Consider the following 115,074-nt stretch of genomic DNA (forward strand, 5'->3'; position numbering starts at 1 on the left):
GACGGGTCCGTGCCGCGCCCGGTGGTCGCGATCCTCGACACCGGCGTCGGCGAGCACGACTGGCTCGAGGGCGACGTCGTCGAGCACGACCTCGAGGTCCTCGGCCTCGAGATCGGCGTCGACCCGGCCTCCGCGCAGGGCGACCTGCTCGGCGTCAGCGACGAGATGGTGGGCGAGCTCGACCAGGACTCCGGCCACGGCACGTTCATCGCCGGCCTCGTGCGGCAGGCCTGTCCCGAGGCGCAGATCTACGACATCCGCACCTACGGCAACGACGGCCAGGTCGCCGAGTCCGACCTGCTCACCTGCCTGCAGCGCCTCGCGCTGCGTCAGGTCCTGGCCCGCAACGGCGTGGGCGGGTACACGCCCGTCGACGTGGTGTCGCTGTCGCTCGGCTACTACCACGAGCAGCCGGGGGACGCCGCGTTCGACCGTCTGCTGCTCGGGCCGATCCAGCTCCTCGGGCGCTACGGCGCCGCGGTCGTGGTGTCGGCCGGCAACGACGCGACGTCCCGGCCGAGCTTCCCCGCGGCCTTCGCGCCGTACGACGGGGGCATGGTGGCCGACGACGAGCAGGTCGTGCCCGTGAGCACCGTCGGGGCGCGTAACCCCGACGGCACGATCGCGCTGTTCAGCAACGACGGCCCGTGGGTCGGCTACCTCCGGCCGGGCGCCTCGCTGGTCAGCACCTTCCCCCGCACCTACGACGCGTCCGCGAACCCCAGCCACGAGGTCGTCACGGCCGGTGGCGAGGTGCGGGCGTCCTTCGACCCGGACGACTTCTCGTCCGGCTTCGGCGTCTGGAGCGGCACGTCGTTCGCGGCGCCGGTCCTGGCCGGGGAGGTCGCGGCGGCTCTCGCGGCGGCGTACCGTTCCGGCGACACCGATCTCTCCACCAGCGCTGCGGTATCCCGGGTGCGCGCGTTGCTGCGGGGGCTGAAGGGCAGGGAGCTGTGATCGCTGTGCAACCCGAAGGAATGACGCTGGTGGGCCGGGCCACCGAGGCGTTCACCCGGTTCCGCGACGGGGACCGGCCGGCGCTCGACGAGCTGGTCGCGACCGTGACGCCGCTGCTGTGGCGCACGGTCCGGGAGACCGGTCTCGACGTGGCGGCGTCCGAGGACGTCGTCCAGACGGTGTGGCTGGCGCTGCTGCGCAAGGCGGACTCCATCCGCGAGCCGGGCACCGTCGTGAAGTGGCTGATCACGACCGCGCGCCGCGAGGCGTGGCGGGTGTCGAAGCGGGTGCGCGCCGAGGCCGGCCGCACCGGCGGGGTGCTCGGCGTCGACGACGAGGAGCAGCTCGACCTGCCGGAGCAGCGCGAGGCGCTGCCCGACGAGACGGTGTTCCGCACCACCGAGCAGCGCCGACTGTGGGAGCACGTCCAGCTGCTGCCGCCCCGGTGCCGCCAGCTGATCAGCGTGATCGCCTTCGCCGACCGGCCCGACTACTCCCACATCGCGGAGTCGCTGGGGATGCCGGTCGGCTCCATCGGACCGACGCGGGGCCGCTGCCTCGCCAAGCTCCGCGCCCAGCTCTCGAGCGACCCCGAGTGGGAAGGACAGCTGTCATGAACGACGACGTCACGGGCTCCGACGCCCCCCTCGACGACAGCGACGTCGCGCTCCTGGCCCGGGTCGCGACCATGCTCGACGTGGCCGACCCGGTGCCGGCCGACCTGGTCGAGCGGGTGCAGTTCTCCCTGGCCCTCGACGAGGTGTTCGCCGAGGTCGCCGAGATGACCCGGGTGCTCGACGACGCGCTCGCGGTCCGCACCGACCTCGCCGACGCGACCCGCACCGAGACCGTCACCTTCTCCGCCGAACGGCTCACCGCGATGGTGACCCTGTCCCGCGTCGGCACCGGCCGGGTGCGGATCGACGGCTGGGTCACGCCGTCGGGCGTCCGGACGGTCGCGCTGCGCATGCAGGGCCAGGACCTCACCGTGCAGTCCGACGAGAGCGGCCGGTTCGTCGCCGACGACCTGCGCGAGGGATTCGTGCAGCTCGTCTTCCACCCGCGCGAGGGCGAGGACACCGGTGACGGCGGGGGCCTGGTGGTGACTCCGCTCTTCAAGCTGTGAGCGCCACGTTGCTGTAGTTTTCCCGGGTGGCGTCGGCGCGGGACGGGAACCCGACCCCCCTCCTCAGCTCGACATCCGGTCGTCGGTCGGGTGTCGCGCTCGACGCTGCCGTCCTCGACGCCGAGATCGAGCTGGCCCTCGCGAAGTTCCGTGACGGCCGACCCGCGGTCGCGACCCAGATGCTCAAGGGTGTCCGGCGCAAGGCCGAGAAGCTCCCGCCCGAGCCGGCCGTGCGCAGCGTGGTCGCCCGCACCCTGGTCAGCGAGGCGGCGCCGTACTTCGACATGTCCGGCGACCTGCCGGGCGCGCTCGCGCTGATCGACGAGGCCGAGGCGATCGCGACCGTGGTCGCGAGCCCGGTGCTGTCCGCGAAGGTCGCCGGGCAGCGGGCCCTCGTCGTGCTGCGGTCCGGCGACACCGAACGCGCGCTCGCGCTGTTCGACGTCGCGGCCGGGCTGATCGACGGGGCGGCGCCGCGCGACCGCGCGCTGATCATGCTCAACCGCGGCGTGCTGCACCTCGAGCACGCACACCTGGCGCAGGCCGAGCAGGACCTGGAGCGGTCGGCGATCTTCTCCGAGGAGGCCGGCGACGAGCGGCTGGCCGGGATGGCCACGCACAACCTCGGGTACGTCGACTTCCTGGCCGGCCGGATCCCCCGCGCGCTGGCGGCGTACGAGAAGGCGGCGGCCAGCGTGCCACGCGGAGCCCACCCGGCGATGCTGCTGGACCGGGCACGTGCGCTGCGCGAGGCCGGGCTGCTCGGCGAGGCCGACGCGCTGCTCGCCCAGGGCGCCGTCGACGGCCGCGCGGACCGGCTGTACCAGGAGGTCGGCGAGATCGAGCTGCTCCGCGCCGAGTGCGCCCTGGCCCAGGACGACCCGCCTGCGGCCCGCCGCCTCGCCGGGTCGGCCGCGCGCCGGTTCGCCAAGCGTGGCAACGAGCGCTGGGAGCGCAAGGCGCAGCTGCTGGTGCTCCGCGCCGAGCAGGTCGCGGCGACGAGCGCGCGCAGGGTGCGCGCGCTGCCGGCGCTGGCCGGCCGCGCCGAGGCCTTCGCCGCCCGGTGCCGCAGCGAGTCCCGCGACGACCTGGCCCGCACCGCCGACCTGCTCGCGGCCGCCTGCCGCCTGCACGCCGGCCAGACCCTCGACGCGGCACCCCGGCTGCACCCCGGCGACCCGCTGCCGCTCCGGCTGCTCACCCACGAGGTGCGGGCGCTGCGCACGGCCCGGGCCGGCGACGACGCCAAGGCACTGGCCGAGGTCCGGCGCGGCCTGGCGGAGCTCGGGTCGTTCCAGCGCACGTTCGGGTCGCTCGACCTCCGCACCGCCGGGGCGGTGCACGGTGTCGCGCTCGCCCGGCTCGGGCTCGACCTCGCGGTCCGGCGCGACAAGCCGGCCGGCGTCGTCGAGATGGTCGAGCACGCCCGCGCGGTGTCCAGCCGGCTGCCGCAGCTGCGCCCGCCGCGCGACGCCGACACCGCCCGGTTGCTCGCCGAGCTGCGCGGCGTCGAGGAGGACGCCCGCCGCCTCGAGGGCGACCCCGAGGCCGCCGGCCAGGTCGCCCGGCTGCGCCAGCGCGCCGCGCAGCTGCAGCGCGACGTCCGCGCCCGGGCGTGGGAGATCGAGGGCGACTCCGACGACCGGGCCGGCGAGGCGACTTCCGACGCGCCGCGGCTGGCCGACCTGCGCGCGGCGGTCGACGCGTCCGGGACGCCGTTCGTCAGCTACGCCCTGCACGGCGACACCTGGGTCGCGGTGCTCGTCCGGCGCGACGGCGCCCGGCTGGCCGTGGCGGCGCCCGCCGACGAGGTGGCCGGGCTGGTGCGCCGGGTCCGGGCCGACCTCGACGCCGCGGCCACCCCGCACGTCCCGGAGGCGATCGCCGCCTCGATCCGCGGCAGCCTCGACAGCGGCCTGGCCCGGCTCGACGCGCTGCTCGTCGCGCCCCTCCGTGTCGACGGCGAGCCGCTCGTCGTGTCCGCGGCGGGACCGCTCGCCGTGCTCCCGTGGCCGCTGCTGCCCTCCCGCCTCGGCGTACCGACGGTGGTGACGCCGGGGGCAGGCACCTGGCTCCGCGCGCGTACGGCGACCCGCCCCACGCGACCGGCCGTCACCGCGCTCGCCGGCCCGGGCCTGCACGAGTCCGAGAAGGAGGCGCGCGACGTCGCCGGCACCTGGGCCGCGCCGCAGGGCGACGCCGACCTGCTGGTGGCCGACGACGCCACCACCGCGGCGGCCCGCGCGGCCCTCGCCCGGTCCGACCTGATGCACGTCGCGGCGCACGGCACGCACCGCGCCGACAGCCCGCTGTTCAGCTCGGTCCGGCTGAGCGACGGACCGCTCTACGCCTACGAGCTCGACCCCGACGAGGGCGTCCCGTCCTGCGTGACGCTCTCCGCCTGCGAGGCCGGCCTGGCCACCCTGCGTCCCGGCGACGAGGGGCTCGGCCTCACCCACGTGCTGCTGCACGTCGGCGTCGCGTCCGTCGTCGCGGGGGTGGCGCGGGTGCGCGACGACGTCGCCGCCGCCGTCATGCGCGACGTCCACCGCGCGATGGCCGCCGGCGCGTCCTCGGCCGAGGCGCTCGCGGCGGCGCAGGCCGCCCACGCGCAGGAGGCGGCCGCGGGGTCGCCGCTGCCGCCCGCCCCGTTCGTCACGTTCGGCGCCCCCTGGTAGCCGCGAGAGGCCAGTTCCCCACCGGTCCTGCCGGCGTGTCGTGCGCGAAGTGGCCTCTCGACCTCCTCCCGACGGTCCTTGACGGCCCGGCGCATGCTGGGGCCAGGAGGTGCGAGATGAGGATCGCGGTACTGGGCACGGGGGTGGCGGGTCGCACGGTCGCCGGTCGGCTGGCCGAGCTGGGTCACGACGTGCGGCACGGCACGCGCGACCCGGCGGCGACGCGGGGGCGGGAGGACTGGTCCGACGTACCGGGGACGACGCTGGCGACGTTCGCCGACGCCGTCGCGGACGCCGACCTGGTCGTCAACGCGAGCAACGGCATGGCGTCGCTGGAGGTGCTGGCGACGGTCGCGGAGCAGCTGGCCGGGAAGGTGCTGCTCGACCTGGCGAACCCGCTGGACTTCAGCCAGGGCTTCCCGCCCTCGCTGTCGGTGAGCAACACCGACTCGCTGGCCGAGCAGATCCAGCGCGCGCACCCGGACGTCCGGGTCGTGAAGGCGCTGAACACCATGAACGCCGGGCTGATGGTGCACCCGGAGACGCTGGCGGACGCCGACCACACGGTGTTCGTGTGCGGCGACGACGAGGGCGCGAAGGCGACCGTGACGGCGCTGCTCCACGAGCTCGGGCACACCGACGTGCTGGACCTCGGCGGCCTCGACGGCGCCCGCGGCACCGAGATGGTGCTGCCGCTGTGGGTGCGGCTGATGCAGCAGCTCGGAACCGTGCACTTCCAGCTCAAGGTCGTGCGCTGACCCGCTGTACGTCGCCCTCCCGCGAGGTCAGGAGAAGAGGTCGCCGATGACGGAGCCGCCGGACGAGGAGCCGCTGCCGCTCGACGGCGCGACGAACTCGTAGGGCTGGACGACGACGAAGCCGGGGCCGTGGAAGGCGTACTGGAACGCCTCGCCGGAGCCGCCGCGCAGCATCGACTTCACGTTCATCGACGACACGACGTTCGGCACGAGATTCGCCGACCAGGCGACGGCCGCCTGCACGTCCACGTACGTCGGCTGCTGGGCGCAGTCGAGGACGACCGGCTTCCCGACCGTGCAGAGCGCGGCGGTGCCGGTGCCGGAGATCGTCGTGTTGAACAGGCCGCCGGCCATCATGCCCGCGCCCTTGACCCGGTTGATGTCCCACGACATCGCCGCGTCGAAGGCCAGCAGGTTGCGGCCGTTGACGCTGATCGCGTCGCCGTCGAGCTCGACGAGGTAGACGTAGCCGCCCTCGTTGGCGAAGAACACCTCACCCTGGCCGGACACGCGCATCAGCGGCATGTCCTCGGAGGTGAGCACCTTCTTCAGCAGCTTCCCGACGGAGCCGGACTTCTCGTGGTCGAACCGGACCTGGCCCTGGAAGGCGACCATCGCGCCCTTGACCGCCAGCACGTCGTCGCCGAGGCTCACCCGCAGCATCTGGGTGTTCTGCAAGCCGAACCGGCCGGCGCCCTGCACCTCGAGGTTGGACTGCTCGAACAGCTCGCTTCGCATGGCGGGATCGTAGGGGGCTCGAGCCCGGATCCGGCCCGGACCGGTGCGGTCCGGCGCTTCCCCCGGGCGGTACGGCGGGGGATGCTGGAGGCGTGAGCGTCACGACCCCGGCTCCACCCGGCGCGTCGGGTGCTCCGGCCGTCGAGCGAACCGGACACCCGCGGCTGACGGTGCTCGCCGCGGCGCTGTCGGTGCTCGGCGTGCTGGCCCTGCCGGGCGTCGTGGCCGGGCTGGCCGACCTCGCTGTGCCTGACCGGGGGTTCCCGGTCGTGTCGGAGCTGACCGACGACGCGCAGGAGGTCGTGCTAAGGACCGGCGCGGACGTCATCGGCCACACGGTGATCGTGCCCGTGCGCCCCGGCACCGGGGTCCCGGCGCTGTCACCGTCCGCGGTCGTGCCCACGTCCGCCGCGGCGGGGCCGCTGATCGACCTCGACGTGCGCGGCCTGGTCCCGATGCGCCCCGACGTCGCGCCCCCCTCGATCGACGACATCGCCGTCCGTCTGGTGCCGTGGGTGGACCGGGTGTACGCCGACGTCGGCTCGCTGTCCATCGGCTGCCTCACCGCCGACGACGGGACCTGCTCGATGGGGCTGCTGGTGCACGCGGGCGACAGCTACTACGAGTTCCCCGGCCAGGCGCCGGCCCGGTTCTACACCGGGGACACCCAGATGGAGGCCCGCACCTACGAGGTGCTCGGCGGCTACCTCGTGGTCGGCCGGATGCCACCGTCGATCGACGGGAGCGACGTGGGTCAGGTGATCGTGAGCCTGTCCGACCACTCGATCGTGCCCGCGCAGCTGTCGCACGAGGTCGCGCCCGGCGAGGTCGTGTGGTGGTCGACCCGCGGTGGCAGCTACCCGGTGTCGGCGTCCGTGTTCGCCCGCGGCGGCGACAAGCTCGCGTCGTTCGTGCTCGCCGGCTCCTAGACCGGTCCTAGGCGCCGTCCGCGCGCTTCCGCTCCTCCCACCACGCCAGCAGCGCGGCGGTGGCGTCCTCCTCGGACATCGGGCCGTGGTCCATCCGCAGCTCGAGCAGGTGGTGGTACGCCGCGCCCACGTCGCGACCCGGCTTCAGCCCGAGCAGCGTCATGATCTGGTTGCCGTCGAGGTCGGGCCGCACCGAGGCCAGCTCCTCCTCCTCGGCCAGCCGCTCGATGCGCGACTCGATGTCGTCGTACGTGCGCCGCAGCCGGTCGGCCTTCCGCTTGTTGCGCGTCGTGCAGTCGGCGCGGGTCAGCACGTGCAGCCGGTCGAGCTGGTCGCCGGCGTCGCGGACGTAGCGGCGTACCGCGGAGTCGGTCCACTCGCCCGACCCGTAGCCGTGGAAGCGCAGGTGCAGCTCGACCAGCTTCGTCACCGCGGCGATCTCGTCGTTGGAGAAGCGCAGCGCCTTCATCCGCTTGCGCGTCATCTTGGCGCCGACCACGTCGTGGTGGTGGAAGGTGACGGTGCCGTCGTCCTGGAACTTCCGGGTCCGCGGCTTGCCGACGTCGTGCATCAGCGCCGCGAACCGCGACACGAAGTCCGGGCCGCCCCCGGGCAGCCGATCCTCCAGTGCGATCGCCTGCTCCAGCACGGTCAGCGTGTGCTGGTAGACGTCCTTGTGCCGGTGGTGCTCGTCGTGCTCGAGCGCCAGCGCGGGCAGCTCGGGCAGCACGTGGTCAGCGAGACCGGTCTCGACCAGCAGGGTGAGCCCGCGACGGGGGTACGGCGCGCGGACCAGCTTGACCAGCTCGTCCCGCACGCGCTCGGCGGACACGATCTCGATGCGGCCGGCCATCGCCCGCATCGCCTCCACGACCTCGGGCGCCACCGAGAAGCCGAGCTGCGCGGCGAACCGGGCCGCGCGCATCATCCGCAGCGGGTCGTCGGAGAAGGAGTCCTCCGGCGTGCCGGGCGTCCGCAGCAGCCCGTGGGCCAGGTCGACGACGCCGCCGAAGGGGTCCTCGACGGTGTTGCCCGGCAGCGTCACCGCCATCGCGTTGACGGTGAAGTCGCGGCGGCCGAGGTCGCCGGTCAGGGTGTCGCCGAAGTCGACGGTCGGCTTGCGGGAGGAGGCGTCGTACGCCTCGGAGCGGTAGGTGGTGACCTCGACGTGGTACTCGCCCTTGCGGGCGCCGATGGTGCCGAACTCCCGGCCCATCCCCCAGGTCGTGTCGCCCCAGCCCTTGAGCAGGCGCTCGGTGGTGTCCGGTCGCGCCGAGGTGGCGAAGTCGAGGTCGTCGTGCAGCCGGCCGAGCATCGCGTCGCGGACCGGCCCGCCGACCAGGGCCAGCTCCTCGCCGGCCGAGGCGAACAGCGCTCCGAGCTCGTCGGTCACCGGGGCGAGCGTCGCGAGCGCCGACGCCACGCGCTGCTGCATCTCCGGGACGCTCGGCGGCGCGGGGACGGGCGTGGTGGGCTCGGGCACGGGAGGCGAGTCTACCGAGGACGGGTCGTTAGCCTTGCCCCCGTGACCCGCCCCTGGATCGTCCGCGCTGCCGCATGCCTGGCCGCGGCTGTCGTGACGGCCGGGACGGTCCCCTTCGCCGCGGGTACGGCGGACGCGAAGACCGGCAAGGCGCCCGCCGCCGCGCACGTCCAGCGCAAGGTCGCCGCGACCCCGCTCGGCCTGACGATGGACTCGATGACGCCGTCGACGATCCCCGAACGCGGCCGGGTCACGGTCTCCGGGACGGTCACCAACAACAGCGACGACGTCTGGACCGACCTCCAGGTCTACCTGTTCCGCTCCCAGACACCGATCACCACGCGGGCCGGGCTCGCGGAGGCGGCGCTGAGCGACCCCGCCACCGACGTCGGCCCTCGCGTCGCGACCGAGGGCCGGTTCGACGAGATCGGCGACCTCGCGCCCGGTGAGAGCACCTCGTACACCGTGTCGGTCTCCCGCTCGGACCTCGCCCTGAGCGGGGAGCCCGGCGTCTACTGGATCGGCACCCACGTCCTCGGCGCGGTCGACGGCGTGCGCGACGGGCTCGCGGCCGGCAAGGCCCGGTCGTTCATGCCGCTGATGGACGAGGACGCCGAGGGCACCGACCTCGCCGTGGTGATGCCGCTGCGCGACCGGGTGAAGCGCGCCCCGAACGGCAGCCTGATCGGCCTCCGGGCGTGGCAGGACGCGGTGTCCGACGAGGGGCGGCTGGGCCGGATCGTGCAGCTCGCCTCGACGGCCGGCAGCGACCTCACCTGGCTGGTCGACCCCGCCGTCCTCGAGGCGATCGGCTCCGTGGCGGTCGACGACCCGTCGTTCAGCACCGCGCCAGACGGCACCGGTCCCGAGGCCGGGACGCCCGAGGAGGGCTCCCCCTCGCCGTCGCCGAGCGGGAGCGAGAGCCCGTCCACCGAGCCGACCGAGGCCGCGGACCCGGACGCCGAGGACGAGGTCGCCGAGCTGTCGCCCGAGGCGATCACCGCGACCGAGTGGCTGCAGAGGTTCCGGTCGGAGTCGGCCGACGACTCGATGCTGGCGCTGCCGTACGGCGACGTGGACGTCGCGGCGATCACCACCAACCGGCTCCGCCCGGTGCTCGAGGAGTCGCAGCGGCTGAGCGCGGAGACGATGGCCGCGCTGGGGCTGACCGCCCGGTCCTCCGTCGCGCCGCCCCGCGGCTTCCTCCCGGCGCGCGCCCTCGCCGCCCTCGACGCGACCACCACCGTGCTGATGACCGACCGCGCCTTCCCGACCAGGTCCGGCACCGTCGTCGGCCGCTCCAACGGCACGCAGGTCGTGCTGACCGACAGCGCGGCCGCCTCCGGCGGGCCCGGTCCGACCGACCGCCTCGACGCGCTCGCCGTACGCCAGCGGCTGCTCAGCGAGTCCGCCCTGCACGCGCTCACTCCCGAGCGCGACACCCCGTTGGTCGTCACCCTGCCGTCCCGGTTCGACCCGGGCGACGACTGGCAGTCGGCCGACTTCTTCGGCGGGCTCGACGTGCCGTGGCTGACCCGGGTCGGTGTCGGCGAGGTCGTCGAGTCGGGTCCGGCGAGCACGACGACACAGCCGCCGCTGTACCCGGCCTCCCAGCGCGCGGCCCACGTGCCGCTGGCCAACCAGCTCGCCGCCCGGGAGCTGCAGGACCTCGGCCGGGTGTACGCCGAGCTGCTCACCGACAACGACAGCATCGCCGACCAGCTCGCCAAGGCCGGCACGCTCGCGACGTCGTACCAGGTCCGCGGCCGCACCGACGCCGCCCTCACCCGTGCGCGCGCGACGGCGGAGCGGGTGCGCCACAACCTGGCGAGCGTCGAGGTCGACGGCCCGGCGTTCGTCAGCATGACCAACGAGATCGGGCCGATCGGCGTGACCGTGGAGAACAAGCTCGACGACACCGTCACGGTGCAGCTGGAGGCGCAGACCCAGTCGGGCGACGTCGAGATCGAGAAGCCCGACCCGATCACGCTCGGCCCCGGTCAGCGCGCCCCGGTGCGCATGCGCGCTCGCGCGGCGTCGATCGGCGTGCACAACGTGACGCTCGTGGCCACCACGACCGAGGGCTCGATGCTCGGGAGCCGGGACCAGTTCACCGTGCGCAGCAGCAACATCGGCACGGTCATCTGGGTCGTCATGGGCGCCGGTGCCGCCCTGCTGGCCGTCGCCATCGTGGTGCGGCTGTTCCGCCGGGTGCGGGCCTACCGGCGCGACGGGGCGGCCTCGTGACCGAGACGCGCGACAACGGAGCGGAGCGGGACGAGGACCGGTCCATCCTGCGCAGCAGCGCGGTGATGGCCGCGGGCACGGTCGTGTCGCGGCTCAGCGGCTTCGTCCGGGGCGCGCTGCTGGCGACGGCGCTCGGACTCGCGCTGCACGCCGAGCTGTTCAACATCGCCAACACGCTGCCCAACATGATCTACATCCTGGTCGCGGGCGGCATCTTCAACGCCGTGCTGGTGCCGCAGCTGGTGCGGGCGATGAAGAACGACCCCGACGGGGGCGACGCCTACGCCCACCGGATCATCACGCTGGCCGGACTGTTCCTCGCCGGCGTCACCGCGGCCCTGGTCGTCGCCGCACCGCTCGTGATGCGGGTCTTCCTGTCCGACACCTACTTCGAGCCCGGGTACGCCGAGCAGCTCGACTCGGTGATCGCGTTCGCGCGCTACTGCCTGCCGCAGGTCTTCTTCTACGGGATGTTCGTGCTGGTCGGGCAGGTGCTCAACTCCCGCGGCACCTTCGGCCCGATGATGTGGGCACCGATCGCCAACAACGTGGTCGCGGTGCTGGTCCTGCTCGGCTACCTCGCCGTGTACGGCACCGCCCAGGGCGACGAGCTCACCGGCGGCTACACCCCCGGGCAGGAGGCGCTCCTCGGTCTCGGCTCGACGTTGGGCATCGCCGTGCAGCTGCTCGTGCTTCTGCCCTGGCTGAAAAGAGCCGGCTACACCTACCGGCCCCGGTTCGACTTCCGCGGCGTCGGGCTCGGCCACACCCTGCGGCTCGGCCTGTGGACCGTGCTGTTCGTGATCGTCAACCAGGTCGCCTACACCGTCGTGGTGCGGATCGCGTCCAACGGAGCCGCGACCGGCGGCACCGGCTACACCGTCTACTCGTTCGCCTTCGTCGCGATCATGGTCCCGCACTCGATCGCCACGGTGTCGCTCGCGACCGCGATGCTGCCGCGGCTGTCGAAGCACGCCGCCGACGGCGACCTCCCGGGCGTCGCCCGCACCGTGGCGGCGACGCTGCGTCAGGTGCTGGCGCTGATCGTGCCGGTCGCCGCGCTGCTTCCGCTGATCTCCCACGACGCCGCCCGGCTGGTCTGGGGCCACGGCGCCGCGTCCGAGAGCTACGGCACCGTCGGTACGGCGATCGCGCTGTTCGCGCCCGGCCTGGTGCTCTTCACCAGCCACTACCTCCTGCTGCGCGGCTTCTACGCCCTGGAGCGGACACGCACGGTGTTCTGGGTGCAGTGCGTCATCGCGGCGACGAACATCGGGCTGGCCCTGCTGCTCACCGCCGGCACCCCGCCCGCCGACACCGCCCCCGCCCTGGTGCTCGCGTACGGCGGCGCGTACCTCGTCGGCGTCGCCGGCTCCTACCTCCTGCTGCGGCACGTGCTCGGCGGCCTCGACACCCCGAGGCTGGTGCGGTTCCTCGTCCGGCTCGTCCTCGCGGTCGCGCTGGCCGCCGCCGTCGGCTGGGCCGTGCGGCTCGGGGTCGACGCCGCCGTACCCGACGGGGACCTCCAGGCGGTCCTGTCTGTTGCTCTCGTCACGATCTCCGGCGCGGCCGTGTACCTGCTGGTCAGCCGGGTACTCCGCATCACCGAGGTGACCGCCGTGGTCGGTCTGCTGACCGCCCGGTTGGGCCGGTGAGACAGGCGCACGTGCACCCGTAGCATGGCGAGAGACCCACGAGGGCCGAGACAGCACGAGCGAGTGCGAAGGGAGGACGTGTGCCAGACACACCGGTGGGACCGGGCACCGTGCTCGCCGGGCGCTTCGTGCTCGAGGACCTCGTCGCCGACACCGAGGGCGCCCGGTTCTGGCGCGCCACCGACAAGATCCTCGCCCGCAGCGTCGCCGTGCACGTGATCGACTCCTCCGACCCGCGCGCCGCGGGCCTGCTGTCCGCCGCGCGGACGTCGGCCACCGTCACCGACGGCCACCTGCTCCGCGTGCTCGATGCCGCCACCGCCGACGACGTGACGTACGTCGTCAACGAGTGGGGCCACGGCATGTCGCTCGACCGGCTGCTGGCCGAGGGGCCGCTCAGCCCGCGCCGGGCGGCCTGGGTCGCCAAGGAGGTGGCCGAGGCGATCAGCACGGCCCACCGCGCCGGGATCGCCCACGGGCGGCTGCTGCCCGAGAACGTCATGGTCACCGAGTCCGGCTCGGTGAAGCTGATCGGCTTCGTCGTCGACGCGGTCCTGCAGGGCCGCGACACCGCGACCGTGCGTGGCGAGCAGACGCTCGAGGAGCACGAGGCCGACGTGGTCAACCTCGGCGCGCTCCTCTACGCCGGGCTCGTCGGCCGGTGGCCGGGCACCGACGGCTCGGTGATCCCGGCGGCACCCGTGGAGCACGGCCGGCCGCTCCGGCCCCGGCAGGTGCGCGCCGGCGTGCCGCGTCCGCTCGACGCGATCTGCGAGCGGGTCCTCGGCGGCAACGGCCACGGCGTCGTACCCCTGGAGACCGCGCACGAGGTGTACGCCGCCCTGTGCGACTACGTCGGCGACCCCACCGCCGCGCCGCTCGGCGACACCGGGCCGATGCCGGCGGTCGACGGGGACACGGGCGAGCAGCCCGGTGAGGCCACCCAGCTCTCCCCCGGGCCGCTCGTGGAGACCGGCGACGTGGCGGGTGCCAACGGCGGCGACCCGGAGCGCACCCAGGTGGGCGTGCCCCGCTTCGACGACGACGCCGCCGACGCTGACGACCCCGACGGCCCGGCCGCCCCGTCCGGCGACGGGCCCGAGTCGACCCGGGTCGTCCGCACCGCGCCGCCGCCCCCGCCGCCGTTCCCGGAGCCGGAGGAGCGGCCGCTCTTCGCGTCCGACGCCCCGCGCCGCCCGCGCGACACCGACCCGCTGGCCAGCACGCCGGCGACGTACCGCACCGCCACCCACGCCACCATCCCGCCCGCCTGGGGCCCGGACGCCGACACCCCTCCCCCCGCCGGCGGCCGCCGCCGCGCCGACGTCGACGAGCCACCCGGCCGCAGCTGGCTCCGTCTCGCCGCCGCGCTCGCGGGTGTGCTGGTGCTGGTGCTCGCGATCGTGTTCGCGTTCAACCTCGGCCGCGGGTCCGTCCTGCCCGGCGGCGACGACGAGGCGCAGTCCGGTACGCAGACCGAGGGCGCCTCGAAGCAGACGCCCAAGCCCGTCGAGGTCGCCTCGGTCAGCGACTTCGACCCGCCGCCGGGCGGCAACGGCGAGGAGAACGCCGAGACCGCCCCCCTCGCCGTCGACGGCAACCCGACCACGGCCTGGCGCACCAGCACCTACTACGACCCGCTCAGCCTGCAGAAGCCCGGCGTCGGCCTCCTGGTCGACCTGGGCAAGGCGGTCGACGTCTCCGACGTCCAGCTCACCCTCATCGGTCAGGGCACCGACGTCGAGCTGCGGGCGGCTCCGGGCGCCGACGCGGCGCCGACGGCCCTGGCCCAGACGGAGCGCGTCGCGGCGGCCGCCGGAGCCGGCACCGACGTGACGCTCGCACCGAAGCAGGCCGTCAAGACGCGGTTCCTGCTCGTCTGGCTCACCGACCTGCCCACCGTCGACGGCGGTTACCGCGGCGAGGTCGCTGAGATCGGCGTCCGCGCGTGACAGCCTGACCTCGTGACCGACGTCCCGCCCGAGCCCGACGACCGCGCCCTGGTCGCGGCGCACCTGGCGGGCGACCCCGAGGCGTTCGGCACCCTGTTCACCCGGCACCGCGACCGGCTCTGGGCGGTCGCGCTGCGCACCACCGGCGACCCGGAGGAGGCCGCCGACGCGCTGCAGGACGCGATGGTGGCGGCGTTCCGGCGCGCCGACTCCTACCGCGGCGACGCGGCGGTCACCACGTGGCTGCACCGGATCGTCGTCAACGCCTGTCTCGACCGGCTCCGTCGCCGCAAGGTGCGCGTCGCCGACCCGCTGCCCGACGACGTCGACGAGCGCGGCGCGACCCTCGCCGCCGGAGCGCCCGGGATTCTCGCCTCCGGCAGCCACGGCGAGACCGTGGACGACCCGGCGGAGGTCGTCGCCCGGCGCGAACGCGACGACGCGGTGCTCGCGGCGCTGGCGACGCTGTCCACCGAGCAGCGCGCGGCACTCGTGCTGGTCGACATGCAGGGGTACTCCGTCGAGGAGACCGCCCAGATCCTCGACTGCGCCCCCGGCACCGTGAAGAGCCGCTGCTCGCGCGGGCGCGCCCGCCTCGCGCCGATGCTCGCCGACCTGGCCCCGGGGAACCGGCCGGACCCACCGCGCGTCCCATCCACGACCCCGGATCCCCCACCCGGCCCGGCCGCGCCTACGTCGGCGCAGTCCGCACGCCCCGGCGAGCCCCCTGAGGAGGTGAGCACCTCGTGACCGAGCACGACGACCAGCACGACGACCAGCACGACCCGGAGCAGGACCCTCGGCAGGACGAGGTACGCCGCCTTCTCGGCGAGCTGCCCGACCCCGGGCCCCTCCCGGCCGACGTGGCCGCCCGCCTCGACGACCGGCTCGCCGCCCTGGTCGCCGAGCGCGCCGGAGGCTCCGAGCACGCCGAGGTCACGGACCTGGCGGCCGCCCGCGCCCGGCGGCGCCGGTGGCGCACCGCCCTGGTCGCCGCGGCAAGCGTGGCCGTGCTCGGGATCGGGATCGGGACCGTCGCCGACGACCTGCTGCCCGGCGGCGGCTCGTCCGAGAGCGCCACCACCGCCGACGCCGGCGGCGACTCGATGATGCGGGAGGCCGCTCCCGACGCCCCCACCGACCAGGGCGGCGCGAAGACCTACTCCCAGGACAGCGACGGCGCCCCCGGGACCGAGAGCGGGGGTGCGGCCGCCGGCGCGCGGCGCGCCCCGGTCCGCAGCGCCACGCTCGACGAGGACCTCGCCCGGATCGCCGCCCGTGCCGACCAGCAGCGCGCGCTGACCGCGGACACCCCCGGCACCGCGTCGGCGCTCGCACCGTGCGCCGTACCCAGGCTGGCCGACGGTGACCAGGCCGTGCCGGTCCGCTTCGACGGCGACCCGGCGACGCTGGTCCTGCGGGCACCCTCGGGTGGGACGCGCGAGGCGCAGGTCTACGCCTGTGACACCGGTGACGCCCAGCTCGCGCAGGGCAGCGTCCCCGCCCGCTGATCCCCTGGCGACGCGCCGGGCGGACGTGCCCCGCGGAATGCTCGGCACCTAGGATTCGTTGAACGCAGCAGACCGCCGCACCACCACTGCAGGGAGACCTGGACCCCCATGTCCGACCAGTCCACCGTCACGTCCGACGTCCGCAACGTCATCATCGTCGGCTCCGGCCCCGCGGGTTACACCGCCGCCGTGTACGCCGCCCGCGCCAACCTGGCGCCCCTCGTCTTCGAGGGCTCCGTCACCGCCGGTGGCGCGCTGATGACCACCACCGACGTCGAGAACTTCCCCGGCTTCCGCGACGGGATCATGGGCCCCGAGCTCATGGACAACATGCGCGCCCAGGCCGAGCGGTTCGGCGCGGAGCTGATCTCCGACGACGTCACCGCGATGGACCTCGACGGCGAGGTCAAGGTCGTCACCGACGGCGCCGGCACCGAGCACCGCGCCCGGGCCGTGATCCTGGCGATGGGCTCCGGGTACCGCAAGCTCGGCCTGCCCGACGAGGACCGGCTCTCCGGCCACGGCGTGAGCTGGTGCGCGACGTGCGACGGCTTCTTCTTCCGTGAGCAGCACATCGCGGTCGTCGGTGGCGGCGACTCCGCCGTCGAGGAGGCGACCTTCCTGTCGCGGTTCGGCTCCCGGGTCACGCTGATCCACCGCCGCGACGAGCTGCGCGCCTCGAAGATCATGCAGGAGCGCGCCTTCGCCGACCCCAAGATCGACTTCGCCTGGAACTCCGAGGTCGCCGAGATCCACGGCGACGACAAGCTCACCGGGCTGACCCTGCGCGACACCGTCACCGGCGAGACCCGCGAGCTCGACGCGACCGGCCTGTTCATCGCGATCGGCCACGACCCGCGCTCGGAGCTGATCACCGGCCAGGTCAAGCTCGACGACGAGGGCTACGTGCTCGTCGACCAGCCGTCCACGCGGACCAACCTGACCGGCGTGTTCGCCAGCGGCGACCTGGTCGACCACCACTACCGCCAGGCGATCACCGCGGCCGGCAGCGGCTGCGCCGCCGCGCTCGACGCCGAGCGGTACCTCGCCGCGCTCGACCACGCCGCCTCCACGGCCGGTACGTCGGACGCGACCGCCCGCGAGGCGGCCGCCGTCGTGGTCGAGACCGCGCAGACCGCCGGCGCCTGACGCCGCACCCACCGCCGATACGGACGCGAGGGTCGGGAAGAAACGTCCGACCCGTCGTGTTCACTGACCAGACGACTCGTCCAAGACACCACCCCGACGAAAGAGGGCACCCGTGGCCAACATGCAAGCCGTGACCGACGCCGACTTCGAGACCGAGGTCCTCAAGTCCGACAAGCCCGTGCTGGTCGACTTCTGGGCGGAGTGGTGCGGCCCGTGCCGCCAGGTGGCCCCGATCCTCGACGAGATCCAGGCCGCCCACGGCGACAAGATCACGTTCGTGAAGATGAACGTCGACGAGAACCCCGTCACGCCCGCGCAGTACCGCGTGACCGGCATCCCGACCCTCAACGTCTACCAGAACGGCGAGGTCGTGAAGCAGATCGTCGGCGCCAAGCCCAAGGCCGCCCTGCTCAACGAGCTCAGCGACTTCATCGGCTGAGCTCCGCGTGCCCGTCGGCGACGCCCGGTCCCTGCCTTCGCAGGGCCGGGCGTCGCTGCGTCACCGGCATCGTCGCCGGCATCGTCACCGGCGTCGTCACGGGCGTCACCGTGGCCGCGCCGACTTGACGATGTCTGGTCCGGCGGCAACCGTGGAGCCCGCTGGTGCGTCTGTTTGACCGAGGGTCCGCTCGGGGTACGAACCTTCGGGCCGTGCCCGCCTGCTCGACCCCGACCCGCCCGCGTCGTCCACCGACAGCCCGAGAGCCCCGAGAGACCGAGGGAGGCACGTTGACCGATCCCGCCCCTGCGTCCCCCCAGTCCCCTCAGTCCTCGGGGGCCGGCGCCCGGGTCTTCCGGGTCGGCGACACCGGTCCGGCCGTCGCGGAGATCCGGGCCCGTCTGGACCTCCTCGGGCTCGTCGGTGAGGACTCCGCCGCCCCCGCGACCTACGACGCCGCACTCGACCGCGCGGTCCGCGCCTTCCAGCAGCAGCGCGGCCTGTCCGTCGACGGGGTCGTCGGACCCCAGACCTACCGGATGCTCGAGGAGGCGCGCTGGCGGCTCGGCGACCGTCTGCTCACCCACGCGCCGGGCGCCGTGCTCTCCGGCGACGACGTGATCGCGCTGCAGCAGCGGCTGCTCGACCTCGGCTTCCAGGTCGGCAAGATCGACGGCCGCTTCGGCCGGCGGACCGAGCTGGCGGTCCGGGAGTTCCAGCGCAACGTCGGCGTGCCGCCCGACGGCACCTGCGGCCCGGCCACCCTCAAGGCCCTGACCCGGCTCGCCCCGATCGTGCGCGGCGGCCGCCCCAACGCGATGCGCGCCGAGGAGCGGATCCGCGACGCCGGTCCGCAGCTGACCGGCAAGATCGTCGTGATCGATCCCTGCGTCGCCCGGATGCCCGAGGCCGTCAAGGAGCAGGACGCCGGCATCGCGGCCCGGGCCGAGACGCTCATCTCCGACCTCGCCAACCGCGTGGAGGGCCGCCTGGTCGCCACCGGGGTGCAGGCCTACCTGACCAAGCGCGCGGGGGCCGACGAGGCGACCGAGGTGGAGCGTGCCGAGTTCGCCAACCGCACCGACGCGCACCTGGTGATCTCGCTGCAGGTCGACGCGTCCAGCAATGCCGACGCGGCGGGCGTCTCGACGTACTTCTTCGGCCTCGACGCCCACCACGCCTGGTCGTCTGCCGGCGAGCGGTTCGCCAGCCTCGTGCAGCGCGAGATCGTCGCGCGCACCGACCTGACCGACCTGCGCTCGCACGCCAAGAACTGGGACCTGCTGCGCCGCACCAAGATGCCCGCCGTGCGGATCGACGTCGGCTACCTCACCAACCCGGGCGACGCCGCCCGCCTCGGCGACCCGGCGTTCCGCGACGTGGTGGCCGAGGCGATCGTGGTCGCGGTGCAGCGGATGTACCTGTCCCCCGAGACCGACACCCGCACCGGGTTCCTGCGCTTCGACGAGCTGCGCGCGGCCGTCCGCTGAGCCTCGCCCCGGGGCGGTCTCGGTCACCCGGGACGGAACGGGGTGTCAGTCCAGCTTCTCCCGGTGCGCGCCCCGGTTGCCGGCCGCGGGCTGCGGCGCCCGGCCCGGACGGACCGCCCCGAGCAGCTTCTCCAGCGCCGCCTCGACCTCGCCGCGCCAGGTGACCGCCGACTTCACCTCGAGCCGCATCCGCGGGAAGCGCGGGTGCGGTCGCTGGGTCTTGAACCCCACCGCCAGCAGGTAATCCGCCGGCAGGACGCAGCAGGTGTGCTCGACCCCGCCGCGCTTCGGCGCCCGGGTGTCGCCGAACGCCTCGACCGCGCGGATTCCGCCGCGTTTCACCAGGTCGCGGACGACGCTCTGCATGAGCATCCGGCCGATCCCGCCGCCGGCGTACTCCGGCAGCACGAACGCCGTCGACAGCAGCACGGCGTCCTCGCTGATCGGCGCGGTCGGCATCGCCTCGGCGCCGGGGAGGTACGGCGCCGGGGCGAACACGATGAACCCGACCGCACGGTCGTCGACGTACGCCACCCGGCCGCACGACCCCCAGTCGAGCAGGACACCGGAGAGCCAGGCCTCCTTCTCGCTCTTGGCCTCGCCGGCGCGCAGCGCGCGCTCGCGGCGGACCGGGTCGAGCTCCCAGAACAGGCACGACCGGACGTCGTCGGGCAGGTCGGCCAGCGTGTCGAGGGTCAGCCGGGCGAGCTGGCGTCCCGGGCGGATCAGTCCCATGTCGTGGCCCCTCTCGGACGCGCCGTCAGGCGATGCTTCATCCTAGGACTGCACCGGAGGAGTAGTGATGTCCGAGCAGACCAGACGCGAGATCGGCCGCGCCGAGAGCACCGGGCGCGGCGAGCCCGGACGCACCCGGCTGGACAGCTACGTCGACCGCTACGCCGCCCGCACCAACGGGATGACCGCCTCCGAGATCCGCGCCTTGTTCTCCGTCGCCAGCCGGCCCGAGGTGGTCTCGCTGGCCGGCGGGATGCCGAACATCTCAGGCCTCCCGCTCGACGTCGTCGGCCAGGCCATCCACGACCTGGTCCAGACCAATGGCGCCACCGCGATGCAGTACGGCTCCGGCCAGGGCGACCCGACGCTGCGCGAGCAGATCTGCGACGTGATGCGGCTCGAGGGCATCGAGGCGCACCCCGACGACGTCGTCGTCACGGTCGGCTCGCAGCAGGCCGTCGACCTGGTGACCCGGATCTTCTGCGACCCGGGCGACGTGGTGATCTGCGAGGCGCCGTCGTACGTCGGGGCGCTGGGCGTGTTCCGCGCCTACGAGTGCGACGTCGTGCACTGCGAGATGGACAGCGAGGGGCTCGTGCCCTCGGCGCTGCGTGACGCGATCGCCACCGTGCAGGCACAGGGCCGCCGGATCAAGTTCCTCTACACGATCCCCAACTACCACAACCCCGCCGGCGTCACGCTGTCCGCGGAGCGGCGCACCGAGATCCTCGAGATCTGTCGCGAGGCCGACGTGCTGGTGCTCGAGGACAACCCCTACGGCCTCCTGGGCTTCGACGGCGACCCGATCCCCGCGCTGCGGGCCGACGAGGCCGACGGGGTGATCTACCTCGGGTCGTTCTCCAAGACCTTCGCGCCGGGCTTCCGGGTCGGCTGGGTGCTCGCGCCGCACGCCGTCCGCGAGAAGCTCGTGCTGGCCCAGGAGTCCGCGACGCTGTGCCCGCCGGCGTTCTCGCAGATGGCGGTGTCGTCGTACCTCACCCACCACGACTGGCTCGGCCAGATCAAGCAGTTCCGCGAGATGTACCGCGAGCGGCGTGACGCGATGATCGGCGCGCTGGACGACCTGATGCCCGCGGCCGCCCGGTGGAACGTCCCGGCCGGCGGCTTCTACGTCTGGCTGACGCTCCCCGACGGGCTCGACGCCAAGGCGATGCTGCCGCGCGCGGTGACCGCGCGGGTGGCCTACGTGCCGGGCACCGCGTTCTTCGCGGACGGGTTCGGGGCACAGAGCATGCGGCTCTCCTTCTGCTACCCGACGGCCGAGCGGATCCGGGAGGGCGTGCGCCGGCTGACCGGCGTGATCGAGGAGGAGCTCGAGCTGCGCGAGACCTTCGGTGCGCCCTCCCGGCACCTCCAGCGCGGCTACGAAGCCCCCAACAGCGACCTGACCTGAGGAGCAGACGTTGGTCTCGACCCTTCGACAAGCTCAGGACGGCGCCGGATCGTCCACCCGGGTGCTGGTGCTCGCCGGTGGCCTCTCCCACGAGCGGGACGTGTCGATCCGTTCGGGCCGTCGCGTGGCCGAGGCGCTGCGCGACGCCGGCTTCGAGGTCGACGAGCGCGACGTCGACGCGGGCCTGCTCCCCTGGCTCGCGGACCACACCCCCGACTGCGTCGTACCGCTGCTGCACGGCGAGACCGGCGAGGACGGCGCGCTGCGCGAGATCCTCGAGCTGGTCGGCCTGCCGTACGTCGGCGCCGGCCCCGCGGCCTCCCGGGTCGCCTTCGACAAGCCGGTCGCCAAGGTCGTCGCCCAGGGCGCCGGGCTGCACACGCCGCCGTCCGTCACGCTGCCGCACGAGACGTTCCGCGAGCTCGGTGCGGCCATGGTGATGCACCTGCTGGTCGCGGCGCTCGGGCTGCCGCTGATCGTGAAGCCGGCCAAGGGTGGCTCCGCGCTCGGCTGCTCGGTCGTCCGGTCCGCCGACGACCTGCCCAGCGCGATGGTCGACGCGTTCGCCTACGGCGACACCGCGCTCGTCGAGCAGTGCATCGAGGGCGTCGAGGTCGCCGTGCCGGTCATCGACACCGGCGAGGGCCCGCGCGCGCTGCCGGTCGTCGAGGTCAAGCCGGACGGCGGCGTCTACGACTACACCGCGCGCTACACCGCCGGGAGCACGGAGTTCGTCGTGCCCGCGAAGATCGACGACGACCTCGCCGCCGAGTGCGCCCGGGTCGCCGAGACGATCCACGCCGCGCTGGGCCTGCGCGACCTCTCCCGCTCCGACCTGATGATCGACGCCGAGGGGCGGGTCTGGTTCCTGGAGGTCAACGTGGCCCCGGGACTGACCGAGACCTCCACGGTGCCGCTGTCCGTCCAGGCCGCCGGGCTCGACCTCGGCACCCTCGTCGGTGACCTGGTGCGCGCCGCGGTGGCCCGCCGCACCCCCTGACTGACAGGATCGGCCGATGCGCGACCTCACGTACCCGCCGATCATCGTCACGGCCAAGGTGGCGTTCCGCGCCCTCGGGCTGCGCTTCGACCTGACCGGCACCGAGCGGGTCCCCCGCACCGGCGGGGCCGTGCTGGCCTACAACCACGTCTCCTACGTCGACTTCGTGCTCGGCGGGTACGCCGCCCAGCCCTCGCACCGGCTGGTCCGGTTCATGGCCAAGCGCGAGCTGTTCGACCACCGGCTCACCGGGCCGCTGATGCGGTCGCTGCACCACATCGAGGTCGACCGCGCCGAGGGGACGGCGTCGTACGACGAGGGCGTGCGCTACCTCCGCGCCGGCGAGATCGTCGGCATCTTCCCCGAGGCCACCATCTCCCGGTCGTTCGAGATCAAGGAGCTCAAGACCGGTGCCGTGCGGATGGCGGCCGAGGCCGGTGTACCGGTCCTGCCGGTGGTGCTGTGGGGGACGCAGCGGATGTACACCAAGGACCACCCGCGCGACTTCTCCCGCGGCAAGACCATCGCGATCCACGTCGGCGAGCCGCTGCACCCCACCGGCGCCGACCCGGTCGCCGAGACCGCCGAGCTGCACGCCGCGATGAGCGCGATGCTCGACGAGGCCGTCCGCGGCTACCCGGCCGCGGAGCAGCCGCCCGGCTCGTGGTGGCTGCCCGCGTCGTACGGCGGCAGCGCACCCACCCCCGACGAGGCCGCCCGGCTCGACGCCGAGGAGAAGGAGCGTCGCGCGGCCCGCCGGGCCGAGCGCGAGGCCCGCACGTTCCGCCCTGAGTGAACCGCTCTGGCGCGGCCCGCGGCGGCCGTGCTCTGCTGCGGCCCATGAGCACCCTCCTCGTCCTCGGCGGCACCTCCTGGCTCGGCGGCGCGGTGGCGCGGCACGCCCGCGACGCCGGACACGACGTCACCTGCCTGGCCCGCGGCTCCTCCGGCTCCGTCCCCGACGGCGTCACCTGGGTGACCGGCGACCGCGACGACCCGGCCGCGGCGTACACCGAGGTCGCCTCGCGCGACAGGGACGCGGTCGTCGACGTGGCCCGGCAGCCGGTCCACGTGCGCGGCGCCCTCGACGCGCTCGCCGCCCGGGCCGGCCACTGGCTGTTCGTGTCCACCTGCAGCGTCTACGCCGACAACGGCACCCCCGGCGCCGACGAGTCGGCGGCCCTGCACGAGCCGTGGGTCGGGCCGGACCCGCTCGCCCTGGCTCCGGACGAGGAGTACGGCCCGGCGAAGGTCGCCTGCGAGCAGGCCGTCCTCGCCGCCAGGCCGGACGCGCTGGTCGCCCGATCCGGGCTCATCGTGGGGTATGGCGACCGCAGCGACCGCTTCGGCTACTGGCCGGCCCGGTTCGCCCGCGCGGCCGGCTCCCCCCACCGAGACGTCGACGGCGAGGTGCTGCTCGCCCCCAGGGACCAGGCCCTGCAGGTGGTCGACGTCGAGGACTTCGCCGCCTGGCTCGTGCGCTGCGCCGCCGACCGCACCGGCGGCGTGGTGAACGCGATGAGCCCGTCGCTGACGTTGGGCGACCTGTACGACGCCTGCGCCGCGGCCCTCGACGGACCGCCTCCGGCCGCCGCGGAACCGTCCGACGGCTGGCTCCAGGGCCGGGAAGTCACCCCGTGGATGGGCCCGGACTCGCTGCCGCTGTGGCTGCCCCAGCCCGAGTACGCCGGTTTCATGACCCGCGACGTCGCGGCCGCCGAGCAGGCCGGGCTGACCTTCCGCCCGCTCGCCGAGATCGTCCGCGCGAGTCTCGCCTGGGAGCGAGAACGCGGCCTGGACCGCGATCGTCGGGCGGGTCTCACCCCGGCCTACGAGGCCGAGCTGGTCACCGCCTGGCGAGCGGAGGCGCCCGGGACGTCACCCGTGTCCGCGCCGGTGCCGACGGCCTGACGCACCCCTCCGAGGGTGAAACCGCAGGTCAGCGGCGTGCAGCCGGGTCGACTTGTCTCTTTGTCGACAAATCGACAGATCGACCAATCAATCTGTCGACGGTGACGAGCCCGCGTTCGGGTCCATGATGGCGACGATCCGCTCGAGGTCCGGGATCGAGGCGAACTCGACCGTGATCTTCCCCTTCGACCGGCCCAGGTCGACCTTGACCCGGGTCTCCAGCCGGTCGCTCAGCCGCTCCGCGAGGTCGGCCAACGCGGGGGCCGTCGGCTTGTTCCGGCGGACGGCCGGACGCGCCCCGGACCCGAGGTCGCCGACCGTCACGATCTCCTCCAGGCCGCGCACGGAGATGCCCTCCGCGACGACCCGGCCGGCGAGCCGGTCCTGGATGTCGGCGTTGTCGACGGCCAGCAGGGCGCGGGCGTGCCCGGCGGACAGGACCCCGGCAGCGACCCGGCGCTGCACGGCCGGGGAGAGCTTGAGCAGGCGCAGCGTGTTGCTGATCTGCGGGCGGCTGCGACCGATCCGGCCGGCAAGCTCCTCGTGGGTGCAGCCGAAGTCGTCGAGCAGCTGCTGGTACGCGGCCGCCTCCTCGAGCGGGTTCAGCTGCGACCGGTGCAGGTTCTCGAGCAGGGCGTCGCGCAGCAGGTCGTCGTCGCTGGTGTCGCGGACGATCGCGGGGATGACGTCGAGCCCGGCCTCCTGCGTCGCCCGCCAGCGGCGCTCGCCCATGATCAGCTCGTAGCGCGGCTCGCCGTCCCGATCGCCCACCGCCCGGACCACGACGGGCTGGAGCAGCCCGATCTCCTTGATGGAGTGCACCAGCTCGGCCATCGCGTCCTCGTCGAAGACCTGGCGGGGCTGACGCGGGTTGGGGCTGATCGCGGTGACCGGCAGCTCCGCGAAGTGCGCTCCCACGACCGGGGTCAGTCCCTGGCCGTCCGTCGTCGGTGGGGGGACGGAGTCGGAGATGCCGGAGCTCCCGTCGGGAGCGGAAGCAGCCAGCAAGCGCGACGAGTCGGACGTGTCGGACATGTGCCCATTGCCCGACGGCGCGCCGGCCGCGCCGGCCGGGGGCGGGCCGGCGGGGGCGGTCGGGATGAGCGACCCGAGTCCGCGGCCGAGTCCACGACGCTGCTGGGGCTTCTGGTTCATCGGGCCTCTCCCTGGTTCGCGATGGTCGACGCGGCGGCGGCGGCCTCCGGCTCGACGCGGAAGGCCATCTCCCGCGCGGCCTCGAGATAGCTCAGCGCCCCGGGCGAGCTGGGGTCGTACGTCATGACGGTCTGGCCGTAGCTCGGTGCCTCCGAGATCCGCACGGACCGCGGGATCGCGGTGCGCAGCACCTGGTCGCCGAAGTGGCCGCGGACCTCCTCGGCGACGCCGGCGGACAGCCGGGTGCGGGCGTCGTACATGGTCAGCACGATCGTGGAGACGTCGAGACCGGGGTTCAGGTGCGCCTTCACCATCTCGACGGTCTCGAGCAGCTGGCCGAGTCCCTCCAACGCGTAGTACTCCGCCTGGATCGGGATCAGCATCTCGTCGCCGGCCACGAGCGCGTTCAGCGTGAGCAGGCCGAGCGACGGCGGGCAGTCGATCAGCACGTAGTCGAAGCGGTCCTCGGTGTCGGCAAGGATCTGCGGGTGGGCGTGCAGGGCCTTCCGCAGCCGACTCTCGCGCGCCACCATGCTGACCAGCTCGATCTCCGCGCCGGCCAGGTCGATCGTCGCGGGCACGACGAAGAGGTGCTCGATCTCCGGGCTCGGCTGGACGATCTCAGCAAGGTCGGTGCCGTCGACGATCGCGTCGTAGGTCGAGAGGGTCCCCCGGTGGTGGTCGATGGACAGCGCTGTCGAGGCGTTGCCCTGAGGGTCCAGGTCGACGACGAGGACCCGGAGCCCGCCCTGCGCCAGCGCCGCCGCCATGTTGACCGTCGTCGTGGTCTTGCCGACGCCGCCCTTCTGGTTGGCGACGACCATCACGCGCGTCTGTGGCGGGCGCGGCAGTGGTCCGCGCAGGTGCAGGCCGGCCCGCACCATCAGCTCCTGCTCGACCGTGCGGGCCAGCGGGGTGGAGTCGTCCAGGGCGCTGGCACCCAGGGCGTAGTCGCCCGCGGTGCGGTACGCGGCCCCCGGTGCCGGCGCCGGACCGAAGCGCGACGGCTCGGGCGACGAGGGCGCGGTCGGGAGGGAAGGTGTCACGGGCTTCTCCTGGTCAACCGGGGGCGCTGCCGAGATGGTTTCACGTGAAACCGCCGCCTCGGTGTCCGCGGTGTCCGCCGTCATGGCCGCCGCCAGAGGCTCTGTTTCACGTGAAACATCCGACGGCGCCGCCAACTCATGCACGGTCTGTGGATCAATCTGTGGATTCTGTGGGTATCTCGGCCAGCCGAGCGTGGGGACGGTCTGCGAGACCCCGGTGGCGTCCGTCGATGAGCCGCGAAGAGCCGGCCATCCGAGACCGCTGACCGTCGGGACCGAGCCGTCCGAGCTGGAACTGTGGAGCGGGGTCACACGCACCCTTTCGGTGGCAGGACGGGGAAGGTCGGTGGAGGCGCGCCGGCTGTGGGCGGACGCGAGGTCCCAACCTAGTCGCGGACCGGAGCCGCTTCCACCCGTACGACGATGGTCGGGGGATCGACGACGCCGATTCCCAGCGTGTGGACGGAGGCCGGCCCCGCCCCCAGCGTGCGCAGCTGCTTCCGCGCGTCGTCGATCTCCTCCTGGGCGCTGGACCCCTTCATCGCCATGACGGCGCCCCGGGGGTGAGCGAGGGGCAGCGACCACCGGAGCAGCTTCGGCAGCGGGGCCACCGCGCGGGACGTCACCACGTCGAAGCGGCGGACACCGTGCAGCTCCTCGGCTCGCGCCCGCACGACCTCGACGTGGCCGAGACCCAGGGTCGTCACCACCTCGTCGAGGAAGGTGGTGCGCCGCAGCAGTGGCTCGACGAGCGTCACCGTGAGGTCGGGCCGCGCGATGGCCAGCACCAGACCGGGCAGACCGGCTCCGCTGCCGATGTCGCAGACGGTGGAGCGCTCGGAGACGAGCTCGCCCAGCACCGCGCAGTTCAGAAGGTGCCGCTCCCACAGCCGGGGAGTCTCCCGGGGACCGATCAGGCCGCGGATCACGCCGTCGTGGGCGAGCAGCTCCGCGAAGCGCTCCGCCGTCGGGAGCCCGGCAGCGAACACCCCCCGGGCCTCGGCCGGCGCCGAAGGAGCGGGGGGTGTTTCACGTGAAACGTCGTCCGAGGTCACGACTGTGGCAGCACCACGACGTACCGCCGGGGCTCCTCGCCCTCGGACTCCGACGTCAGTCCGGCGGCGGCCACGGCGTCGTGCACGACCTTGCGCTCGAACGGCGACATCGGCGTCAGCGCCTGCCGCTCGCCGGAGTCCTTGACGGTGGCGACCGTGTCCGCGGCGAGCTTCTCCAGGCGGGCCCGCTTGTCCGCGCGGTGCCCACCGATGTCGAGCATCAGCCGCGAGCGCTCGCCGGTCTCCCGGTACACCGCCAGCCGGGTCAGCTCCTGCAGCGCCTCCAGCACCTCGCCGTCGCGGCCGACGAGCAGGGAGAGGTCGCCGCCCACAATCGACACCGAGGCGCGATCGCCCTCGACGTCCATGTCCAGGTCGCCGTCCAGGTCGGCGATGTCGAGCAGTTCCTCGAGGTAGTCCGCGGCGATCTCGCCCTCGGTCTCCAGCAGATCCTCAGGGCTGCTCGTCGACGAGGCCTCGCCCGAGGGCTCGGTCCCGTCGGTGTCCAGGTCGCTGGCGTCGTTGGCGTCAACGGCCTCGTCGGTGTTGTCGGCGTCGGGCGTCTCGGTGACGTCGTCGGTGTCGGTCACGGGGGTCTGGTCGCTCACGGCGTGCTCCTTGCTGAATCAGGTGAATCAGGCGCGTCAGGTCGGTCGGTCGGATCCGTCGGGTCGGGCGGGCGAGCTCACGCCTGCGACGGCCCCGGTTCCTCGTCGCCGGGCTTCGGCTGCGGGTCCTGGCTGCGGGGGGTGCCCCCCTGCTTCTTGCGCTGGCTGCGCGACTGCTTACGGGGCTGCTGCCGCTGCACCGGCGGCGCGGGCTTCTCCTCGACCTCCGGTGCCGGGGACTCCTCGACCACTCCGCCGTGCCGCTCCGCCTTGCGCTGCGCCTTGTGGGCGTCGCGCTCCTTCTTCGCGGCCTCGGCGGGCGTGCCCGGCGCGGGGTTGTTCCGGATGACGTAGAACTGCTGGCACATCGTCCACAGGTTGGAGGTGGTCCAGTAGAAGAGGACACCGATCGGGAACGCGATGCCACCGACGGCGAACACCAGCGGGAGGACGTAGAGCAGCATCTTCTGCTGCTGGGCGTACGGCCCGGACATCGCGTCCGCCGGCATGTTCTTGCTCATCAGCTGACGCTGGGTGAGGAAGGTCGTCGCGGTCATCGCGATCACCAGGAAGGCGGCCAGCACGCGCACGCTGAGCTCGTCGGTCGACACGAACGTGTCGGAGATCTTCGCGCCCAGGAAGACCGCGTCGCCGAACTGCTTGTTCAGCGTCTCCGTCATGAAGCCGCGCTCCTGCGACGGGTCCTTCGCGGCCTGGTCGATGAGCCGGAAGAGGGCGAGGAAGATCGGCATCTGCAGCAGGATCGGCAGGCACGAGGCGAACGGGTTGGTGCCCGTCTCCTTGTACAGCTTCATCGTCTCCTGGGCGAGACGCTCCCGGTCGTGGCCGTACTTCTTCTGCAGCTCCCGCACCTTCGGCTGGATGAGCTGCATGTTGCGGCTGGACTTGATCTGCTTGACGAACAGCGGGATCAGCGCCGCCCGGATCACCAGGGTCAGGCCGATGATCGACAGCACCCAGGCCAGACCGGTCTCGGGACCGAAGATCCCGCCCCACAGCCGGTGGAAGGCCAGCAGCACGAACGACGTCACGTAGTACAGCGGCGTCATGATGAAGCTGCCGAGGGCTTGGAAGAGGTCGATCACTCAGGCTCCTGGGGCGTGGTGGGTGGCAGTGCTGCCGGGCGTGCCGGGCGAACCCGGCACCGGGTCGTAGCCGCCGGCTGCCCACGGGTGGCAACGGGCGAGTCGGCGGATCGCGAGCCAGCTCCCTCGCACGCTGCCGTGCAGGGTCACCGCCTCGAGCGCGTACGCCGAGCAGGACGGGTGGTACCGGCAGACCTGGCCGTACAGCGGGCTGATCAACAGCCGGTACAGCTTGAGGAAGCCGATGAGCAGATACTTCATGCCGACCGCCCGCCCGCGGGATCGACCGGGTCGCCCAGGACAGCCGGGACGGCCGGGTCGCCCGGGTCGGCCGCGGTCAGGGGGGCCGGGGAGGACACGGTGGAGGAACGACCGAGCAGCCGGTCGAGTGCCCGGTCCAGGTCGGCGCCCAGTTCGGCGTACGACGCGGTCGCCGCCGCCGGCAGCGCCCGGACCACGAGCACAGCAGAGCCCGGCAGCGACGCGTGTCGCTCCCGGGCGAGGTGACGGAGGCGGCGTTTCACCTGGTTGCGGACGACCGCGCCCCCGACGGCCTTGCTGACCACGAAGCCGACCTGGGCGGGGACCGCCTGGTCGTCCTGGTCAGCGACAGCCACGAGGTGGAGCACCATCGTCCGGCTGCCCGCCCGGCGGCCGTGACGGACCGTCCGGGAGAAGCCGCGGCTCGAGGTGAGTCGCTGTGCCCGGGTCAGCACCGGTCGGGCAGCACGGTCGGCCGGATCAGACCGACAGGCTCTTGCGGCCCTTGCGGCGGCGCGACGAGAGGATCGCGCGGCCGGCACGGGTACGCATCCGCAGGCGGAAGCCGTGCACCTTGTGACGGCGACGGTTGTTCGGCTGGTACGTGCGCTTGCTCACGAGCGTGTCTCCGGTGTGTCGGGTGTGCGGTTCCCGGGTCTGACGTGGGAACCATGGTTGGGTCTGTGGGTCGAACGCGATCCTGGCGGAACGGCGGCAGAGTGGGCATGCGACACCGGTCGAGTCCGCTTCGACCTCCCAACGGTACGGGCTGCCCCGGAACAGGGTCAAACTGATCCACCCGCACGCGCGAGACCGCGGTGCCCGGTTCTCCACGGCGGTTCTCCCCGACCTGTGGACAACCGCTTGATCCACAGGCTCGGCGCTTGTTAGCGTGCGGGCCGTCCCGAGTTCCCCACGGTGGACGCCCTCGCAACCCACGACCGGTTCACCAGGTCGTGAGCGGCCCGGAGGTCGGCCGGTCGAAAACCGTCGCTGACCTGCACGGATGTGGCCCTCCGAGGCACGTCCACGGTCTCGGCCCGATCTCCGCCCGCAGCGGCGCCGTCGGATGCACAACCTGTGGACAAAGATGTGGACCACCCGCAGCACCAGGATGGGGAGAACCGCGTGGACGACTCGACCGCCCGCCCGCCGACGGGCCAGACCGACCAGGAGACCGCGACCGGCGCGTCGGCGCCGGACCTGAGCACGGTGTGGCGGACGCTCATCGACGACCTGCCGCCGAGCCAGCGGGCCTGGCTCGCCGCGAGCCGGCCGGTGACCCTCCACGAGCACACCGCGATCGTCGCGGTCGCCGACGACTTCACCCGCAACCAGCTCGAGGGCCGGCTGCGCACCAGGCTCGAGGACGCCCTCGGCCACGCCTTCGGCACCCAGGTCCGGATCGCCGTCACCGTCGACCCCGAGCTCGAGGCCGCCTCGCCGCACCCGGCGACACCCCCGTCGCCGGTCGCGTCGGCCGCGGGCGGCCGCGACGCGGGCGACGGCGGCGCCCCGGCCCCGCTCGGTGACGAGCTCGACACGGGCTACGACACGGGGTCGATCAATCCATCCATCGACTTGTCGACAAATCCACTCGACGTGCCGACGCCGTTCGGCGCCACTGCGCCCAAGCCGGCGGGCACCGCTCTGGAGACCCGCCTCAACCCGAAGTACGTCTTCGAGACCTTCGTCATCGGCTCGTCCAACCGGTTCGCGCACGCCGCGGCGGTCGCGGTGGCGGAGGCGCCGGGCAAGGCCTACAACCCGCTGCTCATCTACGGCGACAGCGGCCTGGGCAAGACCCACCTGCTGCACGCGATCGGCCACTACGTCCGCAGCCTGTTCAACGGCGCCCGGGTCCGCTACGTGAGCTCGGAGGAGTTCACCAACGAGTTCATCAACGCGATCCGCGACGACAAGGCGGCGATGTTCCAGCGCCGCTACCGCGACGTCGACGTCCTGCTGATCGACGACATCCAGTTCCTGGAGGGGAAGATCCAGACGCAGGAGGAGTTCTTCCACACGTTCAACACCCTCCACAACGCCAACAAGCAGATCGTCATCACCTCCGACCGCGCCCCCAAGCGGCTCGAGGCGCTCGAGGACCGGCTCCGCAACCGGTTCGAGTGGGGACTCATCACCGACGTCCAGCCGCCGGACCTCGAGACCCGGATCGCGATCCTCCGCAAGAAGGCCGCGACCGAGCGGATGACCGCGCCGCCCGACGTGCTGGAGTTCATCGCCTCCAAGATCCAGACCAACATCCGCGAGCTCGAGGGCGCCCTGATCCGGGTCACGGCGTTCGCCAGCCTCAACCGCCAGCCGGTCGACCTGACCCTGGCCGAGATCGTGCTCAAGGACCTGATCCCCGAGGGCGGCGAGCCGGAGATCAGCGCGGCGCTGATCATCGCCCAGACCGCGGCGTACTTCGGCCTCTCCATCGACGACCTGTGCGGCTCGAGCCGCAGCCGCGTGCTGGTCACCGGCCGGCAGATCGCGATGTACCTGTGCCGCGAGCTCACCGACCTGTCGCTGCCGAAGATCGGCCAGCAGTTCGGCGGCCGCGACCACACCACCGTGATGCACGCCGACAAGAAGATCCGGCAGCTGCTCGCCGAGCGACGCTCCGTCTACAACCAGGTCACCGAGCTGACCAACCGGATCAAGCAGCAGGCCCGCCAGTCGTGACGCGGGGCCCGTCGGCACCCTCAGGGTGTGGAGCGCGGTGTGAAGAATTGTCATTCCGTCGTGCACGCCCTGTGGACACACAGGTGTACGACGGTCGGCGGCGCCCGACGAACCACAAGCCTCCCCAGCCGCACCGGGTTTCGTCCACACCCCGGCGGGACGACAAATCGACCGCTGACCAGCAGGAACCCCTGTTTTCCACAGTATCCACCGTGCCTGTGAACACGATGGGACTACAGATGGTTCCGACCTGGACCAACTCCGAGACCCGGCCCGATCTGGGGACAACCGGTCCGCAGGCCCTCCCGGTGCCCCGTCCCCGGACGGATCGGACGAATCACAACTTCCGTACTCCCTATGTGCGGCACTCGCTGCGCGTGGCAGGATGCTCACCCCGAGGACTCCTCGGCCCCGTTCTCGTAGTTCCCGCCGACCACCCCGGCGCAGGAGGCGATCACCCGTGAAGTTCCGCGTCGAGCGCGACGTGCTGGCCGATGCCGTCGCGTGGGCGGCTCGCAGCCTGCCGGTCCGGCCGAGCGCCCCCGTGCTGGCCGGCCTCCTCATCGAGACCACCAGCGACGGCCTGCAGCTCAGCACGTTCGACTACGAGACCTCGGCACGTGCGACCGTGCCCGCCGACGTCTCCGAGGAGGGCAAGGCGCTGGTCTCCGGCCGCCTGCTCGCCGACATCTGCCGCAGCCTGCCCGCCAAGCCGGTCGAGATGACGATCGAGGGCGCGAAGGTGTCCCTCACCTGCGGCAGCGCACGGTTCAGCCTGCAGACGATGCCGGTCGAGGAGTACCCCACGCTCCCCGACATGCCCGAGGCCACCGGCACCGTGCCGAGCGACCTGTTCGCCAACGCGGTCAGCCAGGCCGTCACGGCCGCCGGCCGCGACGACATGCTCCCGGTGCTCACCGGTGTGCGACTCGAGATCGACGGCTCCGACCTGTCCCTGCTGGCCACCGACCGGTTCCGGCTCTCGCTGCGCGAGCTCGGCTGGGACCCCGGTGCCACCGACGTGAGCGCCGCCGCGCTGGTGCCGGCCAAGGTGCTCGCCGACACCGCGAAGTCGCTGACCTCCGGTGCCGAGGTGACGATCGCGCTCGCGACGTCGGGCGCCGGCGAGGGCATCATCGGCTTCGAGGGCTCGGCCGGCGGCGGCGTCCGCCGCACCACCACCCGGCTCCTCGACGGCGAGTTCCCCAAGGTGCGCACGCTCTTCCCGACCGAGCAGCAGACGATCGCGCGGGTCGACCGGGCCACCCTCGTCGAGGCGGTCAAGCGCGTCTCGCTCGTCGCCGAGCGCAACACCGCGGTCCAGCTCGCCTTCACCTCCGGCCAGCTCACCCTCGACGCCGGCAGCGGCGACGAGGCGCTGGCGACCGAGCAGATCGACGCCGACGTCAAGGGCGCCGACATCACCACCGGCTTCAACCCGCAGTTCCTGCTCGACGGCCTGACCGCCATGGAGTCCCCGGTGGTCGAGCTCGCGTTCACCCAGGCGTCGAAGCCGGCGGTGATCGTGGGCGTCGACGGGCCGGATGGCGAGGCCGACCTGGCCTTCCGCTACCTGCTGATGCCGCGCCGCCTGCTCTCCTGACCCGCGGCGTAGGCTCGCCCGGTACTCACTGCACCAGCTCGCGCGCGGGAGGAAAGCCATGGAGATCGGCCTGATCGGGCTCGGCAAGATGGGCGGCAACATGCGGGAGCGGATCCGCCGCGCCGGCCACACCGTCGTCGGCTTCGACCGCAACCCCGACGTCAGCGACGTCGACAGCCTCGAGGCACTCGTCGAGGCGCTTCCCTCCCCCAAGGTCGTCTGGGTGATGGTCCCCGCGGGCGACCCGACCCGGGCCACCGTCGAGCAGCTCAAGGACCTCCTCGGCGAGGGCGACATCGTCATCGACGGCGGCAACTCCCGGTGGACCGACGACCAGCGGCACGGCGACCTGCTGGCGGAGAAGGGCATCGGCTTCGTCGACTGCGGCGTCTCCGGCGGCGTGTGGGGTCTCGAGAACGGCTACGCGCTGATGGCCGGCGGCGACCCGGCGCACATCAAGACGGTCCAGCCGGTGTTCGACGCGCTCAAGCCGGAGGGCGAGTTCGGCTGGGTGCACGCCGGCAAGGTCGGCGCCGGGCACTTCTCCAAGATGGTGCACAACGGCATCGAGTACGCCGTGATGCAGGCGTACGCCGAGGGCTGGGAGCTGCTCGAGAAGGTCGAGATGGTCGACAACGTCACCGAGGTCTTCCGCTCCTGGCGCGAGGGAACGGTCATCCGGTCCTGGCTGCTCGACCTGCTCGTCGCCGCGCTCGACGAGGACCAGCACCTCGACGAGATCCGCGGCTACGCCGACGACTCCGGCGAGGGACGCTGGACCGTCGAGGCCGGCATCGAGAACGCCGTCGCCACCCCGGCGATCACCGCCGCGCTGTACGCCCGGTTCGTGTCCCGCCAGGACGACAGCCCCGCGATGAAGGCCGTCGCCGCGATGCGCAACCAGTTCGGCGGGCACGCCACCCACACCGCGGCGCCGCCCGGCGGCGACGCGAGCTGACGCGGGCTCCGGCAGCACTCGTGCACGTCGTCCGTCTCTCCCTGCACGACTTCCGGTCGTACGCCGAGGCCGAGGTCGCCCTCGAGCCGGGCGTGACGTCGTTCGTCGGCCGCAACGGGCAGGGCAAGACCAACCTGGTCGAGGCGGTCGACTACATCGCCCGGCTGTCCTCGCACCGGGTGAGCAGCGACGCCCCGCTCGTCCGGCACGGCGCCGACCAGGCCGTCGTCCGCGCCGCGGTCGTCCGGGACGGCCGGGAGGCGCTGCTGGAGATCGAGATCAACCCCGGCCGGTCCAACCGCGCCCGGATCAACCGGGCCCCGCTCCCCCGCGCCCGCGAGATGCTCGGCCTGGTCCGCACCGTCCTGTTCAGCCCCGAGGACCTGACCCTGGTCAAGGGCGACCCCTCCGACCGGCGCCGGTTCCTCGACGACCTGCTCGTGCTCCGGGCACCGCGGTACGCCGGGGTGCGCGCCGACTACGACCGGGTGCTGCGGCAGCGCAACGCCCTGCTCAAGAACGCCCGCGACCGCGGCGGCCGCCGCGGGCCTGACGAGCACTTCGACAGCACCCTCGAGGTCTGGAACCAGCAGCTCGCCACGCTCGGCGCCGAGCTGCTCACCGCGCGGCTCGTCCTCGTCGACGACCTCGGCCCCCTCGTCGGCCGCGCCTACGAGGCCGTCGCCCAGACGAAGAACTGGGCCAGCCGCGACGACGCGAACCTGGAGTACCGGGCGTCCTTCGAGCTGCCCGAGACCCGCGACCGGGTCGTCGTGCGGGACGCGCTGCTCGCCGAGCTCGAGCGCCGCAAGGCCGACGAGGTCCAGCGCGGGGTGAGCCTGGTCGGGCCACACCGCGACGAGCTGTACCTCGGCCTCGGACCACTGCCGGTGAAGGGCTACGCCTCCCACGGGGAGTCCTGGTCGTTCGCGCTGGCGCTGCGGCTGGCCTCCTACGACCTGCTGCGCAGCGAGGGCGACGACCCGATCCTGATCCTCGACGACGTGTTCGCCGAGCTCGACACCGAGCGTCGCGAACGCCTGGCCGAGCTGGTCGCCGGCGCCGAGCAGGTCCTGGTCACCGCGGCGGTCGCCGCCGACGTGCCCGCCGCGTTGCGGGGCCGCCGCGTCGACGTGGTCGACGGGAAGGTGGCGGCCCGTGCCGACTGAGCCCCACGACCCCACTCCCCAGGAGCCACCCGGCGAGACAACCTCGCCGGGCGACGACCACCGGGACACCGGCCTGGACCTGGCCCGCTCGATCGCCCGCGGACTGGCCGGCACGGGCGGACCCGCCAAGCGGCGCCGCCCCGCCGGGAGCCGGCGCGGCCGGCCCCGCCGTACAGACCCGTCGGCCAGCGGCGCGCACCCCGACGACCGCGACCCCCAGCTGCTCGACCACACCATCGGCCGGCTCATCGCCGACCAGGGCTGGGGCACCGACGTCCGGGTGCACGGCGTCTTCAGCCGCTGGGAGCACCTGGTCGGCCGCGAGGTCGCCCAGCACTGCCGGCCCGAGTCGTTCACCCCCGGCGACCGCGCCGACGGCGGCGGCACCCTGGTGATCCGCACCGACTCCACCGCGTGGGCCACCCAGATGAAGCTGCTCGCGCCCACCGTGCTGACCCGTCTCAACGACGAGCTCGGCGACGGCACCGTCACCCTGATCGACGTGCTCGGTCCGCACGTGCCGAGCTGGAAGAAGGGCCTGCGCTCGGTCAAGGGTGGCCGCGGCCCGCGCGACACCTACGGCTGACCCGACCCGCTCCCCGGGTCACTCGACGCACGGCCCGCTGAGCCGATCTGGCGGCCCCGCGGCCGTATGGGGACCAACGACCGCCCCCCGCAGCCCGCCGCAGGTGCCCTGTGAGGCCCACAATCGCCCTTTCTCGCGTCGGATCCCCCCGAAACACGAGTCGTACTGTCTCGTCTGACGCCCTGGCGGGTACACTGGGCGGTGAGGTCGACTCCCGAGCGACGCACTGCCGAGGTCGACCTTCGTCATGCCGCCACCGGCGGTGCGACCCCCCGAGATGAACAGCGCAAAGGATGGCTCGTGGCCGACCAGCCCACTCCGGAAGACATCGCCGAGACCGCTGCGGCCCTCGCCCCCGCCGGCAGCAACCACGCCGTCGAGGACGGCAAGTACGACGCCTCCGCCATCCAGGTCCTCGAGGGCCTGGAGGCGGTCCGCAAGCGTCCCGGCATGTACATCGGCTCCACCGGCGAGCGCGGACTGCACCACCTGATCTGGGAGATCGTCGACAACGCGGTCGACGAGGCCCTCGCCGGGCACTGCGACCGGATCGTGGTGACCCTGCTCGAGGACGGTGCCGTCCGCGTCTCCGACAACGGCCGCGGCATCCCGACCGACACCGCGCCCGGCCAGGAGATGCCGGCCGTGACGATGGCGCTGACGATGCTGCACGCCGGCGGCAAGTTCGGCGGTGGCGGCTACAAGGTCTCCGGCGGCCTGCACGGTGTCGGCGTCTCGGTGGTCAACGCCCTGAGCAGCACGCTCCAGGTCGACGTCCGCAACCGCGGCCACCACTGGCGGCAGACCTTCAGCCTCGGCGTGCCGGACGGGCCGCTCCAGCAGCTCGAGGAGACCGACGAGACCGGGACGACCGTGACGTTCTGGGCCTCACCGGACATCTTCGAGACCACGACGTACTCCCTCGAGACCATCACCCACCGCATCCGCGAGATGGCCTTCCTCAACCGGGGCCTCGAGATCGTCGTCCGCGACGAGCGTGCCGACGCCGACGACATCGCCGAGGCGGTCGCCGACGACACGATCAGCAGCGAGGTCGACGGTGGTCACGACGCCATCCGCGGTGACGGCGCCGCGCTCGAGCAGCGGTTCAGGTACGACCGCGGCCTCATCGACTACGTCGAGCACCTCAACCGGCGCAAGGAGAAGGCGAACCCGTCGATCATCTCCTTCTCGGCCGAGCAGGACGGCACCGACAACCGCAGCGCGATGAGCCTCGAGATCGCGATGCAGTGGAACACCTCGTTCCAGGAGTCGGTGCACACCTTCGCCAACACGATCAACACCCACGAGGGCGGCACCCACGAGGAGGGCTTCCGCGCCGCGCTCACCAGCCTGGTCAACAACTGGGGCGAGGAGTGGGGCCTGATCAAGAAGAAGGAGGACCGGGTCTCCGGTGACGACATCCGCGAGGGCCTGACCGCGATCATCTCGATCAAGCTCGGCGAGCCGCAGTTCGAGGGGCAGACCAAGACCAAGCTCGGCAACACCGAGGCCAAGAGCTTCGTGCAGCGGCTGGTCAACGAGCAGCTCGGCGACTGGCTCGGCCAGAACCCCGCCGAGGGCAAGGACATCGTCCGCAAGGCCCAGGCCGCGGCGACCGCCCGGATCGCCGCGCGCAAGGCCCGCGACCTCGCCCGTAGCCGCAAGGGCCTGCTCGGCGGCGGAGGCCTCCCCGGCAAGCTCGCCGACTGCCAGTCGACCAACCCCGCCGAGTGCGAGGTCTTCATCGTCGAGGGCGACTCCGCCGGCGGCTCGGCCAAGTCCGGCCGCGACCCGCGCGTCCAGGCGATCCTGCCGATCCGCGGAAAGATCCTGAACGTCGAGAAGGCCCGTCTCGACAAGGTCCTGGGCAACCAGGAGGTGCAGGCGATCATCTCCGCGCTCGGCACCGGCATCCACGAGGAGTTCGACCTCGACAAGCTGCGCTACCACAAGGTGGTGCTGATGGCCGACGCCGACGTCGACGGCCACCACATCAACACCCTGCTGCTGACGCTGCTGTTCCGCTTCATGCGCCCGCTGATCGAGCACGGCCACGTCTACATGGCGCAGCCGCCGCTCTACCGCCTGCGCTGGAACAAGCCGGCCGAGCACGAGTTCGTCTACTCCGACGCCGAGCGCGACGCCCTGCTGCGCGCCGGCCAGGAGGAGGGCAAGAAGCTGCCCAAGGACAACCCCGTCCAGCGCTACAAGGGTCTCGGCGAGATGAACGCCGACGAGCTGTGGGAGACCACGATGGACCCCGACCAGCGGCTGATGCTCCAGGTGACCCTCGACGACGCGGCCCAGGCCGACGAGATCTTCTCGATCCTCATGGGCGAGGACGTCGAGCAGCGCCGCTCGTTCATCCAGCGCAACGCCAAGGACGTCAGGTTCCTGGACATCTAGTCCGGAACCCCCCGCACCCCGTCGTACGACGAAGAAAGCTGACCTGTGACTGAGAACGTGATCGAGCCCGGCGGCCGGATCGAGCCGGTGGAGCTGCAGACCTCCATGCAGCGCGCCTACATCGACTACGCGATGGCCGTCATCGTCGGGCGCGCGCTGCCCGACGTGCGAGACGGGCTCAAGCCGGTGCACCGCCGCGTCCTCTACGCCATGTACGACGGGGGCTACCGCCCCGACCGCGGCTTCTCCAAGTGCTCGCGCGTCGTCGGCGACGTGATGGGTCAGTACCACCCGCACGGCGACTCCGCGATCTACGACACCCTGGTCCGGCTCGCGCAGCCGTGGGTGATGCGCGCGCCGCTGATCAACGGCCAGGGCAACTTCGGCTCGCCGGGCAACGACCCCGCGGCCGCGATGCGGTACACCGAGTGCCGGATGGCGCCGCTGGCCATGGAGATGGTCCGCGACATCGACGAGGACACCGTCGACTTCGCGCCCAACTACGACGGTCGCTCGCAGGAGCCGACGATCCTTCCGGCGCGGTTCCCCAACCTGCTGGTCAACGGCTCGGCCGGCATCGCGGTCGGCATGGCGACCAACATCCCGCCGCACAACCTGCGTGAGGTCGCCGAGGGTGCGCAGTGGGCGCTCGAGCACCCCGACGCCACCCGTGAGGAGCTGCAGGACGCGCTCATCGAGCGGGTCAAGGGTCCCGACTTCCCCAACGCCGCGCTGATCGTCGGCCGGCAGGGCATCGAGCAGACCTACCGCACGGGTCGTGGCTCGATCACCCAGCGCGCGGTGATCGAGATCGACGAGGACTCCAAGGGCCGCACCAACCTCGTCATCACCGAGCTGCCCTACATGGTCAACCCGGACAACCTCGCGCTGAAGATCGCGGAGCTCGCCGACAGCGGCAGGGTGCAGGGCATCGCCGACGTCCGCGACGACACCTCCTCGCGCACCGGTCAGCGCCTGGTCGTCGTGCTCAAGCGCGACGCCGTCGCCCGGGTGGTGCTCAACAACCTGCTCAAGCACACCGAGCTGCAGACCAACTTCAGCGCCAACATGCTCGCGCTCGTCGACGGCGTGCCGCGCACGCTGACGATCGACCAGTTCGTCAGCCACTGGGTGGCCCACCAGATCGAGGTCATCCAGCGGCGGACCCGCTTCCGCCTGGCCGAGGCCGAGCGTCGCGCCCACATCCAGCGCGGCCTGGTCAAGGCGCTCGACGCGCTCGACGAGGTCATCGCCCTCATCCGGCGCAGCCCCGACGTCGACGAGGCCCGCACCGGCCTGATCCAGCTGCTCGACATCGACGAGGTGCAGGCGCAGGCCATCCTCGACATGCAGCTGCGCCGGCTCGCGGCCCTCGAGCGGCAGAAGATCGTCGACGAGCTGGCCCGCCTCGAGGCGGTCATCGCCGACCTCGAGGACATCCTGGCCAGCGAGCCCCGCCAGCGGCAGATCGTCGGCGACGAGCTCGCCGAGATCGTGGAGCGCTACGGCAACGACCGCCGTACCCAGATCATCCCCGCCGACGGCGACCTGTCGATGGAGGACCTGATCCCCGACGAGGACCTCGTCGTCACGATCACCCGCGGCGGCTACGCCAAGCGCACCCGCGCCGACCAGTACCGCATCCAGAAGCGCGGCGGCAAGGGCGTCCGCGGTGCGCAGCTCCGCGGCGACGACGTCGTCGAGCACTTCATGGCGACCAGCAACCACCACTGGCTGCTGTTCTTCACCACGGCCGGGCGGGTCTACCGCACCAAGGCCTACAACCTGCCCGAGGCCTCGCGCGACGCGCGCGGCGGGCACGTCGCCGGGCTGCTGTCGTTCCAGCCCGACGAGGAGATCGCCCAGGTGCTGGCGATCCGCGACTACGACCAGGCGCCGTACCTCGTGCTCGCCACCCGCAGCGGCCTGGTCAAGAAGACCAGCCTCGGCGACTACAACAGCCCGCGGCAGGCCGGCGTCATCGCGATCAACTTCCGCGAGGACGACGACGAGCTGATCGGGGCCGAGCTGGTCGGCGACGACGACCACGTGCTGCTGGTGTCGAAGAAGGGCCAGGCGATCCGGTTCCTCTCCACCGACATGCGCGCGATGGGCCGGGCGACCTCCGGCGTGACCGGCATGAAGTTCCGCGAGGGCGACGAGATGCTCTCGATGTCCGTGATCCGGGGGGAGCAGATCGCCGCCGAGGAGGCCGCCCACGAGAAGGCGGCGGCGACCGGCGAGTCCACCGCGGCCGGCGACCTGCCCGACGTGCAGGAGCAGTACGTCTTCACGATCACCGACGGCGGTTTCGCGAAGCGGACGTCGATCGCCGACTACCGCCTCCAGACCCGCGGAGGAATCGGGATCAAGACCATGAAGCAGGACGACGACCGCGGCAACCTGGTCGGCGCCTTCATCGTGGTCGAGGGCGACGAGGTGCTCGCGATCAAGTCGTCCGGCCAGGTCACCCGCTCCGCGATCGACGACAACCTGCGGCCCACCGGCCGCGACACCAAGGGTGTCCGGTTCGTCGGGGTGAGCGACGGGGACGCCGTGGCCCAGGTCGCGCGCAGCGTCGAGCGGGCACCCGAGATCGAGGAGGCCGTCGAGGAGGCGGAGGAGGAGTCCGCCGCCGAGGCCGCCGAGGCCGCCGCGGGAGACGCGGTTCAGGCCACGGATTCCGCCGAGGTGTCGGATGACCAGGGGGATGCGACAATCGACAGCGACCCTGCCGTCGATGGCGCCCCCGACCAGACCACTGAGGAGTCCTGATGGCTGACCGCCGTGGCGACGACACTCCACTCGCCCCACGACGCTCGCTCGGAACCCCGGGTCGCAGCACGGCCGACGACGAGTCCCGGCGTCCGCTGAGCGAGCGGGTCTCCGCCGCCGTGTCCGCCGCGAGCAGCGCGGTGCAGCAGGCCGCGTCCCCGTCCGGGCCGAGCACCCGGACGACGACCCCGTCGCGACCGGGACCGGTGCCCGGCCGTCCCGCGGCGTCCTCGCCCCGGCCCGGGCGGACCCGTCGTGCCCGGCTGCGGCTGGTGCACCTCGACCCGTGGTCGGTGATGAAGACGTCGTTCCTGCTGTCGATCGCCTTCGGCATCGTCACCGTGGTGTCGGTCGCGGTCGTCTGGGCGGTGCTCGGCGCGGCCGGCGTGTGGGACTCGATCAACTCCACCGTCACCGACGTGCTGGGCGGCGAGTCGGCGTCGACGTTCGACATCCAGAACTACGTCGGCACCAGTCGCGTGCTCGGCTTCACGATGATCGTCGCGGTCGTCGACGTCATCCTGATCACGGCCATCGCGACCCTGGGCGCGTTCCTCTACAACCTCGCCGCGGCACTGCTCGGCGGGCTCGAGGTCACCCTCGCCGAGGACGACCACTGAGCGTCGGCCTCGGTTTGGGCGGCGCCGAGACGATGCGGTAATCTCTCCCGTCGGCGCGACCGACCCGCGAGATCCTCATCCGCGGCACGTCGCGCGCTGCATGCGGGCCTATAGCTCAGACGGTTAGAGCGCTTCCCTGATAAGGAAGAGGTCAGAGGTTCAAGTCCTCTTAGGCCCACCGATCCGAACCCCCGCTGACGCGCGTCGTCCGCGGGGGTTCGTCGTTCCGGGCTCGGCGCCTCAGCCGAGCAGCAGCCAGGCCAGGCCGGCGGCGACCAGCAGCGCGACCACCACGAGCAGCGGGGCGACCCAGGAGCGTGCGGTCTCCCCGTCGCGCTCCTCCGCGCGGTCGACGAAGGCCTGGAACATCTCCGTGGGCGCGCCGGGATCGAGATCGTCGTCGGTAGGCATGGTCCAGCAACTTACACGAACGACCCGACCCGGTCGCCGGTTGATCAGACCGGTGTCTCCTCGACCGCCTCGCCCTCGCGCGGCACGGCGGCACCCGGCACAGTCGGTGAGCCGGAGAGCACGGCGCGGGCCTTGCCGGACGTCTTCGCGGTGTACATCGCCTGGTCGGCGGTGCGCAGCAGCCAGTGCGCGACGGCGCCCCTCTCGGAGCCGACCGAGTCGTCGGGCGGCGTGAGCAGCACGGGTACGGCGAGCCGGTCCTCGGCGCGGTTGCGCGGCTGGGACGTCGGCGGCGGGGTGGCCCAGTGCTGGGTCACCCCCACGCTCATCGTCACCTTGACCTCGTGGCCGCCGAGGAAGAACGGGCGGCGCATCTGCTCCACCACCCGGGTGGCGATCCGCTCGGCGTCGTTGGGGTTGTCGAGCAGCATCGCGAACTCGTCGCCACCGAGTCGGGCCACCGTGTCCTCGCCGCGGACGCAGCCGAGCAGCCGCTCGGCGACCAGCTGCAGCAGCAGGTCTCCGGCGTCGTGGCCGTGCACGTCGTTGACCTGCTTGAAGTCGTCGAGGTCGCAGAACAGCAGACCCAGCTCGGCGGTCGGCCGCTGCAGCGCGTGGTCGAGACGGTCGGTGAACAGCGCGCGGTTCGGCAGTCCGGTCAGGTGGTCGTGCAGCGCCTGGTGCTCGAGCAGGTCGTGCGCGCGACCGAGCTCGACGAAGAGTCGCCGGTTCTCGGCCATCGCGAGGAACTGCCGCGCCAGCACGAAGACCACGAGGCTCGCGGCGAGAAGCACGTCGACCAACGGGTCCTCGGGTGTGCGGACCAGGTCGAGCGCCACGGCGATGCCGGCGGCGCCGAACGGCAGGTACGGCAGGGCGGCCGCGACGAGCGACTGGTCGTGCTCGTCGGCGTACGCCGTACTCCCGCGGCGGGCGATGCCGTGCTGCCCGAGCGCGGCCGCTCCGACGAGCAGGAAGCCGAACACCCAGCCACTGCTCACCACGTCGGCCGACGTGTAGGAGCCGATCGACACCAGGTAGAGGTAGGCACTGTCCGCGAGGGCCAGCGCGCCGAGGCCGAGCGCGAGCACGACGAGAACGTCGCGCTCCTCACGGCGGCCGCGGGCGACGGCGAGGAGGACGAGCGTGCCGAGGATGACGTCCCCGATCGGGTAGGCCATCGAGAGGCCGGTCGACAGCCAGTCGCTGCCGCCCTCGGCGACGACCGAGCCCAGGCTGGTGACCCACGAGAGCACGAGCAGCGACAGCGCGATGATCGCGCCGTCGAGCACGTCGCGGGCGCGGGCCGCGAGGGTGCTCTGGCTGCCGAGCCACAGCAGCAGCCCGACGCCCGAGGCGATCGGGAAGATCAGGAAGCCGACGTCCGACAGCGAGGGGAACGGGACCTCGGTGCCGGTCACCTCGTAGCAGGTCCACACCACCTGGCCGGCCGCCCAGGCGCCGACGCCCAGGGACAGCCAGCGCCAGGCACGCGGGTGCCGGTCGTCGCTGCGGGAAGCGACCCAGCACAGGACGCTCGCGGCGGTGACAGCGGCGAGCTGGCCGAGGTTGCTGATCAGGGTGATCGCCTCGTCGCCCAGGCCGGGCAGGCGCAGCGATCCGACGAACAGGAGGCCCAGGACCCCGGCCAGGGCAGCGCAGAACCAGGTACGCATCGGCGTTCCTCCCCGTCGGCCGGTGCAAGGCGGGGTCGTCAGACGGCGGCTGCCGGGTCCCCGATGGTGCGAGTCAGGAGTTCGAGGATAGGGTGACGCGGCTCGCGCGCGTGGTCACTTCCCGCGAGTCCTTGACGACTCCGCGTCCGGTCTAGCCCACCCTGGTTGCTAGGCTTCACCCTCGGTCCGACGGGGTCAGGACGTTGTCGAGGACGAGAGGTTCCACCGTGAAGAAGCTGCTGTTCATCGCGCTCGCCGCCGCAGGTGCGGTGCTCGCCAACCGGAAGCTCAAGGCCGGCCAGCAGGAGCAGGCGCTCTGGGCCGAGGCGACCGACAGCGTCACCAAGCAGTCCTGATCCACACCCCGTCCCGCGCACGCGGGGCACTCGGGGGCCATGGCGCAATTGGTAGCGCACCTGCTTTGCAAGCAGGGGGTTAGGGGTTCGAGTCCCCTTGGCTCCACCACAGGTCAGTCGCCGGCGCCTCGCCAGGGTCGCCCGAGTCACGGCGAGGACCGTCAGGACCGCACGAGGCGCAAGGTCGGCGTCGCCGGGGCGTTTGAGTGTCCGGACGGGACCTCCGCGCGGAGACTGAACCAGACTGACTTTCCCTCAGCGTGCTCCGCAACACCCCAGTCGGTGGACAAGACGTCCACGATGACCAGCCCTCGCCCACCGTCCGCGCCGAGCCGTTCGACGCCCGGCGCCACGGCGGTGGTGTCACCGGCCCCGTCGATCACGTCCACGCGCAAGGTGTCGCCGTCGATCTCGGCCATGACAACGCAGCCGGTGCGTGCGTGCAGCACCGCGTTGGTCACGAGCTCGCTGACCAACAGCGAGGCGTTGTCACTGAGGTCGCCCACGTCGCAGGTCGCGCAGACGCCCTCGATCCACCGGCGGGCGCGGGCAGGACCATCGAGCCCCACCCCCAGCTCGATCCTCTCGCGCACCATGCCTCCAGCCATCTGCCCCGGCAGACGGACCTTCGAGGAAACTCTCCGCCCCTCCAGTACCCACCCACAAGCCTGCTAATCAGAGCCGGAATCTGTGGGGACTCCCGGAAGCGCACTAGGATCCCGATGTCACTACCAGGGCTCCTGCGACTGTCGAGGCAGAGAAGGGCTCCACTCCCGCGAGGGGAGGCTTCCATGACCGAAGAACGAGACCGGATCGCCGACGAACGAGACCAGATCGCGGACGAACGAGACCGGATCGCGGACGAACGGGAGCCGCTCGTACCGGACGGCGGATCCGGCATCGACGCCGTGCAGCTGGACCGATGGCAGCGGGCGTTCGAGGAGCGAGATGCGGCCGATCGGCGCCGGGTCGAGGCCGGGCAGCTGCGCGACGAAGCGGCGGAAGATCGGGCGAACGGCGGCGGCCTTGCCGACGAGCCTGAGGCAGACGAACGCGAGCATGCCGCCAACCGGCGCGAGCGCGAGGCGAACCGGCGAGAGCGAGCGCTCGACCACCAGGATCGCGACGACCTCCTGCGGGTGGTCGGCCCCGACCTCGTCGAGGTCGTGGAGGCGTCCATCAGGATGCTGCTCGAACGCGCGGACCAGCGCGACGTGCGCGCCGAAGCACGAGACAGAGCGGCCGAACGCCGCGACGCGGCCGCCGAGGTCGCGGGACGTGAGCCGGACCGTGCGCGATGGGATCGGGGGCTGGCCGCCGTGGACCGGATCCTCAGCGGTGAGGACCGCGACGAGGCAGCGGCTGACCGTGCCGAGCTCATCGCCATCATCAGGACCCTCCTCGCAAGAGGTTGAGGCGCGATCGTTCGCGACGCTCACGTCAGCCGATGGGCACGCAGGGGTGAGGGGTTCGAGTCCCTGTGGCTCCACTCCCTCTACATCGCGGTCAGGACGATGCTGCAGCCACCGGACGGGCCGTTGGTGATGAACAGGTCGTCGACCAGCTGCCGCGCCACCCACAGCCCCATCGGCTGACGCTCCCCGGGATGACGCAGGCCGGTCAGCGGGTCCAGGTCTCCCGGTCCGCAGTCCTCGACCCGACAGGTCAGCAACGCCACGTCCGCCCACAGCGTCACGGACACGGGAGGGGCACCGTGGACGAGGCCGTTCGCAGCGACCTCGTGCACCGCCATGAGGAACTGCTCGACCGTGTCGGAGGACACGGCGCTGGCATCGCGCGCAGCGGCCAGGAGCAGGTGGCGAGCCGGCGTCAGGTCGTTCAGGTCGTCGATCGTCGCCGTCGCGGACGGTCGCCAGGTCGGCAGGGTCGGAACCCGGGCGAGCGGGCTGGCCAGGAACGCCGCGGGGTCGACGTACTCCCCGTTGGGGCGGCTGGTCGGGCCGGCGCCGAACGAGGCGTGCGTGGCCCGGACGGCCTCGATCACGGGGGCCGGCGTCGTCCTGGTGTCGTAGGTGCACAACGCGCGGAACGGGTAGGCGGCGAGGGCTTCGTCGACGCTGGACTCGTAGCGGTTCCAGGCGCCCTGCGCCGCGTGGTCCCGGCCCAGTGGAACCGTGCCGGTCACCCAGAGCTCCGTCGTCTCCGGTAGCTCTGCCAACCGCCGCTGGTAGCTGAACAGTGTCCTCGAAGGCTCCAGGTAGAGCTCCTCGTCGAACCCGTACTCGAGCCGTGGCGCGTCTCCGAGCGCCCGGCGCATCAATGCGACCCGGTCCCGGGTGCCGTGGACCAGCACCTGACCGCCGGACTCGAGCCCCTCGGCAACGAACGCCTGGGTGCCCTCGACCAGCCCGTCGTCGGTGGAGTGCAGCAGGAGACCGTGGCTGTAGTCGGGGTGCGCGCCGGCCAGGGGTGTCATCCGGGCGCCTCCATCAAGAGTCCTGGTTCGTGTCCGACGCCGAACAGCTGCAAGAGACGGTCCACCTGCGGCTGTGCGCCCCGCAACCGGACCTGGCCGCCGCGCCGGCGATAAGGCTCCGTCCCGCCCACCAGCGTGCGGATCCCGCCGATGTCGACGAAGTAGAGCCCGCTCAGGTCCAGGACGAAGAGCGGGCACGGCGTCCCGGTCGTTGCGGCCAGCAGCACCGAGCGAAGGATGTCCCGGTTGGAGATGTCGAGCTCGCCCGACACGGCGAGGCCGGCCTCCTCGAGCGGTGCCGTCTGGAGCAGCTCCTCCCGCATCCCGGCACCGTGGGCCGTGCTGACGGAGCCGATCCGGTCCAGGGACTCGCGAGCCGGGTACTGGCACATCACGGACACCGGCCGCGACCTGCACACCTCGTCCGTCGCCCGCTCGATCTCGGCCTGTCGGCCTTGTGGCATCACGCCCCAGGTGGCCGTCGCGTCCGCCGACCAGCGGACGGAGGGGTACCGGTGCAGCGCCTCCTCGATGGCACGTTCCTGCCACGCGAGATCGTGGACTCCTTGGTCGGCCGGGACGACCTCGATCTGGCCGCTGGCCATCGCGTCGACGGCGTCCGGCTGGTCCAGGAGCAGCGCTGCCAGCGATCGGGCGAGCGACACGTCCTCACGCTCGACGTAGAAGATCTTCGCGCCGACGTCCAGGCCGCGCCGGACCCACGCCGCCACCCCGAGACGTCGCTGCGGCTCACCTTCGTAAACGAGGAGGAGATGACCGTCCCAACCCGGTCGCCACCCGACGGGATCCACGAAGGAAATCTACGCCGCTTCCGACCGCCGGCTCCGTCCGATCCGCACGCTGTCTGGACAGCAGCCGCCGCCGTTTCGGGAGGCACGGCACGCCCCCGCTCACGGACATGTGGGGGCACCGGGAGCGGGGGCGCGGTTCGGGTCCATGCCGGTGTTGGGGTGGCCAGGACCCGGCTCAGGGGTGTGGGCATCCGTTTCGGATAGCTGGGATTCGCGGCCGTGGACTCGACCGAACGTTCGTCGGGGACGACGCTCCTGGGGTCGGCGGGGTGCGCGTCGGCGGCGCAGGAGTGGCCTTGCCGCCCAGGTTAGGCGAATCACTTGCGGTGTCCAACGGTCAGTTCCCTGTACCGCCTCGAACCGCTCACCGACCGGCTGGGAGCAGGCGTTGACGTGCCCGCAAGACCGGTGCAACAGTGATGTCACAAAGATCGTATACGAAATGACGAGTACGGAGCCGCCTCCCGCAAGGAGATGAACCGTGACGACCAGGCAGTCTCGGATGCCGTCGACACACCCACCCAGAGCCGTCAGGACCGCACTCCTTCCACTTGTCGTGGCGGGGATGCTGCTGCTCGGCGCGTGCTACCCGGTGCAGCCGCGCGCGGCGTCGCCCGACCGTGAGGACGTCACGACGGTCAGCGCGGAAGGCGACCAGGTCCGCGAGGGAGGTGACCTGGTGATGGGCCTCTCGGCCGACCCCGACGTGCTCGACCCGACGACGTCGTCGTCCCTCTACACGCGCTACGTCATGAGCTCGATCTGCGAGAAGCTCTACGACATCGACGCCGAGGGCTCGATCGTGCCGCAGCTGGCGACCGACCTGCCGGAGATCGAGGACCAGGGTCGCACCGTGCGGATCCCGCTGCGCGACGGCGTCGAGTTCGCCGACGGCACGCCCTTCGACGCTGAGGCGGTACGGCGCAGCCTGGAGCGACACCTCACCCAGGAGGACTCGGCCCGGGCCGCCGAGATGGGCCCGATCGAGGACATCGAGGCGGTCGACGACAGCACCGTCGAGCTGCACTACGAGACGCCGTTCTCCCCGATCACCGCCAGCCTCGCCGACCGCGCCGGGATGATCATGAGCCCGAAGGCGCTCGACGACCTCGGCGACGACTTCGGCAACAACCCGGTCTGCGTGGGACCGTTCAAGTTCGTCGAGCGGGTGCCGGCGACGTCGATCGTGGTGGAGAAGGACCCGCGCTACTACGCCGCGGACGAGGTCCACCTCGACACGATCACCTACCGGATCATGACCGACGCCAACATTCGGGCCGCCAACCTGCAGTCAGGCGACGTGCAGGTGGTCGACTCGGTGTCGCCGACGACGATCGACACCCTGCGCCGCGAGCCCGGGATCGGGCTGCTGCAGACCGGCTCGCTCGGCTACCAGGCGATCACCTTCAACGTCGGCAACACCGACGGCGTCGGCGAACCACCGGGGAAGGTGGACTCACCGATGGCCGGAGACCCGCGGCTGCGCCAGGCGTTCGAGCTGTCGCTGGACCGCGAGGCCCTGGTGAACTCCGTGTTCAGCAACTGGTTCGAGCCGGCGTGCTCGCCGATCTCGCCGGACACCGAGTTCGCCACCGAGGCGAGCAACGCCTGCCCGCCGTACGATCCGAAGAAGTCCCGCGCGCTGCTCGAGCGGGCCGGGGTGCACACGCCGGTGAAGCTGACCATGAAGGTCACCAACACTCCGGACACGCTGCGGCTCGCGCAGGCGATCCAGGGCAGCGTCTCCGCGGGCGGTTTCGACGTCGAGATCGAGCCGGTGGAGTACACCACGCTGCTCGACAACCAGAGCAACGGTGACTTCCAGGTGCTCCAGCTCGGCTGGTCCGGGCGCATCGACCCGCACGGCAACATGTACGCCTTCCTCGCCACCGGCCAGTCCTCCAACTACTCCGGCTACAGCAACGAGGAGGTCGACGACCTCCTGACCGAGGCGGCCGAGCAGGTCGACATGGACCAGCGCGCGAGGACGTACGGCGAGGTCGTCACCCAGGTGCAGAAGGACGACCCGCTCATCTATCTCTACCGCCAGCGCAACCTCACCGCCTACTCCGACGACCTCACCGGTGTGAGCACCTTCGCCGACGGCGTCGTCCGGCTCAGCCGCGCCGGCTTCGTGGAAGGGGACCAGGACTGATGGCCACCTACCTGCTCAACCGGCTCTGGCAGTCGCTGGCGACGCTCTTCCTCGCCTCGGTCGTCGTCTTCGTCGGCGTGCGGGCCCTGCCCGGCGACCCCGCGCTCGCCCTCGCAGGCGAGGAGGCCGACCCCGCCACCCTCGCCGCCGTGCGCGCCGACCTCGGGCTCGACCAGCCGCTCGTCGCGCAGTACGGCGCCTTCGTGAAGAACCTCCTCCAGGGCGACCTCGGCACCTCCATCGCGACCGGCGTGCCGGTCACCGACCTGATCGCGACGACGCTGCCGGTCACGCTCTGGCTCAGCCTGTACGCCGTCACCATCGCGATCGTCGTCGGCATCGGCGCCGGCGTCGCGGCGGCCGTGCACCGCGGCCGCTGGCCCGAGTGGTTCGCCAACGGGTTCACCCTGGTCGGCCTGTCGGTGCCCAGCTTCTGGCTCGGCATCCTGGCGATCCTCTACCTCGCGGTCGGGCTGCGCTGGTTCCCCGCCTCCGGGTACGTCGCCGTGAGCGAGGAGCCCCTGCGCGGGCTCTACTACCTGACCCTCCCGGCCGTCGTGCTCGGCACCGCGCTCGCGGCCGTCGTGATGCGGCAGACCCGGTCGTCGATGCTCGACACCCTCTCGGCCGACTACGTCCGCACCGCCCGGGCCAAGGGACTGCGCAACCGGCACGTGCTGACCCGGTTCGCGCTGCGCAACTCCCTGATCGTCGTCGTCACGATCATCGGCCTGCAGCTCGGCGGTCTCGTCTCCGGTGCGGTCGTCACCGAGCGGATCTTCGGCCTGCCGGGCTTCGGCAAGCTCACGCTCGACAGCGTGTTCACCCGCGACTACCCGGTGATCCAGGCGGTCGTGATCATCACGACGTTCGCCTACATCGTCATCAACCTGGCGATCGACCTCCTCTACTCACTGATCAACCCCCGGATCCGGGTCGGAGGGAGCACCCGATGAGCGAAGCGACCCCCGTCACCCAGACCGCCGAGATCGACCTGGGCGGCCAGCGCGGCCAGGTGCTGCGCCAGATCGCGCGCAACCCGCTCGGCGTCGTCGGCGGACTGCTGCTGCTCGCCGTCGTGCTCACCGCGGTGCTCGCGCCCCTGCTCGCGCCGTACTCCCCGGAGCAGGTCCACTTCGACACCCCGTTCCAGCGCGCCTTCACCGTCGGCTTCCCGCTGGGCACCGACGACCTGGGCCGCGACATCCTGTCGCGGATCGTCTACGGCACCCGCGTCTCCCTGCTGGTCGGGGCGCTCGCCGTGCTGCTCGCGGTCGTGGTCGGCACCCCGCTCGGCCTCCTCGCCGGGTACGTCGGATGGGTGGACGTGATCGTCTCCCGGCTGACCGACCTGACCCTGGCGTTCCCGTTCCTGATCATCGCCGTCGGGCTCGCGGCCATCAACGGACCCAGCGTCGGCAACGCCGCCGTCGCGCTCGGCATCGCCCAGGTGCCGACGATGGTGCGCGTCGTGCGGGCGGAGACGCTGCGGCACAAGGAGCTCGAGTTCGTCCTGGCGGCGCGCAGCCTCGACGCCGGTGGCGGCCGGATCCTCGGCCAGCACATCCTGCCCAACGCGCTGTCGGCGGTGATCGTGCAGGCGACTGTGATCATGCCGGTCGCGGTCATCGGCGAGGCCCTGCTGTCCTTCCTCGGCCTCGGCATCCAGCCGCCCACGCCGAGCCTCGGGATCATGCTGTCCGACGCGCAGCAGTACATCTTCCGTGCGCCCACCGCGGCCGTCTTCCCCGGCCTCGCGATCGCGGTGATCTGCCTCGGCTTCAACCTCTTCGGCGACGCGCTCCGCGACGCCCTCGACCCCACGACCAGGAAGCGGTGACCGTGAACCGTCGGACGGCCTTCGTCCCTCCCCCGCAGCACACCACGCGGCCCACGCTGCGCGGCCGGTTCGGAATGTCCGCCTCGACGCACTGGCTGGCGAGCTCGTCGGCGCAGGCCGTGCTCGAACGCGGCGGCAACGCCTTCGACGCCGCGGTCGCCGGCGCGTTCGTGCTGCACGTCGTGGAGCCGCACCTCAACGGACCGGGCGGCGACATGACCGGCCTCATCGCCACCGCCGACGACCCACGCCCGAAGGTGCTCGTCGGGCAGGGCGTCGCCCCGGCCGGAGCGACCATCGAGCACTACCGCGGCGAGGGCCTCGACCTGGTGCCCGGCGCCGGCGCGCTGGCCGCCGCCGTCCCCGGCTCGGTGGACGCCTGGCTGCTGCTGCTCCGCGACCACGGCACCTGGGAGCTGGCCGACGTCCTGGCCTTCGCGATCGAGTACGCCGAGGAGGGGCACCAGATCTCGCCGCGGGTCGCGCACACGATCGCGCAGATGGCCGCCCTGTTCCGCGAGCACTGGCCCAGCTCCGCCGAGCTCTGGCTGCCCGGCGACTCGGTGCCCGAGGACGGCGCCGTGCTGCGGCTTCCGGCGTACGCCGCCACCCTGCGCCGGCTGGTGAAGGAGGCGTCGGGCGCCGCCGACCGGGCCGGCCGCATCGACGCCGCCCGCAGCGCCTGGGGCACCGGCTTCGTCGCCGAGGCGGTCGAGGAGTTCGTGCGCACCCCGCACCGGCACGCCGACGGCGGCGACCACGCCGGCGTCATCACGCGCGCCGACATGGCGGGGTGGAGCGCGTCGTACGAGGAGCCCGTCACGCTCGACTTCCACGGCGTCACCGTCTGCAAGATCGGCCCGTGGGGGCAGGGCCCCGCGCTCCTGCAGACGCTGGCGATCCTGGCCGGCTTCGAGCCGCACGAGATCGACCCGTCCACCGCCGACGGTGCGCACCGCGTGCTCGAGGCGCTCAAGCTCGCGCTCGCCGACCGGGACGCCCACTACGGCGACGCGGACGTCGCGCTCGACGTGCTGCTCTCCGAGGAGTACGCCGCGGCACGGCGTGCGCTGATCGGGCCGGAGGCCTCGCACGAGTTCCGGCCCGGCGACGTCGGCGGAGCCCCGGCGTACCGCCCACCCCTGATCACCGAGTACCTCGGGCCCGAGGCCGGCGCCGCCGCCGGCGAGCCCACGGTCAGCGTCGCAGGGGCGACGCGCGGCGACACCTGCCACATCGACGTCGTGGACCGGTGGGGCAACTTCGTGTCGGCCACCCCGTCCGGCGGCTGGCTACAGTCGTCGCCGACCATCCCCGAGCTCGGCTTCTGCCTCGGCAGCCGGCTGCAGATGACCTGGCTCGACGAGCGCTCGCCCTCGGCCCTGCGCCCCGGCCGCCGGCCGCGCACGACGCTCACCCCGACCCTGCTGCTGAAGGACGGACGGCCGTGGTGCGCGCTCGGGACCCCGGGCGGCGACCAGCAGGAGCAGTGGCAGCTGCTCTACCTGCTGCGCGTGCTGGTCGGCGGGTACACCCCGCAGCAGGCGATCGACGCGCCGGCGCTGCACACCACCTCGATGCCGAGCTCGTTCTGGCCGCGCACGTGGACCCCGGGCGGCGCCGTCGTCGAGGACCGCCTCGGCGACGAGGTGATATCCGCCCTCGAGCAGCGCGGCCACGTCGTCACCCGCAGCGGCGACTGGTCGCTCGGCCGGCTCTCCGCCGTCACCCGCGACCCCGACACCGGCCTCCTGGAGGCCGCCGCCAACCCGAGAGGAGCGCAGGGCTATGCCGTCGGCCGCTAGCACACCGCTGCTGAGGATCACCGACCTCGAGGTCAGCTACCACGGGACCCCCGTGCTGCACGGCATCGACCTCACCGTCGCCGAGGGCGAGCGCGTCGCGCTCGTCGGCGAGTCCGGCTCGGGCAAGTCCACGACCGCCGCCGCGGTCATCGACCTGCTGCCCGCGGGCGGCGCGGTCACGCGAGGACGCATCGAGTACCGCGGCGACGACGTCACCCACGCCGACGACAAGCGGATGCGCCGCCTGCGTGGGCGCCAGGTCGGGCTGGTCCCGCAGGACCCGATGTCGAACCTCAACCCCGCCACGCGGGTGGGCAAGCAGATCGCCGAGACCCTGGTCGCGCACGGGGTCGCCTCCGGCCGCGAGGCCAGGAAGCGCGCGGTCGAGCTGATGGGCGAGGCCGGGATCCCCGACGCCGACAAGCGCAGCAAGCAGTACCCCCACGAGTTCTCCGGCGGCATGCGCCAGCGGGTCCTGATCGCGATCGCCCTCGCCTGCGAGCCCGACCTGCTGGTCGCCGACGAGCCGACCTCCGCCCTCGACGTCACGGTGCAGCGCCGGATCCTCGACCACCTCGAGACGCTGCGCAGCCGCCGCGGTACGTCGATGCTGCTGGTCACCCACGACCTCGGGCTCGCCGCGGACCGCGCGGACCGGGTCGTGGTGATGCAGCACGGGAGGATCGTCGAGGACGGTCCGGCCCACGAGCTGCTGCGCGACCCGCAGCACGAGTACACCCGGCGGCTGGTCGCCGCGGCGCCCTCGGTGTCCACCGCCACCCGCACCGGCGCGGTTGCGACCAGCGACGAGGATCCCCAGCAGGACAAGGGATTGGAGCCGATCCTCGTCGCCGAGCACCTCACCAAGGAGTACTCCGTCCGTGGCCGGCGCGAGCGCCTCACCGCGGTCGACGACGTCTCGTTCGCCGTGCGGGCGGGCACCACGACGGCCGTCGTCGGGGAGTCCGGCTCGGGCAAGACGACGGTCGCGCGGATGGTGCTCGGTCTCGAGACACCGACGTCCGGCGAGGTCCGTGTAGCCGGCGAGCACGTCGCCACCGCCAAGGGTGCGCAGCGCCGCGCGATCCGTCGGGCGATGCAGCCGGTGTTCCAGGACCCCTACGCGTCGCTCAACCCGATGTTCACCGTCGAGCACATCGTCGACGAGCCGCTGCGCGTCTTCGACGTCGGCGACCGACGCAGCCGCCGGGCCCGGGTCGCCGAGCTGCTCGACCACGTCGCCCTCCCGCGTGACCTGGCGCAGCGGCACCCCAACGAGCTGTCCGGCGGGCAGCGCCAGCGCGTCGCGATCGCGCGAGCGCTCGCCCTCGACCCGCGGCTCGTCGTGTGCGACGAGGCGGTGTCGGCGCTCGACGTGCTGGTTCAGGACCAGATCCTGACCCTGCTCGGCGACCTGCAGCGCGACCTCGGCCTGTCCTACCTCTTCATCACCCACGACCTGGCCGTCGTCCGTCTCGTCGCCCACGACGTGCTGGTCATGCAGCAGGGCAAGGTCGTCGAGGCCGGCACCGTCGACGACGTCTTCGAACGGCCCGGCTCCGACTACACCCGGGAGCTCCTCGCCGCCATCCCCGGCGCGGACGTCTTCACGTGAGCGCGCCGTGAACGCGAGCGGTCACGGGGGCCGACGCGCCGACGAGGTGCTGCGCTCGCTGCGTGCCGAGATCGTCGCGGGCACCTACCCGGCCGGGTCCCGGCTCAAGGAGCCGACGCTCTGCGAGGCCTACGGCGTCTCCCGGGTGCCGGTGCGCGAGGCGCTCAAGCAGCTCGAGGCGGAGGGCTTCGTCACCAGCGTTGCCTACGCCGGCGTGCGCGTCGCACACATCGACCGGTCCGAGGCGGTCGACCTGTTCACCGTGCGCACCACCATCGAGGAGCTGACGGTACGGCGGTGCGCGGAACGGTTCCGGGCGGAGCGGGACGACCCGGAGGTGCACGAGTTCGGGAGCCGGCTCGACACGCTTGTCGAGGCCGGTCTCGGCGGTCTCGGCGACCCGGACCGCTCCGACCTGCCGCCGCTCAACACGGAGTTCCACCTGGCGCTGGCGGAGTTCAGCGGCAACGCGTCGCTGCTCGCGCTGTTCCGGCAGATCGCCGCCAAGATCGAGTGGCTCTACGGCATGGACGTCCAGGTCCGCGGCGAGCACTCCTGGGACGAGCACGCCGAGATCGCCGCCGCCGTCCAGGCCGGCAAGGTCGCCGCGGCCGGCCGGCTGATGAAGCGGCACGTCCAGAACTCCCTGGACGGCTACCTGAAGCGGCACACCCCCGACGCCACGTCGATCCCTGGAAAGTGAGTCCTGCTTGAACCACCGGTCCGACCGCGCCGACGGTCTGTCCACGTCCCTCATGCTGGTGCTGTCCTTCGGCACCGGGATGCTCGACGCTGCCACCTACCTCGGCCTGCACCAGGTGTTCACGGCCAACATGACCGGCAACGTGGTCTTCGTCGGCCTCGGCCTGGCGAACGCCGACGACGTGCCGCTGCTCCGCGCGACCCTCGCTCTCGTCGGGTTCGTCGTCGGCGCCACCACCGCAGGCCTGCTCCAGCGCGGACGCAAGGCCTGGCCGAACTCCGACGGCGTCGCGGCCACGGTGCTGATCGTCGCCGCGGTCGTGGTCGGCACGAGCGCGGTCGTCCTGCACACCGGTGACCTCGGGGAGATCGGCCTCGACCTGCTGACCGGCGCGCTCGGCTGGGCGATGGGCGCGCAGGCGGTCGCGGCCCGGCGCGTGGCCGTCGGCGACGTGTCGACCGTCGTGGTCACCTCGACCCTGGCCGGCCTGTTCGCCGAGGCCGTCTGGTCCGGCAACACCGCCGGTCACGCGGCGACCCTGCGACGCGCCGGTGCCGTCGTCACGATGATGGGCGGCGCCGTCGCCGGTGCCTTCCTGCTGACGGCGACGAGCATCGCGCTCGCGGTCGCGGTCCCGGCGGTGCTGCTGCTCGTCGTCGGGCTGGTGACGCTGACCCGGGTGCTACTGCGCCGCCGCCAGCCGGTCGAACATGACGGCGTCGTGGGCGCAGAAGACCGTGACGCCGTCCGGTCCTGACGTCTCGCTGCGCGCGACGAGGTCGCGCAGCCGCTCCTGGTTCGCCAGCCGGGCGGTCTTGTCCATCTGCACCAGGGTCTGGAACACCCGGAGCCCGCTGGGGCACGACGGCGGCCGCTCCACCTCGCCGTGGAAGAAGAAAGCGTCGCCCGCGTGAAGCAGCCAGCCGTCGTCGCCCGGCCGGCGCACGGCGACCGCGGAGTGACCGCGGGTGTGACCGCGCAGCGGCAGCATCAGCACGTCGTCGCCGACCACCGGGATCGCGGTGAAGCCGTGCCAGGCCTCGCCGCCGCTGCCGTGCTCGGTCCAGCGCGGCCCGTGCGCCCACTGCTGCTCGACGTACCGGCCCTTCTCCTTCGGGCTCCGGCGGGCGCGGGCCGCGTCGAGCTCGTCGCGCATGACGTGCACGCGGGCGTCGGGGAAGTCCGAGAGCCCGCCGGCGTGGTCGAGGTCGAGGTGCGTGAGCACCACGTCGGTCACGTCGGCGGCGGAGAACCCGAGACCCTCGACCTGGGCCACCGCCGGCTCCGCCGGGTCGAGCGCCGCCCCGAGCACCGCGCGGGTCGGGCCGAGCCGTTTGGGGTCGGCCAGGTCGCCGGTGCCGAACCCGGTGTCGACGAGGACCAGACCGTCGGGCCGTTCGACCAGCAGGCAGTGCGCGACCATCCGCTCGGGCATCACCCGAAGCCTGCCGAGCGGGGGTCGGAACGAGGCGCAGTCGAGGTGGTGCACGCGGGAGACCGAGGAGCTCACGCCCGCATCGTGACACGTACGCTCGACGTGTGCCCTCCCCCGTCCGGACGCTGACGTCGCCGCGCATGCTCGCGCTGCACGCGCTCGGCGTCGCGGCGGTGACGGTCGCCGTGCTCCTCGGGATCTGGCAGTACGACGCGTGGCAGGCGGGCCGCGCGCTGGCCGCCCGCGACCTGGCGGACGCGCCGGCGGTGGCGCTCGACAGCGTCCTCGGCCCGGACGACCCCTACCCGGGCGACAAGGTCGGGCAGCCCGTCGAGCTGACGGGTCGCTGGCTCCCCGACAGCACGGTCGAGGTGCTGGACAAGGCGCTCGACGGGCGGCCCGGCCGGTGGCTGGTCACCCCCGTGGCGGTCTGTGGGGCCGGAGCCGACTGTGCGAGCGCGCCCGCGATCCTCGTCGTGCGCGGCTTCCTCCCCGACGGGTCCGACGCCCCGACCGCACCCTCCGGGCAGGTCGACCTGACCGGTTGGCTGCAGCCCGGCGAGGGCGAGGGCCTGCCCGATCGCGACCCGACCGACGCGCAGCTCCCCGAGCTGCGGATCGCGAGCGCGGTGCAGCACGTCGACACCGACCTCTACGGCGGCTACGTCATCACCGACGAGCCCGTGCCCGGGCTCGAGCCGGTGACCCCGGCCGCGCTGCCGAAGCCCGACTCGTTCACTTCCCTGCGCAACCTGTTCTACGCCGGCGAGTGGTGGGTGTTCGCCGGCTTCGCCGTGTTCCTCTGGTGGCGCTGGGCCCGCGACGAGCTCGAGCGGGTGGCGGCGGCCACAGAAGAGGACGACGCCGACGAGCCCGCGCCGACCCCTGAGATAGCGTCGGCCCCGTGAAGGCTGCCCTGCTCCGCTACCGGGTGATGGCCACCGTCGTCGGTGTCCTGCTCGTCGTGCTGATCCTCATCGGTGTCCCGCTCGCCAACTTCGACGGCACGTCCATGTGGCACGTCTTCCCCAGCACGCCGGCGGTCTGGCCCGAGGGCAGCGGCGCCCACCAGCTCGGCGAGGCGATCACGACGTACCTCGGCATCGCCCACGGCTGGCTCTACATGATCTTCCTGGTCACCGCGTTCCTGCTCTCGCGCAAGGCGCGCTGGTCGGTGCCGTTCACGGTCGTCACGCTCGCCTGCGGCACCATCCCGCTGGTCAGCTTCTGGGCCGAGCGCCGTGCCACCCGGCAGGTCCGGGCGCAGCTCGCCGAGGTCTCGACACGCTCGACCGGCCGGGACGACACCTCGACCGCCCGGGACGTCCCGACCGCGCGATGACCGGCCGGACCGCGTTCGTCCTCGGCGGTGGAGGGCTGCTCGGCGCGGTCGAGGTCGGGATGCTGCGGGCGCTGTTCGAGGCCGGGGTCCGGCCCGACCTGGTGCTCGGCACGTCCGTCGGGGCGCTCAACGGAGCCCTCGTCGCCGCCGACCCCGGCGACGGCGTGATCGACCGGCTCGTCGGGCTGTGGCAGAGCGCCGTCGAGAACCGCGAGGTCTGGGGAGACGGCGCCGTCCGGCAGGTGACCCGCGCCGTGCGCACCGGCACCCACCTGCACTCGGCCCGGCCGCTGCGCGAGCGGCTGCACGCGGAGCTTGGGGACCGCACGTTCGCCGACCTCGCGATCGAGCTCCAGGTCTGCGCCGCCTCGATCGAGCGGGCCGCCGAGCACTGGTTCACCACCGGTCGCGTCGTCGACGCGGTGGTCGCCAGCGCGGCCGTGCCCGGGCTGCTGCGCCCGGCCGTCGTCGACGGCGAGCACTACCTCGACGGCGGGATCGTGAACTCCATCCCCGTCGGCCGGGCCGTCGAGCAGGGCGCCGACCGGGTCTTCGTGCTGCAGGTCGGGCGGGTCGACCGGCCGCTGACCGCACCGCGCAAGCCGTGGGACGTCGCCCGGGTGTCGTTCGAGATCGCCCGCCGGCACCGCTTCAACCGCGAGATGGCCGCGCTGCCGGAGCACGTGACCGCGCACGTGCTGCCGACCGGCGGCGCCGGGCCCAAGGACGACAACCTGCTGTCGTACCGCGACTTCCGCGGCGTCGTACGACGGATCGACGCGGCGTACCGCGCCTCCGTCACCTACCTGGAGCACAGCCTGTGAGGCCCCGGGTGACCGCGGCCGGGCTGTTCCGCCGCGTCGTGCTGGGGCCACTGGTCATCGTGCTCACGGTGGTGCTGCTGACCGTGATGCCGCTGTGGCTGCTCCTCGCGATCGTGCTGTCGCCGATCGTGCCGGGCCGGCTGAGGCCGCTGCGGCTGATGTCGATCGCGATGCTCCACCTGGTGCTCGAGAGCATCCTGCTGGTCGAGCTCTTCGGGCTCTGGATCGCCTCCGGGTTCGGGCTGCTCATCCGCCGGCCGTTCTTCGAGCGGATCCACTACGACCTCGTCCAGACCTACCTCGTGGTGTTCTACCGCGAGGCCCGCCGCGTGCTGCGGCTGAAGATCGTCACCGAGGGACCGGCGCCGGACGCCTACCCGGGCGAGCCGCTGCTGGTCTGCTGCCGGCACGCCGGTCCGGGCGACTCGTTCACGCTGATGTACGCGCTGATGCACTGGTACGGCCGCGAGCCGCGCGTGGTCCTCAAGGACACCCTGCAGTGGGACCCGGCCATCGACGTGATCCTCAACCGGCTCCCGAGCCGGTTCGTGTCACCCGGCAAGTCGGAGGGAGGGTCGCCCGGCGAGACCCTGGAGCAGCAGGTCGGGGAGCTGGCCCGCAACCTCGATCACAACGACGCGTTCGTGATCTTCCCGGAGGGCGGCAACTTCACCCCGCAGCGGCGGCAGCGTGCGATCGACAAGCTGCGCCGGCTCGGGCTGGAGGCGATGGCGGCGCGGGCCGAGCGGATGGAGAACGTCCTCGCGCCCCGGCCCGGCGGCCTGCTCGCCGCGCTCGACGCCGCACCCGACGCCGACGTGGTGCTGGTCGCGCACACCGGGCTCGACCACATGCAGACCGTCGCCGACATCTGGCGCGAGATCCCGATGGACAAGCAGCTCATCATGCGCTGGTGGCGGGTGCCGCGCGCGGAGATCCCCGCCGGCCGCGAGGAGCGGATCGACTGGCTGTTCTCGTGGTGGGAGCGGATCGACGACTGGATCGACGAGCACCGCCCGGTCGACCTGCCCCGGTCGTACGGACGGAGGCGGGACGCCGGGCGGCGGTGAAGCGGGGAGCGACCTGGGTCGCCGGGGTCAGTTGTTCTTGACGTCGATCGTCTCGGCCGGGTTGTCCGGCGTCGTGGCCTCGTGCGGCTCGGCGGCCGCGTCCGCCTTGGCGACGTCGGGCGAGGAACCGCCCTGGTCGTCGCCCTCGCCCTCGGCCCGGTGCGCACCGGCCGCGGACGCGGGCGGGGTCGGCGCCGGGGCCGGCGTGTAGTTGGACTCCCAGGTCGTCGACGACGGCCGGTCGGAGAGCTTCTTCGCGACGAACGCGATGGCGCCGCCGAGGCCGAGGATGACGAGGAAGTTGCGGAAGCGGTGCGTCTCCTTGGGCGCCTCGACCTCGCCCTTGAGCGCGGCCACGGCAGCCTTGCCGCGCTTGCCGGCCTCGCCGCGGACCTCCTCGGTCGCCTCGTTGGCGGCCGCGATCGCGGCGGCGATGGCCGGGATGACCTCGGTGTTGATCCGGTCCCGGGCGTCGTGGACGGCCGGCGCGGCCTTCTCGCGCGCTTCGGCAATCACCGGGCCCGCCTTGTCCTTCGCCGTCTCCACGGCGTGCTCGACCTGGGGCCCGATCTTGTCGACGATGTCGGTCGCCAAGTCGTTCGCGTGGTCAAGGAGTGTCTTGGACTTCTTCGGCATGGCGGGGTGGCCCCTCTCGTTCACGCGTTGGCTGTCGCCCACACTGTTCCCGTGGTGCTGCCGATCATGCCCGGTGAGCGGACAGGCATCAAACCCTCGCGTCCATGCACCGTGCGGCCGTCTTGCCGCGGCGTGGGAGGATCGGGCCGTGACCGAGACTTACGCGACCCTGAAGACCAACCACGGCGACATCGTGGTGCACCTGTTCCCCAACCACGCCCCCAAGACCGTCGAGAACTTCGTCGGCCTGGCCGAGGGCACCCAGGAGTACGTCGACCCCGAGTCGGGCGAGCGCACGACCGGCAGGTTCTACGACGGGCTCGGCTTCCACCGGATCATCCCGAACTTCATGATCCAGGGCGGCTGCCCGCTCGGCACCGGCACCGGCGGTCCCGGCTACACGTTCAAGGACGAGTTCCACCCGGAGCTGCAGTTCGACCGCCCGTACCTCCTCGCGATGGCCAACGCCGGCCCGGGCACCAACGGCTCGCAGTTCTTCATCACCACCGTGCCGACCGACTGGCTGAACAACCGCCACACCATCTTCGGTGAGGTCGAGGACGCCGACAGCCAGCGCGTCGTCGACGCCATCGGCGGCGCCAAGACCGGCCCCGGCGACCGCCCGGTCGAGCCCGTCGTCATCGAGAACGTCCAGGTGGAGCGCCGCTGAGCACGCCCGAGCAGACCGGGGCCGCCCCCGAGCGCGCCCCGGTCTGCTACCGCCACACCGACCGCGAGGCGCACATCCGCTGCCAGCGGTGCGACCGGCCGATCTGCCCGGACTGCATGCGCTCGGCCGCGGTCGGCTTCCAGTGCCCGACCTGCGTCTCCGAGGGCGCCCGGTCGACACGCTCCGGGCGCGCGGCGTACGGCGGGCAGCGGTCCACCAACCCGGCACTGACGTCGTACGTCCTGATCGGCGTCAACCTGCTGGTGTTCCTGCTCATCCAGGTCACCGGCGGGAGCAGCAGCCCGTGGCTGTACCACCTCGCGCTGCTCCCCTCGCGCGGCTTCGCCGTCATCGGTGGCCAGCCGCAGTTCTTCGACGGCGTCGCCACCGGCGCGTGGTGGCAGCCCGTCACGTCGATGTTCACCCACCTCGAGATCTGGCACATCGCGTTCAACATGCTCGCGCTCTACGTCCTCGGGCCGCAGCTCGAGGCCGTGATGGGCCGGGTGCGGTTCCTGGCGATCTACCTGCTGTCCGGGCTGAGCGGCAGCGCGATGGTCTACTGGTTCAGCGGCGTCAACACCCCGACCATCGGCGCCTCCGGTGCGCTGTTCGGGCTGATGGCTGCGCTGCTCGTCGTCGCCTTCAAGGCACACGGCCAGGTCCAGCAGATCCTGATGTGGATCGGCCTCAACTTCCTGATCACCGCGGTGTTCCGGTCGTTCATCTCCTGGCAGGGCCACCTCGGCGGCTTCCTCGGCGGCCTCGCGCTGGCGGCGGCGTTCGTCTACGCGCCCCGCGAGCACCGCTCGCTCGTCCAGACCCTCGCGTCGGCCGGGCTGCTGGTGGTGCTCCTGGCCGCGTTCGCCGGCCGCACCGTCGTCCTGGCCTGAAGTCGACGTAGCCCCGCTACGCCCGCCGCCGGAGGGCCCGAGCGGTTTCGTCGCGCACCCTCGGGGGTATCAACCGTGCGTCGCCCCACATATCCACACTGTGCACAACCCCTGTGGATGAATCACACGGTTGTCATTCGTGTGCACAGACGCGTCCACACCCTGGTGACAACGTGGCTGCGGCGGACCGTCAGGGCCCGGCGGCTCACTCCCAGCGGGTGGCGTACACGAACCCGACGGCCATGAAGCCGATCCCGACGACCAGGTTGTACTGGCCGAGGCTGCTCATCAGCGGGATCGCGAGGTCGTTGCCGGTCATGTAGTAGACGACGATCCAGACCAGGCCGATCAGGAAGCACCCGAGCATCCCGACCACCACGCCGCGGCCGCGGCCCAGCGGCGTCGCCGGGTTGGCGGCGAGCGCGAGGCCCAGGAAGATCAGCACGAACCCGATCAGGAAGTTCCAGCGCATCAGGTCGCCCATCCAGGTCAGCTGCTCGCCGTCCTGGGCGACGTTGAGGTAGACGACCATCCACGCCACCCCCACGGCGACCAGCAGCGCGGCCACGACCGTCCGGACGACGGAGATGCCGTCCTGGGTGTCGACCTCGGCGGGCTTGTTGCGGGCGGGGCGCTGCGACACGCGGGTGCTCCTAGTCGTACGACGGTGCTTGGGAGTGGTGCGACCGCCCTGGCGGGCTGGCTGCCTGGGCTAGCGTAGTCGTGACCGTTCCCGCGCACGAAAGGCGCTCCGTCGTGCCCGACCACACCGGCCCGACTCCGCACCGGGCCGGCTGGCGCGCCCGCATCCGTGCGGTGGTGGCCTCCGGGGGCCGGCTGCGCGGCGGCGGGTCCTCGTGGTGGCGGGGTGCGGCGCCCCTGGTCTTCGTGGTCGCGGGCGCGCTGTTCGTGACCAGCTGGGTGAGCGCGGGCGGGCAGGACCTGCGCGCCGGCCGGTACGACGACCTGCCGGGCCTCGCCGCGGCGGAGGCCCGCCAGCTCGAGGGGCTGCGCGCCCAGCAGGAGAAGCTCGCCGCCGAGGTCGACGGGCTCACCGACGGGCTGTCCGACTCGATCGGCGCCCGCGAGGCCCAGCGCGAGGCCCGCGCCGCCCAGCGGCCGGCCGGGCTCGACCCCGCCCGCGGTGCCGGCGTGACGATCACGCTCGACGACGCCCCGGACGCGGTCGCCGACAGCGTCACCGACAACGTCAACAACCTCGTCGTGCACCAGCAGGACATCCAGGCCGTGGTCAACGCGCTCTGGGCCGGCGGCGCCACGGCGATGACGATCCAGGACCAGCGCGTGGTGTCCACGACCGGCATCCGCTGCGTCGGCAACACCGTCGTCCTGCACGACGTGCCCTACGCCCCGCCGTACGTCATCCGGGCGGTCGGGCCGACCTCCGAGATGCTCAGCAGCGTCAACCAGAGCCCCTACATCGGCTTCTACCTGCAGGCGGTCGCGGCCTACCAGCTCGGCTGGGACGTGCAGGTCGACCCCGACCTGCAGCTGCCCGGCTACAGCGGCTCGATCGAGCTCGACTACGCCCGGCCGGCCGGGGGCACCGGGGACCTTCCCGACGACCGGACCTGACCGGCTGCCTCACTGGGTGTGTCCCCATTGGCGGCTGCGCGCCGAGCATCCGCGTCTACAGGTTCTCCGATGAGCCCGGTAGGGCTGTCTGCGAGTCAGGACGGCAGAGGGCGACGGATGAACCACTCGGTCGAAAGAAGCTCCTCGCGGGCCGCCGGTGACAAACGGGCGACGAGCCCTGGAAGGGCGCCTCGATCGACTTCCGAGCGGTGGGCCAGGATTGCGGCCACCTTCTGTTCCAGCAAAGGCGAAACGTCCACTCGGTCTGTGACCTTCTCGTCCGGAGTGGCGTACACGGCACCTCGGGCACCGATGACCTTCTCGATCTCTTTCACCGACGAACGCGGATGGGTCGTCAAGTACACGGCGCTCGGCGCCCACGGATGGCCCGCATCGGGGTACACGTCCAGCCCGGCTGCCTCGGCGGCCAGCATGGTCACGCGATGGGTGTGCACATGATCGGGATGGCCGGTCAGACCGCCATAAGCGTCGAAGGTCACCAGGGCTTCCGGACGGAACTCGCGGATCTGCATGACCAGCCGACGTACGGCTTCGTCAAGCGGCGCGTCGCACCAGCGGGGGCAGCCCAGGGCAGACTCCGGGACCTTCGCGTCGGCGTATCCGAGCATCCTCGGCTCACCTGCACCAAGGATCCGTAGCGCATCAGCCAACTCGGCTACTCGTTGCGTGGTCGGAGCCCACGTGGCAGTGACCACGGCAGTCCTCGCCCCCGCTGCGGCATGTCGAGCCAGGATGCCGCCCGCGGCCAGTGACTCGTCATCGGGATGCCCGAACACGGCAAGCAGGCTCGGCAACTTCACGAGGACGACCTTCCTGACGGGGCCCCAGACCGGCCCAGTATGGGTGTCTCGTCTGGTCGCACCCACGACGAAACGCGTTGACGTGCCGAACTCCGCGAGGTGCCAGGACCGACGCCGCTCACGCGGGCAGTGGCGAGCATCGGTCGGTCGCGTCGAGACCGTGAGAGGTGGCGGAGGGTGGTCGCGATGCAGGGCTCTTCTGCGTCGGTGAGGACCGGTCGCGCACGAACACCTCGAACACGCCATCCGGCGCTGGGTCCCGCGCCGGAAGGGCCAGGTTGTCATCGGTGGAGGTGTACACGACCGCAGTGCCGTCGTCGCTCAGGGACAGCAGGCCCAGGCTCCCCGACCCGCGGTCTCCCTCTGAGCGGTTGCCGTTGCCCTGGCGTCAGGACAGTGACCCGATGGTCGGAGCAATCGCCCGAAGTCACAACCGGAACAACCAAGGAAATCTGCCCCGACACGGCCGACAAACGTTCCAATACCGGCGCAACCAGGCGATGTGGTGTTGGCTGTCCCAGCCCGCCCGCCAGGTGACCCAGGTCACGCCTGACGAGCGGCAATCGCGTTTCTCAACCATTGAGGGGACCCCTTTTGTCTGAATCCCAGCACCGGGGCCGTGGGCGCATCACGCTCGCGGCCCTCGCGGCCTGCACCCTCCTGACCGGAGGCATCGCAGCACCCGCCGTGGCGGTTACACAGCCCAAGCCGCCCAAGGCCGCCAAGAGCGGCAAGCACGACCAGCTCGGCGCCCACGACCGCGAGCTGCTCACCAAGGCCGAGGCCAGGGGCGAGAAGACCGTCACCGTCATGTTCGTCGCCGGCAAGTCCGAGGCGGCCAAGGCCCGCCGGGACATCCGGGCGCTCGGCGGGTCCATCCGCTACTCGGCCGACAAGCTTGGCTACTTCAGCGCCCAGGTGCCCATCGCGCAGGTGGAGAAGGCGGCGGCGCTTGACTCAGTGGTCGCAGCCGACCTGGACGAGACCATCCCGCTGCCCGATGTCGACCCCAAGGGCTCGGCTGCGGCCGCCTCCGCCGCTGGTCCGGGCAAGGACACGCCCGACAACAACCCGTACATGCCGACCAACGAGACCGGTGCGGTCGCCTTCAAGGCGGCGCACAAAGCGTGGGACGGCCGCGGGATCACCATCGGCATCCTCGACAGCGGCATCGACCTGGCGCACCCGGCGCTGCAGACCACCAGCACCGGGCAGCGCAAGATCGTCGACTGGTTCACGGCGACGGCCCCCTCCGAGGGCGACGGCACCTGGCGCGCCATGCTCACGACGGTGACCCCGACCGATGGGACCTTCTCGGCATCGGGGGTGACTTGGAAGTCGCCCAACGGGGCGTTCAAGTTCAACCGCTTCACGGAAGCGACCACGAACATCGCCGGCGGCGAGGTCCTGGGTGACGTCAACCGGGACGGGGACACGACGGACCGCTGGGGCATCCTCTATGACGAGACGAACCACGACATCATCGTCGACAGCGACCAGGACGGGGACTTCCGCAACAACCCCGTGATGCACCCCTTCCGGCAGAACCAGCAGGTCGGCACGTTCGGCACGGACAAGCCCGGAACCGACGTGGTCGAGGCGATGCCGTTCACGGTCGACTACCGCGAGGACGTCTCCCTGAAGCCGTTCGGCCTGCCTGGCACTGCCGACTTCGTCGACATCGGGATCGTCTCCGGTGCCCACGGCTCGCACGTGGCCGGGATCACCGCGGCGAACGACATGTTCGGCGGCCGGATGGACGGCGCCGCACCGGGTGCCCAGCTCGTGTCGGCCCGCGCCTGCGCCTTCGGACCTGGCTGCACCGCCGCGGCGCTGACCGACGGCATGGCCGAGCTGGCCTCCAACCGTGGCGTCGACATCATCAACATGTCGATCGGCGGTCTGCCCGCCCTCAACGACGGCAACAACGCCCGCGCGGAGCTGTACAACCGGATCGTCAACGACCTCGGCGTGCAGATCGTCCTCTCGGCCGGCAACTCCGGCAACGCGCTGAACACCGTCGGCGACCCGGCGGTCTCCACGGACGCGGTCGCCGTGGGCGCTGAGATCTCGAAGGCCACCTGGAAGGCCAACTACGGCTCGGACGTGCGCTTCGACCGGGGCATGCTGACCTTCTCCTCGGGTGGTCCCCGGGAGGACGGCGGGTTCAAGCCGAACATCACGGCTCCTGGCTCGGCCATCTCCACCACCCCCACCTGGCAGCCCGGCGGTCCGGTCGCGGAGGCGGGCTACCCGCTGCCGGCCGGCTACTCCATGTTCAACGGCACCTCGATGGCCTCCCCCCAGGCAGCTGGAGCCATGGCACTGCTGCTGTCGGCCGCGAAGCAGGAGAGCATCCTCAACCGCGACCCCGGCGCACTCCGCCAGGCCGTGTACTCGACCGCGGAGTACAACCCCGGCGTCCCCGCGTTCCTGCAGGGTCACGGCCAGATCAACGTCCCCGCGGCGTGGGACCTGTTCCGGCAGGGGCTGACTCCGGACGCGTTCACCGCGTCCGCGCCGGTGTGCACCGAGGTCTGGAAGCTCCTCGGTGAGACCACCGGCACTGGCATCTACAACCGCTGCGCTGCCGACGCCGGTGGTCAGGCGCCCGGCTCGAGCAAGACCTACCCGGTCACCATCACCCGGACCTCGGGCAAGGCGAAGTCGGGCACGTATGCCCTGTCGCTGCGCGGCAACGACGGCACGTTCTCGCTGTCGCAGAGCACCGTGACCCTGCCGCTGAACCAGCCGGTGACGGTGCAGGTCACGGCGACGCCGGCGGCGGGAGCGCACACCGCGCTGCTGCGGGTGGACGACGCCAAGACCAAGGGCCTGGACTTCGCGGTGATGAACGCGGTGGTGGCGGGCACCGAGCTGGCTGCGCCGTCGTACACCTGGTCGCAGTCCGGCACCGCGCAGCGCAACGAGGCGTCCCGCTACTACCTGACAGTGCCTGAGGGCACGAAGGCGCTCCAGGTGAAGCTGTCGGGCATCGCCGCCGGCAGCCAGACTCGATTCCTGGCGTTCCACCCCTACGGCGTCGGCGTGGACTCGACGGCGAGCACCGCGTGCTACACCAACTTCCTGAACGGCAACGGCTGCAACCCGACCACCCGGTCGTACGCCGACCCGGCGCCGGGCGTCTGGGAGCTGCTGGTGGAGTCGCGGCGCACGTCACCGCTGCAGGAGAACCCGTGGACGCTGGATGCCACGCTCCTCGGTGTGACCGTGAACCCGGAGACCACGACGCTCGAAAGCGTGCAGAAGGGTGTTCCCACGCCGATCTCTTGGAACGTGTCCAACGACTTCGGGCCGGTCACGGCGGGCGCGAAGGGCGGCCCGCTCGGCTCGGCGAAGTCGTCGACCGAGACCATCGCCAATCACGCCACCAAGACGTTCACGGTGGAGGTGCCGGCCGACGCCTCCAAGCTGGACGTCAAGATCGGCAACACCAGTGACGCCGGGGCCGACCTCGACCTGTTCGTGTCCGGCCCGGGCGGGAACAAGCAGTCCGCAGACGGCGACTCCGAGGAAGCGGTCAGCTACGCCAACCCGGCTCCCGGGACCTACACGGTCACGGTGGACGCGTACGACGTCCCGGCAGGGACGACGTCCTACGACTACCTCGACGTCTTCTTCGCCGGGGCACTCGGAACGGTCAGCGTCGACGAGGCGCCGTTCAGCCTCGCCAATGGCGAGTCGCACACCGTCACCGGCACGGTGACCGCGAACCAGCTCGCCGCCGAGGGTCGCTCACTGTTGGGAGCGATGAACGTCGTCAGCGACAGCGGGGCGTTGCTCGGCACCGGAACGGTCACCGCCAAGCGGGTCACCGAGTAGCGACAGCAGGACGACGAAGCCCCGCCGGGACGACATCCTGGTGGGGCTTCGTCGCGTGCGCGCCGAATCCGGGAAAATGTGCCGCCTCCCTGCGGCTTCGGTCACGGCGACATTGCCCGCGCCGGTGCGGTTCGAGCTGACCCGTGGCGACCGACCTCGCCACGGCAAGAGGGACACCCACTGTCAGTCCGTCGGTGTGGGGACGACCGGCGTCTCGGTCGGCGTCTCCGTCGGCGTCTCGGTCGGCGTCTCGGTGGGCGTCGGCTCCGGCGCCTCGTAGCGCGACACCGTGATCGTCACGGTGGAGCCCTGGTCCTCGCGCGAGCCCGGCGACGGGTCCTGCGAGAGCACCTGGCCCGGCTCGGCGACGGTCTCGGTGTCCTCCTCGACGTTGACCACGAAGCCGGCGTTCTGGAGCCGCGCCTTGGCGGCGCCCTCCTGGAGGCCGACGACGTTGGGCACCGCGCGCGGTCCGGAGGAGAACGCGATCGTGACCAGGGTGTTGGCACCCACCGACGTGCCGGCCTCGGGGTTGGTCGACAGGACGGTGTCGGCCTCCTCGTCGGACTGCTGCTTGCGGAAGCGCACCCGCAGGCCGAGGTCCTCCAGCTCGCGCTGGGCGTCGTAGCGGTTGTCGCCGATCACCGACGGCACCACCACGTCGGGCTTGCCGGTAGAGACGGTGATGTCGATCTCCGAGCCGGGCTCCAGCATCGTCTGCGGCTCGGGGTCCTGCGCCATGACCAGACCCTTCTTGTAGTCGGTCGAGGACTCCTTGTCGACGTTGCCGACCACGAAGCCGGCGTCCTCGATACGGGTCTCGGCCTGGGCGCGCGTCATGTCGATGACGTTCGGGACGGAGTTCTCCTCCGGGGCGGAGCTGAACAGCATCGGGCCGAACAGCGCGGCACCCACCAGCAGCGCCAGGATCGCGATGGCCGCGACCACGAGCGGCCAGCGCTTGCGGGACTCCTCCTCACGGTCCTCGTCGTCCGGCCGGCCGTTGAAGATCGAGGTCTCGTCGTCCCCGCCGTCGTCGTAGCCGTCGGCCAGCCCGGCCCCGGCGCCGGCGACCGCCGGCGCGGCCACGGTCTGGCCGTTGAGGTAGCGCTCGATGTCGGCGCGCATCGCGGCGGCCGACTGGTAGCGGTCCTCGATGCGCTTGGCCAGCGAGTGCATGACGATCCGGTCGACCTCGGGCGAGAGGTCGGGGTCGAGCGACGACGGCGGCTGGGCCTGCTCCCGGACGTGCTGGTAGGCCACCGACACGGGGCTCTCCCCGACGAAGGGCGGGCGGCCGGTGAGCAGCTCGTAGAGCAGGCAGCCGGTGGAGTAGACGTCGCTGCGGGAGTCGACGGTCTCCCCGCGGGCCTGCTCGGGCGAGAGGTACTGGGCGGTGCCGACGACGGCCGCGGTCTGGGTCATCGTCGACGAGGCGTCGGCGACGGCGCGGGCGATGCCGAAGTCCATCACCTTCACGTCGCCGGACGGGGTGAGCATGACGTTGGCCGGCTTGATGTCGCGGTGCACGATGCCCGCGCGGTGGCTGTAGTCGAGGGCCGAGAGCACGCCCGAGGTGAGCTCGAGGGCCCGCTCGGGCAGGATCTTGCGGCCCTCGCGCAGGATCTCGCGCAACGTCCGGCCGGCGACGTACTCCATGACGATGTAGGGCTGCGGGATGCTCTCGCCGTGCGGCCCCTCGTGGGCCATCTCCTCGCCGGTGTCGTAGACCGAGACGATCGCGGGGTGGTTCAGCGACGCGGCGGACTGCGCCTCGCGGCGGAACCGCGCCTGGAACGTCGGGTCGCTCGCGAGGTCGGTGCGCAGCCGCTTGATCGCCACCACGCGGCCCAGACGTCGGTCGGTGCCCTTGCGCACCTCGGCCATGCCGCCGCGGCCCAGCAGCTCGCCGACCTCGTAGCGGCCGCCGATCAGGTGGTTCCCGTCCGGTCCGTTGGTCACTGCCTCAGTCCTTGTCCTTCTTGGGTCCCTTGCCCTTGCTGTGCCCGGGTGCCTCGTGCGTCGGCTTCGGCGCCGGCCCCGCCACGGTCAACGTCACCTCGGTGCCCTCCTCGAGCGTGCCGACAGGGGCGACGTCGAGGACCGTGTCCGGCGTCAGCGAGCCGTCGTTCTCGACCCGCTGCTCCTTGACCTTGAGGCCGAGGTCCTCGAGCGCGGCCTTCGCCGTGTCCTTGGGCTGGCCGCGGTAGTCGTCGGCGTCCACCTCCACGGTCGACGGCGCGGGCTCCTGCGTGGCGGAGGGGGTGGCCGACGGGCTGGTCGATGCGCTCGTCCCGCCGGGGCCGCTGTCGCTGCCGGACCGGTCGGGGTCGTCGGCGGACCCCCCCAGCAGCGCGACCAGCAGCACGACGGCCAGGACCGCGGCCGCGGCGAGTACCCATGGCAGCCAGGCCGGGGCACGGCGCCGTCGGGTGGCGGCGGTGGGGGTCGCGGGCGCGGCCGGAGGCACGGCCATCACCCGGGTCGCGGTCGGGTCGGCGTCGACGGCGGCTGCGGCGGGAGCCGGCGCGGCGACCGTCTCGGTGCCGCGCAGGGCGCCGGCGAAGGCGCTCATCGTCGCGAACCGCTGGGCCGGGTCCTTGGCGAGCGCCACCGCGGTCGCCTGCCGGAGGTGGTCGGGCACCCCGTCGGGCAGCGGCGGCGGCTCCTCGCGCAGGTGCGCGATCGCCGTACCGACCGGGTTGGCGGAGTCGAACGGGCGCCGCCCGGCCAGGCACTCGTAGAGCACGATCCCGAGGGAGTAGATGTCGCTGGCCTCGGTGGCGGGCTTGCCCTCGGCCTGTTCCGGGGAGAGGTACGCCGGGGTGCCGAGCACCTGGCCGGTCTGGGTGACCGCGGCGCCGCTGATCGCGCGCGCGATGCCGAAGTCGGTGATCTTGACCCGGCCCTCGGGGGTGACGAGCAGGTTGGCGGGCTTCATGTCCCGGTGCACGATGCCGAGCGCGTGCGCGGCGGCGACCGCGTCGGCGGCCTGCGCGACCAGGTCGGCGGCGGTCCCCGGGTCCATCGGGGTGCCCTTGCGGAGCAGGGCGGAGAGCGGCTGGCCCGGGACCAGCTCCATGACGAGGTAGGGCCGCGGGACGCCGGTGCCGTCGGCCATCTGCTCGGGCGGCAGCTCGCCGAAGTCGAACACCGCCGCGACGCCGGGGTGGTGCAGGGACGCGGCGTGCCGGGCCTCGGCCTGGAAGCGGGTGCGGAACGTCGGGTCGTCGGCGTACTCGTGCTTGAGGATCTTCAGCGCGACCTCGCGGTGGAGGACGGTGTCGGTCGCCCGCCACACCTCGCCCATGCCACCGGTGGCGATCCGGGCGTCGAGGCGGTAGCGAGGCGCGGCGTCGTGCGGGGCCTGCGTCACTTGTTCATCACCGCCTCCATCACCGACTTGGCGATGGGGGCGGCGAGGCCGCCGCCGGAGATCAGGTCGTTGGCGACGCCGGCGTCCTCGACGAGCACGGCGACGGCGACCTCGGGGTTGTCGGCGGGGGCGAAGGAGACGAACCAGGCGTAGTTGGGCCGGTCGGCCTGGCTCTGCGCCGTACCGGTCTTGCCGGCGACCTTGATGCCGGGCATCGCCGCCGGGGACGCGGTGCCGTTGTCGACGGTCTCGACCATCATCTGGGTCAGGTCGCGCGCGGTCGTCGAGCTCATCGCGTCACGGAACGGCTCGGGGTTGGTCTTGTCGAGGACCGACAGGTCGGGGGCGCGGACCTCGTCGACGAGGTAGGGGCGCATGACGGTGCCGCCGTTGGCGATGCCGGCCGCCACCATCGCCATCTGCAGCGGCGTGGCGGCCACTTCGTACTGGCCGATGGCGGAGTACGCCGTCAGCGGGTCGTCCACGTCGCCGGCCGGGAAGCGGCTCTCGGCCTGGCGGGTGAGGTCGTCGAGGTACACGTCCCCGAAGCCGAACTTCTCGGACTGCTCGCGCAGCGCCTCGTCGCCGAGCTGCATGCCGATCGAGCCGAACGACGTGTTGCAGGACTGGGCGAGCGCCTGTGTGAGCGTGATCTTGGTGGTGCCGCAGATGCCGGTGGCGTAGTTGGGCAGGTCGTTGTCGGTCTGCGGCAGGTCGAGGCTGTCGCCACCCTTGACCAGCGAGTCGGGCCGGTACTGGCCACTCTCGAGCGCGGCCGCGGCCGTGACCAGCTTGAACGTCGAGCCCGGGGGGTAGATCTCCTGGGTCGCCCGGTTGAGCAGCGGCTTGTTCTCCGCCGCCAGCAGCCGCTCCCGGTTCTCCTGCACCTTGCTGAAGTCGTGCGACGACAGCGCCTCGGGGTTGTAGGTGGGGTTGGAGACCATCGCGAGGATCTTGCCGGTCGTCGGCTCGAGCGCGACGACCGCGCCCTCGGCCTGCTTGCCGAGCGCGCGCAGCCCGGCGAACGCGGCGTCCTGCGCGGCCGGGTCGACGGTCAGCTTCACCGAGCCGCCCTTGGGCTGGGTGTTGCCGATCAGGTCGACCACCCGGTTGACGAACAGGCGCGGGTCGGAGCCCGACAGGATCTCGTTCTGCGTGCTCTCCACCGCGTCGCGGCCGTAGGTGTAGGAGTAGTAGCCCGTCAGGTGGGCGTACTTGAACGGTTGCGGGTAGGTGCGGAGGTACTTGTAGGCGTCGTCGACCGGCACGCTCTCGGCGACGGCCTGGCCGCCGGCGATGATCGCGCCGCGCTTGCGGGAGTACTCCGCGTCGCGGACGCGCTTGTTGTCGTCGCGGGAGTTGAGGTCGCCGGCCTGGACGTACTGCAGCAGCGTGGAGTTCAGCAGCAGGCCGACGAAGAGCAGCATGCAGACGATGGACATCGTGCGGATGGGTTTGTTCATAGGTACGTCTCCTGGCCCCCGGCCGTCGCGAGCGTCGGCATGTCGAGTGCCTCGGAAGGCGGAGGAGCGAAGGCGGCGCGAAGCGCCGTCGAGTCGAGTCTTTGTCGGGGTCCCCGCGAGAGCGCGAGCTTGCGAGCGTCTCTCGTGGGGTGGCACTGAACGCCGCGAGGCGCCGACAGGTCGGCGCGCAGCAGGCCATGGGGCTGGGAGTCGTGCCTCATAGCTTGACCACTTGGGTGGAGTCGTCCATCCCGTCGTCGGCGCCGTCGCCGTCGCCGGCGAGGTCGGGGAGCGGCCGTCGGGCCTGGTCGGAGATCCGGAGCAGCAGGCCGACGATGAACCAGTTGGCGACCAGCGACGACCCGCCGTAGGAGAGGAAGGGGGTGGTGAGTCCGGTGAGCGGGATCAGCTTGGTGACGCCGCCGATGACCACGAACACCTGGAGCGCGAACACCACGCCGAGGCCGGTCGCGATGAGCTTGCCGAACGCGTCACGCGCGACGAGCGCGGTGCGGAGGGCGCGCTCGACGATCAGGCCGTAGAGCACGATCACCGCCATCACGCCGGTGAGGCCGAGCTCCTCGCCGATGGAGGCGACGATGAAGTCGGAGTAGGAGAACGGGATCAGGGTCGGGTCGCCCTGGCCGAGGCCGCGGCCGATGAGGCCGCCCCAGGCCATGCCGTACATGCCCTGCACGATCTGGTAGCTGTTCACGTCGGGGTCGAACGGGTTGAGCCACGCGTCGACACGGGCCTGGACGTGCGAGAAGAGCAGGAAGCCGGCGTAGGCGCCGCCCGCGAACAGGGTGGTGCCCACGACGAGCCAGCCGGGCCGCTCGGTGGCGACGTAGAGCATCACCAGGAAGAGGCCGAAGAACAGCAGCGACGAGCCCAGGTCGCGCTGGAAGACGAGCACGCCGAGGCTGATCAGCCACATCACCAGGATCGGGCCGAGGTCCCGCCCGCGGGGCAGGTCGATGCCGACGACGCGGCGGCCGGCGAGGGCGAGGGCGTCGCGGTGCAGGACGAGGTAGCCGGCGAAGAAGATCACCAGCATCACCTTGGCGACCTCGCCCGGTTGGAAGCTGAACCCCAGGAGGTTGATCCAGATGCGGGCGCCGTTGCGGGTCACGCCGATCACGGGCAGCAGCGGCATGATCAGCAGCACGATCGCGGCGAAGCCGGACGTGTAGGTGAACGCCTGGAGGCGGCGGTGGTCGCGGACCACGAGCAGCACCCCGATGAACAGCGCGACACCGAGCGTCATCCAGATCAGCTGGTCGGAGGAGAACGTGTTGGCGTCGTCGTCGGCGGCCAGGTTGGCCAGGTCGATCCGGTAGATGATCGCGAGGCCGAGGCCGTTGAGGGCGGCGACGATCGGCAGCAGCACGGGATCGGCGTACGGCGCGAGGTAGCGGACCGCGACGTGGCTCACGAGGCACAGCGCCGTCAGCCACACGCCGTACCCGATGATGTTCACGGGGATCTCGCCCTCGACACCCAGGCCGACGGCGGCGTAGCCGCCGACACCCACGACGAGGCTGAGCAGGAGCAGGAACAGCTCCGCGCCCCGGCGACGGCGGTGGGTGAAGCCCTGGGGCAGCGCGTTGAGCGGGTTGAGGGAGCTCATGGCGTCGGCTCCGCTCCGGGGGAGGCCTCGGGCGAGGCGTCGGCGGACGCGGAGGCGTCCTGGAGGCAGGCGGGCGGCTCGATCGTGGGGGTCGGGCTCGGCGAGGGCGTCGGCGAGCTGTCGCGCTTCTTGCCGTCGCGCTTCTTGTTCGTGGGGTCCTCCGACGGCGTGGGCTCGGGGACCGGGCACTTCCGCGCCAGGTTGGTGAGCTCGCTGACGATGTCACGCGCGTGGTTGAGGCTCTCGGCCGGAATGCCGGACCGGACCTGGTCGAGGTTGAACTCCGGGAGCGCCTGGACGGTGACGTCGGTGTGCTCGGCGACGGAGTGCAACGTGACGCCGGGCAGGTCGGACTGGATGCCGCGGAAGATCGTGACCCGGCCCGCGTCGACGGCCACGTAGTACTGGTCCTGGCTCCAGGAGTAGGCGAGCCGGCCGGCCAGCGCCAGCAGCCCGACCAGCACCGCCAGCGCGAGCAGCCGCCGGACCCACCCGAAGCGGCGCGGTGCCCGTGGGGCGTAGCGGAGGGCCTCGGGGTCGACCGGGCGGGACGCGTCGTGGCTGCCGCCGCCGTCGGCGACGGGCTCGAGCTCGCCGGTGTCGCCGCTGCGGTGGCCGCGGAAGAAGCTGCGGGGCCCTCCGGTTCCGGTGCGGCGCGGTTGCTCCGCCGCGGCACCCACCAGCATCGGCCCGGTGGTCGCGGCGGCCGAGGTCTCGGGGTCGTCGTCGCTCGCGGCGGCCGACGCGTCGACGACGTCGGCGACGACCGCCGTGATGTTGTCGGTGCTGCCGGCGTCGAGGGCGGACCGGATCAGCTCGACCGCGGCGTAGTCGACCGACCCGGTGCCGAGGATGTCCGCGAGCCGCGGGCCGTCGAGGACGCCGGACACGCCGTCGCTGCACAGCAGGAGGCGGTCGCCGGTGGCGAGCTCGACGTCGAAGAGGTCGGGGTCGGTCTCGTGCACGCCGTCGACCGCCCGCAGGATCAGGTTGCGGTGCGGGTGGGTGCGCGACTCCTCCTCCGTGATCCGGCCCTCGTCGATGAGGGACTGCACGAAGGTGTGGTCCTTGGTGAGCTGGGAGATCGTGCCGTCCCGGAGCAGGTAGCCGCGGCTGTCGCCGACGTGGCCCACGGTGATCCGGGTGCCGTCGAAGACCGCCGCCGTGACGGTGGTGCTGGTGCCGTCCAGCTCGGGGTCGTGCTCGACGAGCTCGGCGAGCCGGTCGTGCGTGCGGTGGATCGCGCCGGCCAGCGCCTCGTGGGTGTCGGTGCCGTCGGCCAGCTCGGTGGTGTCGAGCCGCCGGATGATCTGGACGGCCGTGCTGCTGGCGACGTCGCCGCGGGCCGCCCCGCCGACACCGTCGGCGATCAGCAGGAGGTTCGGTCCGGCGTACCCCGAGTCCTGGTTGTCCTTGCGGACCCGGCCGACGTCGGACAGGGCGGCGTACCTGAGCCGGAATCGGCCCAGGGCGTTGTGCTGCGTGGTGTCGTCGGTCATCAGCGGCGGCTACTTGCGGAGCTCGAGCGTCGTCTTGCCGATGCGGACCTGGGTTCCGAGCTGGAGCGTGGTGGGCTGGGTGAGGCGCGTGGAGCCGATGTAGGTGCCGTTGGTGGAGCCGAGGTCCTCCACGAACCACTGGTCACCCGAGCTCGCGATGCGCGCGTGGCGGGTCGAGACGTAGTCGTCGTCCAGGCGGATCGCCGCGTCGCTCCCGCGCCCGATGAGCAACGGGGCCAGGTCGAGCGAGATGTTCTCGCCGGCGTTGGCCCCCTCGGTGATCGCGACGTGCGTCGGTGCGCCGCGAGGTCGTCGCGAGGGCTTGGCCTTGGCGGCCTGCTTGCGGGCCTGCTTCTCCGCGCGTCGGTCGGCGCGCGGGGTCGACTCGACGCGGGCGCCGAACATGTCGGAGCGCACCACCGAGATCGCGGACAGCACGAAGATCCACAGGATCGCCAGGTAGGCGAAGCGGATCAGCATGAGGGTCAGCTCAGACACCGCCGCCCTCCCCCCGCGAGACGAACCGGATCGACATCGTGGTGTTCCCGATCTTGATCTGGGCGCCGTCGTCGAGCGTGGCCTGGGAGACCTTGTGCCCGTTGACGAGGACGCCGTTGGTGGAGCCGAGGTCGACGACGCTGACCTGGGGTGCGCCGCCGGCGATCGGGTCGCCGGGGTAGATCCGGACCTCGGCGTGCCGGCGCGAGACGCCCGGGTCGTTGATGCGGAGGTCGGCCTCGTTGCCGCGGCCGATGACGATCCCCGGCGGGTCGAGCGGGTGCTTCATCCCGTTGACCTCGAGGATCACGTCGGCCCGGCGTACGGCGGTGTCGGTGACCGCCGAGTCCGACGCCGGCGTCACGCTGGCCAGCGCGGAGCTGCGGACGTGGAAGCGGCCGGTGGACAGGTCGTCCTTCTCGTCGAACGAGATGGAGACCGGGCCGGTGAAGACGTAGGACTGCTCGTGGGCGTGGTCGCGCAGCATCTCGACCAGCTCGTCGGAGAGGGTGGAGGAGTACGGCGCCAGGCGCTGGTAGTCCTGCGGGGACAGCTCGACGTGGAACTGGTTGGGCACCAGCCGCCGGTTGCGGGACAGGATCTGCGCGGAGTTGTCGACCTCGCGCTGGAGCGCGGCCGCGACCTCGACGGGCTGGACGGCCGACCGGAAGGCCTTGGCGAACGCACCGGACACCATCTGCTCCAGGCGGTTCTCGAACCGCTGCAGGATGCCCATGCCACCTCCCTGGGTCTCGCTCTCGGCTGGTCTCGGACTCGTGCGCGTCACCTATGTACCCACGCGCCCGACCGCGAACCGAGCGCCGGGGCTCGTCGGGCATGACGCAGGTCACCATCAGCCCGCACCGTTTCAGCACGTCCGGGGAGACGGCTTCTCGGCATCGTATCGGGGTCGTGGCTGACCGCTGCGTTCCGCCGTCCGTGCGCGGCGGTGCCGGTTTTGTCGGTGCCGAGACGGTCGGCTACCCTGAGCAGGCTTCACGCGCGAGTGGCGGAATAGGCAGACGCGCACGGTTCAGGTCCGTGTGCCCGAAAGGGCGTGGGGGTTCAACTCCCCCCTCGCGCACCACCACCAAAGCCCCAGGTCTGACCTGGGGCTTTGTCCGTTCCAGGGGTCCCGTGCGCTTGAAGGAGCCGGAGACCTTCAGCGCAGGCACGGATGCCGTGAACGTGCAGCGCGCCCGCGGCTCCAAGCCGATGGTCGACGCGGCGGGTCGGCACTGGCCCGAGGGCTGGGTCCGCGGTGAGGGTTCGTCCGACCGTCGGGTGGCGATCCGGTGCGTCCGCCGACTTGCTTCCATGAGCTGGGAGAGGAGTACGTCCGCCAACTCGGCGGGGGGTGCTCAGGATTGGAATCGGGGGTCGAGGGAGAGGTCGATCAGGGCCTGGTCCAGCTCCGTGCCGATCGTGCGTTCGCCGTCGGGGATCAGGCGACTCTGGAAGACGACGACTGTGTGGCGCGGTCCGACGTAGACGAAGGTGCGGCTGACCGCGCGGGTGTTGCGCGGGCAGCAGTCGGCCCACTCGTCATCGTCCCGGGCGTGGACATAGACGATCGTGGGGTCGTCGGCGCCGTAGACGCGACGTTCGGTGCAGCTCCGCGTCCAGGGGTCCTCCCCGCAGGTGGGAGCACCGCCCGCCGGGCGAACCACCACCCCGACGGTGAAGGGCGCGAGCTTCCCCGAGGCGGACGCGTACCCCAGTTCTGGTAGCGGAATGACCTGTTGGTCGCCTTCTGCCCGCCAGGTCGGGAAGTGGGCGGCGACGACGGACGCGACGGTCTGGTTCGACGGCACGTCGTACGCCGCGTCGGGCAGGGCGAGCCTCGGGTCGGCGGCCGCGGCGACCAGATCCGCGAGTGCGAACGGCATCGCCTCGACGTAGTCGCGGCCCTGGACGTCGATGTAACCGATCCGGCCGTCGTTGCGCTCGACGACCACCGTGACGTTGTAGTCGCCGCAGTTCTTGTAGTAGACGCCCGGCGCGGCGCTGTCGGCGTCCCAGGTCGTGCACAGGCTTTGGAACGAGGTGACGTGGACGGGTTCGCCGTTCGGCCCGCGGGTCTGCTTGGTGTGGCACGACTCGTCGCGGTCCAGGTTGGGAATGGGGTGGAGGTATGCGCAGCCGTTGGCGAGCAGTCCTGCGGCACTGTTGGCCTCCATCACGCCGATCCCCCCGCCGGCGGGGTAGAGCGAGCCTTCGCCGGGAAGCTCGAAAGCACCCTGGCCCCACTCGGCAGGCCGCAGAGAGGGATGGAGGTGGTCGGCCACGATCTGGAACCACCCGTCGCGGACTGCGTCCAACGGATTGGGGACTACCCAGCCGTTTCCATTGGTCGGAGTCATCGCCGTGTCCACCCAGGTCTGGGGTGACTGGGTTTTCGGTGACGGGGTCTTCGGAGGCGTCGGCGTGGGGGTGATCGGTGTGGGCGAGATCGGGGGAGACGTGTCGGTGTCGCGGGTGACCGCGAGCATGCCGACGATGACTGCGACGACGGCTGCGGTCGCGGCGAGTCCGGACACGACCCCGTAGCGGCGACGCCGCTCCCGCTCGGCCTGGGCGATGGCTCGGTCGAGGTCGCCGTACGCCGGGACGGTGGCGACGATCTCGTCGAGCGCCTCGCGCAGCCCGCTCATGTCTCTACTCCTTCGAACGAGGTCACCACGTCGGGGGCCAGCTCCCGGAGCCGCTGGAGGGCGACCCGGGTCTGGGACTTCACCGTGCTCGTGCTGATGCCCAACGCGGCCGCGGCCTGCGACTCGGTGAGGTCCTCGTAGAACCGCGCCACCAGGACGGCGCGCTGCCGCGGCGTCAGCCGGGCCAGCGCGCTCGCGAGCGTGAGCCGATCGCCGGCCGTCCCCGCCTCGTCACCGGCCGGGGTGTCAGGGGGTGAGGCCCAGGGCACCTCCACGAGCCGCCGGCGTCGCCAGCCGTCGACGAAGCGGGTGTACAGGATCCTGCGGACATAGGCCTCCGGGTCCACCGTGCCTGACTTCCGCCAGCGCCGGACCAGGACCACGTAGGTCTCCTGCACCAGGTCCTCGGCTGCCTGGTGGTCGCCCGTCAGCAGGTACGCCGCCCGGGACAGCGCGGCTCCGCGCGCCGAGACGAACTCCCTGAGCTCGCCCTCCCGGTCCATGGCGCCACTCTCCTCGGTCGGAACCCTGTCATCTGCTTGAACGCAGAATCCGGCCACCGCGGGTGGGGGGCGACCAGCAACGGATCCACCGTCGACGAAGGCCCCGGACGGTCACGTCCGGGGCCTTCGCCGTTTTCGGTGGGGGTGAGGTTGCTCTCGACTCAGCGGGTGGTGAACGACCACCGGAGGGCTTGCGACCCGGGCTTGACCCTCGCGTCGAACGCGTTGCCGGCCTTGTCGGTGATGGTGCTCTTGACGACGACGCGGTAGGTCGCTCGCTTCCGAAGGTCGCGCTCCGGGTCGAGCCGGACCCGGTTCTTGGAAGGGATGTAGGTGAGGGTCGCGTCGATCTTCCTCGACGAGCCCTTCCTCGTCAGCACGACGGAGTCCTTCTTGACGGACGCCCGCCGCAGCTTCTCGGTCCACGTGACCTTGACGTTGGCGTCACGCGCGACGCGCTTGGCGCCCCGCGTCGGCCGGATCTTCGCCACGGTCGGCGCCGCCGTGTCGGCGGAGGTGCTGGCGGCCGGTGCCGTGCCCGATCCCGCCGCCGGGTCGAAGGCCGTCACCCGGCCCACGGCCAGGGAGTTGAACCAGTCCTCGATGTTGTCGTAGCCGTTGCCGTTGGCGTCCCCGACCGCGTCCGCTGCGCCGGGGTTGGTGCCGTGGGACGACTCGTAGGAGTCGGGCATGCCGTCGCCGTCGGTGTCCACCGGGGCACTGCCGGCGGCGAGGGTCGGGTAGGCGTCCGGGGCGTCCTTGAACGAACCCACGCCGGTCTGCACCTCCCGGACCAGCCGCTCGTCGACCGCGTCGCGCACGAGCGAGGCGCCCGCGTTGGCGAGCACGTCGGTGTACGCCTGCGCCGCCGAGGTGGTCGTCACCGGTGCCGCGGCGAACGGCGTCGACACCTGGCCGACGGCCTGGCCGATCCGGGCGTCGGCGTCACCGGCGGAGGTCCAGCGCTTGTTGCCCTCGCCGTACCACTGGTGGCTGGCGCCGGTGTCACCGTTGTAGGTCGCGAACTCCGCACGGTTCGGGTCGCTGTTCGGGCCGGGCTTGTAGTAGTTGCCGACCCAGTTCACCCGCGGCTGGCCCTTGCTCGACGAGATCAGCGTGACGCCGTCGCCGGAACCGTCGCCGTAGTTGTAGATCACGTTGTTGCGGATGTCGGCCACCGAGACGCCGCTGACCTGCGGGTTGCGGTCGACGTTGGACACGAAGAGGTTGTGGTGGATCGAGACGTTGTGCGCGTCGACACCGCCCGAGAGCAGGCCCTTGGAGTGCTCGCCCAGCGGGTGTCCGGCGTTGTTCAGCCCCTCGGCGATGATCGAGTTGCTGATCGTGATGTCCGTGGAGCCGTCGTAGGTGTTCACGTTCTCGTCCACCGCCCAGCTGAACGAGGCGTGATCCACAACGACGTTGGCGACGCCGGGCTTGTAGATGGTGATCGCGTCGTGGCTGTCGTCGGCCGCGCCACCGTTGCCGGGGCGGAAGCGCACGTAGCGCACCACGACGTCGTGCGTCGCGATCTGCATGGTCCCCTGGTCGGTGCCCGAAGTGGGGTCCATCCGCAGCGTGATGCCGCCACCGGGGGCGGTCTGCCCGGCGATGGTGAGGAAGGGGTTCGAGACCGTGATGCGGTTCTTGAGGGAGATGGTGCCGCCTACCCCGAAGACGACGTACCGGGGCCCCGACGCCTCCACGCAGGAGCGGAGCGACCCGGGTCCGGAGTCGTTGAGGTTGACCACCTTGCAGACGGTGCCGCCCCGACCGCCCGGGGTGTCCGTGCCGAACCCCTCGGCCCCCGGGAACGCCTTGGTCGCGGCGTGAGCGGGTGCCAGGAGAAGGCCGGGGGCGAGCGCGGTCGTCGTGACCGCGGCGGTGGCCGCGGCGAGTAGACGTACGGATCTAGGGGGATTCATGCGAAGGGTTGTTGACCGTCGGAAACCGGTCGGAACCCGTTGCCGCGGACTTCTCGAAGTGGCCTAGGCAGATCGGGCCGAAGGTCCCGGGACGGTCGGGACCGCGGACTCATGCGTCCGGTGAACGGCGGGCAGCACGCTGGGTGCCGTCGGTCCACCCGCCCACCTCGGAGTCACGCAGCCATGTCCTTCACGCCGCTCGTCCTGCCCGCCGTCCCCCTGCACGAGCGCTGGTTCGTGCCGTCGCACACCGGTGGCGACTGGTCCTTCTACCTCTCCTGGCTGCCGCTGACGCTGACCGCCGCGATGCTGGCGGTCACGGTCGCCTGGCGCTTGGTCGGTCGCCGCACGGAGCGGCCGGAGCTCGGCGCGCTGTCGCCGCTCGGACGGCTGGTGCCGTGGGTCCCGCGGCTCCTCGGCATCCACCTGGGCGTCACGCTGCTGGCGCTGGGCGCGACCGGTGCGTTCCTGACCCCGGCGGTCGAGCTGCACGGAACGGTCGGGACCGCGCTGCTGCTGCTCGAGAGCGGCGTCGGCATCTGGCTGGTGACCGGTGTCGCGCTGCGGCCGGCCGCCTGGCTCGTCCTGGCCCTCGGCCCGGTGCTGGCCGCCGCGACCGGCCCGATGGCGCTGCTCGAGTGCGCCAACCTGGCGGCCGTGGCGGCGTTCCTCGTGGTCCTGCCGCCGTCGGCCGAGCGGCACGGCGCGGTCGAGTACGACGCCCGCCGTACCCGGACCGCACTGCTGGTGCTCCGCCTCGGTGTCGGCACCGCGCTCATCGCGCTCGCGTTCACCGAGAAGTTCACCAACCCGGTGATGGCCGTGCACACGCTCGAGGAGTTCCCGGCCCTCGACGTCTTCTCCCTCGTCGGGATCCACCTCTCCCCCGAGACCTTCGTCGCGGTCGCCGGGTCGGTGGAGCTGCTGTTCGGCCTGCTCGTCATCTCCGGCGCGCTGCCCCAGGTGGCGGTGCTGGTCGCGATGGTGCCGTTCAACGCGACGCTGCTGCTGTTCGGGCAGACCGAGCTGGTCGGGCACCTGCCGGTCTACGGCGTCTTCCTCGCGCTGCTGGCCTACGGCTCGCACCCGCGGGCGTTCCGCGAGGTGCGGTACCTACCGGTGCCGCGGCTCCGCGGGCGTCGGGTCGCCGCGATCACCGAGGCGTCCTGACACTTGACAGCGCCGCACGGCGGGTAGACCATCGGTTCTCGTTCGACTGGACCGGAGGTCTATCCCTCCGGGCTGACCATTCTCGGAAGTCACCAGGAGACGCCCCGTGCAGCTGCTCGACCTCGCCGTCATCGTCGTCTACCTCGCCGCGTCGGCCTGGCTGGGCCTGCGCCTCTCGGGCCGCCAGGACAACCTGCGCGGCTACTTCCTGGGGGACCGCGACCTGCCCTGGTGGGCGGTGTGCTTGTCGGTGGTCGCCACCGAGACGAGCGCGCTCACCGTGATCAGCGTGCCGACGGTGGCCTACCTCGGCACGCTGACCTTCCTCCAGGTCGCGCTCGGCTACCTGCTCGGTCGCATCGTGGTCGCGTTCGTGCTGCTGCCGCGCTACTACCGCGGCGAGATGACCACCGCTTATGCCTACCTCGGCCTTCGTTTCGGCCGCGGGATGCAGGGGCTCGCGTCGGTCGCGTTCCTGTTCACCCGGCTGCTGGCCGACGGTGTCCGGCTCTTCGCGGCCGCGATCCCGATGAAGGTGATCCTCGCCGGCATCGGCGTGGACCTCTCCTACTTCGTGATCATCGCTGTCCTGGGGCTCGTGACCGTCGCCTACACCTTCGTCGGCGGCATCCGCGCCGTCGTGTGGGTCGACGTCATGCAGATGTTCCTGTACGTCGTCGGCGGCGTCGTCGCTCTCGGGTACGTCGTGGCCGGGACCGACGGCAGCTTCCTGGCCGCCGCTGCCGACGCGGGCAAGACGCAGGTGCTCGACTTCACGTCCGACCCGGTGTCGGCGCCGTACGCATTCGTCACCGCGGTCATCGGCGGCGCGCTGCTCTCGACGGCCTCGCACGGCGCCGACCAGATCATCGTGCAGCGGCTGCTCACCTGCCGTTCCCTGCGCGACGCGCAGAAAGCCGTCGTGGCCAGCGCGCTCGTCGTCGCGGTGCAGTTCGCGCTCTTCCTCGTCGTCGGCCTCGGGCTCTGGGCCTACTACGACGGCCGCACCCCCGAGCAGCTCGGGCTGGCCACCGGCGACGAGATCTTCCCGACCTTCATCGTCGACGTGCTGCCGCCGGGGCTCTCCGGCCTGCTGCTCGCCGGGATCATGGCCGCCGCGATGAGCACGCTGTCGTCGTCCCTCTCGGCGCTGTCGTCGTCCACGATGTCCGACCTCTACGAGCGCTTCACCGACCGCCGGCTCAGCGACGAGGAGGGCCTGCGCCTCGGGCGCGTCTTCACCCTCGGCTGGGGCGTGGTGTTCATCGGTGCCGCCGCGCTGTTCCGCGGCACCGACAACCCGGTCGTCGAGCTGGGACTCAGCGTCGCCGGCCTGACCTACGGCGGCCTGCTCGGCTCGTTCTTCCTCGGACTGTGGGTCCGCAAGGCCCGCCAGCTCGACGCGATGGTCGGCTTCGGGGTGGCGGTCGCCACGATGGCCTACCTCTTCCTGTTCGAGCGCGAGGTCGTCGGGTTCACCTGGTACACCGCCATCGGTGTGGCGATCACCCTCGTGGTCGGCGGCCTGCTGTCGCTGCGGCACCGCGAGGACTCCCCGCTCGCCGACGAGGCCGCCGACGAGGAGACCCGGCTCGACCTGGGCCGCCGCTAGTCGGGTCCCGGCCGGCTACGGCGTCGCGAACGGGTCGTGCTCCGCCAGCATCTTGTCGACCCGGGCCTGGTCGATCCGCGCCGTGACCTCGCTGCGCTCCTGGGCGTCCCGCACGACCTTGGCCAGCGTGAACGCCGACGACACCAGGAACATCGTCGACACGATCAGGAACGCGCGGATCCAGGCGTCGACCGGGAGGTTCCAGATGCCCAGCGTGATCGCGGTCATCGCCAGGCCGAACGCGATCGCGGCCTGCGCGTAGAAGGCAGTGGTGTTGGCGGGACTCGGAGTCTTCGACATGCCCCGAGCATCGGCCCGGCCGGGCGCCCCGGACATCCGTCGCGCTACTCAGGCAGAAGGCGTCACTACTCATCCATAACCTCCGCCGCCCGACGTCGTTGACCAGGTCAGGAGGCCCACGAGGCCGGGCGGACGGTCCCGGCGGGACGGACGGGGTCGCGGCCTCCGGCTCGACAGAGGGACCCAGCAGGAGACTCGCCGTGGCACGGACGGCACGTTGGACCAGCGCTCTCGGAGCGCTCGCCGTACTCACGCTTCTGAGCGCGGCCCCCGCGTCCGCCGATACGCTCTCGAACGCCGAGGCCACCGCGGTCCGCGGCTCGGTGGGCGGGCAGCCCGCCGACTCGGGCACGGTCCGGGCGGTCGACGAGGGCAACGGGGTCCAGGTCACCGGCACGTCCAACCCGCCCGCCGCCGTGCTCGGCAACCAGCGGCTGCTCAACGTCGGCGTCCTCGCCCAGGAGGCCACCGCCGGCGTCGTCGACGGCGCGGGTACGTCGGCCGCCTGCGCGGGCGTCGCGGGCAACGGCGGCTCGGTCGCCCAGGTCGGCGCGTCGCGCTGCCTCACGCCCGGCCAGCCGCTCGGCCTCTCGATCGCCAACCTGGACCTGACCGGCGCGGTCGTGGCCGACCCGGCCTCGTCGCTCGCGCCGCTCAACGGGCTCCAGCCGGTGCTCGACCAGGTGGTCGGACCGGTCACGCAGGCGGTCAGCCAGGGCCTCGCGCCGCTGGGCGAGACCGGTCTCGCCGGCACCGTCGGCGCGATCGAGGCTCGCTGCGTCGCCGGGGACGCCGGGGTCGACGGCAGCAGCCACATCGCCGACGGCCGGCTCACCCTGTCGCTCGGCGGCACCGCGGTCGACGTGGTCGACCTCCCGGTCGACCCGGCCCCCAACACCGAGCTGTTCGTCAACCTCGACAAGGTCGGCACCGCCGTCCTCGACGGGCTGCGCACGCAGCTCACCCAGACCCTCGACGGCCAGGCCGCCCCGCTCGCCGCGGCGATCGACCCGGTCCAGCAGCAGATCGTCGACGGCGTGCTCGCGCAGGTCGGCCCGCAGCTGAAGCCGCTGAGTGACAACGTCCTCAAGGTCGTGCTGAACAAGCAGGTCCGCACCGCCGACAGCATCCAGGTCACCGCGCTGAGCCTGGAGGTGCTGCCGGCCGCCGCCCAGGTCGCCGACGCGCCGCTAGCCACCGTCGACGTCGGCCACGTCGCCTGCGGTCCGAACGGCCGCGTCGCGCAGGTGGCGCAGGCCGCGCCCGCGCCGCCGGAGAAGCCCGCCAAGAAGCTGCCGCGCGTGCCGACCGTGATCGCGTCCGGCGTCGCCGACGAGCCCGAGCCCTGGTACCACGGGCCCCTCGGCCCGGCCGCCGTCGCCCTGGTGGCCGCCGCTGTCGGTGCGCTGGGCGGCTTCCGCGGCAGCCACCGGTGAGCCGGGTGCGCCGATGAGCCGCGACGGCGACCGGTTCAGCCCGCTCCTGGCGCTCGTCGCACTTGTGGGCGTGGCCGCCGCGCTGGCCTTCCTGCGGCCCGGCGCGGCGGTCCCCGCCCGCGCGAGCATCGCCCCGGCCGCGCCGGTGCGCCTCGTCGTACCCTCCCTCGACCTGCGCGCGGCCGTCGTCCCGATCGAGGTCGAGACCTCCGGCGTGCTGCACCCGCCCGCCGACGTCCACGACGTGGGTTGGTGGCGGCGCAGCGCCGAGCCCGGCGCGGCCCACGGCCCGACCCTGCTCACCGGCCACACCGTCTCCAGCGGCGGTGGGGTGATGGACCGGCTCGGCGACCTGAGGCGCGGCGACCGCGTCGTCGTGCGCACCCGCGAGGGCCGGGTCAACTACGAGGCCACGAAGGTCGAGGTGCTCTCGCGGGCCGAGCTGGCCGCGCAGCGGCGCGCGCTCTTCGGCCGCGGCGGGCCCGCACGGCTCGTGCTGGTCACCTGCACCGACTGGGACGGCCACGTGTACGAGAGCAACGTGGTCGTCACCGCCCGGCCCGTCTAGCTGTCGGCCCGCTCGGCCCGCTCGGCCTTCATGGCCGCGATCAGGGCCTCCTGGTGCCGGTGCCCGACCGTCTCGTAGCCGACCACGGTCACGACGGGAGCCAGGGCCAGCACGACCAGGCACCAGGCCATGTCCAGCCCGGCCTGGGCGAGCGCGACGGCGAGGACGAGGACGGCGCCCGTACCGAGCAGCAGACCGGTGTGGAACGGGTCCCACGTGCGCATCATCGCGGTCCAGATCGCGTAGAGCGCGACCACGAACACCGCCAGCGGCACCGCGACGCTGAGCACCGTGCCGACGGGTCCGATCTCGGTGTGGCGCTCGAGGTAGTAGGCGGCGACGTGCAGCCCCGCGCCGACCGCGGCGAGAGCGCCGAAGACCAGCATGTGCAGGTAGCCCCAGAAGAACGAGCGCTCCCGGTGCAGCGCGAGGAGCTCGCCCCAGGGCGCGGTGAAGTACGACCACCAGAGGCCGAACGTGAGGCCGACGCCGGCGACGGTGACGAGGATGGCGTCGACGCTCCAGCCCGCGGGACCGTGCACGACCGCCGACAGCGACGCGACGGTGCCGATGATCCCCTCGCCGAGGGTGATGATGACCAACAGGGAGTACCGCTCGGCGATGTGGTGCGGGTGCCAGGGGGTGCCGCCCTTGCGGCGCTCGGCGATCGCCGGACCGGCCAGCTCGATGGCGTAGAGGATCAGGCACAGGGCGAACGTCGTGCCGATCGGGAGCGACAGGAAGACCAGCGCGGTCCAGCCGACCTGGGCGACGAGGATCGTCCAGACGTACGTCAGGTGCGCCGGCCGGCGCGCCGGGTCGTGCCGCGACGCGCGCAGCCACTGGAACGCCATCGGCACGCGCATCACGATGTAGCCGGCGACGACCACCCCGTTGTCGAGCACCTCGCCGTGGTCGATCGACGCGAAGACCTCCGGCAGGCCCAGCGCCAGGATCACGACGCCGACCATCTGCACCATGGTCGCGAGCCGGCAGACCCAGTCGTCCTCGTCGTACGCCGACGCGAACCAGCTGTAGCTGATCCACGCCCATGAGATCGCGAACACCGCGAACGCGAAGCCCAGCACGCCCGTGCGCACGTGGTCCTCGGCGACGTAGTGGGCGAGCTCGTTCGCGGCCTGGCCGAATGCCACGACGAAGACCAGGTCGTAGAGCAGCTCGAGCGGGGTGGCGGTGCGGTGCGGCTCGTCGGGGTCGCGGCCGGACAGCCGGCGCCGGCGGTGACCCAGGTCCGGGACGAGGGGGTGGCTCACCCGCCTGATGATGCCAGCGCGACCGGCCTCTCGTAGAGCAGCTCGAGACCGTCCTCGTCGTCCCACTGCTCGCCGACGTGGGTGAACCCGAACGGCCGGATCGTCGCCATCGACGCCACGTTCGTCGGGCTGATGCTGGCGCGCACCGTCCGCACGCGCGCGTCCGACGCCGCCCACGCGAGCGCACTGGCGAGCAGCCGACGCGCATGCCCCCGGCGCCGGCGCAACGGGTCGACGGAGTAGGCCACCTCGACCATGCCGGCGTCGTCGGGCGGTCCGTGGAAGCCGACGTGCCCGACGACCTCGCCGTCGACCAGCGCCGCCCGTGCCACCCAGTCCGCGGCCTCGGGATCGGCGAGCACCTGGTCGTGCCGGATCCGCCACAGCCACGCCTCGTCGACGAGGAAGCGGGTCAGCGGCACGCCCGCCTGCGCGGACGCCCGGTCGAGGTCGCCGTCGACCAGCGCGGCCATCGTCGCCAGGTCCAGCCGGACCAGCGTGACGTCGGAGGTCACCGGATCGCGCCGGTGATCTGGAGCGCGGGGTTCGTGAACGTGTCGGGGGTCTCGAGCCGGTGGAACCGGTCGAACGGCCACACGACCGCCCACACCTTGCCGACCACGAGCGACTCGGGCACGCTGCCGCCGCCGGGGAGGTCCTGGTGGAACCGCGAGTCCTCGCTGTCGCCACGGTTGTCGCCCATCACCCACAGGCGGCCCTCGGGGACCTCGACGTCGAACCTCCGGTCGGACGGCGACGCGCCCTCCGCGATGTAGTCCTTCTCCTTGAGCGGCACGTCGTTGACCCGGATGCGGCCCTTGTCGTCGCAGCAGACCACGTGGTCGCCGCCGACGCCGATCACCCGCTTCACGAGGTGGCCCCCGGTCGGGTACAGGCCGAGGCTGCCGAGCACCTTCTGGAACGGCGTCGGCTCCTGGACCAGCGGGCCGAGCCACTGCCCCTGCGGGTCGGCGAAGACCACGACGTCGCCGCGCTCGACGTGCGCACTGCCCCAGTACGACGCCTTCTCGACGAGGATCCGGTCGTCCTCCTGCAGCAGCGGGCGCATCGAGCCGGACGGGACGAAGAACATCTGCACGAAGAACGTCTTGACCACGGCCGAGACGGCCAGGGCGAGCAGGAGCAGCAGGATGGTCTCGGCCCAGACGGGAACGGACCGCCGCTTCCTCGGCTCAGCGGCCGCCCGTGCACTCATGGGGAGGAGCCTAGGCGGTCTCGGCAACGCCCGAGGCATCTCCCCGGGCATCGCCCCGGCCGGTCCCACGGACGGTGAGGACCGGCAGCAGCGCGTGCGCGACCGGCCCGATCGCGACGGCGTACAGCACCGTGCCGACGCCGACCGTGCCGCCGAGCAGCCAGCCGACGACGAGCACGCTCACCTCGAGGACGGTGCGCACCAGGCGGACCGAGCGCCCGGTCCGGCGGACCAGCCCGGTCATCAGCCCGTCGCGCGGGCCGGAGCCGAGGGAGGCGCCGATGTAGAGCGCGGTCGCGGCGCCGTTGAGCAGCACGCCGAGCAGCAGCAGGCCGACCCGCCAGGCCATCGCCTGCGCGTCGTCGAGCCACAGCAGGGTGAGGTCGACGAAGACGCCGACGAGCAGCGCGTTGGCGATGGTCCCCACGCCTGGTCGCTCGCGCAGCGGGATCCAGAGCAGCAGCACCACGAAGCTGACCGCGATCAACATCTGCCCGATCGTCGTGCCCAGCTGCTCGGCGAGGCCCTGGTGCAGCACGTCCCACGGCGCGAGGCCGAGCCCGGCGCGCAGCAGCATCGCCAGGCTCACGCCGTACAGCGCGAGGCCGACGAACAGCTGGACCAGGCGACGGGGCAGGCGGGCGCGGGCGGTCGGCGGGGTGGGCACGTGGAGGCAAGGGCCTCCGACGCGGTTCTATTCCGACCGGTCCGACCCTTGACGAGGCACTTTACAGATTCTATGGTTTTGTAAACCTGATCCCGGGAGGTGCGGCATGACCCAGGCCCCGCAGAACCAGACCGTCCCCGCCGGCTCGACGGCGCAGTGGAAGGACAAGAAGCGCTACCTGTGGCTGCTCGGCCTGGTGGTGCCGTCGCTGGCCTTCCTCGCCTGGGGTCTGGTGACCTGGACCGGGTGGAGCGTCTTCTGGTTCCTCGGCCCGATCGTGGTCTTCGTCGTGGTGCCGGCCATCGACCTGCTCGCCGGGCTCGACCGCAGCAACCCGCCCGACGACGTGATCGAGGCGCTGGAGAACGACAGGTACTACCGCTGGATCACCTACCTCTTCCTGCCGATCCAGTACGCCGCGCTGGTGTGGGCGTGCTGGATGTTCACCCAGCCGACCCTGAGCACGGTCGACAAGATCGGCCTCGCGATGACGATCGGCACCATCGCCGGCATCGGCATCAACACCGCCCACGAGCTCGGTCACAAGAAGGAGTCGCACGAGCGCTGGCTGGCCAAGATCGCGCTGGCGCAGAGCTTCTACGGCCACTTCTACATCGAGCACAACCGCGGCCACCACGTCCGCGTGGCGACCCCCGAGGACCCGGCGAGCAGCCGCGTCGGCGAGACGTTCTACGCGTTCTGGCCGCGCACCGTCGTCGGGTCGGTGCGCTCGGCGTGGAACCTGGAGAAGCGCCGGATCACCCGCCGGCGCAAGCACGCCTGGACGATCGGCAACGACGTGCTCAACGCCTGGCTGATGTCGCTCGTGCTGTGGGGGGCCCTGGTCGCGGTCTTCGGCCTCGGCATCCTGCCGTTCCTGCTGATCCAGGCGGTGATCGGCTTCTCGCTGCTGGAGGTCGTGAACTACCTCGAGCACTACGGGATGCTGCGGCAGCGCACCGGCCCCGACAGGACCGGCCGCTACGAGCGCGTCGACCCGAGCCACTCGTGGAACAGCAACAACATCGCGACCAACGTGCTGCTGTACCACCTGCAACGGCACAGCGACCACCACGCGAACCCGACCCGGCGCTACCAGACCCTGCGCGACTTCGAGGAGTCGCCGGTGCTGCCCACCGGGTACGCCGGGCTGATCATCCTGGCCCTGGTCCCGCCGCTGTGGTTCGCGGTGATGGACGCCCGGGTGCTGCGGCACTTCGGCGGCGACATCACGCGCGCGAACATCCAGCCGTCGCGGCGTGACCGCGTCCTCCGCAAGTACGGCGCCGCGGCGGTGGTCGCGGACGGGGCCGCGGCGTGAGCGGGTGGGTCTGCCCGGGCTGCGACTACGTCTTCGACGAGGCGACCGGCGACGAGCGCGAGGGCTTCCCGGCCGGGACCGCCTGGTCCGACGTACCCGACGACTGGTGCTGCCCCGACTGCGGCGTGCGGGAGAAGGTCGACTTCGAGCCTGCCTAGGGTGGATGCGTGACCACCACGACCGAGGCGAGCGTGCGGGAGCGGCTGCTCGCCAGCGCCGCCGACATCACCGCCGAGTCGGGCTGGGCGGCGGTCACGATGAGCAAGGTCGCGACCCGGGCGGGGGTGTCGCGGCAGACCGTCTACAACGAGCTCGGCACCAAGCCGGCGCTCGGCCAGGCGATGGTGCTGCGCGAGCTCGAGCGGTTCCTCGCGATCGTGGAGCGCGAGCTCGACGCCGCCGACGACCTGGTGACCGCGATCCGGTCGGCCACCGAGCACATCCTGGTGATGGCCGAGGGCAACCCGCTGCTGCACGCCCTGCTCGCCTCGGCGCACAGCGTCTCGCGCGGCAACGAGCCGGCGTCGAACAACGAGCTGCTGCCCTTCCTCACCACCGACGCGCAGCCGCTCATCGCCGCCGCGACGGCGGTGATCGACGAACGGCTGGACCGGTTCCCCGACGTCGACCTCGGCCCGCACCAGCGCGCGGTCGCGATCGACGCGATCGTCCGGCTCGTGCTCAGCCACGTCATGCAGCCGGGCTCGTCCCCCGCCGCCACCGCCGACGACCTGGCCTGGATCGTCGCGCGCGTGCTGCGCGGCTGACGAGGCGAATCGGGGGCTTCAGCCCGGTTCGCCCATGTCGGGCATGCCCTCGACCTTCTGCCCCCCGGACGGGCCGGGACCGGAGTCGGAGGAGTCGCCCTCCTGGCTGTCGTCGGTCTCGGAAGGGTCCTTCGCCAGCGGGTTGTCGTCGGTCGGCTGCAGGTCCTCGGGCAGGTCCTCGTCGGCGATCAGCCCGACCTCGGGCGTCTCGCGCTCGCCGCGCTCGTCCTGCGGGGTCCCGTCGCTGCTCTTCCCGGCGCTGTCTTCGGTGCTGTTCTCGCTCATGTCCCCGGCGTACCCCGACGTGTCCACCGGATTCGTCCGGGAGTCGCCCGCCTGGATCACCGCGTCAACCGCGGACGAATCGTCTGGGCCGCGTCGGGCAGACTGAGAGGACGACCGGGAGGGGGTCCGCATGGGGCGGGAGAACCGTGGACGATGGCGCACGCTCGCCGCGGCCGCGCTGCTGTGTGCCCTCTCCGCCGGCACCCTGACCGCCTGCACCGAGGGCCCCGACACCGGTGAGACCGCCGAGCCGGCGGACGCCGACACCACCCCCGCGAGCAGCGCCTCGGCCACCGCGGCGTACGCCGTCGACGCGCCGGGCGACCTGCGCACCCCGCTGCTGCGCCCCGACGTGCTGATCAGCAGCACGAAGCCGATCCCGGAGAAGGTGCAGCGTCGGATCCGCGCGCTCGACGGCGTGAAGGCCGCGATGCCGCTGTCGCTCGCCTCGCTGTCGCTGGAGGGCCGGACCCTGACGATCGGCTCGGTGGACGTCGACGCCTACCGGCGGTGGACGCCGCAGACGACCGCCGTCGCCACCGACGTGTGGAAGCGTCTCGCCGGCGGCGAGGTCATGGTCGACCCGTCGGTCGGCCGCAGGCTCGAGGGCCCGAGGGGCTACCTCAAGCTCGGCACCACGTCGGACGCACCGCACGTGCACATCGGTGCCTACGCGCCGATGGCCAAGCAGGTCAGTGCCGTCGTCACCCGGCCGCTCGGCGAGCGCCTCGGCATGCCCGCCGACAACGCGATGCTGGTGTCCACCGGACGCTTCACCCCGTCCGTGCTGACCGACAAGATGCAGAAGATCCTCGGGAGGACCGCGTCGCTCCAGGTGCTCGCGCTCGAGCTCGACACCGACGTCGCCAAGACCGCGGTGCTCACCGGCACGTCGGCCGCCGAGGCGGTCGGGTCGTTCCGCTACACCGCCCACCCGAGCGGGCGGATCACGCCCGACCCGGCCTGGGTGGCGGCCAACATCCGCACCGAGCAGGTGCCGCTGCTCGGCAACGTGACCTGCCACCGCGTGATGATCCCGCAGCTGCGCGCGGCGCTGGAGGAGGTGGTGAGCCGTGGCCTCGGGCCGGCGATCCACCCCGACGAGTACGCCGGCTGCTACTACCCGCGGTTCATCGGCTACGACCCCGCCAAGGGCCTGAGCCTGCACTCGTGGGGCATCGCGGTCGACCTCAACACACCCGGCAACCAGCGCGGCACGGTCGGCGAGATGGACCGCGACGTCGTGGCGATCTTCAAGAAGTGGGGCTTCGCCTGGGGCGGTGACTGGAACTACACCGACCCCATGCACTTCGAGCTCGCGAGCGTCGTCCGACCGGGCTGACCCGGCGTACGCTTCCCTCACGGAGCAGGAGGAGGTCGCCATGGCCCAGCTGCACGAGGTGCCCGACGAGCGACCGGGCAAGAGCAAGTACTCCCGGCTGCCCGACCCCATCCCGCCCGAGAAGATGGTGGCGACCTCCGAGGCCTCCGCGCTGCCGGAGGAGAAGGACGACTACTGGCGCGAGGTCGAGTGGATGCTCCGCGTCACCGGCGGAGGCTGAGCCCCGCCCGACCCGCTAGCCTCCCGTGATGCGCGCGATCCAGGTCACCCGTCTCGACGGCCCGGACGGCGTCGCCGTCGTGGACGTCCCCGAGCCCACCCCGCGCGAGAGTGACGTGGTGGTCGACGTGAAGGCGGTCGGGGTCAGCTTCCCCGACCTGCTGCTCTCCCGCGGCGAGTACCAGCTGCGGCCCGACGTCCCGTTCACCCTCGGCGTCGACTTCGCCGGCGTGGTCCGCTCCGCGCCGGACGGCTCCGGGTACGCCGCCGGTGACCGGGTGGCGTGCGTGCTGCCGTACGGCGGCGGCGCCGAGGTCGTCGCCCTCCCGGCCGACAGCGTCTTCCCGTTGCCCGACGCGGTGTCTTTCGAGGCCGGCGCCGCGCTGCCGATGAACTACCTCACCGCCCAGTTCGCGCTCGCCACGCGGGCCGGCCTGCGCGCCGGCGAGACCGTCCTCGTGCACGGCGCCGCGGGTGGGGTCGGCACCGCGACCCTCCAGGTCGCCAAGGGGTACGGCGCCCGCACGATCGCGGTGGTCTCGACCGACGCCAAGGCGGAGGTGGCGCGCGCCGCCGGCGCCGACGACGTCGTGCTGGTCGACGGCTTCCTCGCCGCGACGAAGGAGCTGACCGACGGCGACGGGGTCGACGTCGTGCTGGACGTGGTGGGCGGCGACCTGATGACCGACTCGCTCCGGTCGCTCGCGCCCGGAGGTCGGCTGCTCGTCGTCGGCTTCACCGGCGGCGCGATCCCCGAGGTGAAGGTCAACCGCCTGCTGCTCAACAACATCGACGTCCGCGGCGTCGGGTGGGGCGCCTACGCCATGGCCCGCCCCGGCTTCATGCGGTCGCAGTGGGACGAGCTGCTGCCGATGCTGGAGCGCGGCGTCGTCGCCCCGCCGATCGGCCACACCTACGCCTTCGACGAGATGGGCTCCGCCCTCGCCGACCTGGCCGACCGCCGTACCGTCGGCAAGTCCGTCGTCCGGCTGTGACTCCTCATCCCATCGACCTCGCCGGCCGATAACCAGAACATGACCATGCCGCAGGTGTTCGACGGGCTCGTCCGCGAGCACGTGGCACCCGCGCTCAAGCAGCGCGGCCTGCGTAAGAAGGGTCGCGCCACCTGGTGGGAGCGGCGTTCGTCGGGCGGGTGGGTGCTCCTCGCGCTGCGCAACGACAAGTGGAACAGCGCCGACGAGGTGCAGTTCTGGGCCGAGGCGGTGGGCTGGCCGCCGGGCACCTGGGAGCTGGTGGGCGAGATCCTCGGCGTCGACCCGGCCAGGCAGCCGTACGTCGCCGCCAACGCCCCCATCGCGCTCGACCTCCGGATTCCGGACGCGGGAGCCGGCCCGGCGCGGCCCGAGGACGCCTGGCTGCTGACCGCCGGCGTCGACCCCGCGGCCGTCGCGGTCGAGGTGACCGCGTGGTTCGACGAGGCGCTGCGCCGGCTGCGCGCCGATGTGGACGACCCGGACGAGGCCGTCCGGAGGCTGGTGGACACGGACCGCGCACGGGTCTGGGAGCACGTCCACGCCCTCGCCACCATGCAGGCCGCCGGGCCCGGCCACCCCCGGTTCGTCGAGGTGGTCGAGCGGCTCACGGAACGCTGGGCCGCCGACCCGCGGCCGATCACGCTGCGGCCGTTCGTCGAGCGCTGGCGCGCCGAGGCCGGCCTGCCGCCGGTCGACCTGCCGACCTTCTGGACGCCGAGCATGCTGCCGCACACGCGCGAGCGGTTCGCCACCCCGCAGGACGCCTACCGCGCCGGGATCGGCCGCGACTTCCACTACGCCGACGGCACCAGCAGCACCGAACCGCCGCCCGGCTGGCTGGGCGCGGCACCGCCCGCGGCGCCCGCCCGGCGTCGCCGGTGGCTGCTCGCCCGCTGGTCCAGACGGGGTGGTGCGGAGGAAAGCGGGCAATCCCGACACGGAACCGGCGCGGAGCCGTAACCTTCGAGACTGACGAAGTCAAGCGGCGCCACGCCATCCATGCCAAGATTTTCTCTCTTTGGTCTCACCTGCCTCGCGAACCCCCGCGGTGGGAACACTCGATGGAACCCCAGGAGCACCCTTGAGCGACGAGAGCGATCAGACCCCGGCCGGTCGCGGCCGCGCGTCGGTCTTCGCGCTGTCCTCGTGGCCACTGCGCCGCAAGGTCGCGCTCGCCCTGGCGATCCCCCTGGTGCTCGCCGCCACCCTGGGCGGGCTGCGGGTCGCCACGGACCTCAACGAGGCCGAGAACTCCTCGGCCAGCGCCCGCCAGGTCACGATCCTGGATCCCGCGATCGCCTACCTCACCGCGTCGTCGCGGGCGATGGTCGCCGCGCAGAGCGGCACCGGCGCCGGCGAGCAGGAGGTCCAGGCCGCCGTCCAGGACCTCGAGGCCGCCGCGAACGACCTCGAGCGCACCCGCGAGTCGGCGGACCTCACGCCCGAGCAGTCCCACCAGGTCGACGTCGTCCTCGACCTGAGCCGCGTGCTGCGCGAGGAGAGCGACACCCTCAGCCCCGGCACCTGGGTCGCCCAGCTGCGCCAGCTCCAGACCGGCGTCAACCGGCTGGTCTCCACGATCGCCGACGCGCAGCTCGAGCCGCAGCCGAACCTGCAGCTGCTCAACGAGGCGCTGGCCGGCCGCTTCTCGCTCGCGATGCAGCAGACCCTGGTCGCCACCGACCGCACCGGCGACACCGGCTCACTCGAGCTGTTCGCCGAGCTCGGCGCCGAGGGCGCGGCCATCGACCGGCTCGCCTCCAACCTCGGCGAGGCGGAGCCCGCCGTGCTCGACCTGCTCACCGACAACGCACGCCGTACCCGCGCGGTGCGCACCGGCGGCACCGACCTCGGCGGCGCCGAGGCGTACGCCGGCTACGACACGCTCGTCGGCTCGCTGCTCGACGCGGTCGACGAGGAGCTGGCGGCGTCTGCCGACGCCGCCCGCACGCGCGCGCTGTTCAACGCCGCGCTCACCGCCGGCGCCCTGCTCGCCGCGATCCTGCTGGCGCTGCTGGTCTCCCGCCTGCTGCTCACCCCGATCCGCAAGGTGCGCGAGGGCGCGCTCTCGGTCGCCCACGAGGACCTGCCCGACGCGGTCGCCCGGATCCGGGCCGGCGGCGAGCCCGGGCCGATCACGCCGATCGACGTCACCACCCAGGAGGAGGTCGGACAGCTCGCCCGGGCCGTCGACGACCTCCACCGGCAGGCCGTCGTGCTCGCGGCCGGCGAGGCCGAGCTCCGTGCCCAGGTCTCCGACATGTTCGTGACGCTCTCGCGCCGCAACACCTCGCTGGTCAACCAGCAGCTCGGCCTGATCGACTCGCTGGAGAAGGACGAGGAGGACCCGGCCCGCCTCGAGAGCCTGTTCCGGCTCGACCACCTCGCCTCCCGCATGCGCCGTACGGCGGACTCGCTGCTCGTGCTGGCCGACGCGCCGTCGCAGCCGTCCGGCCAGCAGGGCCTCACGGTCGGCGAGGCGATGCAGGCCGCGACCGCGGGCGTGCAGGACTACCAGCGCGTCCACGTCGGCTCGAGCACGCTGACCACCCGGATCTCCGACGAGGCGGCCTCCGACGTCGTGCACCTGCTCACCGAGCTGGTCGACAACGCCCTCGCCTACTCCCCGCCGTCCTCGACCGTCGCGATCGGCTCGTCGCTGCGGGCCGACGGCGTGGTCCTCGACATCATCGACGGCGGCCTCGGGATCCCCGACGACGCACTGGCCGCCCTCAACCAGCGGCTGCGCGCGGGTGCCACGATCAGCGCCGACTCGACCCGCCGGATGGGCCTGTTCGTGGTCGCCCGCCTCGCGCAGCGGCACGGCATCGTGGTCGAGCTGAACCGCAACGGCCAGGGCGGCACCACCGCGACCGTCCACCTGCCGACCGCGATCCTGCCCGACCTGCGCGAACCCGCCCCGGCCCCCGCCTCCCCTGCCGCCGAGCAGGACGAGGCTCCGGTGGCCGCCCCGACCGCTCCCGCGCCGCTCGCCCCGGTGGGTCGCGCCGACGACGAGGCCGCTGCCGACCAGGCCGCTCGCTCCCGTCTCGACGCCATCCTCGGCGGTGCCCTCGGCAGCGGGCTCAGCGGCGGTCCCGGCGGCGGACTGCCGACCCGCCGTCCCGGCGCGAGCCTGGCCGACTCGCCGGCCGCGCCGCTGATGCCGATCGGCACGCCCCGTCCGGGTGCCGACCAGCAGCCGGCCGCACCGGCCGCAGCCGTCGCCCCGGTCGCCAAGGAGGAGCCGGTCCCGCCGGCGCCGGAGCCGGTGCAGCCCGACGTACCCGCGCTCGCCCGCAACGCCGACCCGCTCGGCGGCGACTACGTCCCGTCCCCCGCCGACGCGGACGACTTCGACACCCCGATCTTCCGCGCGATGCGCTCGGCCTGGCTGAGCTCCGGCGGCGAGGGACAGCCCTGGCGGACGAGCGAGGTCGAGGAGGGCTGGCAGCTCGCCGAGCGCGCGGTCGACGCCCCGCCGGCCGAGCTCGCCGAGTCCGGCCTGCCGCAGCGCCGGCCCGGCGCGGCGCTGGTCCCCGGCGGCGTCACCAAGCAGACCGGCAGCATCGCCCGCGACCCGGAGGCCATCCGCGCGCGGCTCGCCGCCCACGCCGCCGGTGTGTCCCGCGGTCGCCGCGCCGCCACGACCCCGCCCACCGACCACCCGCACACGGAAGCTGATCGAGCATGAGCGAGAACCACCTCCACGCCGTTCCGTCCGCCCAGGACGAGCGCAACCTGGACTGGCTGGTCACCCGGTTCGTCGACGAGGTACCCGACGCGGCACACGCGATCCTGCTGTCCGCCGACGGCCTGCTGATGGCTGCCAGCTCCAGCATCCCCGCCGACCGCGCCGAGCAGGTCGCGGCCGTGTCGTCCGGCCTGGCGAGCCTGGCCGTCGGCGCCTCCCGGCTGTTCGAGGGTGGTGCGGTGCTGCAGACGATCGTCGAGATGGAGCACGGCTACCTGATGCTGATGAGCGTCGGCGACGGCTCCAACCTCGCCGTGCTCACCCAGGAGGCCGCCGACATCGGCCAGGTCGGCTACGAGATGGCCCTGCTCGTCGACCGCGTCGGTCGCGCCGTGCAGGCCCAGGCCCGGCTCGGCGCCGGCGGGTGAGCGGGACGACCGCCATGGTGCCTCCGGACGAGAACGCCGAGACGGGCGAGCCGACGACGTCGGCCCGCCTGGTCCGCTCGTACACCATCACCTCGGGCCGTACCAAGGCCAACGTCGACCTCCCGATGGAGGCGACCCTGCGCATGCACCCGCGCGACGCGGACGCGCCGCTGAGCCCGGCGATGCGGCAGATCCTCGACGTCTGCGACCAGCGGTCGGTGGCGGAGGTGTCGGCCCTGGTGTCGATGCCGATCGGCGTCGTCCGGGTCCTGCTCAGCGACCTGGTCGAGCAGGGCCTCGTCCGGGTCCAGGCGACCATCACCGAGAGCTCGTCGAAGGACGAGCGCATCGAGCTCATCGAAAGGACGCTCCGTGGCCTCCGCAGCTACTAGCACCGCAGCGCGCCGGGCCGCGTCGACCAAGATCGTCGTCGCCGGCGGCTTCGGCGTGGGCAAGACGACCCTCGTCGGCGCCGTGTCCGAGATCGTGCCGCTGCGCACCGAGGCGCTCGTGACCAACGTGTCGCAGGGCGTCGACGACCTGTCGCAGACGCCCGACAAGACCACGACGACCGTGGCGATGGACTTCGGCCGGCTCACGCTCGCCGAGGACCTCGTGCTGTACCTCTTCGGTACGCCGGGGCAGAAGCGCTTCTGGTTCATGTGGGACGACCTGTGCCTCGGCGCGATCGGCGCGATCGTGCTGGTCGACACCGAGCGGCTCGACGACTCGTTCTCGCCGCTCGACTACTTCGAGTCCAAGGGCCTGCCGTTCATCGTCGCGGTCAACCAGTTCGACGGCGCCCGCCGCTACCCGCTGCACGAGGTCGCGGCCGCTCTGGCGCTGCCCGAGCACGTGCCGATCATGAACGTCGACGCCCGCGAGCGGGAGTCGGTCAAGCAGTCGCTGATCCGGGTCACCGAGTACTCCCTCCAGCGGCTCACCGAGTCCCTCCCCGCGAAGGCCTACTGACATGACGCGTGCCCGCACCCGGCTCGCCACCCTCGCCGCGACCGCCGTACTCCTGGGACTGGGGTCCGGCTGCGGCGTGGTGAACGGCGACGAGACGGACAGCGCCACCGCCGCGGCGCCGGAGCCGACGCTGATCAAGGACGGCGAGCTGTCGGTGTGCACCGACATGCCCTACGAGCCGTTCGAGTTCGAGCGCAAGAACGGCGAGGCCGCCGGCTTCGACGTCGACCTCGTCCGCAAGGTCGCCGACCGGCTCGGTGTCCAGCTGCGCATGGTCGACACCGCGTTCGACGACATCGCCTCGGGCGACTCGCTCAACAAGGGCGAGTGCGACCTGGCCATCTCGGCGATGACGATCACCGGCGAGCGCGCCCGGGTGCTGAACTTCTCCAGCCCCTACTTCGACGCCGCGCAGGCGATGGTGGTCGCGCAGGGCTCGGGCATCACCTCGCTCGACGACCTGGCCGGCCAGAAGATCGGCGTGCAGGGCGGCACCACCGGAGAGCTCTACGTCACCGACAACGCCCCCGACGACGCCGAGGTGGTGCCCTTCGAGGACGCCGCTGCGATGGAGGCGGCGATGGAGAAGGGCGACGTCGTCGCCACCGTCTACGACAACACCGTCGTCGGCGACGTCGTCGAGGCCGACCCCGACCTCGAGGTCGCGGCGGAGTTCGACACCGGCGAGCAGTACGGCATGGCGGTGCGGCGCAACGGCAACGTCGAGCTGCTCCAGGTCGTCAACGACGTGCTCGCCGAGCTCAAGAAGGACGGCGGGTACGACGAGATCTACGCGACCTGGTTCGGCCAGACCGGAGCCTGACCGGGGTGTGCGTCAGCCGAGCGTGACCTTGTCGGCGTACTCCGGGTGCCGCCCGATCCACGATGTCAGGAACGGGCAGGTCACCCGGACGTCCAGCCCGGCCGCGAGCGCCTGGTCCAGCACCTGGCGCGCCAGCGCGCCGCCCACGCCCTGCCCCTCGTAGGCGTCGTCGACCTCGGTGTGGAAGAGCAGCCGGGTGCCGCGGTGGTCGACGAACTCGACGAAGCCGGCCACGGCTCCCGTCTCGTCGACCGCCTCGTAGCGGTGCGCGGCGGCGTTCTCCTGCACGGTCACGTCCATCCCGCGAGTCTCGCAGGTGGGTCCCGGGGCGCCGACAGACCCTGACCACCCGGTAGGTGGTTACATTGGCCGCGTGACGATGCTTGACGACGCCCGCCCGGGCATGAACCCCGACATCCGCCCGCAGGACGACCTGTTCGGCCACGTGAACGGCCGCTGGCTCGACGAGACGGAGATCCCGTCCGACCGGTCCGCCTGGGGCTCCTTCACCGTGCTGGCCGACGCCGCCGAGGAGCACGTCCACCGGATCATCGAGGAGCTCGCGCAAGGCGAGCACGAGGCAGGGTCGAACGCCCAGAAGATCGGCGACCTGTTCGCCAGCTTCATGGACGAGGAGCGCGTCGAGCAGCTCGGCGCCGACCCGATCCGTGGCGAGCTCGAGGAGCTCGGCGCCGTCGCCGACAAGACCGCGCTGGCGGCGTACGTCGGCCGGCTGGAGCGGCAGGGTGGCGGCGGCTTCTTCGGGGCGTACGTCGACACCGACGACCGCAACTCCGAGCGCTACGTCGTCAACGTGCTGCAGGGCGGCCTCGGGCTGCCCGACGAGTCCTACTACCGCGAGGCGAAGTTCGCGGAGGTGCGCGAGAAGTACCTCGCCCACCTCGAGCGGATGTTCACCCTCGCCGGCCTCGCCGACGCCGCCACCGCCGCGCAGCGGGTGCTCGCGGTCGAGACCCGGCTCGCCGAGGGGCACTGGGCGCGCGCCGAGACGCGCGACGTCATCAAGACCTACAACCTGCGCAGCCTCGCCGACCTCAAGGACGCCGCGCCGGCGTTCGCCTGGGACGCCTGGGCCACCGCGCTCGGCGCCGACGACCAGACCCTCGCCGAGGTGGTCGTCCGGCAGCCGTCGTTCTTCGAGCACTTCTCCAACGTCCTCGCCGAGATCGACCTCGAGGACTGGAAGGCGTGGACGGCGATCCGGGTGATCCGCTCCGCCGCGGCGTACCTCTCCTCCGACTTCGTCGAGGAGAGCTTCGAGTTCTACGGCCGCACCCTCAACGGCACCCCCGAGCTGCGCGCCCGCTGGAAGCGCGGCGTCGCGTTCGTGGAGGGCTCGATCGGTGAGGCCGTCGGCGAGGAGTACGTCGCCCGGCACTTCCCGCCGCGGGCCAAGGAGATGATGGACGACCTGGTCGCCAACCTCATCGCGGCGTACCGCACCAGCATCGAGTCGCTGGACTGGATGACCGACGACACCAAGCAGCGGGCCTACCGCAAGCTCGAGACGTTCCGGCCCAAGATCGGCTACCCCGAGAAGTTCCGCGACTACTCCGAGCTCGAGGTCAGCCCGACCGACCTGCTCGGCAACGCGCGCGCCGCGTCGGCCTTCGAGACCGACCGCCAGCTGCGCAAGATCGGCTCACCCGTCGACAAGGACGAGTGGCTGATGCTGCCGCAGACGGTCAACGCCTACTACAACCCGGGCACCAACGAGATCTGCTTCCCCGCCGGCATCCTGCAGAAGCCGTTCTTCGACGCCGACGCCGAGCCGGCCGAGAACTACGGCGGCATCGGCGCGGTGATCGGTCACGAGGTCGGCCACGGCTTCGACGACCAGGGTTCGCAGTACGACGAGCTCGGCAACCTCAACGAGTGGTGGACCGAGGCCGACCGGGCGGCGTTCAAGGAGCGCTCGGACAAGCTGATCGCGCAGTACGACGGCTACGAGCCGCGCGACCTGCCCGGCGAGAAGGTCAACGGCGCGCTCACCGTCGGCGAGAACATCGGCGACCTCGGCGGCGTCACCATCGGGCTCAAGGCCTACGAGATCTCCCTCGACGGCGAGGAGGCACCGGTCGTCAACGGCCTCACCGGCCGGCAGCGGGTGTTCATGAGCTACGCGCACGTCTGGCGCACCAAGCGGCGCAAGGAGCAGATGCTCCAGCTGATCACGACCGACCCGCACTCCCCGGCGGAGTTCCGCGCGAACATCGTCCGCAACCTCGCGGAGTTCCACGAGGCGTTCGGCGTGGAGCCCGGCGACGGCCTCTGGCTCGACCCCGAGGACCGCGTCCGCATCTGGTGACCGCGGTGACCGCCCCCTGGTGGCGCGAGGGAGTCGTCCACGAGGTCTACGTCCGGTCGTTCAGCGACGGGACGGGCGACGGCGTGGGCGACCTCCCCGGGCTGCGCGCCCGGCTCCCCTACCTGCGCGACCTCGGCGTCGACGCGATCTGGGTGACCCCGTTCTACCCCTCGGCCGACCACGACGCCGGCTACGACGTCATCGACCACCGCGCCGTCGACCCGCGGCTCGGCACGCTCGACGACCTCGACGCCGTGGTCGCCGACGCGCACGCGCTCGGCCTGCGCGTGATGGTCGACCTGGTGCTCAACCACGTGTCCAGCGAGCACCCCTGGTTCCGGGCGGCCGCCGAGGCCGGCCCCGGCTCGGCGGAGCGGGCCCGGTTCCACGTCCGCCCCGGGCGGGACGGCGGCGCCCTGCCGCCGACCGGCTGGCCGTCGATCTTCGGCGGGTCCGCGTGGGAGCCGTTCGGCGACGGCGAGTGGTACCTCCACCTCTTCGACGTCCACCAGCCCGACCTCAACCACGACCACCCCGACGTGCGCGCGGACGCCGAGCGCACGCTGCGGTTCTGGCTCGACCGCGGCGTCGACGGCGTCCGGTTCGACGCCGCCGGCGGCCTGACCAAGGACCCGGCCTACCCGGAGCTGCCGGACGGGTGGCAGCCCGGCCACGCCAGCCCCTACAGCGACCTCGACGGCGTGCACGACCACTATCGGCGGTTCGCGAAGGTCCTCTCCGAGTACGACGGCGACCGCGTCGGCGTCGCCGAGGTCTGGGGCGAGCCGCACGTGATCGGCCCCTACGTCCGGCCCGACGAGCTCCAGCAGGCGTTCGCGATCGACCCGCTCTTCCGGCCGCTCGACGCGACCCTGTGGCGCCGGCTCCTCGCCGAGCAGCTCGACGCCGTGGTCCGGCACGGCCGGCTGCCGGCGTGGGCGCACGGCAACCACGACGTGAAGCGGGCCGCGACCCGCTGGGGCGAGGACGGCGCGCGGGCGGTGCTGCTGCTGATGCTGGCTCTGCCGGGTTGTGTCTACCTGTACGCCGGCGACGAGCTCGCCCTCCCCGAGGTCGACCTCCCGGACGAGGCGATCACCGACCCGACGTACCGGCGCAGCGGCGGGACCGACCGCGGCCGCGACGGCGCGCGGGTGCCGCTGCCCTGGACGACCGGCCCGGCGCCCTACGGCTTCGCCCCCGACGGCACCCCGACCTGGCTCCCCCAGCCCGACGGGTGGGGCACGCACGCGGTGGAGCGTCAGGAGGCCGACCCGGACTCGATGCTCGCGCTCACCCGGCGGGCGATCCGGCTGCGGGACGAGCTGTGGCGCGGCGCCGGCGACGAGGTCACCTGGCTGGAGAGCCTGCCCGCGGGTTGGCTGGGCTTCCGGCGCGGCGCCGCGACCTGCGTGACGAGGTTCGGTGCGGGACCGGACCCGGACCTGGGCGGCCTCGGCGAGGTGCTGCTCACCGGCGGGGCGAGCGACGGAAGCGCGACCTGGTGGCTGCGCGGCGATCGGCCCGGCACGACGACGGACGAGGAGGCCGGATGGGACCGACGATGACCGGGCGGCGCGACGAGCGCGAGCCGGGGTGGGTGGTGCTGCGCCGGACGTTCCGCGCGCCGCGCGAGGACGTGTGGCGGGCCGTCACCGAGTCGGCTCGGCTGGAGCGCTGGATCGGGACGTGGAGCGGCGATCCCGACGACGGCCGGGTGTCGTTCCGCATGACGGCCGAGGGCGACGACGTGGACGCGCACGACTACGTGATCACCGCCTGCCGTCCGACCGAGCATCTCGGGCTCGAGGCCGACGCCGCCGGGATGCACTGGGAGCTCCGGCTCGACCTGGCCGAGGCGGACGGCGTGACCACGCTGCTGTTCGCGCAGCGGATGGACGACCCCGAGCTCGCCTCGTCGGTGGGGCCGGGATGGGAGTACTACCTCGACCGGCTCGTCGCGGCCGAGACCACCGGTGACGTGGCGGGTGTGGTGTGGGACGACTACTACCCGGCCCTCGCCGGCGACTACCGCGCGCTGCTGGCCTGACCCTCCGAACGCCGTGAGGGGTCAGTTCTTCAGGCATCTCACCGGAGTGTCGCCGAAGAACTGACCCCTCACGGGTCGGCTGCGATCAGTGCATCATCGCCGCGGGCTGGCTCATCTCACTCGTCTCGGCCGGACGCTTGCGCGGCAGGAACAGCGCGGGCACGAGGCAGACCGCGACCAGCACCGTGGCGACGACGAAGACCTCGCCGAACGCGGCGGACAGGTCCGCGAACGCCTGCGGGATGATCGCCGGGTCGGGCTGCTGACCCGTCTCCGCCGCCCCGCGCAGCGCGCCGATGGCCTCGCTGTCGTTGAACCCGTTGGTGAGCAGCACCGAGAACAGCGCGGTGCCGATGGACGCGGCGACCTGCTGGGTGATGTTCATGAGCGTGGAGCCGCGCGCGATCTCGGCGTCCTTCAGCGTCTGCAGCGCCGAGGTCATGATCGGCATCATCGTGCCGCCCATGCCGAGGCCCATGATGAACAGCGCGCCGAGCAGGTAGAGGTACGACGGCTCGCTGATGTCGACGCCGCTGGCGGTCAGTGCGACCTGCGACGGGTCGATCGCGACCTGGGTGAACATCGCCATGCCGATCACGATCGTGGTGATGCCCGCGAGCACGATCTTGCCGGGGCCGATCTTGTCGGTGAGGACGCCGGCGACCGGCATCGTGAGCATGGCTCCGAGGCCTTGCGGTGCGAGGAGCAGACCGGCCTGGAGGGTGGTCTCGCCGCGCACCTGGAGGAAGTACGACGGGAACAGCAGGCTCGCGCCGAAGAACGCGATCGCGAACAGCGACATCGCGATCACCGCGACGGTGAGGGCGCGGTGCCGGAACAGGTGCAGGTCGATCAGCGGGTGCTCCGGAGCGCGGAAGAGGTTGCGCAGCACGAACACGACGACGAGCGCGAGGCCGATGACGGCCGTGGTCAGCACCTTGGTGTCCCAGACGGTGCCGGCCTCGGGGATCGAGGAGACGCCGTACAGGAAGAGCGCGAGACCCGGGGACAGCAGCACCATGCCGACGAAGTCGAAGGTCTCCGACGGGGTGGGGCTGTCCTTCTCGAGCACCAGCGCGGCGTAGACCAGCGCGACGATGCCGATGGGCAGGTTGATCAGGAAGATCCAGTGCCAGCTGGCGATGTCGATCAGCCAGCCGCCGAGGATGGGGCCGAAGATCGGGCCGAGCAGCATCGGGACGCCGAGGACGGCCATGACCCGGCCGATGCGCTCGGGGCCCGCGGCGCGGGTCATGATCGTCATGCCGAGCGGCATCAGCATGCCGCCGCCGAGGCCCTGGAGCACCCGGAACAGCGTGAGCATCTCGATGCTCGACGCCGCGGCGCACAGCACGGAGCCGGCGGTGAACAGCGCGACGGCGAGCATGTAGAGCCGCTTGGTGCCGAAGCGGTCGGCCGCCCAGCCGGTCAGCGGGATCACCGCGGCCAGCGCGAGGGTGTAGCCGGTCATCGTCCAGGCGACCTGCGCCGGCGAGGCGGCGAACTCGGTCTGGAACGTCGGCTGCGCGACGCTCACGACGGTGATGTCGAGGATCGACATGATGGCGCCGAGGACGACGACGCCCGCGACGAGCAGGACGTTCTTGTCGAGCTTGTCGGAGGCGGGTTCGGGCACGCCTGTGCCCGTCGAGGGGGTCTGGGAAGTCACCCGGAAAGGGTACGGACGGCCACCGACGGGGCGCACCCGAATTAGCGGAACGCAGGCGTGCCGCTCGTCACGTGTTTCGCCTGTCCAGACAGGCGAAACGGGTCAGGCCAGGACGGACTGGACGGCCTTGACCAGCTCGGGGTCCTCGGGCACGACCGACGGGTTGAACCGCGCGACGACCGTGCCGTTGGCATCGAGGAGGAACTTCTCGAAGTTCCACGCGATGTCGCCGGTGCGGCCCTGCTCGTCGGCCGTCTCGGTGAGCACGTCGTACAGCGGGTGCCGGCCGCCGCCGTTGACCTCGACCTTCTCGGTCATGGGGAACGTGACGCCGTACGTCGCGGAGCAGAAGTCGGCGATCTCCTCCGACGTGCCGGGCTCCTGGCCGCCGAACTGGTTGCACGGCACGCCGACGACGGTGAAGCCCTGGTCGGCGTACTGCTCGTGCAGCGCCTCGAGACCGGTGTACTGCGGGGTGAGGCCGCAGCGCGAGGCCACGTTGACGAGCAGGGCGGGCCGGCCGCCGGTGATCTCGCCGAGGGTCGCGGGCGTGCCGTCGAGGCGGGCGATCGGGGTGTCGAGCAGGGACATGCTGCGAGCCTATTCAGGCCAGCAAGGCGAGCAGCACCCGGGCGTAGGCCCGCTCGGCGTCGACGTCGAGCTCGCGGATCGGGCTGCCGTCGCCTGCCACCGCCTCGACGGCGTATCCGGAGCCGGCCGGCTCGAGCTTGCGGAACGCCGGCCCGATCAGGCCGCGCAGCTGTGCCTCGTGCGGCAGCCACACCACCTCCTCCTGCGCGATCGAGTCGAGCGCCCACTCGGTGGTGCCGTTGAACTTCATCACCGCGCCGGTCGGCAGCTCCTGGGTGTCGATGGTCATCTCGCTGACCACGAACACCTGCCCGTCGAGGTCGCGGTCCGGGATTGCGAACCGGTCGCCGGACGCGGGCGTCCAGGTCAACCCCGCGTCGCGCAGCCGGGTGGCGAGCTCGAGCGTGATCACGTCCCGAGTCTCGCACCCCCCGCCGACCCGGCTCGAACCTCCCGCGCTGACCCGCCGACCCGGCTCGAACCTCCCGCCGGGAGGGCGCGAGTCGGCGCGTCTTGCCCTCGCAGACCCGTCGAGTCGGCGCGTCTTGCCCCTCGTCGCCCGTGCCGCCGACCGCCGTACGGGCGGCTCTTCCCTAGGCTCGTGGACGCTTCCCTAGGCGCAGGCGCCTTGTGAAGCGTCGATAACCCCGCGTTACAGCTGGAGTCGGGCCCCGTGTGGGAGGCTCCGGGCGTGCGCCTCCTGGTCGTCTTCGGTCCGCCGTCCGTCGGCAAGATGACGGTCGGGCGGGCCGTGGCGGAACGCAGCGACTTCCGGCTGTTCCACAACCACGCCGTGATCGAGCCGCTGCTCGAGGTCTTCGAGTACGGCACGCCACCGTTCATGCGGCTGCTCGGCGAGTGGCGCCGGCGGGTGATCGAGGAGGCGGCCGCGTCGGGCACCGACCTCCTGCTCACCTTCGTGTGGGGGCTGCAGCTCGAGTCCGACGTCCGTGAGATCACCGACTACCTCGCGCCGTACGTCGACCGTGGGGCGGAGGTCGCGTTCGTCGAGCTGTACGCCGACCTCCCGACGCGGCTGGAGCGCAACCGCACCGAGCACCGGCTCGTCGAGAAGCGGTCGAAGCGTGACGTGGCCTGGTCGGACGGCAACGTGCAGGAGATGGAGAGCCACACGATGAGCACCGTGCCGGGAGGCGCGACGCCCGGCGAGCGGATGCTCGCCGGCTACCGACACCTCCGGCTCGACAACACGCTCCTGTCCGCCGAGGCCGCCGCCCAGCGGCTCCTGGCCTGGCTGGACGGCCACTTCCAGGCCTAGTCCTGCACTTCCAGGCCGTCGTAACAGCCTGGAAGTGCAGGGGTCCCTGGTGGACCAGGGACTCCGGCGGGCCTCAGCCCTTCTCCGCGCCGGCGTTCGCGCCGGTCACGAAGTAGCGCTGGAAGATCACGAACACCAGCGCCACCGGGATGGTCATGACCAGGGCCGCGGCCATCGTCAGCGGGAACTGGTTGCCCGACCCGAGCTGACCGGACGTCAGGGTGGCGACGCCCTTGGTCAACGTGTACAGCGCCGGGTCCTGCGAGGCGACGATGAAGTGCGGCAGCTCGTTCCACGAGCCCTGGAACGACAGGATCGTCAGGGTGATCACGGCCGGCCGCGCCATCGGCAGCACCACCGACCAGAAGATCCGGAACGTGCCGGCGCCGTCGATGCGGGCGGCCTCCTCGACCGACACCGGGATGTTCTCGAAGAACTGCTTCATGATGAACACGCCGGCCGCGTCGACGAGCAGCGGCACGATCAGCGCCGGGTAGGTGTCGTAGATCTGGAGCTGCTTGAGCACCAGGAACTTCGGGATCAGCAGGATCACGCCCGGCACCGCCATCACCGCGAGCACGGCGGTGAAGATCGCCTGCCGCCCCCGGAACTTGATCCGCGCCAGCGCGTAGCCGGCCAGCGAGTCGAGGAACACCCGGCCGACCGTCACGCACACCGTCACCACGACGGAGTTGAGGAACCACAGCGGGAAGTCGGAGGTGGCGAGCCGCTGGAACGACCGACCGGTGAACGGGTCGGGGCTCAGCGACAGCGGGTTGCGGACGGCGTCGGGGTCGGTCTTGAACGACGTCGCGACCTGGATGAAGAACGGGTACAGGTAGATCAGCGCGAACGCGACGAGCACGACGTACCCGAGGAAGAGCAGCAGCGCGCGCCGGTTGTCGATCGGGGTACGGCGGGCCGGGGAGAGCGTGCTCATCGGACCTCACCACCCTCGGCGGCGAGCGCCTTCCTGCGGCGCCGGTTGCGGGCCCGGACCGCGCGCTTCTCGGCGATCGCGTCCTTGTCGCGGAAGAGGAACCGCTGCAGCCCGGTCAGCACGAAGATGATCAGGAAGAGCACGAACGCCATCGCCGCGGCGACGCCCCACTCTTGACCCTCGAAGGCGTAGAAGTACTGCAGGTAGGCCGGTGTCGACGTGGTCTTGCTCGGCCCGCCGGTCGTCATCACGAAGACCTGGTCGAAGACCTGCCAGGTGCCGATCAGGCCGAGGGTGATCACCAGCAGCATCGTCGGCCGCAGGTGCGGCAGCGTGACGGCGCGGAAGGTGTTCCAGCGGTTGGCGCCGTCGATCCTCGACGCCTCGACGACGTCCTGCGGCACGTCCTGCAGCGCGGCGAGGAACATCAGCATGAACGTGCCGGTGGTCGTCCAGACGACGAGCATGATGATCACGCACAGCGCGACGCTCGGCCCGGACAGCCAGTCCCACCACGACAGGCTCAGCACGCCGCTGTCGGTAAGGGCTGCGGGCGGGCTGTCGATGCTCCACACGCCGAGCTTGTCGCCGACGATGTGGATCAGGCCGCGGGCGTCGCTGAACCAGTTGGGCCCGTCGATCCCGACGAAGCCGAGCAGCGAGTTGACCGCGCCCGAGCCGGTGAACAGGAACAGGAAGGTCAGGCTGATCGCCACCGAGCTGGTGACCGACGGGAAGTAGAACGCGCTGCGGAAGAACCCGCGGGCCTTCAGCAGGGACTGGTTGAGGACCACCGCGAGGAACAGCGCGAGCACGGTCTGCGCCGGCACGACGAGCAGCACGAAGTAGAAGTTGTTGCGCAGCGACGTCATGAAGTCCTGGCGGGTGAGCGCGTCCTCGGTGAACAGCACCTTGTAGTTGTCGAGACCGACGAACCCGGTGTCGCCCGAGAACGGGTTGCCCTTGCCGGTCCAGTCGGACACCGACACCCACAGCGCCATCAGGATCGGCACCAGCAGGAACAGCCCGAGCACCACCAGCGTCGGCGCGACGAACAGCCAGCCGGAGAGGTTGGTGCTCTCGCCGAGCCGTCGCCGCCCGGTGCCGGTCCGGCGGGGCCCCGGGCCGCCCCGGCCCGTCGTCGGTGCGGAGGACACCGACGACGTGGCCAGGACGGAGCCGGTCGCCGTGCGGCCGTCGGGGGTCACTCGACCGCGGCTTCGGCGTTCTTCTGGAAGGACCCGAGGACGTCCTCGACGTTCGCGCTCTTCAGGCTCTCCAGCTGGGAGTCGAGGTCGGCGAGGGCGGGACCCACGCCCGGCAGGTTGACCGGGCCCTGGCCGTACTCGCCGCCGGCGATGAACGCGGCGTCCTCGGGGTAGCTGTCGACGTAGTCCTGCTGCGCCGCCTGGCGGCTCGGCATCACGCCGAACGCGTCGGCGAACTCGAGCTGCTGCTCGGGCGTGGTCAGGAAGTTGACCAGGTCGACCGCCGCGGACTGGTTCTTCGACTCGGCGGAGATGCCCCAGCACTGGGTGAACTGCAACGTGCCCTTGCCGGCCGGACCCTCGGGCAGCTCGGCGACGGTGTAGTCGACGTCGGGGTAGTCGTTCTCCATCGCGCCCTTGATCCAGTTGCCCTCGATCGTCATCGCGGCGCGCTCGGTGCCGAACGCCTCGCCGCCCCAGCCGGAGTCGAGGTCGGCCGAGAACGCGGCGTCACCGCTCTTGAGCAGGTCCTGGGCGTACTGCAGCGCCTCGGCGTTCTCGGGGGTGTCGGCCGTGATCTCGCCGCTCTCGCTGTCGGCCCAGAAGCCGCCGTTCTCGACCAGGAAGGCGCCGACGCGGTCGCGGCCCGGTCCGAGGGCGAGTCCGACCTGGTCGCCGGTGGTGAGCTTGCCCGCGACGTCGGCCAGCTCGTCCCAGGTGGTCGGCAGGTCGTCCTCGGTGAGGCCCGCGGCCTCCCAGGACTTGGTGTTGATCTGCAGCGCCAGCGTCGAGAAGTCCTTCGGCACGCAGTACTCCGTGCCGTCGAGCGTGAAGGTGTCGCGCAGCGGCTGGTAGAAGTCGTCGACGTCGTCGACCTGGTCGGCGTACGCGTAGAGGTTCTCGTTGACGGCGTAGTCGGGGAACAGGCTGGCGTCGAGGTAGAAGATGTCCGGCGGGTTGCCGCCGGCGAAGCCCTGCGAGAGCTGCTGGGCCATGTCCTGGGCGACGACGACCTTCACCTCGTTGCCGCTCTCCTCGGCCCAGGCCGCCGCGGCGTCCTCGACGGCCTTGGTCTCGGCGTCGCCGCTGGAGGCGATCAGCATCTGCAGCGAGGCCTTGCCCTCGCCGCCGGTGGGGCCGTCGGCCGTGTCGGTGCTGTCCTCCTCGAAGCCGCCCCCGCCGCAGGCGGCGAGGACGGTGGCCGAGGCCAGTGCGAGCGCGGCGAGTCCCGCGCGCCGGCGGGCCGTCCGTGCAGGGGTACGGCGGGGACTGGTCATGTCATGCACTCCTTGTTGTTTCCGAGGTTCAACGAGGTCCCGACGGGGTCAGTGGGACGGCAGGGCCAGGGACGGGGCGAGCAGCACCCCCCGCGCGGGCGGGTCCTCCCCGGCCAGTCGCGGGACGAGCAGGTCGAGGCACGCGTGGGCGGCCTCGCGGATCGGCTGGGCGACGCTCGGCAGGCCGAGCGCGCGGGCGACGGGGGTGGCGTCGAAGCCGATCACGAGCGGGGGGTCGCCGGCAGCCGGCGACGTGGCGGCGGCGCGGTGCGCGCCGAAGGCGAGGGTGTCGCTGACGCAGACGATCGCGTCGGGTCGCTCGCCGGCCGGGAGGTCGAGCAGCCGCCGGGCGGCGGCCTCGGCGCCCTCGGCGAAGTTGACCGCTGCGTCCTCGCGCCGCGGCCCGGGCACGCCGGCCGCGTCGAGGGCCTCCGCCCAGCCGCGCCGGCGGTCGGCGCCGGTCGCGCCGTCGTCGGGCCAGCCCAGGAAGGCGATCCGGCGGCAGCCGCGCTCCAGCGCGTGGTTCACGGCGAGCGTCGTCCCGGCGGCGCCGTCGACGTCGACCCAGTCGTGCGGCGCGTCCGCGTGCCCCCACGGGCGCCCGAAGGCGCAGAAGGTCTGACCGGTGGCGGCGAGGTACGTCGGACGCTCGTCGGTCGCGCTGGTCGCGGTGAGCACCACCGCGTCGGCGGCCCGGCTGTGCAGCAGGTCGTCGACGAGCGCGACCTCCTCCTCCTGCGTCGCCTGGGCGGGGTAGAGCACGACGCGCAGGCCGTTGTCGTGACCGGCCTCGGCCAGCCCGTGGAAGAACGTGTCGAGCACCAGGCCGGAGATGCCGTCCTGCTGCGGGTCGGCGCGGACCGCGATGGCGTGCGCGCGGCGGGTGGCGAGCTGGCGGGCCGGCAGCGACGGGCGGTAGCCGGAGCGGCGCACCGCGTCGAGCACGCGGTCCCGGGTCGCCGCCTTGAGCCGGTCGGGGTGGTGCAGCGCGTTGGACACGGTCTGCCGCGACACCCCGGCGAGCGCGGCGACGGTGTCGAGCGTGGCCGACGTGGCCGCCATGGGTGCCTCCTCCCGGGGTCCCGAGGACCGGTTGTCGGGTGCCGCTCGCGACCACTAGGGTTTTGAGCGCTCAAATTCGAGCGCTCAAAATGTAGCGTCCGTCACTCGATCTTGGGAAGAGTGGGTTCCATGACGTCCGAGCCGGATCCCGGGCAGCAGCCCTGGCTGCACGACCTCACCCTCGTCCTGGCCGCGCCGACGCAGGTCTGGTCCGGCGCGGACGGGCAGGTCCGGCCCGGTGGCGCGCAGGGCGTGCTGCACGGCGACCGGCGGCTGCTCGACCGGCTCGAGCTCACCGTCGACGGTGAGGAGCCGAGCCCGGTCGCGGCGCACCCCGGCGGCGCGGGCGGTGCGGGCGGTCACGTGTTCGTCGCCGTGCCCCGCCGCCTCGGCGACGCCGGCCCCGACCCGACCGTGCGGGTCACCCGCACCCGTGCGGTGCGCCCGGGCGAGCTGCGCGAGTCGGTCGCGCTGACCTCGACCGCCGGGACGCCGACCGCCTGCACCGTGCAGATGCGGCTGGCCGCCGACCTGGCCTCGATGGACGAGATCAAGGCCGGTGGCCGGCCCGCCCCGGTGGGGCCGACCCGGCTCGACGCCGACGGCGCCACCTGGGAGGCGGACGGGTTCCGCGGCGAGGTCCGCGCACCGGGCGCGACGCTGGAGCGAGACGACGAGGCGCTCGTGGTCACCTGGACGCTCGACGTGCCCCCGGGCGGCCGGGTCGACCGCGAGCTCGTCGTGACGCTCACCGACGCCGACGCGGTCGTCACCGCCCCGGCGGGGCCGGCGGACTGGGCCGCGCCGACCGTGGTCAGCGCCGACCGCCGGCTCGGCCCGGCGCTCGACCAGGCGCTGGCCGACCTGCGGCTGCTCCG

At 72.2% G+C, this 115,074-nt stretch carries 108 protein-coding genes, 3 tRNA genes and 1 pseudogene (2 of these 112 running past the window's edge); 67 read left to right on the forward strand and 45 right to left on the reverse strand.

All coding sequences use genetic code 11. The features are described from left to right. From ETU37_RS17625 to ETU37_RS17645, 5 genes are all read left to right on the forward strand, one after another. Positions 1–957, forward strand: the 3' portion of a protein-coding gene (locus ETU37_RS17625; RefSeq protein WP_129988657.1) for a S8 family peptidase. The gene continues 747 nt to the left of window position 1, outside the view; only the last 957 of its 1,704 coding nucleotides appear in the window; the start codon falls outside the window, past its left edge; it ends in the stop codon at positions 955–957. A 20-nt stretch (positions 958–977) separates the two neighbouring features. Next, positions 978–1,574: an RNA polymerase sigma factor gene (locus ETU37_RS17630; protein WP_129988658.1), complete on the forward strand. Its 597-nt coding sequence runs from the start codon at positions 978–980 to the stop codon at positions 1,572–1,574. Continuing rightward, a complete protein-coding gene (locus ETU37_RS17635; protein ID WP_129988659.1) occupies positions 1,571–2,083 on the forward strand; it encodes a hypothetical protein in 513 nt (170 codons plus the stop codon). The genes ETU37_RS17630 and ETU37_RS17635 overlap by 4 nt, the downstream gene beginning before the upstream one ends. Before the next feature lie 26 nt (positions 2,084–2,109). Next, the gene (locus tag ETU37_RS17640; RefSeq protein ID WP_129988660.1) at positions 2,110–4,761 is read left to right on the forward strand and encodes a CHAT domain-containing protein; all 2,652 of its coding nucleotides are present in this window, start codon (positions 2,110–2,112) and stop codon (positions 4,759–4,761) included. A 116-nt stretch (positions 4,762–4,877) separates the two neighbouring features. Continuing rightward, entirely contained in the window at positions 4,878–5,519 is a 642-nt protein-coding gene (locus ETU37_RS17645; RefSeq protein ID WP_129988661.1) for an NADPH-dependent F420 reductase, read from the forward strand. Positions 5,520–5,546: 27 nt separating this feature from the next. Here ETU37_RS17645 and ETU37_RS17650 read toward each other — a convergent pair whose 3' ends face one another. Beyond that, positions 5,547–6,257 carry an AIM24 family protein gene (locus tag ETU37_RS17650; RefSeq protein ID WP_129988662.1) on the reverse strand — a complete coding sequence of 237 codons (711 nt, stop codon included), beginning with the start codon at positions 6,255–6,257 and terminating at the stop codon, positions 5,547–5,549. A gap of 92 nt (positions 6,258–6,349) precedes the next feature. On the opposite strand from ETU37_RS17650, the gene ETU37_RS17655 reads away from it, so the two are divergent. Beyond that, positions 6,350–7,186 carry a hypothetical protein gene (locus tag ETU37_RS17655; protein WP_129988663.1) on the forward strand — a complete coding sequence of 279 codons (837 nt, stop codon included), beginning with the start codon at positions 6,350–6,352 and terminating at the stop codon, positions 7,184–7,186. Positions 7,187–7,193: 7 nt separating this feature from the next. On the opposite strand, the gene ETU37_RS17660 is transcribed toward ETU37_RS17655, so the two are convergent. Beyond that, a complete protein-coding gene (locus tag ETU37_RS17660) occupies positions 7,194–8,621 on the reverse strand; it encodes a CCA tRNA nucleotidyltransferase (protein WP_129988796.1) in 1,428 nt (475 codons plus the stop codon). A gap of 90 nt (positions 8,622–8,711) precedes the next feature. Here ETU37_RS17660 and ETU37_RS17665 point away from each other — a divergent pair, with 90 nt between their 5' ends. The 8 genes from ETU37_RS17665 (at position 8,712) to ETU37_RS17700 (ending at position 19,112) form a co-directional block, all read left to right on the forward strand. Continuing rightward, on the forward strand, positions 8,712–10,916 hold the full coding sequence (locus ETU37_RS17665) for a DUF6049 family protein (protein ID WP_129988664.1): 2,205 nt from the start codon (positions 8,712–8,714) through the stop codon (positions 10,914–10,916). After that, entirely contained in the window at positions 10,913–12,571 is a 1,659-nt protein-coding gene (gene murJ / locus ETU37_RS17670) for a murein biosynthesis integral membrane protein MurJ (RefSeq protein ID WP_240755807.1), read from the forward strand. The genes ETU37_RS17665 and murJ overlap by 4 nt, the downstream gene beginning before the upstream one ends. Positions 12,572–12,651: 80 nt before the next feature. Further along, positions 12,652–14,523 carry a protein kinase family protein gene (locus tag ETU37_RS17675; protein WP_129988665.1) on the forward strand — a complete coding sequence of 624 codons (1,872 nt, stop codon included), beginning with the start codon at positions 12,652–12,654 and terminating at the stop codon, positions 14,521–14,523. A 12-nt stretch (positions 14,524–14,535) separates the two neighbouring features. Continuing rightward, positions 14,536–15,273 (forward strand): RNA polymerase sigma factor SigM, encoded by a 738-nt coding sequence (sigM, locus tag ETU37_RS17680; protein WP_129988666.1) that lies wholly within the window; start codon positions 14,536–14,538, stop codon positions 15,271–15,273. Continuing rightward, positions 15,270–16,034 (forward strand): hypothetical protein, encoded by a 765-nt coding sequence (locus ETU37_RS17685; protein ID WP_129988667.1) that lies wholly within the window; start codon positions 15,270–15,272, stop codon positions 16,032–16,034. The genes sigM and ETU37_RS17685 overlap by 4 nt, the downstream gene beginning before the upstream one ends. Positions 16,035–16,142: 108 nt before the next feature. After that, the gene (gene trxB / locus ETU37_RS17690) at positions 16,143–17,183 is read left to right on the forward strand and encodes a thioredoxin-disulfide reductase (RefSeq protein WP_129988668.1); all 1,041 of its coding nucleotides are present in this window, start codon (positions 16,143–16,145) and stop codon (positions 17,181–17,183) included. A gap of 121 nt (positions 17,184–17,304) precedes the next feature. Next, positions 17,305–17,622, forward strand: a complete 318-nt coding sequence (gene trxA / locus ETU37_RS17695; RefSeq protein WP_129988798.1) for a thioredoxin — start codon at positions 17,305–17,307, stop codon at positions 17,620–17,622. A 290-nt stretch (positions 17,623–17,912) separates the two neighbouring features. Continuing rightward, positions 17,913–19,112, forward strand: a complete 1,200-nt coding sequence (locus ETU37_RS17700; protein ID WP_129988669.1) for an N-acetylmuramoyl-L-alanine amidase — start codon at positions 17,913–17,915, stop codon at positions 19,110–19,112. A 45-nt stretch (positions 19,113–19,157) separates the two neighbouring features. On the opposite strand, the gene ETU37_RS17705 is transcribed toward ETU37_RS17700, so the two are convergent. Continuing rightward, positions 19,158–19,847 (reverse strand): GNAT family N-acetyltransferase, encoded by a 690-nt coding sequence (locus ETU37_RS17705; RefSeq protein ID WP_129988670.1) that lies wholly within the window; start codon positions 19,845–19,847, stop codon positions 19,158–19,160. Positions 19,848–19,914: 67 nt separating this feature from the next. Here ETU37_RS17705 and ETU37_RS17710 point away from each other — a divergent pair, with 67 nt between their 5' ends. Genes ETU37_RS17710 through ETU37_RS17725 form a run of 4 tightly spaced genes read left to right on the forward strand, consistent with a single transcriptional unit; the run spans position 19,915 to position 24,172 of the window. After that, complete coding sequence (locus ETU37_RS17710) at positions 19,915–21,261, forward strand: aminotransferase-like domain-containing protein (RefSeq protein WP_129988671.1); 1,347 nt, start codon at positions 19,915–19,917, stop codon at positions 21,259–21,261. A gap of 10 nt (positions 21,262–21,271) precedes the next feature. After that, positions 21,272–22,261: a D-alanine--D-alanine ligase family protein gene (locus ETU37_RS17715; RefSeq protein ID WP_129988672.1), complete on the forward strand. Its 990-nt coding sequence runs from the start codon at positions 21,272–21,274 to the stop codon at positions 22,259–22,261. Between the two features lie 16 nt (positions 22,262–22,277). Next, entirely contained in the window at positions 22,278–23,057 is a 780-nt protein-coding gene (locus tag ETU37_RS17720; protein ID WP_129988673.1) for a lysophospholipid acyltransferase family protein, read from the forward strand. A 44-nt stretch (positions 23,058–23,101) separates the two neighbouring features. Beyond that, the gene (locus tag ETU37_RS17725; protein ID WP_129988674.1) at positions 23,102–24,172 is read left to right on the forward strand and encodes an NAD-dependent epimerase/dehydratase family protein; all 1,071 of its coding nucleotides are present in this window, start codon (positions 23,102–23,104) and stop codon (positions 24,170–24,172) included. A gap of 87 nt (positions 24,173–24,259) precedes the next feature. On the opposite strand, the gene ETU37_RS17730 is transcribed toward ETU37_RS17725, so the two are convergent. The 8 genes from ETU37_RS17730 to rpmH form a co-directional block, all read right to left on the reverse strand. Next, positions 24,260–25,327 (reverse strand): ParB/RepB/Spo0J family partition protein, encoded by a 1,068-nt coding sequence (locus ETU37_RS17730; RefSeq protein WP_129988675.1) that lies wholly within the window; start codon positions 25,325–25,327, stop codon positions 24,260–24,262. Further along, entirely contained in the window at positions 25,324–26,373 is a 1,050-nt protein-coding gene (locus ETU37_RS17735; protein WP_420819117.1) for a ParA family protein, read from the reverse strand. Before ETU37_RS17735 ends, ETU37_RS17730 begins: the two co-directional genes overlap by 4 nt. A gap of 386 nt (positions 26,374–26,759) precedes the next feature. After that, positions 26,760–27,362: a 16S rRNA (guanine(527)-N(7))-methyltransferase RsmG gene (gene rsmG / locus ETU37_RS17740; protein WP_240755808.1), complete on the reverse strand. Its 603-nt coding sequence runs from the start codon at positions 27,360–27,362 to the stop codon at positions 26,760–26,762. A 62-nt stretch (positions 27,363–27,424) separates the two neighbouring features. After that, complete coding sequence (locus tag ETU37_RS17745) at positions 27,425–28,036, reverse strand: Jag family protein (protein ID WP_420819118.1); 612 nt, start codon at positions 28,034–28,036, stop codon at positions 27,425–27,427. A 77-nt stretch (positions 28,037–28,113) separates the two neighbouring features. After that, a complete protein-coding gene (yidC, locus tag ETU37_RS17750) occupies positions 28,114–29,142 on the reverse strand; it encodes a membrane protein insertase YidC (protein ID WP_129988678.1) in 1,029 nt (342 codons plus the stop codon). Then, entirely contained in the window at positions 29,143–29,403 is a 261-nt protein-coding gene (yidD, locus tag ETU37_RS17755) for a membrane protein insertion efficiency factor YidD (protein WP_129988679.1), read from the reverse strand. It abuts the gene before it with no gap. After that, positions 29,400–29,945 carry a ribonuclease P protein component gene (rnpA, locus tag ETU37_RS17760; RefSeq protein ID WP_338068625.1) on the reverse strand — a complete coding sequence of 182 codons (546 nt, stop codon included), beginning with the start codon at positions 29,943–29,945 and terminating at the stop codon, positions 29,400–29,402. The genes yidD and rnpA overlap by 4 nt, the downstream gene beginning before the upstream one ends. Beyond that, positions 29,884–30,021 carry a 50S ribosomal protein L34 gene (gene rpmH, locus ETU37_RS17765; RefSeq protein WP_109507056.1) on the reverse strand — a complete coding sequence of 46 codons (138 nt, stop codon included), beginning with the start codon at positions 30,019–30,021 and terminating at the stop codon, positions 29,884–29,886. Before rpmH ends, rnpA begins: the two co-directional genes overlap by 62 nt. A 585-nt stretch (positions 30,022–30,606) precedes the next feature. Here rpmH and dnaA point away from each other — a divergent pair. The 9 genes from dnaA (at position 30,607) to ETU37_RS17810 (ending at position 42,392) form a co-directional block, all read left to right on the forward strand. Then, on the forward strand, positions 30,607–32,094 hold the full coding sequence (gene dnaA, locus ETU37_RS17770; protein ID WP_129988800.1) for a chromosomal replication initiator protein DnaA: 1,488 nt from the start codon (positions 30,607–30,609) through the stop codon (positions 32,092–32,094). A gap of 460 nt (positions 32,095–32,554) precedes the next feature. After that, complete coding sequence (gene dnaN / locus ETU37_RS17775) at positions 32,555–33,697, forward strand: DNA polymerase III subunit beta (protein WP_129988681.1); 1,143 nt, start codon at positions 32,555–32,557, stop codon at positions 33,695–33,697. 58 nt (positions 33,698–33,755) lie between these two features. After that, entirely contained in the window at positions 33,756–34,655 is a 900-nt protein-coding gene (gnd, locus tag ETU37_RS17780; protein WP_129988682.1) for a phosphogluconate dehydrogenase (NAD(+)-dependent, decarboxylating), read from the forward strand. 20 nt (positions 34,656–34,675) lie between these two features. Then, on the forward strand, positions 34,676–35,824 hold the full coding sequence (gene recF / locus ETU37_RS17785; protein WP_129988683.1) for a DNA replication/repair protein RecF: 1,149 nt from the start codon (positions 34,676–34,678) through the stop codon (positions 35,822–35,824). Continuing rightward, positions 35,814–36,410, forward strand: coding sequence for a DciA family protein (locus tag ETU37_RS17790; RefSeq protein ID WP_206054012.1), 597 nt, complete (start codon positions 35,814–35,816; stop codon positions 36,408–36,410). Before recF ends, ETU37_RS17790 begins: the two co-directional genes overlap by 11 nt. Positions 36,411–36,710: 300 nt before the next feature. Continuing rightward, positions 36,711–38,819 (forward strand): DNA topoisomerase (ATP-hydrolyzing) subunit B, encoded by a 2,109-nt coding sequence (gyrB, locus tag ETU37_RS17795; protein WP_420819119.1) that lies wholly within the window; start codon positions 36,711–36,713, stop codon positions 38,817–38,819. Positions 38,820–38,864: 45 nt separating this feature from the next. Then, positions 38,865–41,594 (forward strand): DNA gyrase subunit A, encoded by a 2,730-nt coding sequence (gyrA, locus tag ETU37_RS17800; RefSeq protein ID WP_129988684.1) that lies wholly within the window; start codon positions 38,865–38,867, stop codon positions 41,592–41,594. After that, the gene (locus ETU37_RS17805) at positions 41,594–42,214 is read left to right on the forward strand and encodes a DUF3566 domain-containing protein (RefSeq protein ID WP_129988685.1); all 621 of its coding nucleotides are present in this window, start codon (positions 41,594–41,596) and stop codon (positions 42,212–42,214) included. Before gyrA ends, ETU37_RS17805 begins: the two co-directional genes overlap by 1 nt. A gap of 104 nt (positions 42,215–42,318) precedes the next feature. Further along, positions 42,319–42,392: transfer RNA gene (locus tag ETU37_RS17810), tRNA-Ile, on the forward strand. Between the two features lie 62 nt (positions 42,393–42,454). Here the strand turns inward: ETU37_RS17810 and ETU37_RS23315 are convergent. Continuing rightward, entirely contained in the window at positions 42,455–42,625 is a 171-nt protein-coding gene (locus ETU37_RS23315; RefSeq protein ID WP_165372588.1) for a hypothetical protein, read from the reverse strand. A gap of 44 nt (positions 42,626–42,669) precedes the next feature. Beyond that, a complete protein-coding gene (locus ETU37_RS17815) occupies positions 42,670–44,301 on the reverse strand; it encodes a GGDEF domain-containing protein (RefSeq protein WP_129988686.1) in 1,632 nt (543 codons plus the stop codon). Positions 44,302–44,528: 227 nt separating this feature from the next. Between ETU37_RS17815 and ETU37_RS23720 the strand changes: the two genes are divergently transcribed. Then, positions 44,529–44,657 carry a DLW-39 family protein gene (locus ETU37_RS23720; RefSeq protein WP_240755809.1) on the forward strand — a complete coding sequence of 43 codons (129 nt, stop codon included), beginning with the start codon at positions 44,529–44,531 and terminating at the stop codon, positions 44,655–44,657. Positions 44,658–44,690: 33 nt separating this feature from the next. Then, positions 44,691–44,766 (forward strand) — tRNA-Ala (locus ETU37_RS17820). Positions 44,767–44,818: 52 nt separating this feature from the next. Here ETU37_RS17820 and ETU37_RS17825 read toward each other — a convergent pair. After that, positions 44,819–45,253: an ATP-binding protein gene (locus ETU37_RS17825; RefSeq protein ID WP_165372589.1), complete on the reverse strand. Its 435-nt coding sequence runs from the start codon at positions 45,251–45,253 to the stop codon at positions 44,819–44,821. 195 nt (positions 45,254–45,448) lie between these two features. Here ETU37_RS17825 and ETU37_RS17830 point away from each other — a divergent pair, with 195 nt between their 5' ends. After that, the gene (locus tag ETU37_RS17830; RefSeq protein WP_129988688.1) at positions 45,449–46,072 is read left to right on the forward strand and encodes a hypothetical protein; all 624 of its coding nucleotides are present in this window, start codon (positions 45,449–45,451) and stop codon (positions 46,070–46,072) included. Positions 46,073–46,152: 80 nt separating this feature from the next. Here the strand turns inward: ETU37_RS17830 and ETU37_RS17835 are convergent, their stop codons facing one another. Together ETU37_RS17835 and ETU37_RS17840 are read right to left on the reverse strand one after the other, a co-directional pair. Next, positions 46,153–47,094, reverse strand: a complete 942-nt coding sequence (locus ETU37_RS17835) for a sensor histidine kinase (protein ID WP_129988689.1) — start codon at positions 47,092–47,094, stop codon at positions 46,153–46,155. Next, positions 47,091–47,906 carry an MEDS domain-containing protein gene (locus ETU37_RS17840; RefSeq protein WP_129988690.1) on the reverse strand — a complete coding sequence of 272 codons (816 nt, stop codon included), beginning with the start codon at positions 47,904–47,906 and terminating at the stop codon, positions 47,091–47,093. Before ETU37_RS17840 ends, ETU37_RS17835 begins: the two co-directional genes overlap by 4 nt. Positions 47,907–48,471: 565 nt before the next feature. On the opposite strand from ETU37_RS17840, the gene ETU37_RS17845 reads away from it, so the two are divergent. From ETU37_RS17845 to ETU37_RS17875, 7 genes are read left to right on the forward strand one after another with little or no spacing between them, the layout of a single operon-like run. Further along, a complete protein-coding gene (locus ETU37_RS17845; protein ID WP_240755810.1) occupies positions 48,472–50,061 on the forward strand; it encodes an ABC transporter substrate-binding protein in 1,590 nt (529 codons plus the stop codon). Continuing rightward, positions 50,061–51,017, forward strand: coding sequence for an ABC transporter permease (locus ETU37_RS17850; protein ID WP_129988691.1), 957 nt, complete (start codon positions 50,061–50,063; stop codon positions 51,015–51,017). Before ETU37_RS17845 ends, ETU37_RS17850 begins: the two co-directional genes overlap by 1 nt. After that, on the forward strand, positions 51,014–51,901 hold the full coding sequence (locus ETU37_RS17855; RefSeq protein ID WP_129988692.1) for an ABC transporter permease: 888 nt from the start codon (positions 51,014–51,016) through the stop codon (positions 51,899–51,901). Before ETU37_RS17850 ends, ETU37_RS17855 begins: the two co-directional genes overlap by 4 nt. A 2-nt stretch (positions 51,902–51,903) precedes the next feature. Beyond that, positions 51,904–53,706, forward strand: coding sequence for a gamma-glutamyltransferase family protein (locus ETU37_RS17860; RefSeq protein ID WP_338068626.1), 1,803 nt, complete (start codon positions 51,904–51,906; stop codon positions 53,704–53,706). Continuing rightward, positions 53,690–55,321 carry a dipeptide ABC transporter ATP-binding protein gene (locus ETU37_RS17865; RefSeq protein WP_129988693.1) on the forward strand — a complete coding sequence of 544 codons (1,632 nt, stop codon included), beginning with the start codon at positions 53,690–53,692 and terminating at the stop codon, positions 55,319–55,321. Before ETU37_RS17860 ends, ETU37_RS17865 begins: the two co-directional genes overlap by 17 nt. 7 nt (positions 55,322–55,328) lie before the next feature. Beyond that, positions 55,329–56,024, forward strand: a complete 696-nt coding sequence (locus ETU37_RS17870) for a GntR family transcriptional regulator (protein ID WP_129988694.1) — start codon at positions 55,329–55,331, stop codon at positions 56,022–56,024. 7 nt (positions 56,025–56,031) lie between these two features. Further along, positions 56,032–56,781 (forward strand): YoaK family protein, encoded by a 750-nt coding sequence (locus ETU37_RS17875; protein WP_129988695.1) that lies wholly within the window; start codon positions 56,032–56,034, stop codon positions 56,779–56,781. Here ETU37_RS17875 and ETU37_RS17880 read toward each other — a convergent pair. Continuing rightward, positions 56,707–57,534, reverse strand: coding sequence for an MBL fold metallo-hydrolase (locus tag ETU37_RS17880; protein WP_206054013.1), 828 nt, complete (start codon positions 57,532–57,534; stop codon positions 56,707–56,709). The genes ETU37_RS17875 and ETU37_RS17880 overlap by 75 nt on opposite strands. 29 nt (positions 57,535–57,563) lie before the next feature. Between ETU37_RS17880 and ETU37_RS17885 the strand changes: the two genes are divergently transcribed. Genes ETU37_RS17885 through ETU37_RS17900 form a run of 4 tightly spaced genes read left to right on the forward strand, consistent with a single transcriptional unit; the run spans position 57,564 to position 60,695 of the window. Continuing rightward, a complete protein-coding gene (locus ETU37_RS17885; protein WP_129988696.1) occupies positions 57,564–58,367 on the forward strand; it encodes an SURF1 family protein in 804 nt (267 codons plus the stop codon). Next, positions 58,364–58,801, forward strand: coding sequence for a DUF3817 domain-containing protein (locus ETU37_RS17890; protein ID WP_206054015.1), 438 nt, complete (start codon positions 58,364–58,366; stop codon positions 58,799–58,801). Before ETU37_RS17885 ends, ETU37_RS17890 begins: the two co-directional genes overlap by 4 nt. Continuing rightward, a complete protein-coding gene (locus ETU37_RS17895) occupies positions 58,798–59,625 on the forward strand; it encodes a patatin-like phospholipase family protein (protein WP_129988697.1) in 828 nt (275 codons plus the stop codon). The genes ETU37_RS17890 and ETU37_RS17895 overlap by 4 nt, the downstream gene beginning before the upstream one ends. After that, positions 59,622–60,695 carry a 1-acyl-sn-glycerol-3-phosphate acyltransferase gene (locus ETU37_RS17900; protein ID WP_240755811.1) on the forward strand — a complete coding sequence of 358 codons (1,074 nt, stop codon included), beginning with the start codon at positions 59,622–59,624 and terminating at the stop codon, positions 60,693–60,695. The genes ETU37_RS17895 and ETU37_RS17900 overlap by 4 nt, the downstream gene beginning before the upstream one ends. Positions 60,696–60,722: 27 nt before the next feature. Here ETU37_RS17900 and ETU37_RS17905 read toward each other — a convergent pair whose 3' ends face one another. Further along, positions 60,723–61,331 (reverse strand): hypothetical protein, encoded by a 609-nt coding sequence (locus ETU37_RS17905; RefSeq protein ID WP_129988698.1) that lies wholly within the window; start codon positions 61,329–61,331, stop codon positions 60,723–60,725. 148 nt (positions 61,332–61,479) lie between these two features. On the opposite strand from ETU37_RS17905, the gene ETU37_RS17910 reads away from it, so the two are divergent. Then, positions 61,480–62,001, forward strand: coding sequence for a peptidylprolyl isomerase (locus tag ETU37_RS17910; RefSeq protein ID WP_240755812.1), 522 nt, complete (start codon positions 61,480–61,482; stop codon positions 61,999–62,001). A 116-nt stretch (positions 62,002–62,117) separates the two neighbouring features. Continuing rightward, positions 62,118–62,894 (forward strand): rhomboid family intramembrane serine protease, encoded by a 777-nt coding sequence (locus ETU37_RS17915; protein WP_338068627.1) that lies wholly within the window; start codon positions 62,118–62,120, stop codon positions 62,892–62,894. Positions 62,895–63,099: 205 nt separating this feature from the next. On the opposite strand, the gene ETU37_RS23880 is transcribed toward ETU37_RS17915, so the two are convergent. Further along, positions 63,100–63,261 carry a cell division protein CrgA gene (locus ETU37_RS23880; RefSeq protein ID WP_276319695.1) on the reverse strand — a complete coding sequence of 54 codons (162 nt, stop codon included), beginning with the start codon at positions 63,259–63,261 and terminating at the stop codon, positions 63,100–63,102. A 60-nt stretch (positions 63,262–63,321) separates the two neighbouring features. After that, positions 63,322–63,555: pseudogene (locus tag ETU37_RS23885) on the reverse strand (cell division protein CrgA); the annotation flags it as partial. Positions 63,556–63,650: 95 nt separating this feature from the next. Here ETU37_RS23885 and ETU37_RS17925 point away from each other — a divergent pair. After that, positions 63,651–64,490, forward strand: coding sequence for a DUF881 domain-containing protein (locus ETU37_RS17925; protein WP_129988701.1), 840 nt, complete (start codon positions 63,651–63,653; stop codon positions 64,488–64,490). A gap of 95 nt (positions 64,491–64,585) precedes the next feature. Here ETU37_RS17925 and ETU37_RS17930 read toward each other — a convergent pair whose 3' ends face one another. Continuing rightward, positions 64,586–65,311 (reverse strand): PIG-L deacetylase family protein, encoded by a 726-nt coding sequence (locus ETU37_RS17930; protein ID WP_129988702.1) that lies wholly within the window; start codon positions 65,309–65,311, stop codon positions 64,586–64,588. Between the two features lie 687 nt (positions 65,312–65,998). On the opposite strand from ETU37_RS17930, the gene ETU37_RS17935 reads away from it, so the two are divergent. Further along, the gene (locus ETU37_RS17935) at positions 65,999–69,154 is read left to right on the forward strand and encodes a S8 family serine peptidase (RefSeq protein ID WP_206054016.1); all 3,156 of its coding nucleotides are present in this window, start codon (positions 65,999–66,001) and stop codon (positions 69,152–69,154) included. A 183-nt stretch (positions 69,155–69,337) separates the two neighbouring features. Here ETU37_RS17935 and pknB read toward each other — a convergent pair whose 3' ends face one another. From pknB to ETU37_RS17975, 7 genes are all read right to left on the reverse strand, one after another. Beyond that, on the reverse strand, positions 69,338–71,116 hold the full coding sequence (gene pknB / locus ETU37_RS17945; RefSeq protein WP_338068628.1) for a Stk1 family PASTA domain-containing Ser/Thr kinase: 1,779 nt from the start codon (positions 71,114–71,116) through the stop codon (positions 69,338–69,340). Positions 71,117–71,120: 4 nt separating this feature from the next. After that, entirely contained in the window at positions 71,121–72,530 is a 1,410-nt protein-coding gene (locus ETU37_RS17950; RefSeq protein ID WP_129988704.1) for a protein kinase domain-containing protein, read from the reverse strand. Beyond that, the gene (locus ETU37_RS17955) at positions 72,527–73,993 is read right to left on the reverse strand and encodes a peptidoglycan D,D-transpeptidase FtsI family protein (RefSeq protein WP_129988705.1); all 1,467 of its coding nucleotides are present in this window, start codon (positions 73,991–73,993) and stop codon (positions 72,527–72,529) included. Before ETU37_RS17955 ends, ETU37_RS17950 begins: the two co-directional genes overlap by 4 nt. Positions 73,994–74,210: 217 nt before the next feature. Next, positions 74,211–75,623 carry an FtsW/RodA/SpoVE family cell cycle protein gene (locus tag ETU37_RS17960; RefSeq protein WP_129988706.1) on the reverse strand — a complete coding sequence of 471 codons (1,413 nt, stop codon included), beginning with the start codon at positions 75,621–75,623 and terminating at the stop codon, positions 74,211–74,213. After that, the gene (locus ETU37_RS17965; RefSeq protein ID WP_129988707.1) at positions 75,620–77,122 is read right to left on the reverse strand and encodes a PP2C family protein-serine/threonine phosphatase; all 1,503 of its coding nucleotides are present in this window, start codon (positions 77,120–77,122) and stop codon (positions 75,620–75,622) included. Before ETU37_RS17965 ends, ETU37_RS17960 begins: the two co-directional genes overlap by 4 nt. Positions 77,123–77,131: 9 nt before the next feature. After that, positions 77,132–77,620 (reverse strand): FHA domain-containing protein FhaB/FipA, encoded by a 489-nt coding sequence (locus ETU37_RS17970; RefSeq protein WP_129988708.1) that lies wholly within the window; start codon positions 77,618–77,620, stop codon positions 77,132–77,134. Beyond that, complete coding sequence (locus tag ETU37_RS17975) at positions 77,613–78,356, reverse strand: FhaA domain-containing protein (protein WP_129988709.1); 744 nt, start codon at positions 78,354–78,356, stop codon at positions 77,613–77,615. Before ETU37_RS17975 ends, ETU37_RS17970 begins: the two co-directional genes overlap by 8 nt. 264 nt (positions 78,357–78,620) lie before the next feature. Between ETU37_RS17975 and ETU37_RS17980 the strand changes: the two genes are divergently transcribed. Further along, positions 78,621–78,707 (forward strand) — tRNA-Leu (locus ETU37_RS17980). A gap of 274 nt (positions 78,708–78,981) precedes the next feature. On the opposite strand, the gene ETU37_RS17985 is transcribed toward ETU37_RS17980, so the two are convergent. The 3 genes from ETU37_RS17985 to ETU37_RS17995 all read right to left on the reverse strand — a co-directional run bounded on the left by ETU37_RS17985 (position 78,982) and on the right by ETU37_RS17995 (position 82,702). Next, positions 78,982–80,160 (reverse strand): hypothetical protein, encoded by a 1,179-nt coding sequence (locus tag ETU37_RS17985; RefSeq protein ID WP_129988710.1) that lies wholly within the window; start codon positions 80,158–80,160, stop codon positions 78,982–78,984. A gap of 110 nt (positions 80,161–80,270) precedes the next feature. Beyond that, on the reverse strand, positions 80,271–80,777 hold the full coding sequence (locus ETU37_RS17990; protein WP_129988711.1) for a SigE family RNA polymerase sigma factor: 507 nt from the start codon (positions 80,775–80,777) through the stop codon (positions 80,271–80,273). A 161-nt stretch (positions 80,778–80,938) separates the two neighbouring features. Next, positions 80,939–82,702, reverse strand: a complete 1,764-nt coding sequence (locus ETU37_RS17995; protein ID WP_129988712.1) for an Ig-like domain-containing protein — start codon at positions 82,700–82,702, stop codon at positions 80,939–80,941. A 183-nt stretch (positions 82,703–82,885) separates the two neighbouring features. Here ETU37_RS17995 and ETU37_RS18000 point away from each other — a divergent pair, with 183 nt between their 5' ends. Next, complete coding sequence (locus ETU37_RS18000) at positions 82,886–83,872, forward strand: hypothetical protein (RefSeq protein ID WP_129988713.1); 987 nt, start codon at positions 82,886–82,888, stop codon at positions 83,870–83,872. Between the two features lie 106 nt (positions 83,873–83,978). Beyond that, entirely contained in the window at positions 83,979–85,484 is a 1,506-nt protein-coding gene (locus ETU37_RS18005) for a sodium:solute symporter (protein WP_129988714.1), read from the forward strand. Between the two features lie 15 nt (positions 85,485–85,499). On the opposite strand, the gene ETU37_RS18010 is transcribed toward ETU37_RS18005, so the two are convergent. After that, positions 85,500–85,784 carry a YiaA/YiaB family inner membrane protein gene (locus ETU37_RS18010; RefSeq protein ID WP_129988715.1) on the reverse strand — a complete coding sequence of 95 codons (285 nt, stop codon included), beginning with the start codon at positions 85,782–85,784 and terminating at the stop codon, positions 85,500–85,502. Positions 85,785–85,984: 200 nt separating this feature from the next. Between ETU37_RS18010 and ETU37_RS18015 the strand changes: the two genes are divergently transcribed. Beyond that, entirely contained in the window at positions 85,985–87,220 is a 1,236-nt protein-coding gene (locus tag ETU37_RS18015) for a hypothetical protein (protein ID WP_129988716.1), read from the forward strand. Between the two features lie 13 nt (positions 87,221–87,233). Then, positions 87,234–87,788 carry a class F sortase gene (locus ETU37_RS18020; RefSeq protein ID WP_129988717.1) on the forward strand — a complete coding sequence of 185 codons (555 nt, stop codon included), beginning with the start codon at positions 87,234–87,236 and terminating at the stop codon, positions 87,786–87,788. On the opposite strand, the gene ETU37_RS18025 is transcribed toward ETU37_RS18020, so the two are convergent. From ETU37_RS18025 to yczE, 4 genes are read right to left on the reverse strand one after another with little or no spacing between them, the layout of a single operon-like run. Continuing rightward, positions 87,785–89,062, reverse strand: coding sequence for a low temperature requirement protein A (locus tag ETU37_RS18025; RefSeq protein ID WP_240755814.1), 1,278 nt, complete (start codon positions 89,060–89,062; stop codon positions 87,785–87,787). The genes ETU37_RS18020 and ETU37_RS18025 overlap by 4 nt on opposite strands. Further along, positions 89,059–89,577 (reverse strand): GNAT family N-acetyltransferase, encoded by a 519-nt coding sequence (locus ETU37_RS18030; protein ID WP_240755815.1) that lies wholly within the window; start codon positions 89,575–89,577, stop codon positions 89,059–89,061. The genes ETU37_RS18025 and ETU37_RS18030 overlap by 4 nt, the downstream gene beginning before the upstream one ends. Continuing rightward, positions 89,574–90,278: a signal peptidase I gene (lepB, locus tag ETU37_RS18035; protein ID WP_165372590.1), complete on the reverse strand. Its 705-nt coding sequence runs from the start codon at positions 90,276–90,278 to the stop codon at positions 89,574–89,576. Before lepB ends, ETU37_RS18030 begins: the two co-directional genes overlap by 4 nt. A 10-nt stretch (positions 90,279–90,288) precedes the next feature. Then, positions 90,289–90,945, reverse strand: coding sequence for a membrane protein YczE (gene yczE / locus ETU37_RS18040; protein WP_206054017.1), 657 nt, complete (start codon positions 90,943–90,945; stop codon positions 90,289–90,291). A 106-nt stretch (positions 90,946–91,051) separates the two neighbouring features. On the opposite strand from yczE, the gene ETU37_RS18045 reads away from it, so the two are divergent. Genes ETU37_RS18045 through ETU37_RS18055 form a run of 3 tightly spaced genes read left to right on the forward strand, consistent with a single transcriptional unit; the run spans position 91,052 to position 93,033 of the window. Further along, entirely contained in the window at positions 91,052–92,266 is a 1,215-nt protein-coding gene (locus ETU37_RS18045) for an alkane 1-monooxygenase (RefSeq protein ID WP_129988719.1), read from the forward strand. Next, complete coding sequence (locus ETU37_RS18050) at positions 92,263–92,424, forward strand: rubredoxin (RefSeq protein ID WP_129988720.1); 162 nt, start codon at positions 92,263–92,265, stop codon at positions 92,422–92,424. Before ETU37_RS18045 ends, ETU37_RS18050 begins: the two co-directional genes overlap by 4 nt. Before the next feature lie 9 nt (positions 92,425–92,433). Then, entirely contained in the window at positions 92,434–93,033 is a 600-nt protein-coding gene (locus ETU37_RS18055) for a TetR/AcrR family transcriptional regulator (RefSeq protein WP_129988721.1), read from the forward strand. A gap of 18 nt (positions 93,034–93,051) precedes the next feature. Here the strand turns inward: ETU37_RS18055 and ETU37_RS18060 are convergent, their stop codons facing one another. Continuing rightward, positions 93,052–93,318 carry a hypothetical protein gene (locus ETU37_RS18060; RefSeq protein WP_129988722.1) on the reverse strand — a complete coding sequence of 89 codons (267 nt, stop codon included), beginning with the start codon at positions 93,316–93,318 and terminating at the stop codon, positions 93,052–93,054. Between the two features lie 130 nt (positions 93,319–93,448). On the opposite strand from ETU37_RS18060, the gene ETU37_RS18065 reads away from it, so the two are divergent. The 9 genes from ETU37_RS18065 to ETU37_RS18105 all read left to right on the forward strand — a co-directional run bounded on the left by ETU37_RS18065 (position 93,449) and on the right by ETU37_RS18105 (position 101,791). Further along, a complete protein-coding gene (locus ETU37_RS18065; RefSeq protein ID WP_129988723.1) occupies positions 93,449–94,660 on the forward strand; it encodes a M15 family metallopeptidase in 1,212 nt (403 codons plus the stop codon). A gap of 40 nt (positions 94,661–94,700) precedes the next feature. Next, entirely contained in the window at positions 94,701–94,880 is a 180-nt protein-coding gene (locus ETU37_RS18070) for a hypothetical protein (RefSeq protein WP_129988724.1), read from the forward strand. A gap of 28 nt (positions 94,881–94,908) precedes the next feature. Further along, entirely contained in the window at positions 94,909–95,874 is a 966-nt protein-coding gene (locus ETU37_RS18075; RefSeq protein WP_129988725.1) for an NADPH:quinone oxidoreductase family protein, read from the forward strand. A 39-nt stretch (positions 95,875–95,913) separates the two neighbouring features. After that, positions 95,914–96,834 carry a hypothetical protein gene (locus ETU37_RS18080; RefSeq protein WP_129988726.1) on the forward strand — a complete coding sequence of 307 codons (921 nt, stop codon included), beginning with the start codon at positions 95,914–95,916 and terminating at the stop codon, positions 96,832–96,834. A 121-nt stretch (positions 96,835–96,955) separates the two neighbouring features. After that, on the forward strand, positions 96,956–99,568 hold the full coding sequence (locus ETU37_RS18085; RefSeq protein ID WP_129988727.1) for a sensor histidine kinase: 2,613 nt from the start codon (positions 96,956–96,958) through the stop codon (positions 99,566–99,568). Further along, complete coding sequence (locus ETU37_RS18090) at positions 99,565–99,996, forward strand: roadblock/LC7 domain-containing protein (protein WP_129988728.1); 432 nt, start codon at positions 99,565–99,567, stop codon at positions 99,994–99,996. The genes ETU37_RS18085 and ETU37_RS18090 overlap by 4 nt, the downstream gene beginning before the upstream one ends. Next, positions 99,993–100,388 carry a DUF742 domain-containing protein gene (locus tag ETU37_RS18095; protein ID WP_240755816.1) on the forward strand — a complete coding sequence of 132 codons (396 nt, stop codon included), beginning with the start codon at positions 99,993–99,995 and terminating at the stop codon, positions 100,386–100,388. Before ETU37_RS18090 ends, ETU37_RS18095 begins: the two co-directional genes overlap by 4 nt. After that, entirely contained in the window at positions 100,369–100,968 is a 600-nt protein-coding gene (locus tag ETU37_RS18100; protein ID WP_129988729.1) for a GTP-binding protein, read from the forward strand. The genes ETU37_RS18095 and ETU37_RS18100 overlap by 20 nt, the downstream gene beginning before the upstream one ends. Position 100,969: 1 nt before the next feature. Continuing rightward, on the forward strand, positions 100,970–101,791 hold the full coding sequence (locus tag ETU37_RS18105) for an ABC transporter substrate-binding protein (RefSeq protein ID WP_129988730.1): 822 nt from the start codon (positions 100,970–100,972) through the stop codon (positions 101,789–101,791). A 12-nt stretch (positions 101,792–101,803) separates the two neighbouring features. On the opposite strand, the gene ETU37_RS18110 is transcribed toward ETU37_RS18105, so the two are convergent. Further along, positions 101,804–102,091: a GNAT family N-acetyltransferase gene (locus tag ETU37_RS18110; protein WP_129988731.1), complete on the reverse strand. Its 288-nt coding sequence runs from the start codon at positions 102,089–102,091 to the stop codon at positions 101,804–101,806. 79 nt (positions 102,092–102,170) lie between these two features. Between ETU37_RS18110 and ETU37_RS18115 the strand changes: the two genes are divergently transcribed. The 3 genes from ETU37_RS18115 to ETU37_RS18125 are packed head-to-tail and all read left to right on the forward strand — an operon-like array spanning position 102,171 to position 106,170. Then, entirely contained in the window at positions 102,171–104,120 is a 1,950-nt protein-coding gene (locus ETU37_RS18115) for a M13 family metallopeptidase (protein ID WP_206054027.1), read from the forward strand. Between the two features lie 5 nt (positions 104,121–104,125). Next, the gene (locus ETU37_RS18120) at positions 104,126–105,688 is read left to right on the forward strand and encodes an alpha-amylase family glycosyl hydrolase (protein WP_165372591.1); all 1,563 of its coding nucleotides are present in this window, start codon (positions 104,126–104,128) and stop codon (positions 105,686–105,688) included. Continuing rightward, positions 105,673–106,170, forward strand: a complete 498-nt coding sequence (locus tag ETU37_RS18125; RefSeq protein WP_129988734.1) for an SRPBCC domain-containing protein — start codon at positions 105,673–105,675, stop codon at positions 106,168–106,170. Before ETU37_RS18120 ends, ETU37_RS18125 begins: the two co-directional genes overlap by 16 nt. An 85-nt stretch (positions 106,171–106,255) precedes the next feature. On the opposite strand, the gene ETU37_RS18130 is transcribed toward ETU37_RS18125, so the two are convergent. From ETU37_RS18130 to ETU37_RS18140, 3 genes are all read right to left on the reverse strand, one after another. Continuing rightward, positions 106,256–107,839, reverse strand: a complete 1,584-nt coding sequence (locus ETU37_RS18130) for a DHA2 family efflux MFS transporter permease subunit (RefSeq protein WP_240755817.1) — start codon at positions 107,837–107,839, stop codon at positions 106,256–106,258. Between the two features lie 102 nt (positions 107,840–107,941). Then, entirely contained in the window at positions 107,942–108,430 is a 489-nt protein-coding gene (locus tag ETU37_RS18135; protein WP_129988735.1) for a glutathione peroxidase, read from the reverse strand. A gap of 13 nt (positions 108,431–108,443) precedes the next feature. Next, on the reverse strand, positions 108,444–108,842 hold the full coding sequence (locus ETU37_RS18140; RefSeq protein WP_129988736.1) for a pilus assembly protein CpaE: 399 nt from the start codon (positions 108,840–108,842) through the stop codon (positions 108,444–108,446). A 279-nt stretch (positions 108,843–109,121) separates the two neighbouring features. Here ETU37_RS18140 and ETU37_RS18145 point away from each other — a divergent pair, with 279 nt between their 5' ends. Beyond that, the gene (locus ETU37_RS18145) at positions 109,122–109,709 is read left to right on the forward strand and encodes a P-loop nucleotide/nucleoside kinase family protein (protein WP_129988737.1); all 588 of its coding nucleotides are present in this window, start codon (positions 109,122–109,124) and stop codon (positions 109,707–109,709) included. 73 nt (positions 109,710–109,782) lie between these two features. Here the strand turns inward: ETU37_RS18145 and ETU37_RS18150 are convergent, their stop codons facing one another. From ETU37_RS18150 to ETU37_RS18165, 4 genes are read right to left on the reverse strand one after another with little or no spacing between them, the layout of a single operon-like run. Then, positions 109,783–110,649 (reverse strand): carbohydrate ABC transporter permease, encoded by an 867-nt coding sequence (locus ETU37_RS18150; protein WP_129988738.1) that lies wholly within the window; start codon positions 110,647–110,649, stop codon positions 109,783–109,785. Continuing rightward, positions 110,646–111,857, reverse strand: a complete 1,212-nt coding sequence (locus ETU37_RS18155; protein ID WP_206054018.1) for a carbohydrate ABC transporter permease — start codon at positions 111,855–111,857, stop codon at positions 110,646–110,648. Before ETU37_RS18155 ends, ETU37_RS18150 begins: the two co-directional genes overlap by 4 nt. After that, positions 111,854–113,134, reverse strand: a complete 1,281-nt coding sequence (locus ETU37_RS18160; protein ID WP_129988739.1) for an extracellular solute-binding protein — start codon at positions 113,132–113,134, stop codon at positions 111,854–111,856. The genes ETU37_RS18155 and ETU37_RS18160 overlap by 4 nt, the downstream gene beginning before the upstream one ends. A gap of 48 nt (positions 113,135–113,182) precedes the next feature. After that, positions 113,183–114,196, reverse strand: a complete 1,014-nt coding sequence (locus tag ETU37_RS18165; RefSeq protein ID WP_129988740.1) for a LacI family DNA-binding transcriptional regulator — start codon at positions 114,194–114,196, stop codon at positions 113,183–113,185. Between the two features lie 129 nt (positions 114,197–114,325). Between ETU37_RS18165 and ETU37_RS18170 the strand changes: the two genes are divergently transcribed. Then, positions 114,326–115,074: the 5' end (the start) of an amylo-alpha-1,6-glucosidase gene (locus tag ETU37_RS18170; RefSeq protein WP_129988741.1), read on the forward strand. It continues 1,303 nt past the right edge of the window; 749 of the gene's 2,052 nt are visible here — the first part of the coding sequence; the start codon lies at positions 114,326–114,328; the stop codon falls past the right edge of the window.

Source organism: Nocardioides iriomotensis, assembly GCF_004168035.1.
GTDB classification, from domain to species: Bacteria; Actinomycetota; Actinomycetes; order Propionibacteriales; family Nocardioidaceae; genus Nocardioides_B; species Nocardioides_B iriomotensis.

Bases quoted from the DNA above. Each gene is read 5' to 3' on its own strand.
- ETU37_RS18010 (WP_129988715.1), bottom strand. From the start codon at position 85,784: ATGTCGAAGACTCCGAGTCCCGCCAACACCACTGCCTTCTACGCGCAG.
- ETU37_RS17660 (WP_129988796.1), bottom strand. From the start codon at position 8,621: ATGCAGCAGCGCGTGGCGTCGGCGCTCGCGACGCTCGCCCCGGTGACC.
- ETU37_RS17905 (WP_129988698.1), bottom strand. From the start codon at position 61,331: ATGCCGAAGAAGTCCAAGACACTCCTTGACCACGCGAACGACTTGGCG.
- ETU37_RS17630 (WP_129988658.1), top strand. From the start codon at position 978: ATGACGCTGGTGGGCCGGGCCACCGAGGCGTTCACCCGGTTCCGCGAC.
- ETU37_RS18060 (WP_129988722.1), bottom strand. From the start codon at position 93,318: ATGAGCGAGAACAGCACCGAAGACAGCGCCGGGAAGAGCAGCGACGGG.
- ETU37_RS17955 (WP_129988705.1), bottom strand. From the start codon at position 73,993: ATGAACAAACCCATCCGCACGATGTCCATCGTCTGCATGCTGCTCTTC.
- trxB (WP_129988668.1), top strand. From the start codon at position 16,143: ATGTCCGACCAGTCCACCGTCACGTCCGACGTCCGCAACGTCATCATC.
- ETU37_RS18045 (WP_129988719.1), top strand. From the start codon at position 91,052: ATGACCCAGGCCCCGCAGAACCAGACCGTCCCCGCCGGCTCGACGGCG.
- ETU37_RS18105 (WP_129988730.1), top strand. From the start codon at position 100,970: ATGACGCGTGCCCGCACCCGGCTCGCCACCCTCGCCGCGACCGCCGTA.
- ETU37_RS17805 (WP_129988685.1), top strand. From the start codon at position 41,594: ATGGCTGACCGCCGTGGCGACGACACTCCACTCGCCCCACGACGCTCG.
- ETU37_RS17645 (WP_129988661.1), top strand. From the start codon at position 4,878: ATGAGGATCGCGGTACTGGGCACGGGGGTGGCGGGTCGCACGGTCGCC.
- ETU37_RS18165 (WP_129988740.1), bottom strand. From the start codon at position 114,196: ATGGCGGCCACGTCGGCCACGCTCGACACCGTCGCCGCGCTCGCCGGG.
- ETU37_RS18070 (WP_129988724.1), top strand. From the start codon at position 94,701: ATGGCCCAGCTGCACGAGGTGCCCGACGAGCGACCGGGCAAGAGCAAG.
- ETU37_RS18125 (WP_129988734.1), top strand. From the start codon at position 105,673: ATGGGACCGACGATGACCGGGCGGCGCGACGAGCGCGAGCCGGGGTGG.
- ETU37_RS18090 (WP_129988728.1), top strand. From the start codon at position 99,565: ATGAGCGAGAACCACCTCCACGCCGTTCCGTCCGCCCAGGACGAGCGC.
- ETU37_RS17850 (WP_129988691.1), top strand. From the start codon at position 50,061: ATGGCCACCTACCTGCTCAACCGGCTCTGGCAGTCGCTGGCGACGCTC.
- ETU37_RS23315 (WP_165372588.1), bottom strand. From the start codon at position 42,625: ATGCCTACCGACGACGATCTCGATCCCGGCGCGCCCACGGAGATGTTC.
- ETU37_RS17990 (WP_129988711.1), bottom strand. From the start codon at position 80,777: ATGGACCGGGAGGGCGAGCTCAGGGAGTTCGTCTCGGCGCGCGGAGCC.
- ETU37_RS17730 (WP_129988675.1), bottom strand. From the start codon at position 25,327: ATGAACCAGAAGCCCCAGCAGCGTCGTGGACTCGGCCGCGGACTCGGG.
- lepB (WP_165372590.1), bottom strand. From the start codon at position 90,278: ATGAGTGCACGGGCGGCCGCTGAGCCGAGGAAGCGGCGGTCCGTTCCC.
- gnd (WP_129988682.1), top strand. From the start codon at position 33,756: ATGGAGATCGGCCTGATCGGGCTCGGCAAGATGGGCGGCAACATGCGG.
- ETU37_RS17975 (WP_129988709.1), bottom strand. From the start codon at position 78,356: ATGGGCATCCTGCAGCGGTTCGAGAACCGCCTGGAGCAGATGGTGTCC.
- ETU37_RS17960 (WP_129988706.1), bottom strand. From the start codon at position 75,623: ATGAGCTCCCTCAACCCGCTCAACGCGCTGCCCCAGGGCTTCACCCAC.
- ETU37_RS17710 (WP_129988671.1), top strand. From the start codon at position 19,915: ATGTCCGAGCAGACCAGACGCGAGATCGGCCGCGCCGAGAGCACCGGG.
- ETU37_RS18150 (WP_129988738.1), bottom strand. From the start codon at position 110,649: ATGAGCACGCTCTCCCCGGCCCGCCGTACCCCGATCGACAACCGGCGC.
- ETU37_RS17915 (WP_338068627.1), top strand. From the start codon at position 62,118: ATGCGCTCGGCCGCGGTCGGCTTCCAGTGCCCGACCTGCGTCTCCGAG.
- ETU37_RS17650 (WP_129988662.1), bottom strand. From the start codon at position 6,257: ATGCGAAGCGAGCTGTTCGAGCAGTCCAACCTCGAGGTGCAGGGCGCC.
- ETU37_RS17705 (WP_129988670.1), bottom strand. From the start codon at position 19,847: ATGGGACTGATCCGCCCGGGACGCCAGCTCGCCCGGCTGACCCTCGAC.
- ETU37_RS17725 (WP_129988674.1), top strand. From the start codon at position 23,102: ATGAGCACCCTCCTCGTCCTCGGCGGCACCTCCTGGCTCGGCGGCGCG.
- ETU37_RS17855 (WP_129988692.1), top strand. From the start codon at position 51,014: ATGAGCGAAGCGACCCCCGTCACCCAGACCGCCGAGATCGACCTGGGC.
- ETU37_RS18110 (WP_129988731.1), bottom strand. From the start codon at position 102,091: ATGGACGTGACCGTGCAGGAGAACGCCGCCGCGCACCGCTACGAGGCG.
- ETU37_RS18115 (WP_206054027.1), top strand. From the start codon at position 102,171: ATGCTTGACGACGCCCGCCCGGGCATGAACCCCGACATCCGCCCGCAG.
- yidD (WP_129988679.1), bottom strand. From the start codon at position 29,403: ATGAAGTATCTGCTCATCGGCTTCCTCAAGCTGTACCGGCTGTTGATC.
- ETU37_RS18075 (WP_129988725.1), top strand. From the start codon at position 94,909: ATGCGCGCGATCCAGGTCACCCGTCTCGACGGCCCGGACGGCGTCGCC.
- ETU37_RS17865 (WP_129988693.1), top strand. From the start codon at position 53,690: ATGCCGTCGGCCGCTAGCACACCGCTGCTGAGGATCACCGACCTCGAG.
- ETU37_RS18020 (WP_129988717.1), top strand. From the start codon at position 87,234: ATGAGCCGCGACGGCGACCGGTTCAGCCCGCTCCTGGCGCTCGTCGCA.
- ETU37_RS17815 (WP_129988686.1), bottom strand. From the start codon at position 44,301: ATGCGTACCTGGTTCTGCGCTGCCCTGGCCGGGGTCCTGGGCCTCCTG.
- ETU37_RS17635 (WP_129988659.1), top strand. From the start codon at position 1,571: ATGAACGACGACGTCACGGGCTCCGACGCCCCCCTCGACGACAGCGAC.
- ETU37_RS18000 (WP_129988713.1), top strand. From the start codon at position 82,886: ATGTCCTTCACGCCGCTCGTCCTGCCCGCCGTCCCCCTGCACGAGCGC.
- ETU37_RS17895 (WP_129988697.1), top strand. From the start codon at position 58,798: ATGACCGGCCGGACCGCGTTCGTCCTCGGCGGTGGAGGGCTGCTCGGC.
- ETU37_RS17720 (WP_129988673.1), top strand. From the start codon at position 22,278: ATGCGCGACCTCACGTACCCGCCGATCATCGTCACGGCCAAGGTGGCG.
- ETU37_RS17825 (WP_165372589.1), bottom strand. From the start codon at position 45,253: ATGGTGCGCGAGAGGATCGAGCTGGGGGTGGGGCTCGATGGTCCTGCC.
- ETU37_RS18080 (WP_129988726.1), top strand. From the start codon at position 95,914: ATGACCATGCCGCAGGTGTTCGACGGGCTCGTCCGCGAGCACGTGGCA.
- ETU37_RS17995 (WP_129988712.1), bottom strand. From the start codon at position 82,702: ATGAATCCCCCTAGATCCGTACGTCTACTCGCCGCGGCCACCGCCGCG.
- ETU37_RS23880 (WP_276319695.1), bottom strand. From the start codon at position 63,261: ATGCTCGGGTGCTTCCTGATCGGCCTGGTCTGGATCGTCGTCTACTAC.
- ETU37_RS18160 (WP_129988739.1), bottom strand. From the start codon at position 113,134: ATGACCAGTCCCCGCCGTACCCCTGCACGGACGGCCCGCCGGCGCGCG.
- ETU37_RS17830 (WP_129988688.1), top strand. From the start codon at position 45,449: ATGACCGAAGAACGAGACCGGATCGCCGACGAACGAGACCAGATCGCG.
- ETU37_RS18135 (WP_129988735.1), bottom strand. From the start codon at position 108,430: ATGTCCCTGCTCGACACCCCGATCGCCCGCCTCGACGGCACGCCCGCG.
- trxA (WP_129988798.1), top strand. From the start codon at position 17,305: ATGCAAGCCGTGACCGACGCCGACTTCGAGACCGAGGTCCTCAAGTCC.
- ETU37_RS17835 (WP_129988689.1), bottom strand. From the start codon at position 47,094: ATGACACCCCTGGCCGGCGCGCACCCCGACTACAGCCACGGTCTCCTG.
- ETU37_RS18065 (WP_129988723.1), top strand. From the start codon at position 93,449: ATGGGGCGGGAGAACCGTGGACGATGGCGCACGCTCGCCGCGGCCGCG.
- ETU37_RS17965 (WP_129988707.1), bottom strand. From the start codon at position 77,122: ATGACCGACGACACCACGCAGCACAACGCCCTGGGCCGATTCCGGCTC.
- ETU37_RS17845 (WP_240755810.1), top strand. From the start codon at position 48,472: ATGCTGCTGCTCGGCGCGTGCTACCCGGTGCAGCCGCGCGCGGCGTCG.